The sequence below is a fragment of the Serratia sp. CY32780 genome (assembly GCF_052169135.1).
GTDB lineage: Bacteria > Pseudomonadota > Gammaproteobacteria > Enterobacterales > Enterobacteriaceae > Serratia > Serratia sarumanii.
In genome coordinates, this window is the sequence record NZ_JBJNLI010000009.1 from 1 (window position 1) to 90,065 (window position 90,065).

Annotated in this window: 69 protein-coding genes, 1 tRNA gene, 2 rRNA genes and 1 riboswitch; of the genes, 27 read left to right on the forward strand and 45 right to left on the reverse strand. The window is 62.0% G+C overall.

Annotation, left to right across the window (positions count from 1 at the left end; translation table 11 throughout):
* The 3 genes from ACJ8HH_RS23275 to ACJ8HH_RS23285 form a co-directional block, all read right to left on the reverse strand.
* Positions 1-5,888 (reverse strand): amino acid adenylation domain-containing protein (locus ACJ8HH_RS23275; protein WP_442520249.1); only part of this gene is annotated, 5,888 nt, incomplete at its 3' end.
* 612 nt (positions 5,889-6,500) lie between these two features.
* Positions 6,501-7,190 carry an LrgB family protein gene (locus tag ACJ8HH_RS23280; RefSeq protein WP_033649720.1) on the reverse strand — a complete coding sequence of 230 codons (690 nt, stop codon included), beginning with the start codon at positions 7,188-7,190 and terminating at the stop codon, positions 6,501-6,503.
* On the reverse strand, positions 7,183-7,605 hold the full coding sequence (locus tag ACJ8HH_RS23285) for a CidA/LrgA family protein (protein WP_004936830.1): 423 nt from the start codon (positions 7,603-7,605) through the stop codon (positions 7,183-7,185). Before ACJ8HH_RS23285 ends, ACJ8HH_RS23280 begins: the two co-directional genes overlap by 8 nt.
* 140 nt (positions 7,606-7,745) lie before the next feature.
* Between ACJ8HH_RS23285 and ACJ8HH_RS23290 the strand changes: the two genes are divergently transcribed.
* A complete protein-coding gene (locus ACJ8HH_RS23290; RefSeq protein ID WP_025304429.1) occupies positions 7,746-8,633 on the forward strand; it encodes a LysR family transcriptional regulator in 888 nt (295 codons plus the stop codon).
* A 74-nt stretch (positions 8,634-8,707) separates the two neighbouring features.
* Here ACJ8HH_RS23290 and ACJ8HH_RS23295 read toward each other — a convergent pair whose 3' ends face one another.
* From ACJ8HH_RS23295 to ACJ8HH_RS23315, 5 genes are all read right to left on the reverse strand, one after another.
* Positions 8,708-10,357, reverse strand: coding sequence for a Na+/H+ antiporter (locus tag ACJ8HH_RS23295; RefSeq protein ID WP_033636184.1), 1,650 nt, complete (start codon positions 10,355-10,357; stop codon positions 8,708-8,710).
* 196 nt (positions 10,358-10,553) lie between these two features.
* Positions 10,554-11,915: an NCS2 family permease gene (locus tag ACJ8HH_RS23300; protein ID WP_033636185.1), complete on the reverse strand. Its 1,362-nt coding sequence runs from the start codon at positions 11,913-11,915 to the stop codon at positions 10,554-10,556.
* Between the two features lie 332 nt (positions 11,916-12,247).
* On the reverse strand, positions 12,248-12,655 hold the full coding sequence (locus tag ACJ8HH_RS23305; RefSeq protein ID WP_033649719.1) for a VOC family protein: 408 nt from the start codon (positions 12,653-12,655) through the stop codon (positions 12,248-12,250).
* Between the two features lie 47 nt (positions 12,656-12,702).
* Complete coding sequence (locus tag ACJ8HH_RS23310; protein WP_033649718.1) at positions 12,703-13,371, reverse strand: glutathione S-transferase family protein; 669 nt, start codon at positions 13,369-13,371, stop codon at positions 12,703-12,705.
* The gene (locus tag ACJ8HH_RS23315) at positions 13,368-13,811 is read right to left on the reverse strand and encodes a lipocalin-like domain-containing protein (RefSeq protein ID WP_033636188.1); all 444 of its coding nucleotides are present in this window, start codon (positions 13,809-13,811) and stop codon (positions 13,368-13,370) included. The genes ACJ8HH_RS23310 and ACJ8HH_RS23315 overlap by 4 nt, the downstream gene beginning before the upstream one ends.
* Before the next feature lie 196 nt (positions 13,812-14,007).
* Between ACJ8HH_RS23315 and bhsA the strand changes: the two genes are divergently transcribed.
* Both bhsA and ACJ8HH_RS23325 read left to right on the forward strand, forming a co-directional pair.
* Entirely contained in the window at positions 14,008-14,268 is a 261-nt protein-coding gene (bhsA, locus tag ACJ8HH_RS23320) for a multiple stress resistance protein BhsA (RefSeq protein ID WP_033636189.1), read from the forward strand.
* A 149-nt stretch (positions 14,269-14,417) separates the two neighbouring features.
* Positions 14,418-15,167 (forward strand): 3-oxoacyl-ACP reductase family protein, encoded by a 750-nt coding sequence (locus ACJ8HH_RS23325; RefSeq protein WP_033649717.1) that lies wholly within the window; start codon positions 14,418-14,420, stop codon positions 15,165-15,167.
* A gap of 62 nt (positions 15,168-15,229) precedes the next feature.
* On the opposite strand, the gene ssb1 is transcribed toward ACJ8HH_RS23325, so the two are convergent.
* On the reverse strand, positions 15,230-15,760 hold the full coding sequence (ssb1, locus tag ACJ8HH_RS23330) for a single-stranded DNA-binding protein SSB1 (RefSeq protein ID WP_004936793.1): 531 nt from the start codon (positions 15,758-15,760) through the stop codon (positions 15,230-15,232).
* Between the two features lie 277 nt (positions 15,761-16,037).
* Here ssb1 and uvrA point away from each other — a divergent pair, with 277 nt between their 5' ends.
* Positions 16,038-18,866 (forward strand): excinuclease ABC subunit UvrA, encoded by a 2,829-nt coding sequence (gene uvrA, locus ACJ8HH_RS23335; protein ID WP_033636192.1) that lies wholly within the window; start codon positions 16,038-16,040, stop codon positions 18,864-18,866.
* A 229-nt stretch (positions 18,867-19,095) separates the two neighbouring features.
* A complete protein-coding gene (locus ACJ8HH_RS23340) occupies positions 19,096-20,148 on the forward strand; it encodes an NAD(P)-dependent alcohol dehydrogenase (RefSeq protein WP_033649716.1) in 1,053 nt (350 codons plus the stop codon).
* Between the two features lie 30 nt (positions 20,149-20,178).
* Here ACJ8HH_RS23340 and maa read toward each other — a convergent pair whose 3' ends face one another.
* From maa to ACJ8HH_RS23365, 5 genes are all read right to left on the reverse strand, one after another.
* Entirely contained in the window at positions 20,179-20,736 is a 558-nt protein-coding gene (gene maa / locus ACJ8HH_RS23345; protein WP_060452120.1) for a maltose O-acetyltransferase, read from the reverse strand.
* 149 nt (positions 20,737-20,885) lie between these two features.
* On the reverse strand, positions 20,886-21,239 hold the full coding sequence (locus tag ACJ8HH_RS23350) for an MmcQ/YjbR family DNA-binding protein (protein ID WP_019453210.1): 354 nt from the start codon (positions 21,237-21,239) through the stop codon (positions 20,886-20,888).
* Between the two features lie 4 nt (positions 21,240-21,243).
* Positions 21,244-21,660 (reverse strand): secondary thiamine-phosphate synthase enzyme YjbQ, encoded by a 417-nt coding sequence (locus ACJ8HH_RS23355; RefSeq protein WP_004936779.1) that lies wholly within the window; start codon positions 21,658-21,660, stop codon positions 21,244-21,246.
* 126 nt (positions 21,661-21,786) lie between these two features.
* Positions 21,787-22,980: an amino acid aminotransferase gene (locus ACJ8HH_RS23360; RefSeq protein ID WP_060440949.1), complete on the reverse strand. Its 1,194-nt coding sequence runs from the start codon at positions 22,978-22,980 to the stop codon at positions 21,787-21,789.
* A gap of 86 nt (positions 22,981-23,066) precedes the next feature.
* On the reverse strand, positions 23,067-23,534 hold the full coding sequence (locus tag ACJ8HH_RS23365; RefSeq protein WP_060443918.1) for an Lrp/AsnC family transcriptional regulator: 468 nt from the start codon (positions 23,532-23,534) through the stop codon (positions 23,067-23,069).
* Positions 23,535-23,749: 215 nt separating this feature from the next.
* Between ACJ8HH_RS23365 and ACJ8HH_RS23370 the strand changes: the two genes are divergently transcribed.
* Positions 23,750-24,517, forward strand: coding sequence for a transporter substrate-binding domain-containing protein (locus tag ACJ8HH_RS23370; protein ID WP_060443919.1), 768 nt, complete (start codon positions 23,750-23,752; stop codon positions 24,515-24,517).
* 44 nt (positions 24,518-24,561) lie between these two features.
* On the opposite strand, the gene alr is transcribed toward ACJ8HH_RS23370, so the two are convergent.
* On the reverse strand, positions 24,562-25,641 hold the full coding sequence (alr, locus tag ACJ8HH_RS23375; RefSeq protein ID WP_060452119.1) for an alanine racemase: 1,080 nt from the start codon (positions 25,639-25,641) through the stop codon (positions 24,562-24,564).
* A 17-nt stretch (positions 25,642-25,658) separates the two neighbouring features.
* Positions 25,659-27,083 (reverse strand): replicative DNA helicase, encoded by a 1,425-nt coding sequence (gene dnaB, locus ACJ8HH_RS23380; protein ID WP_025160134.1) that lies wholly within the window; start codon positions 27,081-27,083, stop codon positions 25,659-25,661.
* Positions 27,084-27,250: 167 nt separating this feature from the next.
* Here dnaB and ACJ8HH_RS23385 point away from each other — a divergent pair, with 167 nt between their 5' ends.
* On the forward strand, positions 27,251-28,234 hold the full coding sequence (locus tag ACJ8HH_RS23385; protein ID WP_060430934.1) for a quinone oxidoreductase: 984 nt from the start codon (positions 27,251-27,253) through the stop codon (positions 28,232-28,234).
* A 300-nt stretch (positions 28,235-28,534) separates the two neighbouring features.
* Here the strand turns inward: ACJ8HH_RS23385 and pspG are convergent, their stop codons facing one another.
* From pspG to ACJ8HH_RS23400, 3 genes are all read right to left on the reverse strand, one after another.
* Positions 28,535-28,753 carry an envelope stress response protein PspG gene (pspG, locus tag ACJ8HH_RS23390; RefSeq protein WP_033636200.1) on the reverse strand — a complete coding sequence of 73 codons (219 nt, stop codon included), beginning with the start codon at positions 28,751-28,753 and terminating at the stop codon, positions 28,535-28,537.
* A gap of 157 nt (positions 28,754-28,910) precedes the next feature.
* On the reverse strand, positions 28,911-29,921 hold the full coding sequence (gene dusA, locus ACJ8HH_RS23395; RefSeq protein ID WP_060428832.1) for a tRNA dihydrouridine(20/20a) synthase DusA: 1,011 nt from the start codon (positions 29,919-29,921) through the stop codon (positions 28,911-28,913).
* Positions 29,922-30,031: 110 nt separating this feature from the next.
* Positions 30,032-30,604 (reverse strand): sugar O-acetyltransferase, encoded by a 573-nt coding sequence (locus ACJ8HH_RS23400; RefSeq protein WP_033649710.1) that lies wholly within the window; start codon positions 30,602-30,604, stop codon positions 30,032-30,034.
* A gap of 245 nt (positions 30,605-30,849) precedes the next feature.
* Here ACJ8HH_RS23400 and zur point away from each other — a divergent pair, with 245 nt between their 5' ends.
* The gene (gene zur, locus ACJ8HH_RS23405; RefSeq protein ID WP_015379223.1) at positions 30,850-31,362 is read left to right on the forward strand and encodes a zinc uptake transcriptional repressor Zur; all 513 of its coding nucleotides are present in this window, start codon (positions 30,850-30,852) and stop codon (positions 31,360-31,362) included.
* A 102-nt stretch (positions 31,363-31,464) separates the two neighbouring features.
* Here zur and ACJ8HH_RS23410 read toward each other — a convergent pair whose 3' ends face one another.
* From ACJ8HH_RS23410 to ACJ8HH_RS23425, 4 genes are all read right to left on the reverse strand, one after another.
* Positions 31,465-31,674: a CsbD family protein gene (locus tag ACJ8HH_RS23410; RefSeq protein ID WP_033636203.1), complete on the reverse strand. Its 210-nt coding sequence runs from the start codon at positions 31,672-31,674 to the stop codon at positions 31,465-31,467.
* A gap of 315 nt (positions 31,675-31,989) precedes the next feature.
* Positions 31,990-33,327: an MATE family efflux transporter DinF gene (dinF, locus tag ACJ8HH_RS23415; protein ID WP_033649709.1), complete on the reverse strand. Its 1,338-nt coding sequence runs from the start codon at positions 33,325-33,327 to the stop codon at positions 31,990-31,992.
* 101 nt (positions 33,328-33,428) lie between these two features.
* A complete protein-coding gene (gene lexA, locus ACJ8HH_RS23420) occupies positions 33,429-34,037 on the reverse strand; it encodes a transcriptional repressor LexA (RefSeq protein WP_004936736.1) in 609 nt (202 codons plus the stop codon).
* A 102-nt stretch (positions 34,038-34,139) separates the two neighbouring features.
* Complete coding sequence (locus ACJ8HH_RS23425; protein WP_015379225.1) at positions 34,140-34,508, reverse strand: diacylglycerol kinase; 369 nt, start codon at positions 34,506-34,508, stop codon at positions 34,140-34,142.
* Between the two features lie 148 nt (positions 34,509-34,656).
* Between ACJ8HH_RS23425 and plsB the strand changes: the two genes are divergently transcribed.
* A complete protein-coding gene (gene plsB, locus ACJ8HH_RS23430) occupies positions 34,657-37,122 on the forward strand; it encodes a glycerol-3-phosphate 1-O-acyltransferase PlsB (protein ID WP_033649708.1) in 2,466 nt (821 codons plus the stop codon).
* A 65-nt stretch (positions 37,123-37,187) separates the two neighbouring features.
* Here the strand turns inward: plsB and ubiA are convergent, their stop codons facing one another.
* Both ubiA and ubiC read right to left on the reverse strand, forming a co-directional pair.
* Entirely contained in the window at positions 37,188-38,060 is an 873-nt protein-coding gene (gene ubiA / locus ACJ8HH_RS23435; protein WP_060452118.1) for a 4-hydroxybenzoate octaprenyltransferase, read from the reverse strand.
* 17 nt (positions 38,061-38,077) lie between these two features.
* Positions 38,078-38,593, reverse strand: coding sequence for a chorismate lyase (gene ubiC / locus ACJ8HH_RS23440; RefSeq protein ID WP_033636208.1), 516 nt, complete (start codon positions 38,591-38,593; stop codon positions 38,078-38,080).
* Between the two features lie 392 nt (positions 38,594-38,985).
* Between ubiC and ACJ8HH_RS23445 the strand changes: the two genes are divergently transcribed.
* The 3 genes from ACJ8HH_RS23445 to ACJ8HH_RS23455 are packed head-to-tail and all read left to right on the forward strand — an operon-like array spanning position 38,986 to position 42,399.
* Positions 38,986-40,368, forward strand: a complete 1,383-nt coding sequence (locus tag ACJ8HH_RS23445; RefSeq protein ID WP_033654718.1) for an MFS transporter — start codon at positions 38,986-38,988, stop codon at positions 40,366-40,368.
* Positions 40,369-40,392: 24 nt separating this feature from the next.
* Positions 40,393-41,394 (forward strand): LacI family DNA-binding transcriptional regulator, encoded by a 1,002-nt coding sequence (locus ACJ8HH_RS23450; protein WP_060452117.1) that lies wholly within the window; start codon positions 40,393-40,395, stop codon positions 41,392-41,394.
* A gap of 21 nt (positions 41,395-41,415) precedes the next feature.
* Positions 41,416-42,399, forward strand: coding sequence for a nucleoside hydrolase (locus ACJ8HH_RS23455; protein ID WP_039569666.1), 984 nt, complete (start codon positions 41,416-41,418; stop codon positions 42,397-42,399).
* Between the two features lie 55 nt (positions 42,400-42,454).
* On the opposite strand, the gene malM is transcribed toward ACJ8HH_RS23455, so the two are convergent.
* The 4 genes from malM to ACJ8HH_RS23475 all read right to left on the reverse strand — a co-directional run bounded on the left by malM (position 42,455) and on the right by ACJ8HH_RS23475 (position 46,856).
* Entirely contained in the window at positions 42,455-43,360 is a 906-nt protein-coding gene (malM, locus tag ACJ8HH_RS23460; protein ID WP_039569669.1) for a maltose operon protein MalM, read from the reverse strand.
* A 100-nt stretch (positions 43,361-43,460) separates the two neighbouring features.
* Complete coding sequence (locus ACJ8HH_RS23465) at positions 43,461-44,750, reverse strand: maltoporin (protein WP_033649704.1); 1,290 nt, start codon at positions 44,748-44,750, stop codon at positions 43,461-43,463.
* Between the two features lie 32 nt (positions 44,751-44,782).
* Positions 44,783-45,892, reverse strand: a complete 1,110-nt coding sequence (malK, locus tag ACJ8HH_RS23470) for a maltose/maltodextrin ABC transporter ATP-binding protein MalK (protein ID WP_033636214.1) — start codon at positions 45,890-45,892, stop codon at positions 44,783-44,785.
* A complete protein-coding gene (locus ACJ8HH_RS23475; RefSeq protein WP_033638605.1) occupies positions 45,885-46,856 on the reverse strand; it encodes an alpha-amylase family glycosyl hydrolase in 972 nt (323 codons plus the stop codon). Before ACJ8HH_RS23475 ends, malK begins: the two co-directional genes overlap by 8 nt.
* 358 nt (positions 46,857-47,214) lie before the next feature.
* On the opposite strand from ACJ8HH_RS23475, the gene malE reads away from it, so the two are divergent.
* From malE to malG, 3 genes are read left to right on the forward strand one after another with little or no spacing between them, the layout of a single operon-like run.
* On the forward strand, positions 47,215-48,408 hold the full coding sequence (gene malE / locus ACJ8HH_RS23480; RefSeq protein WP_060452116.1) for a maltose/maltodextrin ABC transporter substrate-binding protein MalE: 1,194 nt from the start codon (positions 47,215-47,217) through the stop codon (positions 48,406-48,408).
* Positions 48,409-48,465: 57 nt separating this feature from the next.
* Positions 48,466-50,043, forward strand: a complete 1,578-nt coding sequence (gene malF / locus ACJ8HH_RS23485; RefSeq protein ID WP_060437093.1) for a maltose ABC transporter permease MalF — start codon at positions 48,466-48,468, stop codon at positions 50,041-50,043.
* Between the two features lie 11 nt (positions 50,044-50,054).
* Positions 50,055-50,945: a maltose ABC transporter permease MalG gene (gene malG, locus ACJ8HH_RS23490; protein ID WP_021505147.1), complete on the forward strand. Its 891-nt coding sequence runs from the start codon at positions 50,055-50,057 to the stop codon at positions 50,943-50,945.
* Positions 50,946-51,033: 88 nt separating this feature from the next.
* On the opposite strand, the gene psiE is transcribed toward malG, so the two are convergent.
* Positions 51,034-51,441, reverse strand: coding sequence for a phosphate-starvation-inducible protein PsiE (gene psiE / locus ACJ8HH_RS23495; protein WP_033636217.1), 408 nt, complete (start codon positions 51,439-51,441; stop codon positions 51,034-51,036).
* 225 nt (positions 51,442-51,666) lie between these two features.
* Here psiE and ACJ8HH_RS23500 point away from each other — a divergent pair, with 225 nt between their 5' ends.
* Positions 51,667-53,100 (forward strand): capsule assembly Wzi family protein, encoded by a 1,434-nt coding sequence (locus ACJ8HH_RS23500; protein WP_033636218.1) that lies wholly within the window; start codon positions 51,667-51,669, stop codon positions 53,098-53,100.
* A 61-nt stretch (positions 53,101-53,161) separates the two neighbouring features.
* On the opposite strand, the gene pgi is transcribed toward ACJ8HH_RS23500, so the two are convergent.
* The gene (pgi, locus tag ACJ8HH_RS23505; RefSeq protein ID WP_060427040.1) at positions 53,162-54,808 is read right to left on the reverse strand and encodes a glucose-6-phosphate isomerase; all 1,647 of its coding nucleotides are present in this window, start codon (positions 54,806-54,808) and stop codon (positions 53,162-53,164) included.
* Positions 54,809-55,036: 228 nt separating this feature from the next.
* Here pgi and ACJ8HH_RS23510 point away from each other — a divergent pair, with 228 nt between their 5' ends.
* From ACJ8HH_RS23510 to ACJ8HH_RS23530, 5 genes are all read left to right on the forward strand, one after another.
* The gene (locus ACJ8HH_RS23510; protein ID WP_033636220.1) at positions 55,037-56,845 is read left to right on the forward strand and encodes a cation:proton antiporter; all 1,809 of its coding nucleotides are present in this window, start codon (positions 55,037-55,039) and stop codon (positions 56,843-56,845) included.
* A gap of 52 nt (positions 56,846-56,897) precedes the next feature.
* Positions 56,898-57,092, forward strand: a riboswitch (Lysine riboswitch).
* Between the two features lie 108 nt (positions 57,093-57,200).
* Positions 57,201-58,568 carry a lysine-sensitive aspartokinase 3 gene (lysC, locus tag ACJ8HH_RS23515; protein WP_033649702.1) on the forward strand — a complete coding sequence of 456 codons (1,368 nt, stop codon included), beginning with the start codon at positions 57,201-57,203 and terminating at the stop codon, positions 58,566-58,568.
* Positions 58,569-58,710: 142 nt separating this feature from the next.
* Entirely contained in the window at positions 58,711-59,628 is a 918-nt protein-coding gene (gene panS, locus ACJ8HH_RS23520) for a ketopantoate/pantoate/pantothenate transporter PanS (RefSeq protein WP_060452115.1), read from the forward strand.
* A 385-nt stretch (positions 59,629-60,013) separates the two neighbouring features.
* Positions 60,014-61,693: a ShlB/FhaC/HecB family hemolysin secretion/activation protein gene (locus tag ACJ8HH_RS23525; protein ID WP_060452114.1), complete on the forward strand. Its 1,680-nt coding sequence runs from the start codon at positions 60,014-60,016 to the stop codon at positions 61,691-61,693.
* Positions 61,694-61,738: 45 nt separating this feature from the next.
* Complete coding sequence (locus ACJ8HH_RS23530) at positions 61,739-66,565, forward strand: hemagglutinin repeat-containing protein (protein ID WP_442520250.1); 4,827 nt, start codon at positions 61,739-61,741, stop codon at positions 66,563-66,565.
* A 47-nt stretch (positions 66,566-66,612) separates the two neighbouring features.
* On the opposite strand, the gene ACJ8HH_RS23535 is transcribed toward ACJ8HH_RS23530, so the two are convergent.
* The 6 genes from ACJ8HH_RS23535 to ACJ8HH_RS23560 all read right to left on the reverse strand — a co-directional run bounded on the left by ACJ8HH_RS23535 (position 66,613) and on the right by ACJ8HH_RS23560 (position 73,027).
* Positions 66,613-68,262 (reverse strand): Na/Pi cotransporter family protein, encoded by a 1,650-nt coding sequence (locus tag ACJ8HH_RS23535; protein WP_033636226.1) that lies wholly within the window; start codon positions 68,260-68,262, stop codon positions 66,613-66,615.
* Positions 68,263-68,502: 240 nt separating this feature from the next.
* Entirely contained in the window at positions 68,503-69,495 is a 993-nt protein-coding gene (locus tag ACJ8HH_RS23540; protein WP_033649699.1) for an ABC transporter ATP-binding protein, read from the reverse strand.
* Between the two features lie 4 nt (positions 69,496-69,499).
* On the reverse strand, positions 69,500-70,285 hold the full coding sequence (locus ACJ8HH_RS23545) for an ABC transporter permease (RefSeq protein WP_033649697.1): 786 nt from the start codon (positions 70,283-70,285) through the stop codon (positions 69,500-69,502).
* A 17-nt stretch (positions 70,286-70,302) separates the two neighbouring features.
* Complete coding sequence (locus ACJ8HH_RS23550; protein ID WP_039569690.1) at positions 70,303-71,148, reverse strand: ABC transporter permease; 846 nt, start codon at positions 71,146-71,148, stop codon at positions 70,303-70,305.
* The gene (locus ACJ8HH_RS23555; RefSeq protein WP_033649695.1) at positions 71,145-71,954 is read right to left on the reverse strand and encodes an alkaline phosphatase family protein; all 810 of its coding nucleotides are present in this window, start codon (positions 71,952-71,954) and stop codon (positions 71,145-71,147) included. Before ACJ8HH_RS23555 ends, ACJ8HH_RS23550 begins: the two co-directional genes overlap by 4 nt.
* A gap of 11 nt (positions 71,955-71,965) precedes the next feature.
* Positions 71,966-73,027 carry an ABC transporter substrate-binding protein gene (locus ACJ8HH_RS23560; protein WP_043148092.1) on the reverse strand — a complete coding sequence of 354 codons (1,062 nt, stop codon included), beginning with the start codon at positions 73,025-73,027 and terminating at the stop codon, positions 71,966-71,968.
* Between the two features lie 193 nt (positions 73,028-73,220).
* Between ACJ8HH_RS23560 and ACJ8HH_RS23565 the strand changes: the two genes are divergently transcribed.
* The gene (locus tag ACJ8HH_RS23565) at positions 73,221-73,931 is read left to right on the forward strand and encodes a UTRA domain-containing protein (protein ID WP_033649693.1); all 711 of its coding nucleotides are present in this window, start codon (positions 73,221-73,223) and stop codon (positions 73,929-73,931) included.
* Positions 73,932-73,967: 36 nt separating this feature from the next.
* Here the strand turns inward: ACJ8HH_RS23565 and metH are convergent, their stop codons facing one another.
* Positions 73,968-77,663: a methionine synthase gene (metH, locus tag ACJ8HH_RS23570; protein ID WP_101456362.1), complete on the reverse strand. Its 3,696-nt coding sequence runs from the start codon at positions 77,661-77,663 to the stop codon at positions 73,968-73,970.
* 195 nt (positions 77,664-77,858) lie between these two features.
* Between metH and iclR the strand changes: the two genes are divergently transcribed.
* The 5 genes from iclR to ACJ8HH_RS23595 all read left to right on the forward strand — a co-directional run bounded on the left by iclR (position 77,859) and on the right by ACJ8HH_RS23595 (position 83,425).
* Complete coding sequence (iclR, locus tag ACJ8HH_RS23575; protein WP_004936648.1) at positions 77,859-78,689, forward strand: glyoxylate bypass operon transcriptional repressor IclR; 831 nt, start codon at positions 77,859-77,861, stop codon at positions 78,687-78,689.
* Positions 78,690-78,942: 253 nt separating this feature from the next.
* Positions 78,943-79,482, forward strand: a complete 540-nt coding sequence (gene gntK, locus ACJ8HH_RS23580) for a gluconokinase (RefSeq protein ID WP_004936645.1) — start codon at positions 78,943-78,945, stop codon at positions 79,480-79,482.
* Positions 79,479-80,816, forward strand: coding sequence for a gluconate transporter (gene gntU, locus ACJ8HH_RS23585; RefSeq protein ID WP_033649721.1), 1,338 nt, complete (start codon positions 79,479-79,481; stop codon positions 80,814-80,816). Before gntK ends, gntU begins: the two co-directional genes overlap by 4 nt.
* Positions 80,817-80,914: 98 nt before the next feature.
* Positions 80,915-82,729: a phosphogluconate dehydratase gene (edd, locus tag ACJ8HH_RS23590; RefSeq protein ID WP_041036924.1), complete on the forward strand. Its 1,815-nt coding sequence runs from the start codon at positions 80,915-80,917 to the stop codon at positions 82,727-82,729.
* A gap of 54 nt (positions 82,730-82,783) precedes the next feature.
* Positions 82,784-83,425 carry a bifunctional 4-hydroxy-2-oxoglutarate aldolase/2-dehydro-3-deoxy-phosphogluconate aldolase gene (locus tag ACJ8HH_RS23595; protein WP_033649689.1) on the forward strand — a complete coding sequence of 214 codons (642 nt, stop codon included), beginning with the start codon at positions 82,784-82,786 and terminating at the stop codon, positions 83,423-83,425.
* Between the two features lies 1 nt (position 83,426).
* Here the strand turns inward: ACJ8HH_RS23595 and aceK are convergent, their stop codons facing one another.
* The 7 genes from aceK to rrf (ACJ8HH_RS23630) all read right to left on the reverse strand — a co-directional run.
* Entirely contained in the window at positions 83,427-85,181 is a 1,755-nt protein-coding gene (aceK, locus tag ACJ8HH_RS23600) for a bifunctional isocitrate dehydrogenase kinase/phosphatase (RefSeq protein WP_197766329.1), read from the reverse strand.
* A 69-nt stretch (positions 85,182-85,250) separates the two neighbouring features.
* Positions 85,251-86,558 carry an isocitrate lyase gene (gene aceA, locus ACJ8HH_RS23605; protein WP_004936630.1) on the reverse strand — a complete coding sequence of 436 codons (1,308 nt, stop codon included), beginning with the start codon at positions 86,556-86,558 and terminating at the stop codon, positions 85,251-85,253.
* A 41-nt stretch (positions 86,559-86,599) separates the two neighbouring features.
* Positions 86,600-88,198 carry a malate synthase A gene (aceB, locus tag ACJ8HH_RS23610; protein WP_060426892.1) on the reverse strand — a complete coding sequence of 533 codons (1,599 nt, stop codon included), beginning with the start codon at positions 88,196-88,198 and terminating at the stop codon, positions 86,600-86,602.
* A gap of 374 nt (positions 88,199-88,572) precedes the next feature.
* Positions 88,573-89,502 carry a homoserine O-acetyltransferase MetA gene (gene metA / locus ACJ8HH_RS23615; RefSeq protein ID WP_033654730.1) on the reverse strand — a complete coding sequence of 310 codons (930 nt, stop codon included), beginning with the start codon at positions 89,500-89,502 and terminating at the stop codon, positions 88,573-88,575.
* Between the two features lie 200 nt (positions 89,503-89,702).
* Positions 89,703-89,818, reverse strand: a 5S ribosomal RNA gene (gene rrf / locus ACJ8HH_RS23620).
* 45 nt (positions 89,819-89,863) lie between these two features.
* Positions 89,864-89,939 (reverse strand) — tRNA-Thr (locus ACJ8HH_RS23625).
* Positions 89,940-89,953: 14 nt separating this feature from the next.
* Positions 89,954-90,065 (reverse strand): 5S ribosomal RNA (gene rrf, locus ACJ8HH_RS23630); the annotation flags it as partial.

The following is a 90,065-nucleotide window of genomic DNA, read 5'->3' on the forward strand; positions in this document are numbered from 1 at the left end:
ATACCGAACAGCGCCGTCACCATGTTCAGGCCGCGTTCGGCGCACACCGCCACCCGGCTGTCCGGGCCGACGCCGCGCGCTATCAGCGCGTGCGCCAGCCGGTTGGCGCGGGCGTTCAGCTGGGCGTAGCTCAGGCTTTCCGTTCCGCTCACCAGCGCGGTGGCGTCCGGCGTGCGGCGCACCTGCTGCTCGAACAGCGCCGTCAGCGTCTGATCCAGCGGGTAGTCACGCTCGGTGCGGTTCCAGCCATGCAGCAGATGCTCCCGTTCGGCGGGCGGCAACAAATCGATATGGGATACTGACCGTGGGCTATTCAGCGTCATCGCCCGCAGCGCCTGTACCAGGTAAACGCCGTAGCGTTCGGCGGTGGCGCGATCGAACAATGCTGTGGCGAAGTTCAGCGTACCGCTGATGCCTTCGCCGGTATCGGCCAGATCGAGCGTCAGATCAAACTTCGCCGCGCTGTATTCCAGCCCGGCCAGCTCGGCCTGCAGCCCAGGCAGCGGAATATCGCGCACCGAGCCGTCCTGCCAGGCCAACATCACCTGGAACAGCGGGGTATAGCCCAGATGACGCGGCGGATTGACCAGCTCCACCACCTGCTCGAACGGCAGATCGCGATTTTCCTGCGCCGTCAGCACCGTGTGGCGGATCCGCGCGATCAGCGTCGGCAGATCCGGATCGTCGCGAAGATCGATGCGCAGCGCCAGCGTGCTGACGAAGAAGCCGACCAACGATTCGGTTTCCAGCCGGCCACGGTTGGCCTCCGGCGTGCCGATCACCAGCTCCTGCTGCCCGGCCATGCGCGCCAGCACCAGGCTCCAGGCCGCCAGCACCGTCATGAACAGCGTGCCGCCATGCTGCCGGCTGAACTGCCGCAGCGCCTGCGTCAGCTCGGCGTCGATCGCGATCGGCACCTCCCCGCCGCTGAAAGACTGCACCGTCGGACGCGGCCGGTCAGTCGGCAGCGTCAGCAGCGCCGGCGCACCGATCAGCGTTTCGCGCCAGTATTGCGCCTGCGCCGCCAACCGCTCCGGCGTCAGATAGCGACGCTGCCAGGCGGCATAATCCGGGTATTGCAGCGTCAGCGGCGGCAGCGGATCGGCATCGCCGCGACGCAAAGCGCCGTACAACGCCCCCAGTTCACGCAGCAGAATGCCGGTCGACCAACCGTCGGAAATGATGTGATGACAGGTGAGCAGGAACAGGTGCTCCTCATCCGCCAGGCGGATCAGCGCGGCGCGCACCAGCGGCCCCTGCGTCAAATCGAACGGTTGAGTGGCCGCCTGACGGCACAGCGTGTCGGCTTGCGCGGGGTGACGTCGCAGATCGTGGAACGCAAGCGGCAGCCCGTTTGCCGGCAAAATCTGCACCTGTGGCCGATCTTCCCGGGTGATGAACCGGCTACGCAGCGATTCGTGACGCGCATAGAGCGCATCCAGACTATGTTGCAGCGCCTGCCGGTCCAACCGGCCGTGCAGCCGCAGCGCCAGGGGGATATGGTAGGTTTCGCTCATCCCCTCCAACTGGGTCAGGAACCACAGGCGTTGCTGGGCGAACGACAGGGGCAAATCGCCGTCGCGCGCCACCGGCAGTATCGGCAGCGGTTCCTGAGCCGGCGCAACTTCCAGCGCCTGCGCCAGCACGTGCAGTACCGGGCTGGCGAACAGCGCCTGCAACGGTAACTGCCATCCGGCCTGTTGCACGCGGTTAGCCAAGCGCACCGCCATCAGCGAATGCCCGCCCAGTTCGAAGAAGTGGTCATAGCGACCGACGCGCTCTACGCCCAGCAGCTCGCGCCAGATAGCCGCCAGCAGATTTTCCGCCTCGCCCTGCGGCGGCGCATAGGCTTCACGCACATAGGCGTCGACCTGCGGCACCGGCAGAGCCCGCTTGTCCAATTTGCCGTTGCCGGTCAGCGGCAACGCCTCCAGCCAAACGTAAGCCACCGGCACCATATAATCCGGCAGCCGCGCCTGCAGATGCTGACGCAGCCCGGTCGCCAGCGTAGCGCGTTCGGCTTCCTGTGCCGGAACCACCCACGCCACCAGTCGCTTGCCCCCGTCGCCATCGTCAATCGCGTCCACGGCTACGCTGCGCACGCGCGGATCGGTACTCAGCTGAGCCTCCACCTCGCCGCATTCGATACGGAAACCGCGGATTTTTACCTGCTGGTCATTGCGCCCCAGGTATTCGATATCGCCCCCCGGCAGATAGCGCGCCAGATCGCCGGTACGATACATGCGCGCACCCGGCGCCCGGTTGAAAGGATCATCGAGAAAACGTTCCGCCGTCAATTCGGGCCGGTTCAGGTAACCCCGCGCCACCCCTTCGCCGCCGACGTACAGTTCGCCGATCGCCCCCATCGGCACCGGTTCGCCGTCGGCGCCCAGCAGATACATGCGCAAATCCGGGATGCGGCTGCCGATCGGACTGGTGGTGATCGCCGTATCCTGCGCCGACAGCGGCCGATAAGTCACATGCACCGTGGTCTCGGTGATACCGTACATGTTGATCAACCGTGTCTGCCGGTTCTCTGGACGAGCAAACCACGGCGCAAGATCGCAAGGCTTCAGCATTTCGCCACCGAACACGATCTCGCGTAGCTGCTGGCGCGCTTCGCTGTGCGCCTGAGCCTGGATAAAGGCTTTGAAGGCGCTCGGCGTCTGGTTTAATACCGTGATGCCGCTGCGGCAGACGAAATGATAAAAATCCGGCGCCGAGCGGGCGATCGCCTGCGGTACGATGAACAGCTGGCCGCCATACAGCCAGGCGCCCCAGATCTCCCAGACCGAGAAGTCGAAGGCGAATGAGTGGAACAGGCACCACCTGTCGGCGACGCTGAAGTTGAACCAGGCGTTCGTCGCGCTGAACAACCGCGCGACCTGCCGGTGCTCCACCATCACCCCTTTGGGTTTGCCGGTCGAGCCGGAGGTATAAATCACATATGCCAGGTGCGCCGGGCGCACCCCGACGTCCTGCAGATCGTCGCTTTCTCCCCTCAGTGGCTGTTCCAGCGCCAGCACCGGCACCTCGCAGTCACCCAGCGCTTGTCGGCCGAGCTCATCCGCCAACAGCAGCACCGGCGCTGAGTCCGCCAGGATGTACTGTAGCCGCTCGCCGCTATAGGCGGGATCCAGCGGCACATAGGCGCCGCCGGCTTTGAGGATCCCCAGCAGCCCGACCAGCATCGGCAGCCCGCGCCCGGCACACAGCGCCACCAGGCTGTCCGGCTGCACGCCAAGCTGTACCAGCCGATGGGCCCAACGGTTCGCCTGGGTATTCAATTCCGCGTAGGTCAGGCTGTCATCGCCATACGTCACCGCGATCGCCTCCGGTGTCCGTTTAACCTGTGCTTCGAACAACCGGTGCAGACAGGCCGTCGGCGAATGTGAAGCGACGGTGTGGTTGAGGCCCTGCAGCAACTGCGCGCGTTCTTCCTCGGAAACCAGACTGAGTTCGCCGACGGTGCGACGATGAGAACCCGCCCTCACCGCGTCGTTGAGCAGCATCAGCAGATGTTGCGTCGCCCGCAACATCTGCTCGTCAGCCACGGAGGCGGCGTCGTAGACCCAACGGAAAGCGCCGTCAGCCTTGCAGATTTGCAATACCGCGCGCGAGCCGGAAGCCATGATGGCGGCAACCCCCTCGTCTTCAGGCTGCAACCCCTGCGCCGAGCGCCGGCTGACGATCGATACCGCCGTCGGCCAAGTCTGAGACGCTCGCAGGTCCGCATCGCGCGTCAGCAACGCGGGATGATAATCGGCATGAGCGCGCAACTGGCTATATTCCTGTTCCAGCGCGGCCAACGCCTGCTGGAAATTGCCGGTGTGATCAACAGAGACCTGCAGCGGCAGCACGCGCGCGCTCAGGTGAGCCCAACGCCCCCAATTCCGATCGTCCGGGGTGATCCACCCCAGCTGAAAATCGGTTTCATTGCACATGCGCGCCAGATAAAGGGTTGCTGCCGCCAGCACATGCTCGCCGGCAATTTTTTCCAGGCGCTGCCAGGCCGTCGCCTGCCAGCGTGCGGGAAGATCCGCCTGGCGGCCAGGCCCCGGCGGGAACGGCGCCGGATAATAACGCGTCAGGCGCGGTTGCCAAAAAGCGGCGCTATCGGCGCTGGCGCCATACGCCGCGCCTAACAGCGAGGCTTCGGCAGCGTTAATCGTCGGCAAGACCGAGCCGACAGACAGGCCGCAGGCCTGCGCCAGCGCATCGCCTGGCTGAGCCGAGCCGTCGGCGCGCAAGAACGGCCCGACGCGCACCACGCCGGGGTTCGCGGCAATTACCCAGCCGTCGGCCTCGACGTGCAGCAGGGTACCGGGTTCGGCCTGCCGCTCATCGCTCACCGCCTGCAGCGCCGTCACGCCCAACACGCGCTCCGCCAACAGCACCTTCGCCGCGCATCCCGCGCCATGGCTCAGCGAACTCACCAGGCGCTGCAGCGCCTCAGCAGGGCGATCCCAACGAATGATGCCGCCAGCAGGCGGTTGCCGACGGTTGGTGTAAAAGCTGCCGCCGGCCTCGGCATCCGCCAGCGCCGCCACTTGCCGATCCAACGCCTCGATCGTCCCCGCCGTTGATGCGTTCAGCGCCCGTAAAATAAACTGGAAACGGCGCTGCAAAACATCCAGATCGCCTAATGAATTTGCATAATCGGCGTCAGAAAAAGTGACGTCCAGCTCATTCGCCTGCTGGTCTTCATACAGCATAATCTGTAGATCGCCGGACGGAATATTCCCGCCATAATACCAACGGGTGCGGCATCCCCAGAAAGGATCGCCGTGGTCGAAAGAAACAATGTTAATTGAAGGGCCAAACCAGGCGGAATCCGTCGCGCCATTGTCACGCCGAATGTCCTCCCCACGATATAATTGATGACGAACCACTTTTGCTATTTCGGCTGCGACCTTTTGGATAAATTCGGCCAGACTCAGCTGGGGTTCAACCTTGATAATCAAAGGGACAACGTTAGAGGTCATACCAATACTGTTTCGTTCTCTCGTTCCGGTCACCGGCATGCTGAAATTAAGATATTCACTGCCGGTCAGGCTGTAGAAACATAATGCTACGGCGGCGGCCAATATATGTGCGCGGTGTACGCCGATATTGTCAGCTTGTTGCTGCAGCTGATCCAATGCCTCTTTTTCCAGCAGCTGCGTGTTGCGGTTCATCGCGGCGTCCGGGGTCAATATGGCTCTACGCGACAAACTCTGCGGCGCAGCGGCAGTATATTCCCGCCAAAAAGCCTGATCGGAAGAAAAGCGTGAGGAGTCGCGGTATTTGATGTCGTTTTCATAAAGCAGAGAGAAATTGCAGTTGGCGAATTCAGGGATGACGCCGCCGGACGCCAGCGCGTTATAGTAAGCCGCGATGCGCCGCATCACTTCCTCGGCACTGCGGCCGTCGGTGATCATATGGTGGAAACGCCGATAGAGGACATAGCGCTGCGGAGCGAGCGTAATCACATAAAAACTAAAAGGTTCCTCTCCCGTGGCGCGGCGCGGCAGCGCCGCATCCGCCACCATCCAGCGTCTGGCCGCCTGCAGGGGATCGGGTTCCTTACTGAGATCGAGTGTGAACAGCGGCTCATGTGTGCGTGGCGCGCGGTATTGATAAAGCTCACCGTCTTTTTCCACAAAATGCGCTTGCAGAGCCGGCGTTTCTTCGACGATAGCATCGATGGCTTGCCGCAGCAGCTTAACGTCGAGAGGCCCGTCAACCTGCCCATAGCCCCAGATATTGAACGACAACTCTTTGGAAATATTTTCCCCCAGCCAGAGTTCACGCTGGGCGATAGTCATTTCATGCAGTTCGACTTTCTCCGCCGCGGCCTGAGCACCCGTACGGAGTTCCCCACTCTTCACATCAGTTTGTTTGTTCATAATATTCTCTAGCACGTTTTCATTACGTTAATGAAAGGGACCGTCCGGATTTAGGCAAAGCCTGGCCGTCCGACAGTTCAGGTCAGAATAAAAAAACCGTAGAAAAGTTGGGTCTCCCCCCAACTAAGAAAGGATGAAATGGTTAATCCAGAGGTTCCCCCTGTGCCTCAATTTGTTGAGCTGTGAAGTATAGGAGAGGATATTTTTTTTGGCGAAATGTGCGAAAGGGAATAAATGACCATTTTATTTCCCCGATATTACTCAGGGATGACGAGCGTATTCCGCTTGTATTAATCTGAGATAATTAGAGAGGAACTCATATTCTTTTGTATTATTCACCGCAGTTAATGTGCAGCAATGCTTACGATAAGAGCCTCTCCATATCAATAAGTTATACTTTATTGTTTTTATGGTAATAATTTATTATTTAATTAATTCATTGGCATTTAAAATGAACGGCAATTTTGCTCGCGGCGCATCTATCGTTTTTTGTTATAACGATGGGAAAAATTATGCTGAAAAATTTCTTCGTTTTTTCGGGCGTCAATCAACGGCATCGTTCCCAATGCCAGACAACGTAAAACGGGGCGGCAGAGCCCTCCCCGAGAGGTCTTACCACATCAGCCGGCCGATCAGCGGCGCGGCCACCACCGTGATAATGCCGGCCAACATCATCACCAGGCTCGACACCACGCCCTCCTGCGGCCCCAGTTCATAAGCGCGGGCGGTGCCGGCGCCGTGCGACGAGGCGCCAAACCCGGCTCCCTTCGCCAGGCGGCTGCGCACCGCCAGCCGCAGAAACAGAATGTCGCCCACCGCCATGCCGAACACCCCGGTGATCACCACGAACAGCGCCACCAGATCCGGCTGCCCGCCCATCTGTTTGGCGGCCTCCAGCGCGAACGGCGTGGTAATCGAACGCACCGCTAGGCTGCGCTGCACCTCTTCCGGCAGCGTCAGCAGGCGCGCCAGCCACACCGAGCTGTACACCGCCACCAGCACCGCCGTCGTTACCCCGGCGGCCAGCGACAGCCAGTGGCGGCGGATGATGTGCAAATTCTCGTACACCGGCACCGCAAAGGCGATGGTCGCCGGCCCCAGCAGCCACAGCAGCCAGTGGGTTTCGCCGATATAGTCCTGATAGGAGATGTGGGTGACCACCAGCAGCAGCACCAGGATCATCGGCGTCAGCACCAGCGGCATCAGCAGTAACGTGCGGCGGCGGCGGTACAGCTTCTTGTTGGCGAAGTAAAGCGCCAGCGTCGCCAAAAAGCAGGCCAGGCTGAGGATAAAATCATTCATGGCGCTGCTTCCGCCGCTGCAGCCAAATCTCCAGCCGATACACCCTGTCCACCACCAGCCCGGTGGCGCCCAGCGTCAGCATGGTGCTGACCGCGATCACCAGAAAGATCTTCCAGCCCTCGACCATCAGCAGTTGGGCGTAGTTGACCACCGCCACCACCGCCGGCACGAAGAACAGCAGCATTTCCGCCAGCAGCCAGCGGGAACCGGCCTTGACCCAGCTCAGCGGCAGAATGCGCAGCAGGATCAGCGCCAGCAGCATCAGCATGCCGACGATATTGGCGGGGAGCGGCAGGTGGAATTGTTGCACCAGGCGATCGGCGATCAGGAACAGCGCCGCATACAACGCCACCTGAATCGGCACCTGCAAACGGGTCAGCAGGGAGGGGGCAACGCGGCGTAACGCCAGAGACATGAAAGATGACCTCAAACAATAAATTGACGGCCTACAGTATACGCAGCCGGGAAACCACGCCTGAAATGAATTAAAATTATCGACATCATGCCGTCCGGGAATAGTTTCCCGCCGGTAGTGCCCTCAAGGAGAACCCTAACGTGGATGTCCGCACCCTGCGCTACTTCGTTGAAGTGGTGCGCCAGCAAAGCTTCACCCGCGCGGCGGAAAAACTGTTCGTCACCCAGCCCACCATCAGCAAGATGCTGCGGCATCTGGAAGAGGAGCTGGAATGCACGCTGCTGATCCGCGAAGGCCGCAAGCTGCGCCTGACCGACAGCGGCCAGGCGGTGTATCAGCGCGGCCTGACGATCCTCGACGAATTCCGCCAGTTGGAGGCGGAGCTGGAAGACATCAGCTCGGTGAAAAAAGGCGTGCTGCGGCTGGGTATTCCGCCGATGGTGGGCAGGCAGATCGCCGATCTGATCCGCCGCTTTCGCCAGACCTATCCCGGCATCGAATTGAAAATTTCCGAGCTGGGCGGGCTGTCGGTCGAACAGGCGGTGATGTCCGGCGAACTGGATCTGGCGATGACGGTGCTGCCCTTCGATTCGGAACAGCCGCTGACCTTTCTGCCGCTGCTGGGCCACCCGATGTGCGTGGTGGCGCCGCGCACGCCGCAGTGGCTCAACCGCACCCGCATCAATATCGCCGAATTGGCCGACAGCCCGATCCTGATTTATAACGAAGACTTTGCGCTGTACAAGATGCTGATGAAGGCGTTTCGCCAGGCCGGTTTTGAACCGCAAATCGCGGTGCGCAGCGGCCAATGGGACTTCCTCGCCTCGATGGTGCAGGCCGGCGTGGGCATCGCCATGCTGCCGGAGCCGGTCTGCCGCTGGCTGGACAAGGAAAATCTGGTCTGGCTGCCGCTGGAACCACGCATGGAGTGGAAAATCGGCCTGATCTGGCGCCAGGGCAGCTACCTGTCGCACAGCGCGCAGGCCTGGATCGCCTGCTGCCGCGACTACTGGCCGCCGCTCAAGTAGCCAAAAAACAAGGGCCGCACAGGCGGCCCTTCAGGACAGAAATAAAGAGGAAACGTTTATTCCTCTTCTGAAGCTTACCCTTCGCGCTCGATCAGCAGCGCTTCGAGCAAGTCGAGATCGTGCAGCAGTTTTTGCAGCGTCTCGTTGCTGATTTTCTGCGTGGCGCGCAGATGGTACAGCTCGCCGCGTTCGGCACGCAGCGCCGTCAGGCGGAAACGCCGCTCGAGGTTTTCCATCGCCAGCGCATTCTCGATGTCGTCTTTCGAGGCGATACGCCGCCGCAGCATGCCCGTCACCCGCGAGCTGACCTCTTTCAACACCTGCGGATCGAGGTTCTCTTCGGTATCGGCAACCAGGCGCTCTTCCATTTTATTCACGCTCTCGATCGCCACTTCGGCCGCCATGGCGATCGCCATGCGTTCTTCCTGCTTGCTGGCGCTCTTGTCGGCCACCTGCACGCCGCGCAGCAGCAGCGGCAACGCCAGCACGCCGACGATCAACGACAGCAGGATCACCCCGGCGGCGATAAACACCAGCTGATAGCGCGCCGGGAAGGCGGTGCCGTCGCTCAGCAACAGCGGTATCGACAGCACACCGGCCAGGGTAATCGCCCCGCGCACCCCGGCGAACGACGCCACCCACAGCTCACGCGTGCTGTAATCGCCGAACTGCAGCGGGCGCTTTTTCATAAAGCGGTTGCTGGCCTTCTTCATTACCCACAGCCAGGTGAAACGCAGCACCAGCAGCGCGGCGTAGATGGTGGCCACGTCGGCGAACAGGTACCAGGTCTGGATGGTCGGATCCAGCTCCGCCTGCAGGATGGAGGTCTCAAGAATGCCCGGCAGCTGCAGGCCCAACATGATGAACACCATGCCGTTGAACACGAATTCCAGCATCGCCCACACGCTGTTGGCGCGCAGGCGCATCGCCAGCGGCGCGTTGCGGATCACGCCGGACTGGCTGATGGTCATCCCCGCCGCTACCGCCGCCAGGATGCCGGAAACGCCGATATGTTCGGCGATCAGGTAAGAAGCGAACGGCAGCAGCAGCAGGAACACGATCTGGGTCGCCGGATCGTCGCCGCTCCAGCGGCTCATCACCCGCAGCGATTTACTGTAGGTCCAGGTGACCGCCACGCCGGCCAGCAGGCCGCCGATCGCCACTTTGAGGAACTCGAGGGTTGCGCCGCCCACGGTGAACACCATGGTGCCCATCGCCACCGCGATGGCGAACTTGAGCGACACCAGGCCGGACGCGTCGTTCATCAGCGCCTCGCCTTCAAGCACGCCCATGATCGGCTTGGGAATGCGCCCTTTGCCGACGATGCCGGACAATGCCACGGCATCGGTCGGCGACAGCACCGCCGCCAGCGCGAAGGCTGCCACCAGCGGAATGCCCGGCACCATGGCGTAGATCAGATAGCCGACGCCGACCACGGTGATCAGCACCAGCACCAGCGCCAGGCCGAGAATTTCACGCCCGTGGTGCAGGAATTCGCGCGTCGGCGTTTTCCAGCCGTCGGCGAACAGCAGCGGCGGGATGAACAGCACCAGGAACAGTTCGGGATCAAAGTCGACGTGCAGCCCGAAATGCGGCCAGGCCAACAGGGCCCCGATGGCGATTTGCATCAGCGGCAGCGGCACCTGGAACGGCAACATGCGCGTCACCACCCCGGACAGGGAGACCACCAGGATCAAAATGAGGATTGTAAAAAAGATTTCCATGCTTTCCTTAGACTCTACGATTCAGACGACATCGGCTCAGGGCCTGCGTTGGTTCCGATAGTAGATCACTTTTTTTACAGCCGTTAAAGCTTGTTGTGCCTTTCAAAACGCGGTGCAGAGCAGAAGAAGACTTATCTTAAGAAGGGAATTGCCGTGACAGCTTCCCTCGCCCGCCGGGCGAGGGAAACCCGAGGGCTTAGATCGCCCAGCCGCCGGCGTAGAACGCCACCAGCGCCACGGCGATCAGCACGGTGCCGATGTTCAGCTTGCGCCATTCGCCGGAGAAGATGCGGCCGATGACCAGCGAGCTGAAGCCCAGCATGATGCCGGTAACGATGTTGCAGGTCAGCACGATGAACACCGCGCACAGCAGGCCGGCCATCGCGTCGACGAAGTCGTTGAAGTCCAGCTTGGTGACGTTGCTCAGCATCAGCAGGCCGACGTACATCAGCGCCGGTGCGGTGGCATAGACCGGCACCAGATAGGCCAGCGGCGACAGGAACAGGATCAGCAGGAACAGAATGCCGACCACGGTGGCGGTCAGGCCGGTCTTGCCGCCCGCGGCGGTGCCGGCGGCGGATTCGATGTAGACCGCGGCGGGCGCGGCGCCCACCAGGCCGGAGAAGATGCTGCTCAGGGAATCCGAGGTCAGCGCCTTGCCGCCGTTGATGATCTGCCCGTCTTTATCCAGCAGGTTGGCCTGCCCGGCCACCGCGCGGATGGTGCCGGTGGCGTCGAACACCGCGGTCATCACCAACGCCAGCACGCTCGGCAACACCACCGGCTGCAACGCGCCCATGATATCCAGGCTGAAGATCAACGACTTGCCGTCCGCGTCCGCCAGGCTCGGCATGGCGAACAGCCCCTGGTATTTCACCGCCGGGTCGAAGATCAGGCCGATGATGGAAATGGCGATGATCACCAGCAAAATGCCGCCGGGCACGCGCAGTTTTTCCAGGCCGAAGATCACCGCCAGGCCGACCAGCGTCATTACCACCGGGAAGGAGGTGAACGCGCCGAGCGCCACCGGCAGGCCATCCAGCGGATTCTTCACCACCAGGCCGACGCCGTTGGCGGCGATCAGCAGCAGGAACAGACCGATACCGATGCCGGTGCCGTGCGCCACGCCCATCGGCAGGTTGCGCAGGATCCAGGCGCGGATACCGGTGACCGAGATGACGGTAAACAGTACGCCCATCAGGAACACCGCGCCCAGCGCCACCGGAATGCTGATGTGCTGGCCCAGCACCAGGCTGAAGGCGGTGAAGGCGGTCAACGAGATCGCACAGCCGATGGCCATCGGCAGGTTAGCCCACAGCCCCATCAGCAGCGAGCCCAGCCCGGCCACCAGGCAGGTGGAGACAAACACCGCCGCCGGCGGGAAGCCCGCTTTGCCCAGCATGCTCGGCACCACGATCACCGAGTACACCATCGCCAGGAAGGTGGTCAGCCCCGCCACCACCTCCTGGCGCACGCTGCTGCCGCGCGCGGAAATTTTAAAATAGCCATCAAGCCCGCCGGTTGGTTTTGCGGCGTGGTTCGCTTGAGAGTTCGACATAGGTTACTTCCCCTGTGTTTCATGAATCGGCCCGTCGCAGCAGGCCTGTAATCTCGCCCGCGCCCGATCGTCACGTAATCGTTTACGTCACGTTCCGCATCCGTGCCCCTCCGTCGCAGTGCCAACGGCGATGCGCACCAAGGCAAACGTTTAACTCGCAGCGCGCGGTACGGGTGATTTATGGTGGTTTATTCAAGGCAAACGATTATCCTGCCTTCCCTAGCGTCTAATCAACTAAAGATCGCGGCAATTTATGCAGAAAGCGGCGGAAATGGCGCCTGCACGATAAAACCGGGGCGACGAGCGCCCCGGCGAATTCCGTCACGGCGGGGTTATTGCGCCTGCACAGCCGCGGGATCCATATACATCAATTCCCAGATATGGCCGTCCAGATCCTGAAAACCGTGGCCGTACATCACGCCGTAGTCCCGCGGCGGGTGGTAGGTGTTGCCGCCGCCGGCGACCGCCTTGCGCACCAGTTCGTCCACCGCCGCCCGGCTGGGCTGCGACAGGCACACCAGCACTTCGGTGGCCTGTTTGGCGTCGCCGATCGGGTTCGGGGTAAACCCCCTGAATTTGTCATGGGTCAGCAGCATCACGTAAATCGTGTCGCTGACCACCATGCACGCGGCGGTGTCATCGGTAAATTGCGGGTTGAAAGTGAAACCCAGGCGGGTGAAAAAAGCCATCGAGGCAGGCAGATCGCGGACGGGCAGATTAACGAAGATTTGCGTAGCCATGGGCTACCTCCGATGAAGAATGACCCCATCGAGTATAGCCCATCCGGTTAACTCAGCAGGTCGTAAGGGCCGCCCTGCTCCAACGCCCGCTGGTAGGCGGGCCGGGCGTGAATGCGCTGCAGAAAGCCGCGCAGTTTCGGGCAATCATCCAACGCGCCGCGCGCCGCCATCGCCTCCAGCGGGAAGCTCATCTGTATGTCCGCCGCGCTGAAGTCGTTGCCGACGAACCAGCTGCCCTTGTTCAGGTGCTGCTCGAGATACTCGCAGTGCGGCGCGATCTGCTTGTCGAGATATTCGCGCTGCACGCCCTTGCCGATCGCGCCGGCCACCGGCCGCAGCAGCCAGGGGATCGGCGGCTGGCCGAGGCGGCTGAACACCAGTTTCATCACCAACAGCGGCATCAGCGATCCTTCGGCGTAGTGCAGCCAGTAGCGGTATTGCTGGCGCGCGTGGAAGTCGGTCGGCATGAACATCCCTTGCGCATCATAGGCTTCCTGCAGATATTCGATGATGGCGCCGGATTCCGCCAGCGTCAGATCGCCGTCGACGATCACCGGTGATTTGCCCAGCGGGTGGATCTTTTTCAGCGCCGCCGGCGCCAGCATGGTCTGCGGATCGCGTTCGTAGCGTTGCACCTGATAGGGCACGCCCAGCTCTTCCAGAAACCACAGAATGCGCTGCGAGCGCGAATGATTGAGATGATGAACAATGATCATAAAGAAGCTCCTGTCCGCTGCCACACCAGTTCGCCCACCTGCACGCCGTTGCCGAGCTGCAAGGGCACCGTGCGCAACGTCAGCCGATCGCCGCTGAAAGCGTAAAAACGCACCTGACGGCTGCCTACCCAGTTGGGGAACGAGCAGCCTTCGACCTGATGCACCACCCGCTGCTCGCTTTCCTCCACCTGATAGCGGCCGAAGTAGCAAATCATATTGATGAAGGCGGCGCGGATCTCTCGCTCTGACCCCTGCGCCAAATCGTCGGCGGCGAAACGCGGCCGCACGGCGCTGTAAAGCTGCGCCGCCATCGTGCCGTTGGCCTCATAATGGATGCGCCCCAGCACCTGCTCGCCCAGCGGGTAATTCAGCTCGCCGTCCTGGTTCTCAAATGCCGAGGACACCAGCGCCCAGCTGCCGATAAATGCGTTTACCGTCATTACGCTTCTCCGGTTAAGGATCGTCTGTAAAGGGTAGTGGCGATTTTTACCGCGCGCCAGCGGATGAAAAAACAATCAGTTTATTTGACAGAGATACTCAAAACTCTCCGATTTTTTATTCCTGCCTGCCGCACTACTATTTAATACATCGAGAGACAACGGGCTCTCATCCAATCAATACGCTGAGGAATACATCATGAAAAACGTCAAAATTTTTGCTACCGCTGCGCTGCTGGCTACCGCTTCTTTCGCTACCTTCGCCGCTGACCTGCCGTCCAGCCAACCCGCTGCAGACGCACAGAAAATCGGCGTAGTCTCCGTTAGCGGCGCCAGCAACCTGAGCGCGCTGGAAAGCGAACTGGCCAGCAAAGCCGCTGCGTCGGGCGCCAGCTCATACCGCATCGTCGCCGCCGGCGGCCAGAACAAACTGTACGGCACCGCAGAAATCTTCAACTGATCGTCGAACAGCCAACCGACGGAAGAAAGAAGCCCCGCAAGGGGCTTTTCTCGTTGTGGGCAGACAAAGCTCTTTGTGAACAGTGGCCGCCAGACATTTCACCGATACTGGGAATAACGCGTTACCCTCACCCACTTTGGAGAAATAACATGACCACAGCACAACCTCTGCATGGCAAAGTCGCGTTCGTCCAGGGCGGCTCACGCGGCATCGGCGCCGCCATCGTGAAACGGTTGGCGAGCGAAGGGGCCGCGGTCGCCTTTACCTACGCCGCCTCGGCCGATCGCGCCGAAGCGGTGGCAAGCGCCGTTACCGCCGCCGGCGGCAAAGCCCTCGCCATCAAGGCCGACAGCGCCGATGCGGCGGCGCTGCAGCAGGCGGTGCGCCAGGCGGTCAGCCAGTTCGGCAACCTGGATATTCTGGTGAACAATGCCGGGGTGTTTACGCTGGGCAGCACCGAGGAGCTGGCGCTGGACGATCTGGATCGCATGCTGGCGGTCAACGTGCGTAGCGTGTTCGTCGCCAGCCAGGAAGCGGCGCGCCACATGAACGACGGCGGCCGCATCATTCACATCGGCAGCACCAACGCAGAGCGCGTGCCGTTCGGCGGCGCGGCGGTGTATGCGATGAGCAAATCGGCGCTGGTCGGCCTGACCAAAGGCATGGCGCGCGATCTCGGCCCGCGCGGCATCACCGTCAATAACGTGCAGCCCGGCCCGGTAGACACAGAGATGAACCCGGACGCCGGTGAGTTCGCCGAGCAGCTCAAGCAGCTGATGGCGATCGGCCGCTACGGCAAAGATGAAGAGATCGCCGGCTTCGTCGCCTACCTCGCCGGCCCGCAGGCGGGTTATATCACCGGCGCCAGCCTGAGCATCGACGGCGGCTTCTCGGCGTAACCATCCCTGAAATGCAAAAAGCCCCGTGAAGGGGCTTTTTTTTGGCTGCAAACGGCCGGATATCAGAACGGGATATCGTCGTCGAAATCCATTGGCGGTTCGTTGCTGGTCGCCGGAGCGCTGTTCTGCGCCGGGCGCGACTGCTGCTGGCCGCCGCTGAACTGGTTGCCGCCCTGTGGCTGCTGAGGCTGGCCCCAACCGCCCTGGCCGCCGGCAGATTGACCGGCCGGTGCGCCGCCGCCCTGACGGCCGCCCAGCATCTGCATGGTGCCGCCGACGTTAACCACGATCTCGGTGGTGTAGCGATCCTGGCCGCTCTGATCCTGCCATTTACGGGTCTGCAGGGAGCCTTCGATGTAGACCTGAGAGCCTTTACGCAGGTATTCGCCCGCCACTTCGGCCAGTTTGCCGAACAGCACGACGCGGTGCCACTCGGTCTTCTCTTTCTGTTCGCCGGTCGCCTTGTCACGCCAGCTTTCGGAGGTCGCCAGGGTAATGTTGGCCACTGCGCCGCCGTTCGGCATGTAACGGACTTCTGGATCCTGACCCAGATTCCCGACCAGAATTACTTTGTTTACGCCTCTGCTGGCCATGAGCACTTCTCCCGATGATTGATTTCTACACAGTATAAACGCGTCAGTTTACCACGCTGAGTGCGAAACCACACCCGTGTTGATAAGTGCGAATTGCATTCCAGAATTGTCTTTTCGATCGACCTTGTTGCATTCGCATACTGGATATTCATTCAGGTTTTTTTGTGTCATAATTATGCGTTTCGACCTGGCTGTGCCGGTTTTTTGCGAGATCCATCACAAAATCCCCCGCAAAAATCGCGACAGGCGCGGTGTATCATCAAGACGGGAAGTGTAAATGGACAATATCGAAGTTCGTGGTGCTCGAACCCATAATCTGAAAAACATCAACCTGATCATCCCGCGTGACAAACTGATCGTCGTCACCGGCCTGTCCGGTTCCGGCAAGTCATCGCTGGCTTTCGATACGCTGTATGCCGAAGGGCAACGCCGCTACGTCGAATCGCTCTCCGCCTATGCGCGCCAGTTCCTGTCGCTGATGGAAAAACCGGACGTCGATCATATCGAGGGCCTGTCGCCGGCGATCTCCATCGAGCAAAAATCCACCTCGCACAACCCGCGATCCACGGTCGGCACCATCACCGAAATCCACGACTACCTGCGCCTGCTGTTCGCCCGCGTCGGCGAGCCGCGCTGCCCGGATCACCATGTGCCGCTGGCGGCGCAAACCGTCAGCCAGATGGTCGATAACGTGCTGAGCCAGCCGGAAGGCAAGCGCCTGATGCTGCTGGCGCCGGTGGTGAAAGACCGCAAGGGCGAGCACACCAAAACGCTGGAAAACCTGGCCGCCCAGGGCTATATCCGCGCGCGCATCGACGGTGAAGTGTGCGATCTGTCCGATCCGCCGAAGCTGGAGCTGCAGAAGAAACACACCATCGAAGTGGTGGTCGACCGGTTCAAGGTGCGCGAGGACATGGCGCAGCGCCTGGCCGAATCGTTCGAAACCGCGCTGGAGCTGTCCGGCGGCACCGCGGTGGTGGCGGACATGGACGACGAGAAAGCGGACGAGCTGCTGTTCTCCGCCAACTTCGCCTGCCCGATCTGCGGCTACAGCATGCGCGAGCTGGAACCGCGCCTGTTTTCCTTCAACAACCCGGCCGGCGCCTGCCCAACCTGCGACGGCCTGGGCGTGCAGCAGTTCTTCGATCCGGATCGCGTGGTGCAAAACCCCGAGCTGTCGCTGGCCGGCGGCGCGATCCGCGGCTGGGATCGCCGCAACTTCTATTACTTCCAGATGCTGCGCTCGCTGGCGGAGCACTATGAGTTCGACGTCGAAGCGCCGTTCAACACCCTGAGCGCCGACGTGCAGAAGGCGGTGCTGAGCGGCTCCGGCAAAGAGTCGATCGAATTCAAATACATCAACGATCGCGGTGATACCACCGTGCGCCGTCATCCGTTCGAAGGCGTGCTGCACAACATGGAGCGCCGCTATAAAGAGACCGAATCCAGCGCGGTGCGCGAAGAATTGGCGAAGTTCATCAGCAATCGCCCTTGCGCCTCGTGCCACGGCACCCGCCTGCGCGAAGAAGCGCGCAACGTGTTCGTCGAAGACACCACGCTGCCGGAGATTTCCGATCTGAGCATCGGCCATGCGATGACCTTCTTCCAGAACATGAAGCTCAGCGGCCAACGCGCCAAGATCGCCGAAAAAGTGCTGAAAGAGATCGGCGATCGCCTGAAATTCCTGGTGAACGTCGGCCTGAACTACCTGTCGCTGTCCCGCTCGGCGGAGACGCTCTCCGGCGGCGAAGCGCAGCGCATCCGTCTGGCCAGCCAGATCGGCGCCGGCCTGGTGGGCGTGATGTACGTGCTGGATGAGCCGTCGATCGGCCTGCACCAGCGCGACAACGAGCGCCTGCTGGAAACGCTGATCCACCTGCGCAACCTCGGCAACACGGTGATCGTGGTGGAGCATGACGAAGACGCCATCCGCGCCGCCGACCACGTGATCGACATCGGCCCCGGCGCCGGCGTACACGGCGGCCAGGTGGTGGCGGAAGGCACCGTCGACGACATCATGGCGCAGCCGGACTCGCTGACCGGCCAGTTCCTCAGCGGCAAGCGCGAGATCGCCATTCCGGCGCAGCGCGTGCAGGCCGATCCGACCAAGGTGCTGAAGCTGAGCGGCGCGCGCGGCAACAACCTGAAGGACGTGACGCTGACGCTGCCGGTTGGTCTGTTTACCTGCATCACCGGCGTGTCCGGCTCCGGCAAATCGACGCTGATCAACGATACGCTGTTTCCGATCGCTCAGCGCCAGCTCAACGGCGCCACCATCGCCGAACCGGCGCCGTTCCGCGAAGTGACCGGCCTGGAACATTTCGACAAGGTGATCGACATCGATCAGAGCCCGATCGGCCGCACGCCGCGCTCCAACCCGGCCACCTACACCGGCATTTTCACCCCGGTGCGCGAGCTGTTCGCCGGCGTGCCGGAATCGCGCAGCCGCGGTTATACGCCGGGCCGTTTCAGCTTCAACGTCAAGGGCGGGCGCTGTGAAGCCTGCCAGGGCGACGGGGTGATCAAGGTTGAGATGCACTTCCTGCCGGACATCTACGTGCCGTGCGATCAGTGCAAGGGCAAGCGCTATAACCGCGAAACGCTGGAAGTGAAGTACAAGGGCAAGAGCATCCACGAAGTGCTGGAGATGACCATCGAAGAAGCGCGCGAGTTCTTCGACGCGGTGCCGGCGCTGGCGCGCAAGCTGCAGACCCTGATGGATGTCGGGCTGTCCTACATCCGCCTCGGCCAGTCGGCCACCACGCTCTCCGGCGGTGAGGCGCAGCGCGTCAAGCTGGCGCGCGAGCTGTCGAAGCGCGGCACCGGCCAGACGCTGTATATCCTCGACGAACCGACCACCGGCCTGCACTTCGCCGATATCCAGCAGCTGTTGGCGGTGCTGCATCAGCTGCGCGATCAGGGCAACACCATCGTGGTCATCGAGCATAACCTGGACGTGATCAAGACCGCCGACTGGATCGTCGATCTGGGGCCGGAAGGCGGCAGCGGCGGCGGCGAGATCCTGGTGGCCGGCACGCCGGAAACCGTGGCCGAGTGTGAAAAATCGCACACCGCACGCTTCCTGAAACCGCTGTTGAAGCCGTAGTGCCGCCGGCGTGCGGGCCGTCGCTCAGGCGGCCCGCACGCCGGCCCGTTTCGCTGCAATCAAACAGAAACAGGCAAGATTTCGACATTTTCAGGCATTTCCCTCCGCGCTCACCGCTTTTATCATCAATGTTCCCTCGGCGGCCGCCCTGTCTGACTCAGGCCGCGTCTCACCGGCACTCCGCTGCCGGCCAAGCGTTGTCCCCCATACATTGATAACTGGAGCGACCATGAACATTACCCATGCCTATGCCGCGCATGACGCGAAGTCTGCGCTGGTGCCTTTCGATTACCCACCGCGCGCCCTGCGCGACCACGATGTGCAAATTCAGGTGTTGTTCTGCGGCGTGTGCCATTCGGATCTGCACCAGGCGCGCAATGAATGGAGCAATACCATTTACCCGGTGGTGCCGGGCCACGAAATCGTCGGCCGCGTTAGCGCCGTCGGCGACCACGTCTCGCGTTACCGGGTCGGCGATCTGGTCGGCATCGGGTGCATGGTGGATTCCTGCCGCAGCTGCCCGAGCTGCGATGAGGGGCTGGAGCAGTATTGCGAGAACGGCTTCACCGGCACCTATAACGGTCAGGATCGCCAGACCGGCGCCGTGACCTACGGCGGCTACTCCACCGATCTGGTGGTGGATCAGGACTTCGTGCTGCGAGTGCCGGAAAATCTCGATCCGGCCGGGGTCGCGCCGCTGCTGTGTGCCGGCATCACCACCTATTCGCCGCTGCGCCAGTGGGGCGCGGGGCCAGGCAAAAAGGTCGGCATCGTCGGGCTCGGCGGGCTGGGGCACATGGGCGTCAAACTGGCGCGGGCGATGGGCGCGCACGTGGTGCTGTTCACCACCTCGCCGTCGAAAATCGAAGACGCCAAGCGTCTTGGCGCTCATGAAGTGGTGATTTCGCGCAACCCGGAGGAGATGGCGCAGCACGTCAACAGCTTCGACTTCATCCTCAACACGGTAGCGGCCCAGCACGATCTGAATCCGTTCCTCAACCTGCTGCGCCGCGACGGCACCCTGACGCTGGTCGGCGCGCCGGAACACGATCATCCGTCGCCGCAGGTGTTCAATCTGATCATGAAGCGCCGCCGCATCGCCGGTTCGCTGATTGGCGGCATCGCGGAAACGCAAGAGATGCTGGACTTCTGCGGCCAACACGGCATCACGTCGGATATCGAGCTGATCCCGATGCAGCAGATTAATGAAGCCTATGAGCGCATGCTGAAAAGCGACGTGAAGTACCGCTTCGTGGTGGACATCGACTCCCTGCGGGTCTGATGACGGCGGGCGCCCAACGGCGCCCGTTTCTTATAGCTGCTTGATGATCCTGGCCGGGTTGCCGCCCACCACGCAATTGGCCGGCACGTCTTTGGTTACCACCGCACCGGAGGCAACGACCGCATTGTCGCCGATGGTCACCCCCGGATTGATCACCGCGCGCCCGCCGATCCACACGTTACCGCCAATCCTGACCGGCTTGCCGAACTCCGCCCCGCCGACGCGGGTCTCGGCGTCCAGCGGATGGGTCGCGGTGTAGATATGCACGCCCGGCGCCAGCAGGCAGTTGTCGCCGATATGCACCTCGCACACGTCGAGGATCACGCAGTCGAAGTTGGCGTAGAAGTTCTTGCCCAGATAGATGTTATAGCCGTAGTCGCAGCGGAAGGTCGGCTCGATGGTGCCGCCCTGATAGCCGCCCAGCAACTCGCCCAGCCACTGTTTGCGCAGCTCGCCCTCTTCCGGCGAGGAGTGGTTATAGCGATGCGTCAGCTGGCGCGCGCGCCGACGCTCGCTGCGCAGCAGGTCATCGCTGGCGTCGTACAGTTCCCCGGCGATCATCTTGCGCTTTTCTTCGCTGATGGCCATGTCGGCCTCCTTATTTACCCGCGTTTCTTGAATGCCCAAGCGTAGCCGCTTTAGCCCGGCAATAAAAAGGGAACGTTCCCGACTTAAAACCGCGATCACGCTTTAACATGAAAAAGCAGGAGAAAACGGGCGGCGCCGCCGCCCGGCAATCAGGCGCGCAGTTCCTGGCGCACGTGTTCGGGCAGGCCTTCCACCACCAGCTGATAGGAGCTGTCGATCAGCGTGTAAAACTGCGAGTTCGGCAGGTTGCCGTCAAGAAACACCGTGTTCCAGTGCGCCTTGTTCAGGCCGTCGCAGGCGACGATCTCAGGATGGTGTTCACGCAGGCTTTCCGCCAGCTCCGGGCTGGACTTGACCGCCAGCGCCGGCCGCCCTTCGACCTCGCACACCATGGCGAACATCACGTCGCCCACCTTGATCTGGCTGGCCTGCCACTGGTTCTGGTCGCTTTGCTCCGCGCCCGGCTTCGCCATGCAGTACTCCAGCAATGCACTGTTATTCATTGGGTTATTCCCCCTGTAACGTGGCCACAATACGGCGTGCTCCGCCGTGGATGCGGTGCTCCCCCAGCCAGATGCCCTGCCATGTGCCCAACATCAGCCGCCCGTGCCTGACGGGCAGCGTCAGAGAAGCGCCCAGCAGCGAGGATTTGATGTGCGCCGGCATATCGTCCGGCCCTTCGTAGTCATGCTGATAGGGTGCGTTTTCCGGCACCTGACGCAGGAAATGCTGCTCCATATCGGCTCGCACCGTGGGATCGCAGTTCTCGTTGAGCGTCAGCGAGGCCGAGGTATGCTGCAGCAACAGATGCAGCAGGCCGGTTTGCAGGCGGTGTAAGTGGGTTAACTGGTTGACGATCTCGTCGGTAACCAGATGAAAGCCACGCGCTTTTGCGCTGAGGATTAGCGTTTGCTGATGCCACATGAGTGAGCGCCCCTCAATCAGTATATTCTCTCTCCGGTTTGCGGCAACTTCGGCGGCGCGCCGGCAATAAAAAAGGAGCGATATCGCTATCGCTCCCCGATGAACGTCCGTTCAGACTAACAGGCGTTACTGCACCGCGGCAAACGCCTCGGCCACCTGACGCACGTTGTTGTGGTTCAGGCCGGCCACGCACATGCGGCCGCTGTGGATCAGGTAGACGCCAAACTCTTCACGCAGGCGATCGACCTGCGCCGCGCTGAAGCCGGTGTAGCTGAACATGCCGCGCTGCGCCAGCAGGTAATCGAAGTTGCGCTGCGGCAGCGCACTCTTCAGGGTATCCACCAGCGCGTGGCGCATCTCGAGAATGCGGGTGCGCATGCTCTCTACTTCGTCCAGCCACTGGGTTTTCAGCTGGGCGTCATTCAGCACCTTGGCCACCAGCTGCGCGCCGAAGTTCGGCGGGCTCGAGTAGTTGCGGCGCACGGTGGCCTTCAGCTGGCCCAGCACGCGCCCGGCCGCCTCTTCGCTTTCGCACACCACCGACAGGCCGCCGACGCGCTCGCCGTACAGCGAGAAGATCTTCGAGAACGAGTTGCTCACCAGGCACGGCAGGCCGGCCGCCGCGATGGCGCGAATGGCGTAGGCATCCTGCTCCATGCCGCCGCCGAAGCCCTGATAGGCGATGTCGAGGAACGGAATGATTTCACGCTCGGCGATCACCTTGACCACCTCATCCCACTGGGCAGGGGTCAGGTCGGAACCGGTCGGGTTGTGGCAGCACGGGTGCAGCAGCGCGATGCTGTGCTTCGGCAGCTGTTTCAGCGCGGCGAGCATGGCGTCGAACTTCACGCCCAGACTTTCGCTGTCGAAATAAGGGTAGGTATTCACCTTGAAACCAGCGCCGCTGAAAATGGCGACGTGGTTTTCCCAGGTGGGATCGCTGACCCACACCTGCGAATCCGGGAAGTAGCTTTTCAGGAAGTCGGCGCCCACTTTCAACGCGCCGGAACCGCCGACGGTCTGAATGGTGGCGATACGCCCCTGCTGCAGCATCGGGTGCTGCGCGCCGAACAGCAGATGCTGGATGGCGGAACGGTAGGGTTGCAGCCCTTCCATCGGCAGGTATACCGAGGCGCCGTGCTCGACGCTGTTCAACTGCGCCTCCGCCGCGGCGACCGCCCGCATCTGCGGAATGATGCCCTGCGCATCGTAGTACAGGCCGATACTCAGGTTCACCTTGTGCGCGCGCGGGTCTTGTTTGAATTTTTCCATCAGCGACAGAATGGGATCGCCGGCATAGGCGTCAACGTTCTGGAACACGGGGTTTTTCTCCTGGTTTATTTATTGTGGTTTGGGCACAGCGTTACGTTCCTAATATAGACGGAAAACCGCATTCGGTTTTAGCTTTATCTCGCCACCGGCAGCAAACCGTTTTCCTTGATGCGATTGAGCACCACCGCCGTTTTGATATGCGCCACGCTTTTGTGCGGCGACAGCGTCTGGCTGATGAACTCGCTCAGCGCCGGCAGGTCCGCCACCGCCACTTTCAGCAGGTAATCGGCGTCGCCGGTGGTCTTGTAAGCGTCAAGAATGGCGTCCACGTCTTCCAGCATCTGATGAAAGCTGTCGATCTGCTCCTGCGCGTGCGTGATCAGGCTGACTTCGATCAGCCCCACCAGCCCCAGGCCGACCGCCTCCGGCGCCAGCCGCGCGTGGTAGCCGCGGATCAGCTGCGCCTGCTCCAGGCTGATGCGCCGCCGCGAACACTGGGAGGCGGAGAGCCCGACCAGCTCGCTCAGCTCCTGATTGGTCAGACGGCCGTTGGCCTGTAACAGCGTCAGGATTTTCATATCAAAATCGTCAATGTTGTACATAGCCACCTGTAAACTGTGTTAATAAATGTTGACGTTACAGCCTACCAGTTTTTTTACCGTTGCCGACGTCACACCCTGGCGCTTAAATCGCGTACAGCAGCAACGCCCGGCGTTTTCGCCGGTAAGCGGCATAAAAAACGGCTAACTCATGCAGGCAAACGACAATTAACGGCGAAGTAACGCAGAAAACCACGAATGTATAAAAAGGACGCCAGATGAAAAAGCTACTCCCCCTCGCGCTGATGCTCGCCGCCGGCGGCGCCGGCGCGCAATCCCACCTGGACAAGGTGCTGCAGCAAAAGACCCTGGAGGTCTGCACCACCGGCGACTACAAGCCCTATACCTTCCTCAAGGAAGACGGCGGCTATGAAGGCATCGACATCGATATGGCGGAGTCGCTGGCCAAGAGCCTGGGCGCCAAAGTGAAGTGGGTGAAAACCAGCTGGAAAACCCTGACGCCGGACTTCGTCGGCGGCAAGTGCGACATCGCGATGGGCGGCATCTCCGTCACGCTGGAGCGACAAAAACAGGTGTTCTTCGCCGACAAGCTGGATACCGACGGCAAAATCCCGCTGGTGCGCTGCACCGACGTGAAGAAATACCGCACTCTCGAGCAGATCAACAAACCGTCGGTGCGCCTGCTGGAGCCGGCGGGCGGCACCAACGAAGCCTTCGTGCACGCCTATCTGCCGAAGGCCAAGCTGACGCTGACGCACGACAACATGAGCATTTTCCAGCAGTTGGTAGACCGCAAGGCGGACGTGATGATCACCGACGCCTCCGAGGCGCTGTACCAGCAGAAGCGCTATCCGAAGCTGTGCGCGGTGAATCCGAGCAAACCGATGCAGTACGGCGAGAAGGCTTACATGCTGCCGCGCGACGATCTGAGCTGGAAATTGTATGTGGATCAGTGGCTGCACCTGGCCAAGGCGACCGGCGAGTATCAGAAGATTATCGACAAGTGGTTGGCGGTAAAGAAGTAACCCGCTGAGAAACGGGGCCGACGCGCGTCGGCCCCTGCTGCGCATCAGTCGCCGATGTATTCCATCGCCACGCGCTGCGTGAGCTTGGTGATCAGTTCGTAAGCGCTGATGCCGGTGCAGGCGGCGATGCGCTCGACCGGCAGCGCCTGGCCCCACAGCACCGCTTCATCCCCCACCTTATCAGCGGCGTCCGGCCCGAGATCGACCGAAATCATGTCCATCGACACCCAGCCGACGATTGGCACTTCGCGGCCGTTGATCAGGATCGGCGTACCGGTCGGCGCGCTGCGCGGGTAGCCGTCGCCGTATCCCATCGCCACCACGCCCAGCCGGGTATCGCGCGGGCTTACCCAGGTGCCGCCGTAGCCAACCGCTTCGCCGGCCTTGTGCTCGCGTACCGCGATCAGGCTGGACTTCAGCGTCATCGCCGGCTGCAGCCCATGCTCGGCGCCGCTGCCGTTATCCAGCGGCGACACGCCGTACAAAATGATGCCAGGACGCACCCACTCATTGTGGGCATCCGGCCACAGCAGCGTGCCGCCGGACGCGGCGACCGAGCGTTGGCCCGGTTTGCCGCGCGCGAACTGCTCGAAGCAGGCGATCTGTTTCAGAGTGGCGTCGGATTCCGGCTCATCGGCGCGGCTGAAGTGGCTCATGATATTGACCGGCTGCGCCACGTTGCGGCAGGCGCACAGGCGCTGATAAAACGCCTCCGCCTGTTCGGGGCGCACCCCCAGCCGATGCATGCCGGTATCGAGCTTCATCCACACCGGCACCGGGCGCGCCAGCTCGGCCTGCTCCAGCGCTTCGAGCTGTTCGATGCAGTGCACCGCGGTTTCGATGTTGTTCGCCACCAGCACCGGCAGATCTTCGGCACAGAAGAAGCCTTCCAGCAGCAGGATCGGTTTGACGATGCCGCCGGAGCGCAGCATCAGCGCCTCGCCGATGCGCGCCACGCCGTAGCAGTCGGCGTCTTGCAAGGTGTGGGCTGTTTCCAGCAGGCCATGTCCATAAGCGTTTGCTTTCACAACGGCAATCAGGCGGCTTTGCGGCGCCTGGCGGCGCACCTGTTGCAGATTATGTCGCAGAGCGCGGCGGTCGATTACAGCGGTTGCCGCTTTCATTTCAGTTCCTTAGCTGATTATTCGTCATCGTATTGTGGCCCCGCGTAGTTATCGAAACGCGACCACTGGCCGTTAAAGGTAAGGCGCACGGTGCCGATCGGGCCGTTACGCTGCTTACCGATAATAATTTCCGCGATCCCTTTCAGATCGCTGTTCTCGTGATACACCTCATCACGATAGATGAACATAATCAGGTCGGCATCCTGCTCGATAGAGCCGGACTCACGCAGGTCGGAGTTGACCGGGCGCTTATCGGCGCGCTGCTCCAGGCTTCGGTTCAGCTGCGACAGCGCCACCACCGGCACCTGCAGCTCTTTCGCCAGCGCCTTCAGCGAGCGCGAAATCTCGGCGATCTCCAGCGTACGGTTGTCGGACAGGGCCGGCACGCGCATCAGCTGCAGGTAGTCGATCATGATCAGGCTAAGCCCGTCGTGCTCGCGGAAAATGCGCCGCGCGCGCGAGCGCACTTCGGTCGGCGTCAGGCCGGAGGAGTCGTCGATGTACATGTTGCGCTTCTCCAACAGGATACCCATGGTGCTGGAAATGCGCGCCCAGTCCTCGTCGTCGAGCTGGCCGGTACGGATGCGCGTCTGATCCACGCGCGACAGCGACGCCAGCATACGCATCATGATCTGCTCACCGGGCATCTCCAGGCTGAAGATCAGCACCGGTTTTTCCTGGGTCATCGCGGCGTTTTCGCACAGGTTCATGGCGAAGGTGGTTTTCCCCATCGAAGGACGGGCGGCGACGATGATCAGATCGGACTTTTGCATGCCCGCGGTTTTCTTGTTGAGGTCTTGATAGCCGGTATCGACCCCGGTCACGCCATCGTGCGGCTGCTGATACAGCTGCTCAATGCGCGACACGGTGTCTTCCAGAATACGCTCGATGCCCTTCGGGCCCTCGTCTTTGCTGGCGCGGTTCTCGGCGATTTGGAAGACGCGGGATTCCGCCAGATCGAGCAGGTCTTCGCTGCTGCGCCCCTGCGGATCGTAGCCGGCGTCGGCGATCTCGTTAGCCACCGAGATCATCTCGCGCACCACCGCGCGCTCGCGCACGATGTCGGCGTAGGCGCCGATGTTGGCGGCGCTCGGGGTGTTTTTCGACAGCTCGGCCAGGTAGGCGAAGCCGCCGACCGAGTCCAGTTCGCCCTTTTGTTCGAGCGATTCGGACAGGGTGATGAGGTCGATAGGCTTGCTCATCTCCAGCAGACGCTGCATCTCGGTAAAGATCAGGCGGTGCGGGCGGCTGAAGAAATCGTTGGCGACCACGCGCTCCGCCACGTTGTCCCAGCGCTCGTTATCCAGCATCAAACCGCCCAACACCGACTGCTCGGCCTCCAGCGAGTGCGGCGGCATCTTCAGCCCTTCCATCTGACGATCTCTGGAACGCTCTCTGGTTTCGTCCGCGTTTGTTTTGTTGGTTGGTTTTTTTCCTGCCATGAAACGTAGTCTTTATCCGGTTGCGAATGAAGGATCCTGACGCGAGAGTATACGTGATTTTTGCGCCATAACCGATGCAAAAAAGGTATTGAACCCCGCACGGGCAAACTGGATCTCCGAGACTAAAAAGAATAGGGTGAAATCAGACACTCCAACGAGGTAACGATATGGCCAAGCGCATTCAATTCTCCGCCACCGGCGGGCCGGAAGTCTTGCAATACGTTGATTTTACACCACTCGATCCGGCTGCCGGGGAAGTGCAGATCGAGAACAAGGCGATCGGCATCAACTACATCGACACCTATGTGCGCAGCGGGCTGTACGCGCCGGCCAGCCTGCCGAGCGGCCTCGGCACCGAGGCGGCCGGCGTGGTGGTCAAGGTCGGCGCCGGGGTCAGCGCGATCAAACCGGGCGACCGGGTGGTGTATGCGCAGTCGTCGCTCGGCGCCTACAGCGAGATCCACAACGTGCCGGAAGAAAAAGTGGCGCTGCTGCCGCACAACCTCAGCTTTGAGCAGGGCGCCGCCTCTTTCCTCAAAGGGCTGACGGTGCACTATCTGTTGCGCCAAACCCACGAAGTGCAGCCGGGAGAAGTGTTCCTGTTCCATGCCGCCGCCGGCGGGGTTGGCCTTATTGCCTGCCAATGGGCCAAAGCGCTGGGCGCGCGCCTGATCGGCAGCGTCGGCTCCGACGAGAAGGCCGCCCTGGCGAAACAGGCCGGTGCCTGGGCCACCATCAACTACCACAAAGAGGATATCGCCCAGCGGGTGGCCGAGCTGACGCACGGCGAGAAGGTTGGCGTAGTGTACGATTCGGTGGGGCAAAGCACCTGGCAGGCCTCGCTCAACAGCCTGAAACGCCGCGGCCTGATGGTCAGCTTCGGCAATGCCTCCGGCCCGGTGACCGGCGTCGATCTGGCGCTGCTCAACCAGAAAGGATCGCTGTACGTCACCCGCCCTTCCCTCAACGGCTACGTCACTAACCGCGCCGAACTGCAGTACGCCAGCAACGAGCTGTTCTCGCTGATCGGCAGCGGCGCCATTCGGGTGGAGGTGAGAAACGAGCAGAAATTTGCGCTGGCCGACGCCCAGCGGGCGCACCAGGTGCTGGAAAGCCGCAGCACCAGCGGCTCCAGCCTGCTGATCCCCTGATAGCGGCAAAAGAAAAGGGCTCCTTGCGGAGCCCTTTCTATTACTGCGTTTTGTAGGGGTAGAGCAGAGTCCGCCAGAGACAGGGGGTTGCTTCAGCAACACGAATTTTGGTTGTCTCTCACGGTGATGAAATCGGTCGCATCACTGCATCGACCCACATCCTAACAGCCCCGTTCGGCAAAAAACACGCTTTATGTGCCACATCGCCGGGGAAAACTGCCAAGCTGTGATCGTTGCCGCATTCGCGGTGCGAAAAATTGTGCAAGTTTCAGTGTGACTGTCTGATTATTCAGCAAAAAATCAGTAACGCCTGGCCTGCGGTTTCTGCATCGCGCGGTAAATCCATACCCCGACCACCGCCAAAATCAGCCACGGCAGCAGCTTGATGACCACCGCGAACAACCCGCCCACCAGCATGAACGCCGCCGCCGCCAACAGCGCAGCGAAGATCCCCAGCAGCGAGATGCCGGTCACCATCAGCATCACCACAAAGCCAATGAGAAAGAAGATTTCCAACATGATTGCTCCTTTGCAACTCAACGTATCTGCTGAATGGATTACAAGAAGCGTGCCAGAATGGCGGAAGGGCTAACCAATTGAAAAGATGGGACAGGCATCCGTCAACGCGCCGAATGCCTGGCGAAAAAGACTAACTGTTGGTCAAAATTTTTGTGGGTTACGCCATTTCGACACGCGGCTGACGCACCAGCGCCAGCGCCTGCTCCACCACCCGCGCATCGGCGCCCGGCTTGTGGGCGTTCTCGCTCAGGTGGCGACGCCACTGGCGCGCGCCCGGCACGCCCTGGAACAAACCGAGGATGTGGCGGGTGATGTGGCCGAGATAGGTGCCGTTGGACAGCTCGCGCTCGATATACGGATACAGCGCTTCGACGATCGCCACGCTGTCCGGCACTGCGGTCTGTGCGCCGAACAGTTCGCTGTCGACCCGCGCCAGGATGCCCGGATTCTGGTACGCCTCGCGCCCCATCATCACGCCGTCCAGATGCTGCAGGTGCTGCCGCGCCTCCTCCAGCGTTTTCACCCCGCCGTTGATGGCGATGGTCAGCGCCGGAAAGTCCCGCTTCAGCTGATAAACGCGCGGGTAGTCCAGCGGCGGCACTTCGCGGTTCTCTTTCGGGCTGAGGCCGGAGAGCCAGGCCTTGCGCGCGTGAATGGTGAACATGTCGCACTCGCCGCGCCGGGCGACGGTCTCGATAAAGTCGCACAGGAAGGCGTAGCTGTCCTGATCGTCGATGCCGATGCGGGTCTTCACCGTCACCGGGATCGACACCACGTCGCGCATCGCCTTGATGCAGTCGGCGACCAGCGTCGCCTGCCCCATCAAACAGGCGCCGAACATGCCGTTTTGCACGCGATCGGACGGGCAGCCGACGTTGAGGTTAATCTCGTCGTAACCGCGCTGCTCCGCCAGTTTGGCGCAGTGCGCCAGCGCGGCCGGATCGCTACCGCCCAGCTGCAGCGCCACCGGATGCTCTTCTTCGCTGTAGGCCAGGTAGTCGCCTTTGCCGTGGATGATCGCGCCGGTGGTCACCATTTCGGTGTACAGCAGCGTTTCCTTGGTCAGCAGGCGGTGGAAGTAACGGCAATGACGATCGGTCCAGTCGAGCATCGGCGCGATGGAGAAACGATTGGCGGCGTAGGTTGGGGCGTGGTTGTCTTTCGTCATGCTGAGTTACTGGCTACCTGAGTCTGTCTGGGTTCAACGAACGGCGCGCGGCCGCAAACGGCTATTATAACGACAATCGGCGCCGTTGGGAAAACCGCCTTATCTGCGCCCTATTCCAACGCGCGGATAACCCGGCACGGCTGCCCCAGCGCCAGCACGTTGGCCGGGATGTCGCCGGTCACGATGCTGCCCGCGCCGATAGTGGTGCCGTCGCCGATGGTCACGCCCGGCAAGATCACCACGTTACCGCCGATCCACACATTGCTGCCGATGGACACCGGCTGCGCCGAGGTGCGGAAAGGGAAAGCCGGGTCACCGGTAAAGCGTTCACCGGCCTTCAGCGGATGACTCGGCGTGTAGATTTGCACGTTGGGGCCGATCAGCGTGTTGTCGCCGATGGTGATGGTATTGCAGTCGAGGAACACCGCATTGACGTTGATAAAACAGTTCTTGCCGATGCGGACATGTTGCCCGTAGTCGCACCAGAACGGCGTTTCGATCCAGCTCGCCTCGCCCCAGGCGCCGAACAGTTCGCCGAGCAGACGGTTTTTCTCGTCCGCCTGATGCGAATCCAGCTCGCCCAGGCTTTTGGTCAACGCTCTGGCCCGATGGTACATAGCAATCAATTCTTCATCGCGGCTGTTGTACACCTGGCCGCTTAACAGCTTCTCTCTTTCCGTCATCGCACAAAGCTCCTGCTCATCACGCGGGTGAAGCGCGTTATACCGCTCTCGCCCGCCGCTCTCCAGCGCTAAAACCGGCAATGTTGATTTGTCGCCCTGCGGCGGGGAAAAGTTGTGATGCATCTCTCTTTTAGCGCACTCTGCGCGCCTTTCCCTGCGCAATCCTCAGGGGAAAAGGGGGCAACTCTCGGCGATTCGCCGTAATCATGGTAAAATCGGCTTTTTTACGTACCGGGATATTTGCGATGAACTCAACCACCCAGGAAAAGCTGCTGGCGCAGGCGGAACGCCTCTGCCAACAACGCAATGTGCGATTGACGCCGCAACGGCTGGAAGTGCTGCGTCTGATGACTCAGCAACCCGGTGCAATCAGCGCTTATGACCTGCTCGATCTGCTGCGCGTCGCCGAACCGCAGGCCAAGCCGCCGACGGTCTATCGCGCGCTGGATTTTCTGCTGGAGCAAGGGTTTATCCATAGAGTGGAATCCGCCAACAGCTACGTGCTGTGCCACCATTTTGAACAGCCGATGCACACGTCCGCACTGTTTATCTGCGACCGCTGCGGCCAGGTGACCGAACGCACCACCGAAGGCGTAGAGGAAACGCTGCAGAAGCTGGCGCAGGAAGCCGGATTTGCGCTGCGCCACAGCGTGGTAGAAGCGCACGGTCTGTGCGCCGGCTGCGTGGAGGTTGAGGCGTGCGACAGCAAGCATGACTGCGCCGAACACGATCACAGCATCGCCATCAAGAAGAAGTAAGACGAAGTCAGGTACCTCCCTGTACCTGCGGCCGGGGCGCCAGAGGATGAGAGCGACGCCGGCCTGCGCTGGGCAAGCCGCCTTCAATGGCGGCCCTGCAAATTACCAGCGGTGTTTGGTGTGTTCTTCCCAGGCCTTCACCTCTTTCTCGGCCGCCTCTTTCTGGTAACCGTAGCGCTCCTGGATTTTGCCGACCAGCTGTTCGCGTTTCCCTTCGATGACCGTAAGATCGTCATCGGTCAGCTTGCCCCATTTTTCCTTCACTTTGCCTTTCAGCTGCTTCCAGTTACCGTCGGCTTGATCTTTATTCATAGTCTCTCCGTTAACCTGTGGTGAATCAGTGATCCCTGTCGCCGGCCGGGGTTAACCAGAAATTTTTCTGGCTGATGCTCCCTTCACCTTAAGGAGCACCGTTCCCCTTCATTTACCAGCCACATGATTCATTCTAGTTAAACGTGGAAATAAAAAAGCCAAAATACAGAACAAAAAACCATTAACTGACAAAATAAAAACAAAAAACGCCAGCAAACAACGAACTAACGCGAACGGGACCAGGCTGAAAACATGTAAGCAAACATGACATAAAACATAAGAAAAACTAACCATTACCCCAACAGAATGCCCGGGTTAATGTGCGGTAAACCAGCTGCCGCGCACCTGGTGGCGGTGCCAAATCCAGCCCAACGCCACGCCGCGCAACGTCAGAAACACCGCCAGCGCCAGCCAAAGCCCGTGGTTGCCAAGCAGCGGCACGCTGAACAGCGTCAGACCATACCCTGCCGCAGCTACCGCCATGCTGTTACGCATCTCGGCGCCGCGCGTGGCGCCGATAAACATGCCGTCCAGCAAATAGCACCACACCCCGACCAGCGGCAGAATGACCTGCCACGGTAAATAATGGGCAGCCAACGCACGCAGCTCCGGCAAGGAGGTCAACGCCGCCACGATCTGCTGGCCGGTAACGGCATACGCCAGGCCGAAGACCAACGCGACCAGCCCCGCCTGCCTGCAGGCCGCGTGCCACACCTTACGCAGTTGGCTATCGTCCCGGGCGCCGTAGGCGTGGCCTGAATGGGCCTCCACCGCATAAGCGAAGCCGTCGAGCGCATAGGCGGTGAACGTCAGCAGATTCATCAATACCGCATTGACCGCCACCACCTCGCTCCCCAGGCGAGCGCCGAAAATGGTCAGCGACGCAAAGCACAGTTGCAGCAACAGTGAACGCAGCATGATATCGCGGTTGAGCGCCAGCAGGCGACGCAGATCGCCGCGCCAGGCCTGGCGCAGCATCGGCAGGGTAATACCGCGCAGGCGCATCACCCGCCACGCCAGCCACAGGCCGAGCAACAGCGTGGCGTATTCGGCGATGGCGGTGGCCGCCGCCGCCCCTCGCACGTTCCAGCCCAGGCCCATCACCAGCCAGATATCCAGTACGATATTCAGCAGGTTGCCGACGATCAGCAGGATCACCGGCGCCCGCACGTACTGCACGCCGAGCAGCCAGCCCAGCAGCACCAGATTGGCCAGCGCCGCCGGGGCGCTGAGCCAGCGGATCTCAAGAAAACGCCGCGCCTGTTCCAGCACTTCGCCATCGCCACCGACGATCCGCAGCGCCAGTTCGATCAGCGGATAACGCAGCAGGACGATCGCCGCTCCGGCCAGCAGCGCCAACAGCAGCGGTTGCATAAAGGCGCGCGCCAGCGCCTGCGGGTTCTGAGCCCCCAGCGCCTGCGCCGCCAGGCCGGTGGTGCTCATGCGCAGGAACAACAGCAGCATGAACAGGAAGCTGGTCGCCACCGCGCCGATCGCCACGCCCCCCAGATAGATCGGGCTGTCGAGGTGGCCGATCACCGCGGTGTCCACCAGCCCGAGCAGCGGCACGGTAATATTGGAGAAAATCATCGGCAAGGCCAGGCGCCACAGAGCTTTATCGGTGTCGCTGGTAAAGGCGGAAATCAAGCGCATGATGAGACGTTCCCGTAGCGGTGGCGAATGGCAAGGTCAGAAACAAAAACGCCCCAGAACAGGGGCGATTGATACAGGAGGCGGCACTGAGGGTGCGACGATTAAATCCAGTCGCCGTTGCGGATCACGCCGACCGCCAGCCCTTCGATAGTGAAATTCTGCTGACGCAGATCGACCACGATCGGTTGGAATTCGTTGTTCTCTGGCAGCAGTTCAACCACGTTGCCGTGCTTTTTCAGGCGCTTGACCGTCACTTCGTCTTCGATGCGCGCCACCACGACCTGGCCATTGCGCACGTCTTGCGTTTTGTGTACCGCCAGCAGATCGCCATCCAGAATGCCGATGTCGCGCATCGACATGCCGTTCACCCGCAGCAGGAAATCGGCGCTCGGTTTAAACAGGGAAGGATCCACCTGGTAGTGCCCTTCGATGTGCTGCTGCGCCAGCAGCGGCTCGCCGGCGGCGACGCGGCCGATCAGCGGCAGCCCCTCTTCTTCTTCCATCAGCAGGCGGATACCGCGCGAAGCACCGGAGACGATTTCGATCACGCCTTTGCGTGCCAGCGCCTTCAGGTGTTCTTCGGCGGCGTTAGGCGAACGGAACCCCAGACGCATCGCGATCTCGGCACGCGTTGGCGGCATGCCCGTTTGCGAAATGTGCTCGCGAATCAGGTCGTAGACCTCTTGCTGTCTGGTAGTTAGTGCTTTCATTCCGCCCCCTGTTTGTTTATACAGTCTTGCTGTGAGTATATACAGGTAAGCGCGGATTGGGAACCGAAGATTAAATAAAAATCAGTCAGTAGGCGCTTTTCGTCAGCCGAAGTGCTGCCATAAGACCGTGCCCCAAACGAACAGCGCGAGCACGATCGCCAGCGACACCGCCGCCGATCCCATGTCCTTGGCCCGGCCGGACAGCTCGTGATGTTCGCTGCCGATGCGATCCACCACCGCCTCGATCGCGCTGTTCAGGATCTCGACGATCATCACCAGCGCTACCGATCCGATCAATAAAATGCGCGCTATCGCACCCACATCCAGCCAGACAGCCAGTATGATAGCCAGGAGGGTGACCACCAGTTCCTGGCGGAACGCCGCTTCGTGCTGCCAGGCGGCGGAAAGCCCTTTATAGGAATAGCCGGCGGCCTTGATGATGCGGGTCAGGCCGGTTGCTTGGTTTGCCATGTTTTCGTGCCTTTCTCAGAGGTCGGTCATAATAAAAAGAGTCTAGAACAGTCCGCGCTGACGGCTCTCGGTTTTCGAACACCACAGATCTGCTACCCGGTTTCTGGTATGCTTGCGGCGCATTGCTAACAAGAGGCTTCACGTTGTTATGTCAGGTTGGCGTAAAATTTATTATAAAATATTGAATTTACCACTTAAATTGTTGGTAAGAAGTAAGGTCATCCCTTCAGATCCGGTTACCGAGCTAGGGTTGGATCCCTCACGGCCGATTTTGTATGTTTTACCTTACAATTCCAAGGCGGATTTGCTGACGCTGCGCACCCAATGCCTGGCGCAGGATCTGCCCGATCCGCTCAACTCGCTGGAGATCGACGGCACCGTACTGCCGAGCTACGTGTTCATTCACGACGGCCCGCGCGTGTTCCGCTATTACACCCCGAAAGAAGAGTCGGTAAAGCTGTTCCACGACTATCTGGATCTGCATCGCAGCAATCCGGATCTCGACATTCAGATGCTGCCGGTTTCGGTGATGTTCGGCCGCTCGCCGGGCCGCGAAGGCCACGGTACGCCGCACCTGCGTCTGTTGAACGGCGTGCAGAAATTCTTCGCCGTGCTGTGGCTCGGCCGCGACAGCTTCGTGCGTTTCTCCAACACCGTTTCGCTGCGCCGCATGGCCACCGAACACGGAACGGATAAAACCATCGCGCAGAAACTGGCGCGCGTGGCGCGCATGCACTTCTCGCGTCAGCGCCTGGCCGCCGTGGGCCCGAGCCTGCCGGCCCGTCAGGATCTGTTTAACAAGCTGTTGGCGTCCAAAGCGATCGAAAAAGCGGTCGAGGACGAAGCGCGCAGCAAGAAGATCTCACACGAGAAGGCCCAGCAAAACGCCATCGCGCTGATGGAAGAGATCGCCGCCGATTTCTCCTACGAAACCGTGCGCCTGTCCGACCGCGTGCTGAGCTGGACCTGGAACCGGCTGTATCAGGGCATCAACGTCACCAACGCCGAGCGCGTGCGCCAGCTGGCGCAGGACGGCCACGAGATCGTCTACGTGCCCTGCCACCGCAGCCACATGGACTATCTGCTGCTGTCCTACGTGCTGTATCACCAGGGCCTGGTGCCGCCACACATCGCCGCCGGCATCAACCTCAACTTCTGGCCGGCCGGCCCGATCTTCCGTCGCCTGGGCGCGTTCTTCATCCGCCGCACCTTCAAGGGCAACAAGCTGTACTCGACGGTGTTCCGCGAATACCTCGGCGAGCTGTTCACCCGCGGTTACTCGGTGGAATACTTCGTGGAAGGCGGCCGTTCCCGCACCGGGCGCCTGCTGGAGCCGAAGACCGGCACCCTGTCGATGACCATCCAGGCGATGCTGCGCGGCGGCACCCGTCCGATCACGCTGGTGCCGATTTACATCGGTTACGAGCACGTGATGGAAGTGGGTACCTATGCCAAAGAGCTGCGCGGCGCCACCAAGGAAAAAGAGAGCCTGCCGCAGATGCTGCGCGGCCTGCGCAAGCTGCGCAACCTGGGCCAGGGTTACGTCAACTTCGGCGAACCGCTGCCGTTGACGGCTTACCTCAACCAGAACGTGCCGCAGTGGCGCGAGTCGATCGATCCGATCGAAGCCCAGCGCCCAAGCTGGCTGACGCCGACGGTCAACGATCTGGCCGGCCAGATCATGGTGCGCATCAACAACGCCGCCGCAGCCAACGCCATGAACCTGTGTTCCACCGCGCTGCTGGCCTCGCGTCAGCGTTCGCTGACCCGCGAGCAGCTGATCGAACAGCTCGAGTGCTACCTGCAGCTGATGCGCAACGCGCCTTACGCGCGTGACGTCACCGTGCCGACGCAAACGCCGGACGAGCTGCTGGATCACGCGCTGAACATGAACAAGTTCGAGGTGGAGAAGGACAGCATCGGCGACATCATCATCCTGCCGCGCGAGCAGGCGGTGCTGATGACCTATTACCGCAACAACATCCACCACCTGCTGGTGCTGCCGTCGCTGATCGCCAGCATCGTGATGCATCACCGCCGGGTATCGCGCGCCGAGCTGCTGCGCCAAATCGGCATGATCTATCCGATGCTGAAAGCCGAGCTGTTCCTGCATAACGACAAGGAACAGCTGCCGGAGGTGCTGCGGCCGGTGATCGACGAGCTGATCCGTCAACAGCTGATCTGCGACAAAGGCGACGAGCTGGTGCTGAACCCGGCGCGCATTCGCCCGCTGCAGCTGCTGGCCGCCGGGGTGCGCGAAACCCTGCAACGCTACGCCATCACCATGTCGATCCTCAGCGCCAACCCGAGCATCAACCGCGGCGCGCTGGAGAAAGAGAGCCGCATCATGGCGCAGCGTCTGTCGGTGCTGCACGGCATCAACGCGCCGGAATTCTTCGACAAGGCGGTGTTCTCCACCCTGGTGGCAACGCTGCGCGAAGAAGGCTATATCAACGACAGCGGCGATGCGATCCGCGAGCACACCCTCGAGGTGTACAACATGCTGAGCGATCTGATCACGCCGGAGATCAAGCTGACCATCGAAAGCGTCAACATGCCGGAAGAGACCAATGCCCTGCCGCAATCCGATGCGGAAGAAGAGAAAGACGAGTGATTTCGCCCGGCGCGGAAACACAAAAGGCACCCTCGGGGTGCCTTTTTTCTTGCGGAAGGGAAGCGTTACGTCGGCAGATAGCTCAGCGCGATGCCGATGAACACCACCAGCCCTACATAGTTGTTCTGCAGGAAGGCCTTGAAGCAGGCCTCGCGCTCGCGGCCGGCGATCTGTTTCTGCTGGTGAATGAACAGCGCACCCGCCAGCAGCAGTGACCAGTAAAACGCCCCGCCGAGCTGCGCCAGATAACCGACCCACACCAGCAGCAGCAGCGTCGCGAACTGCAGCAGCCCGACGATCAGCTTGTCATAACGGCCGAACAGGATAGCGGTGGATTTGATGCCGATCTTCAGGTCATCGTCGCGGTCGACCATCGCATACAGCGTGTCGTAGGCCACCGTCCAGCAGATGTTGGCCAGCAGCAGCAGCCAGCAGCTGAGCGGCAGCGATTCGCTGACCGCCGCATAGCCCATCGGAATGCCCCAGCCGAACGCGGCGCCCAGCACGAACTGCGGCAGGTTGGTCACCCGCTTCATGAACGGGTACGCCCAGGCCAGCGCCAGCGCCGCCAGCGACAGCCAAATGGTCATCGCATTGAGCGTCAACACCAGGCAGAACGAGACCAGCACCAGCACCACGAACAGCACCTTGGCCTCTTTCGCGCTCACCCGGCCGCTCGGCATCGGCCGCCCGGCGGTGCGTTTCACGTAGCCGTCCACCGCGCGATCGGCGTAATCATTCACCACGCAACCGGCGGCGCGCATCAGGAACACGCCGAGCACGAACACCAGCAAAATCGACAGCGGCGGCACGCCTTTCCCGGCCAGCCACAGCGCCCACAGCGTCGGCCACAGCAGCAACAGCGTGCCAATCGGTTTATCAATGCGCATCAAATGGCTGTAAGCCCGCCATTTACTTTGAATCACGCTTCCCTCCAAGGTCTTGCTCTCCTCTCTTATGCAGGAACCGCTGAATACAGCGGCGAAGCCGGTAAAAACAGTTCGGTCAGCAACAGCGGTTTGCCCGCCAGCCGCAGCCGTGAACGGCGCGCCCACAGCGCGTCCTGCCGGCCGATATGAATATAGTCGCGGGTCAGCTCGCCGCTGCTGAACAGGTAGCGCCCCAGCGGCAGCGTGCCCAGATCCACCAGCGCCTGGTCGGGGCCGGTCAGCGTATTTTCCGGGATCACCGTGCGCCCCAGCAGCCAGGGCTGGTCGTCGCCCAGCAGCACCACTTCGCGCAGCCAGTAGCGCGGGCTGTCGGGCAGGTGCTTCGCCTCGTCGCCCAGCGCCTCGCGCGTGACGAAGCATTCGCGCTGCGGTTCGACGCGCACCTGGGCGCAATGGCGTTCAAATCGGCGGGTCATGGAGCCTAACTCCATCAGCCAGTCGCTGACGGCGGCGGGCGCCGGAGGATCCTGTTCGGACAACCACTCCAGCGGCGGCAGGATGGAATCCCTGATGCCAGACATTGCTTTACTCCTCGCCTGAACCGCAGCCGGTACGGCGCGCCAGACGATACAAACTGTTAACAGGCTCCCATTGTAGCGCAGAAATGCGAAAGCGGCAGGCTGATTCGTGGCGAAAACGGCAGGCCTATCGGCCGGAAAAACCGGGGTTCTGTCATCTTTTTGCCATCCGTATTCTCTATCTTCGTTCCCCGGCACGATGACGATTCTGTGATCGCCTGCAAAGTTTCATCTTTGTCGCGTTGTTTTATCTACGCGCGTAGATACTCTGACACCGCAGCGTTGAATCGCCATGCGTCCGACATCATTTGTCGGCACACCTTTGTTGCCGGCACCAGGGAAACCATCTTTAACCGCGCCCCTCCAGGCGCAGAACAAAAGAGGATAGCACCGTCATGAGCGAAACAACGCTTGCCACTCCACAGACCGCCGACGCCGCGCTGGCGGCCGATGAACGCCTGGCAACCAAAGAGGGGCGCAGCCAATTTTGGCGCGCCACCTTCTCCTGCTGGCTCGGCACCGCCATGGAATACGTCGACTTCGCGCTGTACGGCCTGGCGGCCGGCATGGTGTTCGGCGATGTGTTCTTCCCCGAGGCCACGCCGCTGGTCGCTCTGCTGGCCAGCTTCGCTACCTACTCAGTCGGTTTCGTCGCGCGGCCGATCGGCGCGCTGGTGTTCGGCTGGATCGGCGATCGCAAAGGCCGCCGCGTGGTGCTGATCACCACCGTGGCGCTGATGGGCATTTCTACCACGCTGATCGGCCTGATCCCGTCCTATGCGCAAATCGGCGTCTGGGCGCCCACCTGCCTGGTGATCCTGCGCTTCGCGCAGGGATTCGGCGCCGGCGCGGAGCTGTCCGGCGGCGCGGTGATGCTGGCGGAATACGCGCCGGCCAAGCGGCGCGGGCTGGTGGCCTCGATCATCGCCATCGGCTCCAACAGCGGCACCCTGCTGGCGTCGCTGGTATGGCTGCTGGTGCTGCAACTCGACAAGGAAGATCTGATGAGCTGGGGCTGGCGCATTCCGTTCCTCGCCAGCATTCTGATCGCCGGGGTGGCGCTGTACCTGCGCCGTCACGTGCGCGAAACGCCGGTGTTCGAGCGCGAGCTGCAACAAAACCACCAGCGCATGCTGGACGCCGCTCAGGCCGCGCCGGACTCACGCAGCTACCTGCAGCGCACCAAAGCGTTCTGGGTGATGCTCGGCCTGCGCATCGGCGAAAACGGCCCCTCCTATCTGTGCCAGGGCTTTATCGTCGGCTACGTCGCCAAGGTGCTGATGGTCGATAAATCGGTGCCGGCGCTGGCGGTGCTGATCGCCTCGCTGTGCGGTTTTCTGGTGATCCCGCTGGCCGGCTGGCTGTCCGATCGCTTCGGCCGCCGCGTCACCTACCGCTGGTTCTGCCTGCTGCTGGTGCTGTACGCCTTCCCGGCGTTCTGGCTGCTCGACAGCCGTGAACCGGCGATCGTCATCTCGGTGATCGTGGTCGGCATGTGCATCGCATCGCTGGGGATCTTCGGCGTGCAGGCGGCCTACGGCGTCGAACTGTTCGGCGTGAAGAACCGCTACTCCAAGATGGCGTTCGCCAAGGAGCTCGGCTCGATCCTCTCCGGCGGCACCGCGCCGCTGATCGCCACCGCGCTGCTCTCCGGCTTCGGTCACTGGTGGCCTGTCGCCGCCTATTTTGTTGTAATGGCGGGCATCGGCTTAATCACCACCTTCTTTGCTCCCGAAACCCGCGGCCGCGATCTCAATCTGCCGCAGGATGCCGCGTAGCGAGAAGGCGAACAGGATCTCAATTTGGATAATCACTCCGCGCGACGCGTTACCCGCGCCGACGTGGCCCGCGTAGCGGGCACCTCCGTCGCCGTGGTCAGCTACGTGATCAACAACGGCCCGCGCCCGGTGGCGAAAGCCACCCGGCTGCGCGTGCTGGCGGCGATCGAGCAGACCGGCTACCGGCCGAACGACATCGCGCGGGCGCTGGCCTCCGGTAGCACGCAAACCTACGGGCTGGTGGTGCCGGATATTTCCAACCCGTTCTTCGCCACCCTGGCGCGGGCGCTGCAGCAGGAAGCCTTCAGCCGCGGCCGCGTGCTGCTGCTGGGCGATGCCGGCGACGATCGTCAGCGCGAGTATGAGCTTATCAACAACCTGCTGCGCCGCCAGGTCGATGGCCTGCTGTACACCAGCGTCGATCGCCACCCGTGGTTCGATCTGATCCGCGCTTCCGGCACTCCCTGCGTGATGATAGACACCATCGACAGCCAGGCCGGCGTTTGCGCCATCCGCGTCGACGAGCGCGACGCCGCTTGCCAGGCGACCCGCCATCTGCTGCAGCACGGCTATCGCGACATCGGCATTTTTATCGGTCCGCTGACCATGCTCAACGCGCAGGATCGCCTGAACGGCTGGCGCGATGCGCTGCTGGAGGCGGGCATCGCGCCACGCGACGCGTGGATTTTCGAAGCGCCTTACACCCGCCAGGGCGGTTACCAGGCCACCCAGCGCCTGGTGCAAGGCCCGCGCCCGCGCGCCGTTTTCACCTCCAACGAGCAGCAGGCGCTCGGCTGCCTGTCGGCGCTGGCGGAGCATGGGCTGCGCGCGCCGGACGATCTGGCGCTGATCTGTTTTAACGGCACACAGCAATCCGAATTCAGCGTGCCGCCACTCAGCGCGGTCGAGCAGCCGATCGACGCCATGGCCAAGCGGGCCATCGCCATGCTGGCCGCCGGTGCCGCGCCCGCCGAGCTGCATGAATTCGCTTTTCAACTGCGCATCCGCCGTTCGTGCGGCTGTTAGCGGTTTTTCAGGACACCTTATATGCGTTTAATCATTGATTGCGATCCCGGCAACGGCGTTCCCGGCGCCAACGTCGACGACGGCCTGGCGCTGGCCCTGGCGCTGGCAGCCAAACCGCAGCTGCAGCTGGAGTTGATCAGCATCGTGGCCGGCAACACCCCGCGCGAAGTGGGCTTCGCCGTCGCTACCGACCTGCTGGCGCAGAGCGGCTATCAGGTGCCGGTCGCCCTCGGCGCGGCGCGCGCCCTGAGCGAACCGCCGGAGCCGTGGCGCGCACACCTGGACCGCCCGATCGCCGATCCTAAGCTGGCGGCGCTGTGGCGTGACCTGCCCGCGCCCTCGCTGGCCAACGCGCCCGCGCCGGACGCCGCCATCGCCATCGGCGAACTGATCTGCCGGCATCCCGGCGAGATCACGCTGGCGGCGATCGGCCCGCTGACCAACGTTGCGCACGCCATGCAGCTTTACCCGCAGATGGCGCAGGCGGTGAAAGAGATCGTGATCATGGGCGGCGTGTTCAACGTTGAGGGATATATCAAGGACACCAATTTCGGCCTGGATCCGGAAGCGGCGCGGCTGGTGTTGAACAGCGGCGCCGCTATCACGCTGGCGCCGCTGGACGTCACCACCCAGACCATGCTGACCCAGGCGGATCTGGCCGCGTTGACCCAGCCGGATACCCCGCTGTGCCGCTATTTGCGCGCCACGACGCAGCCGTGGATCGACTATTCGCGCCATACGCGGCGCCTGCCGGGCTGCTGGATCCATGATGCGCTGGTGATCGCCTGGCTGCTGGCGCCGCAGCTGGTCACCACCGAGATGTTTCATGTGGATGTGGCGCTGGAAGGGGCGTTGACGCGCGGCAGCTCACGCCGCTGGCGGCCGGACAGCCTGCGCCTGACGGTCGGCATGCCGGCGCCGCAGGGCAAGCCGGTGCGCGTCATGCAGCAGGTGGACAACGCCCGTCTGCTGGCGTTGATCGGCGCAACGCTGGCCCGCGGATGAAAAAAGGTGCGCCAAAGCGCACCAATCATCGAGCCAGCATCGGCAGCGCCGGGTGTTACCCCTTGCCTTTAACGCTGCTGATAAACGTTTTACGCGCGGTGGTCGAGCCCAGTTTCTCGGCCTCATTCATCAGCTTCAGCGCCTTGTCGATATCGCCCGCCTTCACCGCCTGCTTGATGCCGTTATTGAAGTAGCTTTCGGTATCGTTGAGCATCGGCTCCGCCGGTTTCTCCGGCGCAGGCGCAGGCGCCGCCACGGCGGCCGGTGCGGTCGAGCCCACCACCACCGGCGCCACGGTCGGCGCAGGCTGCAGCATGCCGATCATCACGTTGCCGGTGCCCTGTTCCGCGGTCACCTTAAGCTTCAGCGTGCCGGTCGTCGCGTGGCCGGCGATCGGATCCGGGATATCCGGCACCGCGTTGCCCACGCCCTGCGCGTAGGCCTTGGCCGGGTTGGTCAGCTGCGTGGTTTTCGCCAAGTCCTGGTGGGTGGTGTACACCAGCAGGTAAATCTGTTTTTGACCGAGCGCCGGCGTCAGTTTCAGCGTGCCTTCGAGGCGATCGGAGGACATCGCCCCCGGCGGCTGATACGGGAAATAGCTGCTCGGGTAATACGCCGCCGGGCGCAGATGCTCATCCAGCACCAGCACGCTCGGCGCATAAAGCGAATTGTTTTTGGCGAGGCTGCTCAGCGTCACTTCCAGCGAACCGCGATCGGCCGGCAGCGTATAGGCGGCGATCGCCCCCTGAATTTCGCCCTGATTGAGCTGCGGGCTGACGGCGTCGAGCTTCACCTCTTGCGACACCGGCGGCTGCAGCGGCTGCCACGGCAGGCTTTGCAGCGTGGCGGCGCTGATGGCCGGCGCGACGGAAACGTTGGCTGGCGTCTCGGCGTTGGCCGCCAAAGGCGCGCCGACGGTCAGCGCCAGCGACAGGCAGAGTGACAGCAGATTCTTTTTCATCGTTATATCCTCTTTCAGCGCCGCGGCGGATCAGGCAAGAGATCCGGCCGCGGCGAATACGGTTGGGGGAGAGCCGATGGCCCTCCCCGCCCTGTCGTCGTTACCACCAAATTTCCATCTGGGCGCCGAAGGTGACTTCGTCATCCTTGCCGCGGCTGAAGGTATGCATGCTGGTGTCGTTGTAAGCGGTGCCGGTGTTATACCCGGTGTCGTCGCCGGTGGCGTAACCCCACTTCTCATCCCACTTGGCGTAGGTGGCGAACAGGCGGATGGCCGGACGCGACCAGATGCTGTTGCCCGCCTGCCACTGCTGCGCCAGGGTCACTTTATACTGGCCGTTGCGATCGCCGGTGCGCTGGGATTTGACGTTGTCATAGCCGGCTTCCAGCAGGGTGCTCATGATCGGCGTCCATTTGTACATCGGGCGCACGCCCACGGTGTACCAGGTGGTGCCGTTGTTGTTATCGCGGTCGATGTCCTGGAACATGGCGACGTACATCAGCGCCCATTGATCGTTGAAGTCGATGGCGCCGTGATCCAGCACGCGGATCATCTTGCCGTTGTTATCGATGGTGGCGCCTTCGTTGCGGCCGTTGTTCTGCGAGGTCATCGAGTCGGTGGCGTACTGCAGCACGAACTTGTTGTAACCGTTCAGGATGCTCTGCGTGTGTTCCGCGGTGAACATCCAGCCGTCTTTGCTGGCGCCGTCGGCCAGGCGATAGTTATCCTGCGCATTGGCGCGGCCGTAGTCCACGCCCAGCTCCAGCGTGCCGCCCGGGTTCAGCTCCAGGCCGGCCAGACGCAGGTCGAAGGTGTCGTTGACGGTTGGGCGCTGTTTCCATTCGTTATCCAGGTAGCCGTAAGAGCCGCCGGATTCGGAGTTGCGGGTCACGGCGGCGGACAGCTTGCCGAAGCCCAGATCGATATTTTCCAGACCGGCGCCCGGGCCGGAGATATCCCAGTAGTAGAAGTCGATCATGTGAACGTCATGACGCTGATAGAAGCGCTTACCGGCCCACAGCGTGGAGCCCGGCAGCCAGTCGATCAGGTTTTTACCCTGCACGTTGACTTCGCGGAAGCCCGGGGTCACGTCTTCCCAGTCGGAACGTTGCGAGACCGAATAGGCCAGGTTGGTGTCGAAATAGAAGCTCTTGTCGCCTTCTTTCCACACTTCCTGCCCCAGCTTCAGCTCGGCATAGGTTTCGCATTCGTTGCCGAGACGGTATTTGCTCGCGGCGCCGGTGGCCTTGAAGCACTGTTGCTCACCGCCGCTGCCGGTCCAGCCGATGCCGGAACGGGCATAACCGTGAAAATCCACGGCCAGCGCCTGAGTAGAGAGAACACCGGCGGCGACAGCCAGTGCCAGAGGAAGTTTGCGCAGAGTAGTCATCATTATTCTCCTGTTATACCGACTTTGATGCTTTAAACGCCCGGCTCCTGGTGCAGCCGTTTACATGCCGTACCGTCTTCACGGAACAGGTGGCAACGATGAGGCGGCAGGCCGATGGCGAATGTGGCACCTTCTTCTACCAGCACCACGTCATTCTGGCGGTACACCAGGTTTTGACGGATGGCCGGGATTTGGATGTGGATTTGCGTCTCGTTGCCGAGCTGCTCCACCACCTGTACGTCGCCGGTAAGCCGCACTTCTGAGGCTTCGCCGGGCAGCAGATGTTCAGGGCGAATGCCCAGTGACAGGTTGGCGCCGGGCTGAACGCCCTCGCCTTCCACCGGCAGCCAGACCAGCTGGCGGTTGGGCAGTTCGACCTGCACCTGTTGCGGCTGCGCCGCGGTCACCTTGACCGGCAGGAAGTTCATCTTCGGCGAGCCGATAAACCCGGCGACGAAGCGGTTGGCCGGGTAGTGGTACAATTCCAGCGGCTTGCCGACCTGCGCCACGCGACCGGCGTCTAGCACCACGATCTTGTCGGCCAGCGTCATCGCTTCGACCTGATCGTGGGTGACGTAAATCATGGTGCGCTGCAGGCGCTTGTGCAGACGGGAAATCTCGATGCGCATCTGCACCCGCAGCGCGGCGTCGAGGTTGGACAGCGGTTCGTCGAGCAGGAACACGTCCGGCTCGGCCACCAGCGTGCGGCCGATCGCCACGCGCTGACGCTGCCCGCCGGACAGCGCCTTCGGCCGCCGATCGAGCAGGTGCGCCAGCTGCAGCACCTCGGAAACCTGATTCACCCGTTGATTGATTTCCGCTTTCCTGGCGCCGGCCAGCTTCAGGCCGAACGACATGTTGTCCGCCACCGACAGGTGCGGATACAGCGCGTAGGACTGGAACACCATGCCGATGCCGCGCTCGGAAGGCGGCACCTCATTCATGCGTTTCTCGCCGATCAGCAGGTCGCCGGAGGTGATGTCCTCCAGCCCGGCGATCATGCGCAGCAGCGTCGATTTACCGCAGCCCGACGGCCCGACAAACACCACAAACTCGCCGTCTTCGATGGTCAGATTGACGTCTTTGGAAATCACGGCCTCACCGAAGGCCTTATAAACGCTGCGCAGTGTCACGCTAGCCATGCGTTACTCCCCTGCTTTCGCAGTTAACATGTCGTGTGAAAATGGCGGAAGCAAAGCCCGCCAAAACCCATTGATGACCCTCTTGCTGCGCGCCGTGCTGCCATGCCAACGGCAAGGTCGCCTCAGACGGCGCGGCCGCCTGAGTATAAGGCTGCAGGTTTATCAGCGCTTCAAGGCATTGATCCTGATGGGTAATAAGTAAGCGCACCACGCCGTCCCGCTGGCTGATCGCGTTCAATTCGCCACGCTGGATGAGCGGCGAACGGCGCAGGGCCAACAGCGCCTGGCAGTAACGTAAGGTGGAGTGGCTGTCGTGCTGTTGGCGGCTGATGGCCAATGCGCGGTGTTCGATCGCCACCTGTTGATACCAGCTGATTTCGCCGGCGGTGACCTGTTCGGGGGCTTCATGCCACGGCATCGGCGTTTGCGCGCCGCGCGGATCCTGCAGCCCGGCGGCATGCGGCAGCCCCAGTTCCTCGCCCTGGTACAGGCAGATCGGCGCCGGCAACATCGCCAACAGCGTCAAAAAGGCGGCGGCGGAACGCAGGTCGCCCTGCCCCCAGCGGCTGACCACTCTTGGCTGATCGGCGTCGCCGGTGCTCCACAGGCTGTCCGCCAACGTGGCGCGGCGGGCGTGCAGCACCGCCACCAGCTTCTCCGCGCTGAACGGCATCACGTCCAGCGCCAGCGCGCCGTGGACGAACCGCTGCGGCGCGACGGCATTGCGAACGCGGTTGGCTTCATCGCCATACCACAGCGTCAGCCCTTCGGCCGTCACCGTCGCCTCGGCCTCCGGCGCCAGCGTCTGCGGCAGCAACAGGCCGTCGATCGACAGCGCTTTCAGGTACGGCAGCGCCGCCAGCATGCCGTGCGCGTCGCCTACGCCGTCCCCGTTTCCGTCACGGAAACTGGCCGGATGGATCCGGTACAGGGTGGGCTGAGTGGCGATAGGCATTGACGACATAAATCCGGTATCCCTGCTGCGCGTGGCGTTAAAAATCAATGGGCCGATAGTGCGGGAGTCGCCGGAAAGGGTAATCATCCGTAACAGGATTTTTCATGGGGGAGGAGGCGGGAGGATGAGAGAACGACCGCGGCGATGAGAAGTTCCGCGCTTAAGGCAAATCTGTGATCCGTCTGGCAAAAATCGCCCCCCTATTTTGTGCCTGACGCCACAGAATAGAGCGCAACGTTAACTGGATCACACTCCTCATCTCAGGGGCGTAGAGGGGGGGAGGATGAGAATATGTCGCGTTGTGACCCACTATTACCGCGAAACGTCACTCCTTGATTTATGTGCCCACAAAAAGAAGGACTGGATTATGACTCGCAGCATTACCCTCGCCCGCACGCTGGCGCTCTCGGCACTGGCCACCCTGGTGCTCTCTTCTTCCGCCTTCGCCAAGATCGAGGAAGGCAAACTGGTTATCTGGATCAACGGCGACAAGGGCTATAACGGCCTGGCCGAAGTCGGCAAGAAATTCGAAAAAGACACCGGCATCAAGGTCACCGTCGAACACCCGGACAAGCTGGAAGAAAAATACCCGCAGGTGGCCGCCACCGGCGATGGCCCTGACATCATTTTCTGGGCCCACGACCGCTTTGGCGGCTATGCGCAGTCCGGCCTGCTGGCCGAAATCCACCCGTCCAAAGCCTTACAGGACAAGCTGTTCCCGTTCACCTGGGACGCCGTGCGTTATGACGGCAAGCTGATTGGCTACCCGATCGCCGTCGAGGCGCTGTCGCTGATTTACAACAAAGACCTGGTCAAACAGCCGCCGAAGACCTGGGAAGAGATCCCGGCGCTGGACAAGCAGCTGCGCGCCAACGGCAAGAGCGCCATCATGTGGAACCTGCAGGAACCCTACTTCACCTGGCCTATCATCGCCGCCGACGGCGGTTATGCCTTCAAGTATGAAAACGGCAAATACAACATCAAGGATGTCGGCGTTGCCAACGCCGGTTCGCAGGCCGGCCTGCAGTTCATCGTCGATCTGGTGAAAAACAAGCACATCAACGCCGATACCGACTACTCAATCGCCGAAGCCGCGTTCAACAAAGGCCAGACCGCGATGACCATCAACGGGCCGTGGGCCTGGAACAACATCGAGCAGAGCAAAATCAACTACGGCGTGACGCTGCTGCCGACCTTCAAAGGCAAACCGTCCAAGCCGTTCGTCGGCGTGCTGACCGCCGGCATCAACGCCGCCAGCCCGAATAAAGAGCTGGCGACCGAGTTCCTCGAGAACTACCTGCTGACCAACGAAGGGCTGGCGGACGTCAACAAAGACAAGCCGCTGGGCGCGGTGGCGCTGAAGTCCTACCAGGAAACGCTGGCCAAAGATCCGAAGATCGCCGCCACCATGCAGAACTCGCAAAACGGGGAAATCATGCCGAACATCCCGCAGATGAGCGCCTTCTGGTACGCCGAACGCAGTGCGGTGATCAACGCCGTCAGCGGCCGTCAGACGGTGAAAGCCGCGCTGGACGACGTGCAGACCCGCATCACCAAGTAACGACGTCGTGCGGGGTGCCACGGTGCCCCGCCGTTGCTTCACAGAAAGGAACGCCCTATGCAATTCGCTCACGCCGGGACGCCTGCGCGTAAAAAATCGAAGTGGTGGCAAAGCGACGCGCTGAAATGGCTGGTAGTCAGCCTGTTCAGCCTGGTGACCTGCTACCTGATTGTGTTGATGTATGCACAGGGTGAATACCTGTTCGCCATCCTGACGCTGATCCTGGTCAGCGCCGGGCTTTACGTCTTCGCCAACCGCCGCGCCTACGCCTGGCGCTATGTGTATCCCGGCGTCGCCGGCATGGGGCTGTTCGTCCTGTTCCCGCTGATTTGCACCATCGCCATCGCCTTCACCAACTACAGCAGCACCAACCAGCTGACCTTCGAGCGCGCGCAATCGGTGCTGATGCAGCGCCAGTTCCAGAGCGGCAAAACCTTTACCTTCGGCCTCTACCCGGCGGAAAACCAGCAGTGGCGCCTGCAGCTGACGCCGCCGGACGGCGAAGCACCGCTGATCTCCGAGCCTTTCCGCCTCGACGCCGCCGCGCCGCAAACCCTGAAACTGACGGCGCAGAGCGCCGCGCCGCAGGGCGAGCGCGCCACGCTGCGGGTGATCACCCAAAACCGGCAGGCGCTGAGCCAGCTGGTGGCGCAGCTGCCCGACGGCGGTGAATTGCGCATGAGCTCCCTGCGCCAGTTCTCCGGCACCCGCCCGCTGTATGCGCTGGACCAAGACGGCAGCACGCTGACCAATAACCAGACCCAGGTGCGCTATCGGCCGAACGGCGACACCGGCTTCTATCAGGCGATCAACGCCGACGGCGGCTGGGCGCCGGAAACCCTGAGCCCAGGCTATACCGTCACCACCGGCTGGAAGAACTTCCTGCGGGTGCTGCAGGACGAGGGCATCAAGAAACCGTTCGTGTCGATCTTCATCTGGACCATCGTGTTCTCGGTGATGACGGTGATCCTCACCGTGGCGGTCGGCATGGTGTTGGCCTGCGTGGTGCAGTGGGAGGCGCTGAAAGGCAAGGCGATCTACCGCGTGCTGCTGATCCTGCCCTATGCGGTGCCGTCATTCATCTCGATCCTGATCTTCAAAGGTTTGTTCAACCAGAGCTTCGGCGAGATCAACATGATGCTCAGCCATCTGTTCGGCATCAAACCGGCCTGGTTCAGCGATCCGCTCACCGCCAAGAGCATGATCCTGATCGTCAACACCTGGCTCGGCTACCCGTACATGATGATCCTGTGCATGGGGCTGCTGAAGGCGATCCCGGACGATCTGTACGAGGCCTCGGCGATGGACGGCGCCAACCCGTGGCAAAACTTCTTCCGCATCACCTTACCGCTGCTGATCAAGCCGCTGACGCCGCTGATGATCGCCAGCTTCGCCTTCAACTTTAACAACTTCGTGCTGATCCAGCTGCTGACCAACGGCGGCCCGGACATGATCGGCACCACGACGCCGGCCGGCTATACCGATCTGTTGGTCAGCTACACCTACCGCATCGCCTTCGAAGGCGGCGGCGGGCAAGACTTCGGGCTGGCGGCCGCCATCGCCACGCTGATCTTCCTGTTGGTGGGCGCGCTGGCGATCCTGAATTTGAAAGCCAGCAAGATGAACTTCGATTAGGGAGAATGACGATGGCCATGGTTCAACCCAAATCCCAGCGCCTGCGCCTGTGGATCACCCATATTTTGATGCTGTGCTTTATCGCCCTGATCATGTTCCCGCTGCTGATGGTGGTCGCCATTTCGCTGCGCTCCGGCAACTTCGCCACCGGCAGCCTGATACCGGAAACCCTCTCCTGGGATCACTGGCGGCTGGCGCTCGGCTTTAGCGTCACCCACGCCGACGGCAGCGTGACGCCGCCGCCGTTCCCGGTGCTGCTGTGGCTATGGAACTCAGTCAAGATCGCGGCGATCACCGCCATCGGCATCGTGACGCTGTCTACCACCTGCGCCTACGCCTTCGCCCGCATGCGCTTTCGCGGCAAGAGCACGTTGCTGAAAAGCATGCTGATCTTCCAGATGTTCCCGGCGGTGCTGTCGCTGGTGGCGCTGTATGCCCTGTTCGATCGCCTGGGCCAGTACATTCCGTTTATCGGCCTGAACACCCACGGCGGCGTGATCTTCGCCTACATGGGCGGCATCGCGCTGCACGTCTGGACCATCAAGGGCTATTTCGAAACCATCGACAACTCGCTGGAAGAGGCGGCGGCGCTGGACGGCGCCACGCCGTGGCAGGCGTTCCGTCTGGTGTTGCTGCCGCTGTCGGTGCCGATTCTGGCGGTGGTGTTCATTCTGTCGTTTATCGCCGCCATCACCGAAGTGCCGGTGGCATCGCTGCTGCTGCGCGATGTGAACAGCTACACGCTGGCGGTGGGGATGCAGCAATATCTCAACCCGCAGAACTACCTGTGGGGCGACTTCGCCGCCGCCGCGGTGCTGTCGGCGATACCGATTACCGCCGTGTTCCTGCTGGCGCAGCGCTGGCTGGTTGGCGGCCTGACGGCCGGCGGCGTGAAGGGGTAATTTGTGCCACTGCAGTGCGTTTGATGTCTTTCCACGATAGCGGTAATCCTGTGTCTTTGGCGGCCTCTGGCCGCCATTTTTATCTCCGCTACTCCCGTTTCAGCCGATCGGTGTTGGCCAGATAAAGCGTCACCACCAGCACCAATATCGCCGCGGCGTAGATCAGGGTATCGATGGGGTTTTTGTGATCCACGATAATCAAACGAATAATCGCGGTAATGCCAATGTAAATAAAATAGCGCAGCGGGAAATGATAACCCGACTCAAAATACTTGACGATCAAGGCGATAAATTCAAAGTACAGGAAATAAATCACAATGCCTTCAATCAACAGGTAAGAGGACGACTCTTCGCTGTTGATAAATAACACCTTCGCCAGATGGAGGGTTTCCTTGACCAGAAACACCACCAGAATGGCCGCCAGCAGCAGCAAGCCCACGTTCAGCACCCGCTGCAGCCCCTTCGCTATCATTATCGAACGCGACGTTTTTGCCATAAAACCTCTCTCTGAATACCGCGTATATGATTCAACCGTGCCAATATAGGCATTGTCCTAAAAATTCCACCCCTCGCGAAAGCACTTTAAACCCCATTTAATTCATCACGTTATAATAAGATGTTTCTGACCTATAGATTTGTAGCAAATCGAAATGTCAACTATCATGGGACACAGAGATCTTTACATAAAACCAATAACCTCGAATTAACAAGGGAATTCTTTATGCGCGCTAAACTTAACGGACTGGTCGCTGCGGGCCTGTTTACCTGTGCATTGTCCGGCCACGCCGCCGGCCTGGTAGCCCCTGACAACGATCTGCGTAACGATCTCGCCTGGCTGTCTGACCGCGGCGTCATCAACGTCAGCCTGTCCACCTGGCCGCTGAGCCAGGAAGAGATCAGCTCCGTTATCGCGCAGGCCAAGCCGGTGACCAACACCGAGAAAAACGTTATCGACCGCGTACAACGCCGCGTCGATGCCCTGAAAGCCAACATTCGCGTCAGCGGTTACGCCTCGACCGATAAACCCGGCACCCCGCAGGGCTTCGGCCAAAACGAATACGCCGACGATCGCCTGACCATCGGCGCCGGCGCCAACGGCGAGTTCTGGGACGTGCGTCTGCAGGGCTCGGTGGAAGGCGATCAGCGCGTCAGCGACGGCTCCAAATTCAACATGAACGGCTCCTACGGCGCGGTGAAAATCTGGAACCAATGGCTCTCCTTCGGCGAGGTTTCCCAGTGGTGGGGCCCGGGCTACGACGGCAGCCTGATCCGCTCCGACGCCGCGCGCCCGGTGGCCGGCTTTATGCTGCAGCGCGCCGACCAATCGCCGTTTGAAACCCCGTGGCTGTCGTGGATCGGCCGCTGGCAATACCAGTTGTCCGCCGGCCAGCTGTCGCAGTACGCTGCCGTGCCGGACACCAAGCTGATCGGTGGCCGCCTGACCATGATGCCGACCGACTTCCTGGAGTTGGGCGCTTCGCGCGTCATGATGTGGGGTGGTGATGGCCGTCCGCACTCCTGGAGTTCCTTCTGGGATGGCGTCACCGGCAACGACAATACCGGCGATCCGAAAAACGATCCGGGCAACCAGTTGGGCGGTTTTGACTTCAAACTCAAGCTGCAGCCGCTCATCGGCATGCCGGTCAGCCTGTATGGCCAGATCACCGGTGAAGATGAAGCAGGCATGTTGCCTTCGCATAACGCCTACATGCTGGGGCTTGAAGGCCATCCGGAATGGGGCCCGACCACGATCAACTGGCATATCGAAGGTACTGATACCCGCTCTAACGGCAACGCCAACAACGTGATGTACAACCACTACATCTATCGGGGCGGTTACTACCAGCAAGGTTACCCGCTGGGCCATGCGATGGGCGGCGACGGTCAGATGCTGTCCGGCCGCGTGGAAATGGTGCTGGACGACGGCCAGCGTTGGAGCACCCGTCTGGTGTACGCCAAGGTGAATCCGAACAACCAAACCATCAACCGGGCGTTCCCGCGTTCCGATACGCTGAAAGGCATTCAGCTCGGCTGGGGTTACAGCTTCGATTCTCAGGTTAAATTCGATACCAGCCTGTGGTACACCAACAGCGATCACAGCACCGCCGACGACGTGGGCGCCGGCGTCAGCTTCGAAGTGCCGATCAACCTGTAATTTTTTGCAGACGTAAAAAAACCCGCCGCGGCGGGTTTTTTATTGGCTTCAGCTCAGGCGCTTAGCGCCATTCCTTGAAGCGGTTGATCAGCGCATTGGTCGAGCTGTCGTGGCTGCTGATTTTCTCGCTGCCCGCCAGCTCCGGCAGGATGCGGTTAGCCAGCTGTTTGCCCAGCTCCACGCCCCACTGATCGAAGGTGAAGATGTTCAGGATCGCGCCCTGGGTGAAGATCTTGTGCTCGTACAGCGCGATCAGGCTGCCCAGGCTGAACGGGGTGATTTCGCGCAGCAGGATCGAGTTGGTCGGGCGGTTGCCTTCAAACACTTTGAACGGCGCCACGTGCTTGACCTGCTCAGGGGTTTTACCCTGCGCCGCGAACTCGGCCTCCACCACGTCCAGCGACTTGCCGAACGCCAGCGCTTCGGTCTGAGCGAAGAAGTTGGACAGCAGTTTGGCGTGATGATCGCCCAGCGGATTATGGCTGATGGCCGGCGCGATGAAGTCGCAAGGCACCAGCTTGGTGCCCTGGTGGATCAGCTGGTAGAACGCATGCTGGCCGTTGGTGCCCGGCTCGCCCCAAATGATAGGGCCGGTCTGATAATCCACCGGATTGCCGTTGCGATCGACGTACTTGCCGTTGGATTCCATGTTGCCCTGCTGGAAGTAAGCGGCAAAACGGTGCATGTACTGATCGTACGGCAGAATGGCTTCGGTTTCGGCGCCGAAGAAGTTGTTGTACCAGATACCGATCAGCGCCAGCAGCACCGGCAGGTTCTTCTCCGCCGGCGTTTCGGCGAAGTGCTTGTCCATGGCGTGCGCGCCGCTCAGCAGCTGCTCGAAGTTGTCATAACCGATGGACAGCGCGATCGACAGACCGATCGCCGACCACAGGGAGTAACGGCCCCCTACCCAGTCCCAGAATTCGAACATGTTGTCGGTATCGATGCCGAACTCGGCCACCGCTTTGCCGTTGGTGGACAGCGCGGCGAAGTGCTTGGCCACGTGTTGTTGATCGGCGGCGCTGCTCAAGAACCAGTCGCGCGCGCTGTGGGCGTTGGTCATGGTTTCCTGAGTGGTGAAGGTTTTGGAGGCCACCAGGAACAGCGTGGTTTCCGGGTTCAGCGACTGCAGCGTTTCGGCGATATGGGTGCCGTCGACGTTGGAGACGAAGTGCATGTTCAGGTGGTTTTTATACGGGCGCAGCGCTTCGGTCACCATGTAAGGGCCGAGATCCGAACCGCCGATGCCGATGTTCACCACGTCGGTGATCGGTTTGCCGGTGTAGCCTTTCCACTCGCCGCCGATGACGCGCGCGCAGAACTGTTTGATCTTGGCCAGCACCGCGTTCACTTCCGGCATCACGTCTTTGCCGTCGACCAGGATCGGGCTGTTGCTGCGGTTGCGCAGGGCAATGTGCAGCACCGCGCGATCTTCGGTGCGGTTGATTTTCTCACCGGCGAACATCGATTTGATGGCGCCTTGCAGATCGGTTTCTTTCGCCAGCGCCTGCAGCTTCTCCAGGGTTTCCTGCGTGATACGGTTCTTGGAATAGTCCACCAACATTTGGTCGTTGAAGGTCGCGGAGAACCTGGAGAAACGATCGCTGTCCTGGGCGAACAGGTCGGCGATCCGTACGTCTTTCATCTGTGCATAATGTTGCTGCAGGGCTTGCCAAGCAGCGGTTTGACTAGGATTGATATTTTTCATAGCAACACTCTTAGGCTTGAGAATAAAAATGACGCGTTGTCCGATTGTAGCCTGTTCGACTGTGATTATGATCTCTTTTCTTGCGATAGGCGCTAACTGTCAACGCAGTGCCGCCTCGTTTCAGCTTTCACTCTATACTTTTGGCTAACGGCCTGTTATCGGGGTTGCCGAATTGTCATCAGGCTGTGTCATTGTTGCTTATTTCGTCATTTGAAAGGGATCTCGCTTATGGAATTATCTGCCCCGCTCATGTTGGTGCTTATCGGCCTGGCGTCGCTGCTGGCGCAGTGGCTGGCCTGGCTGCTGCGCCTGCCGGCCATTTTGCCGTTGTTGCTGTTCGGCATCGTGCTCGGCCCGACGGTGCATCTGGTGCAGCCGGATCTGCTGTTCGGCGATCTGCTGTTTCCGCTGGTGTCGCTGTCGGTGGCGATCATCCTGTTCGAAGGGGCGCTGACGCTGCGTTTCGAGGAGATACGCGGCCTCGGCGGCGTGGTGCGCAATCTGGTCACCGTCGGCATGCTGGTCACCTTTCTGGTCATCAGCCTCGCCAGCTGGTGGCTGCTGGATTTCCCGCCGGAGCTGGCGGCTCTGATCGGCGCGGTGACGGTGGTGACCGGGCCGACGGTGATCGCCCCGCTGATGCGCGTGGTGCGGCCAAACGCCAACATTAACCAGGTGCTGCGCTGGGAAGGGATCGTCATCGATCCGGTCGGCGCCATCTTCACCCTGCTGGTGTTCGAATTCATCGTGCTGAAACAGAATGCGGAGTCCTATACCCATCTGTTTTGGACGCTGGGCATGACCGCCGCCGTCGGCCTGATCGCCGGCGCGCTGTTCGGCTACCTGCTCGGCCTGGCGCTGCGCCGCGTCTGGCTGCCGCGCTACCTGCAGAACCTGGCGGTGCTGGCGATCATGCTGACCGCCTTCGGCGTTTCCAACGCCATCGCCGACGAATCCGGCCTGCTGACCGTCACGGTGATGGGCATCTGGCTGGCCAACATGCGCGACGTGGACACCAGCGATATTCTGGCGTTCAAAGAGGAGCTGTCGGCGATCCTGATCTCGGCGCTGTTCATCATTCTGGCGGCGCGGCTCGATATCCAGGCGCTGTGGAACATGGGTTGGCCGCTGCTCCTGCTGCTGCTGGTGGTGCAGTTCATCGCCCGGCCGCTGTGCATCGCGGTGTCGACCTGGCGCTCTTCCCTGCACTGGCGCGATCGGCTGTTGCTGTGCTGGATCGCCCCGCGCGGCATCGTCGCCGCGGCGGTCAGCTCGCTGTTCGCGCTGACGCTGCAGCGCAGCGGCTACCAGGGCGCCGACCGGCTGGTGACCGTGGTGTTCGCCATCATCATCGGCACCGTGGTGCTGCAAAGCCTGACCAGCGGGATGATGGCGCGCTGGCTGCGGGTGCAGCAGCAAAAGCCGCGCGGCGTGCTGATCGTCGGCGCCAACAGCGTGGCGCGCATGCTGGCGCAGGCGCTGATCAAGCTAAACGTGCCGGTAATCGTCACCGACAGCAGCTGGGAATACTACCGCCAGGCGCGCATGGAAGGCATCCCGGCCTACTATGGCCACGCCTACTCCGAACACGCCGAGAACTATCTCGATCTGAGCAATATCGCCCAGGTGCTGGCGCTGTCGCCCAATCGCCACCAGAACGCGCTGGCGGTCTACCACTTCGGTCATCTCTTCGGCGAGGATCACGTGTTTGCCATCCGTTCGGGTGCGCCGCTGAAAGGGCGCGGCGCCAGCGCGGAAAGCTCGCGTTTCCGCCGGCATGAAATTTTATTTAATCAGGAAGCCACCTACGGCCGCCTGAGCAGCCTGCTCGCCAGGGGAGCCACCATCAAAGCGACCAAATTGAACGAAAATTTCGGTTGGCTGGAGTATTTGGAGAAACATCAGGGCGTTATTCCGTTATTCAGCCAAAAGGAAGACGGTTCTCTGCAACCGATTGGCGCCGGTTCCACGCCCGCGATGCCCTGTACGCTTATCGCGCTGGTGCAAGATGAAAATCCCTCACCGTCTGTACGTTGACAGAATGGCGATAACCGGCTATTCCTAACAGCCTACTTGCGCACCCGGTGCGCAAGCCAGAAGAGGCGCGTCGCCCAGGTAGAGTGTCAGAGGAGCCGTTTCTCCGTTGACGGCACCCGAGGGGGAGCGACGCCGAGGTAGGATAATGGCCGGCCATTATCCTATCGACTACAGGGGCTGAATCCCCTGGGTTGTCACCAGGGGATCGCCCGCAGGGCGATCGACAAGGTGGGGCGCTTCTGGGTGTATCGTAGCCTGACCTCTACGCCTGCCCCCTGTTTACCGCTCTCCCCTTGTGCCAAGGCTATGGAGTTACAGTGCCCCCAAACGGGCATCCCTGACACGAGGTTTCTAGATGAACCAAGCAGCACCCCAGAATTCCACCGTGGTAGCCAAATTCGGCGGCACCAGCGTCGCCGACTTTGAAGCCATGAACCGCAGCGCCGACGTCGTGCTGGCCAACCCGCAGGTCCGCCTGGTGGTGTTGTCCGCCTCGGCGGGCGTCACCAACCTGTTGGTCGCCCTGGCCGAGGGTTGCGAGGCCGACAAGCGCAACTACCGGCTTGATGAGATCCGCCGCATCCAGTACGCCATCCTCGATCGCCTCACGGCGCCGGCGGTGATCCGCGAAGAGATCGACCGCCTGCTGGAAAACATCGCCATGCTGTCGGAAGCCGCGTCGCTGGCCACCTCGACGGCGTTGACCGACGAACTGGTCAGCCATGGGGAGCTGATGTCCACCCTGCTGTTCGTTGAAATCCTGCGCGCCCGCAACGTGCAGGCCGAATGGTTCGATGTGCGCAAAGTGATGCGCACCGACGATCACTTCGGCCGCGCCGTGCCGGACAGCGCCGCGCTCAGCGAACTGGCCCGGGCGCAGTTGCAGCCGCGCCTGCAGGAAGCGCTGGTGGTCACCCAGGGCTTTATCGGCAGCGAGCCGAAAGGCCGCACCACCACGCTCGGCCGCGGCGGCAGCGACTATACCGCCGCGCTGCTCGGCGAGGCGCTCGGCGTTGGCCGGGTAGATATCTGGACCGACGTGCCGGGCATCTACACCACCGATCCGCGCGTGGTGCCGGCGGCCAAGCGCATCGACAAAATCGGTTTCGAAGAGGCGGCGGAAATGGCCACCTTCGGCGCCAAGGTGCTGCATCCGGCCACCCTGTTGCCGGCGGTGCGCAGCGACATTCCGGTGTTCGTCGGCTCCAGCAAGGATCCGGCGGCCGGCGGCACGCTGGTGTGCAACACCACCGAGAATCCGCCGCTGTTCCGTGCGCTGGCGCTGCGTCGCAAGCAAACGCTGCTGACGCTGCACAGCCTGAACATGCTGCACGCGCGCGGCTTCCTGGCGGAGGTGTTCAACATTCTGGCGCGCCACAACGTCTCCGTCGATCTGATCACCACCTCGGAGGTCAGCATTGCGCTGACCATGGACACCACCGGCGCCACCTCCGTTGGCGGCAGCCTGCTGACCACCTCGCTGCTGACCGAGCTGTCGTCGCTGTGCCGGGTGGAAGTGGAAGAAAACCTGGCGCTGGTGGCGATCATCGGCAACCAGCTGTCGCGCGCCTGCGGCGTGGGCAAAGAGGTGTTCGGCGTGCTCGATCCGTTCAATATCCGCCTGATCTGCTACGGCGCCAGCAGCTATAACCTGTGCTTCCTGGTGCCGGGCGAAGAAGCCGAACAGGTGGTGCGTACCCTGCATCACAACCTGTTCGAATAAGTCATTATCCCCGATTGCGGGCGCAGCACGCTGCGCCCCTGCGTCTAAAAAATCCGTTCAAAACCGGCAGGGGTTCAGCATGTTGAACCCGCAAAAAACACAACCACACCCACCGTTCTCAATCTGGCTAAGGAAAACCTGCATGTTGGCATTACTCACGCGTTTATTCCCCCTGTGGGCGATACTGCTGTCCGTCGCCGCCTATTACACGCCGACCACCTTTACCGGCATCGGCCCCTACGTCAGCCCGCTGCTGATGCTGATCATGTTCGCCATGGGCGTTACGCTGCGGCTGGACGACTTCAAACGCGTGCTGGCGCGCCCCGGCCCGGTGGCGGCCGGCATCTTCCTGCACTATCTGATCATGCCGCTGGCGGCCTGGATCCTGGCGATGCTGTTCCGCATGCCGCCGGATCTGTCCGCCGGCATGGTGCTGGTGGGCAGCGTGGCCAGCGGCACCGCCTCCAACGTGATGATCTATCTGGCCAAGGGTGACGTGGCGCTGTCGGTGACCATCTCGGCGGTCTCGACGCTGGTGGGCGTGTTCGCCACGCCGCTGCTGACCCGTTTGTACGTCGACGCCGAAATCAGCGTCGATATCATGGGCATGCTGCTGAGCATTCTGCAGATCGTGGTGATCCCGATCGGCCTGGGCCTGATCGTCCACCATACCCTGACCAAGGCGGTGAAACGCATCGAGCCGCTGCTGCCGGCGCTGTCGATGGTGTGCATCCTGGCGATCATCAGCGCGGTGGTGGCGGGCAGCCAAAACCATATCGCCTCGGTCGGTCTGGTGGTGATCGTCGCGGTGATCCTGCACAACGGCATCGGTCTGCTGAGCGGCTATTGGGGCGGCAAGCTGTTCGGCTTCGACGAATCCACCTGCCGCACGCTGGCGATCGAAGTCGGCATGCAGAACTCCGGGCTGGCGGCCACGCTGGGCAAAATCTACTTCTCACCGCTGGCCGCGCTGCCGGGTGCGCTGTTCTCGGTCTGGCACAACCTTTCCGGTTCGCTGCTGGCGGGCTATTGGTCCGGCCGCCCCATCAAGAAAAAATAAACCGCCTGTAGGGACGCAAACAATTGCGTCCCTTTTCTTTCCTGAGAAATTTCGTATTTCCCACTGGTCGGATTGTCATAATTCCCCTCATACCCTATCATCCGTGAAAAATAAAAATTCAGATTCTTCCTATCCATGCCGATAATGTTGGCAAGAGGAAGAGACGTTCTACTTTTTTTAATTAATTAAGTCACCAGGGTTGCCCGCCATAAAAGAAGCAGCCTAATTATTATTTAGATATATACCCACCGTCTTATTTGCCGCGGCAAATCAAGATACCTCGCAATGTGCATGTCGCTCATTATTTCGGGCCGGCCGTCGGCCGCCCGTGGTTAACCTCATGGATTGGGCTGGCTGCCCCGGCGGCCTCTCATAATGGATTACAATGATAAAAAAAATCACCGCTTTGACGCTGTTGGTCAGCACGGCCCTTTCCGCCGAAACCCTGCCGGACGCCCACATGATGCGGGATATGTCGATGGGGGAGTCGCGCCGCGCGCTGCAAGACAGCACGCGTGAAGTCAACCAGTTGATTGAGCAACGCCGCTACCAGCAGCTGAAGCAGCAACGCTTGCTGGCGGAGCCGGAACCGGCCGCGCCCGCCCTGCCGCAGTCCGCGCAGTGCCTGCCGATCGCCGGCGTTTATCTGCAGGGCGTCACCCTGCTCTCGCCGGCCGATTTATCCGCCCTGAGCGCGCTGCCGGAACAGTGCATCAGCAGCAACGATATCAATCGCCTGACCCGTGAATTAACGCGCCTTTATGTGCAAAAAGGCTATATCACCGCGCGCGTACAAATTGTTCGCCCTAATTCACAGGGAGAATTGGGATTAAGCGTCACCGAAGGATTTATCGAGAAAATAGAAGGCGGCGATCGCTGGGTCAACAGCCGTTTATTATTTCCAGGGCTGGAAGGCAAACCGTTGAAATTAACCGAGCTCGACCAGGGATTGGATCAGGCCAACCGTTTGCAATCGAATACCACCAAGCTGGATATATTGCCCGGCCGCCAGGTTGGCGGTTCGGTCATTCGTTTGCGCAATCAGCATGCCAAGCCCTGGCTGATTACCGTCGGCACGGATAATTACGGCCAAAAAAGCACCGGCCAGTGGCTGGCTCGCGCCACCGCCACGCTGGACAGCCCATTCGGCCTGTCGGACTTCGTCAGCCTGAACGCCAACAGCACGCTGGAAAACCCGGCTCACCGCTATAACCGCGCCTATACCCTGCTCTATTCGCTGCCGTACGGCGCGTTCACCTTCAGCGGGTTCGCCAGCTTCTCCTCCTATGAGAACCACCAGCAGCTGCCGCACAACCTGGTCAAACTGCACGGCCAGACCCAGCAGTACGGGCTGCGCAGCGACTACGTGTTTTACCGCGATCGCGATCAGATAGACAGCCTGAGCGGTCAGTTGACCTACAAACGCATCGACAACTACTTCGAAAGCGTGCGCCTCGAGGTCAGCAGCCCCACCCTGACCCTGGCCGAACTGAGCGCCAGCCACCTGCAAATTCTGCCCAACGGGGTGTTCAGCGCCAACCTCAGCGTCGAACAGGGCCTGCCGTGGCTGGGGGCCGGTCGCCATCCAAGCTCGGTGCACCTCGACAGCCAGTTCACCAAAGGCAAGCTGTTCGCCAACCTCAGCCAGCGCCTTCACCTGGGTGACGCCACCTATCAGCTCAACAACCTGTTCTACGGCCAGTACAGCCGCGACCCGCTGCCCGGCGTGGAGTGGCTGAGCCTTACCGATCGCAGCGCCGTGCGCGGCTTCAGCCGCAGCACCCAGTCAGGCGACAACGGCTGGTATCTGCAGAACACGCTGTCGCGCAGCTTCAATCTGGGTGCCACCACGCTGACGCCGCGCCTCGGCGCCGACGTCGGCCGCATTTTGCCGCGCCAGGACAGCTCGGGGTGGCGCAGCAGCGCCGGCCTGAGCAGCGGCGCCACGTTGCGCTATCGGCAGGCGCTGGTCGATCTCGAGGTCAGCCGCGGCTGGATCTTGTCGAATCACGCCACGCCGGAAGATCCCGTTCAGGTACTGGCGCGCTTTTCTTACACCTTTTAATCAGCAGTTTTGCAGGACCCCACGGCAATATACGGAGAAACATGGATGAAAAATAATAACTTCAGGCTTTCAGCAGCGGGCAAACTGGCCGCCGCGCTGGCGATTATTCTCGCCGCTTCCGCCGGCGCCTACGCCGCGGAGATCGTGGCGGCCAACGGCGCCAACGGCCCCGGCGTTTCCACCGCCGCGACCGGCGCGCAGGTGGTCGACATCGTCGCGCCGAACGGCAACGGGCTGTCGCACAACCAATACCAGGACTTTAACGTCAACCAGCCCGGCGCAGTGCTGAACAACTCCCGCGAGGCGGGGCTGTCGCAGCTGGCCGGCCAACTGGGCGCGAACCCCAATCTGGGCGGACGCGAAGCCAGCGTCATTCTCAACGAAGTGATCGGCCGTAACCCTTCTCTGCTGCACGGCCAGCAAGAGATCTTCGGCATGGCGGCCGACTACGTGCTGGCCAACCCGAACGGCATCAGCTGCCAGGGCTGCGGGTTCATCAACACCAGCCGCTCCTCGCTGGTGGTCGGCAACCCGCTGGTGGAGAACGGCCTGCTGCAGGGCTACAGCACCCTGGACAACCGCAATACCCTGAGCCTCAACGGCGTCCTGAACGCCGGCGGCGTGCTGGATCTGATCGCACCGAAGATAGACAGCCGCGGCGACGTGATCGTGCAAGACTTCACCCATCGCAACGGCAGCGTGACGCCGGCGGCGATCAACGCCATCAGCGGCCTTAACCGCGTGGCGCGCGACGGCAAGGTGCTGGCCAGCGTACAACCGACCACGGCGCTGGACAGCTACTACCTCGGCAGCATGCAGGCCGGGCGCATCAACATCATCAACACCGCGCAGGGCAGCGGCGTGAAGCTGGCCGGCACGCTGGCCGCCCGCGACGATCTCAAGGTGAAAGCCTACGATATTCGCAGCGAAAGCCGCGTTGACGACGCCAGCAGCAACCGCAACGGCGGCGAGAACTACCAGAACTACCGTGGCGGCATCTACGTCAACGACCGCAGCAGCAGCCAGAAGCTGACCCGCACCGAGCTGAAAGGCAAGAACATCAGTCTGGTGGCGGATAACCATGCGCACCTCACCGCCACCGATATTCGCGGCGAAGACATCACGCTGCAGGGTGGCAAGCTGACGCTCGACGGTCAGCAGCTGAAACAGACCCAGGGCCACACCGACGACCGCTGGTTCTACTCCTGGCAATACGACGTCACCCGTGAACGCGAGCAGCAGCAGCAGGCGGGCAGCACCGTCGCCGCCAGCGGCAGCGCCAAACTCGTCAGTACCCGGGAAGACGTGAACCTGTTGGGCGCCAACGTCAGCGCCGATCGGGCGCTGAGCGTCAAAGCGGCGCGCGACGTGCATCTCGCCGGGCTGGTGGAGAAGGATAAGTCCACCGAACGCGGCTACCAGCGCAATCACACTTCCAGCCTGCGCACCGGCAGCTGGAGCAGCAGCGACGAAAGTGAGAGCCTGAAGGCCAGCGAACTGCGTAGCCAGGGCGAACTGACCTTGAAAGCCGGCCGCAATGTCACTACCCAGGGCGCCAAGGTCCACGCCCAGCGCGATCTGACGATCGACGCAGACAGCCAGATCCAGGTCGGGGTGCAGAAAACCGCCAACGCCAAAGCGGTACGCGATGACAAAACCTCCTGGGGCGGCATCGGCGGCGGCGACAACAAAAACAACAGCAACCGCCGCGAGATCAGCCACGCCTCCGAGCTGACCAGCGACGGCACCCTGCGCCTGAACGGCCAGCAGGGCGTCACCATCACCGGCAGCAAGGCGCGCGGCAAGGAAGGCGGCCTGGTCACCGCCACCCAGGGCGGCCTGCGCATCGACAACGCGCTGAGCACCACCGTAGACAAAATCGATGCGCGCACCGGCACCGCCTTCAACATCACCAGCAGTTCGCACAAGGCCGACAACCGCTACCAGAGCAGCACCGCCAGCGAGTTGAAGTCTGACACCAACCTGAAGCTGGTCAGCCGTAAGGATACCGACGTCATCGGCAGTCAGATCACCAGCGGCGGCGAGCTGAGCGTGACGTCGCAGACCGGCAACATCAACGTCAAGGCCGCCGAACAGCAGCAAAAAATCGATGAGCAGAAGACCGCGCTGACCGTCAACGGCTACGCCAAAGAAGCCGGCGACAAGCAATACCGCGCCGGTTTGCGCATCGAACACACCCGCGACAGCGAGAAAACCACCCGCACCGAAAACCGCGCCTCGACCCTCAGCGGCGGCAGCGTGAAGCTCGAGGCGGAGAAGGACGTGACCTTCAGCGGCTCCAAACTGGTCGCCGACAAAGGCGACGCCAGCGTCAGCGGCAACAAGGTCTCGTTCCTGGCGGCCGACGACAAAACCACCTCGAACACCGAGCAGACCAAGATCGGCGGCGGTTTCTATTACACCGGCGGCATCGACAAGCTCGGCAGCGGCGTGGAAGCCGGCTACGAGAACAGCAAAACGCAGGCGCAGAACAGCAAGGCGGTCACCTCCGGCAGCGACGTCAAAGGCAACCTGACTGTCAACGCCCGTGACAAGCTGACCCAGCAAGGCGCGCAGCACAGCGTCGGCGGCGCCTACAAAGAGAACGCCGCGGGCGTCGATCACCTGGCCGCCGCCGACACCGCCAGCAGCACCACCACCAAAACCGACGTCGGCGTGAACATCGGCGCCAACGTCGATTACAGCGCCGTGACCCGCCCGGTCGAGCGCGCGGTCGGCAAGGCGGCCAAGCTGGACGCCACCGGCGTCATCAACGACATCGGCGGCATCGGCGCGCCTAACGTCGGCCTGGATATCGGCGCGCAGGGCGGCAGCAGCGAAAAACGCAGCAGCAGCTCGCAGGCGGTGGTCAGCTCGGTGAAAGCCGGCAGCATCGACATCAACGCCAAAGGCGAAGTGCGCGATCAGGGCACGCAGTATCAGGCGAGCAAAGGCGCGGTCACGCTGACGGCGGACAGCCACCGCAGCGAAGCCGCGGCGAACCGCCAGGAAGAGCAGAACCGCGATACCCGCGGCAGCGCCGGCGTGCGCGTCTACACCTCCACCGGCAGCGATCTGACCGTAGACGCCAAGGGCGAAGGCGGCACCCAGCGCAGCAACAGCAACGCCAGCCAGGCGGTGACCGGCACGATCGACGCGGCCAACGGCATCAACGTCAATGTGAAACAAGATGCGGTCTATCAGGGCACCGCGCTGAACGGCGGCAGCGGTAAAACCGCCGTCAACGCCGGCGGCGATATTCGCTTTGATCAGGCCAGCGATAAGCAGAGCGAAAACCACAGCGGTTTCAACGTCAAAGCCTCCGCCAAGGGCGGTTTCACCGCCGACAGCAAAAACTTCGGCGCCGGCTTCGGCGGCGGCACCCGCAGCGGCGAAAGCAACAGCAGCACCGCGCAGGTCGGCAACGTCAGCGGCCAACAGGGCGTGGAGCTGAAGGCGGGCCGCGATCTGACGCTGCAGGGCACCAACGTCAAGAGCCAGGGCGACGTCACCCTGAGCGCGGGCAACAAGGTTGCGCTGCAGGCGGCGGAATCGACCCAAACGCGTAAGGAGAACCAGCTGTCCGGCAATCTCGATCTGGGCGCCGGCAGCAGCGACAGCAAGGAAAAAACCGGCGGCAGCCTCTCCGCCGGCGGCGCCTTCGACATCGCCAAGGTGAATGAGTCCGCGACCGAACGCCAGGGCGCCACGCTAGCCTCAGACGGCAAGGTCACCCTGTCCGCCGGCGGCAAAGGCGATGACGCGCTGCATCTGCAGGGCGCCAAGGTCAGCGGCGGCAGCGCCGCGCTCGAGGCGAAAAACGGCGGCATCCTGCTGGAGTCCGCCAAGAACGAGCAGCACAAGGACAACTGGAGCCTGGGCATCAAAGCCAACGCCAAAGGCGGCCAAACGTTCAACAAGGACGCCAACGGCAAGGTCGATCCGAACACCGGCAAAGACACCCATACGCTGGGCGCCGGTCTGAAGGTCGGCGTGGAACAGCAGGATAAAACCACCCACGCCAACACCGGCATCACCGCGGGCGACGTGGCGCTCAACAGCGGCAAGGATACCCGCCTCGCCGGGGCGCGCGTCGATGCCGACAGCGTACAGGGCAAGGTGGGCGGCGATCTGCGCGTTGAAAGCCGCAAGGACGTCGAGAAAGGCGTGAAGGTGGAGGTGGATGCCGGCCTGAGCCACAGCAACGATCCGGGCAGCAGCATCACCTCCAAGCTGTCGAAGGTGGGCACGCCGCGCTACGCCGGGAAAGTGAAAGAGAAACTGGACGCCGGGGTGAATAAAGTGGCCGACGCCACCACCGACAAGTACAACAGCGTGGCGCGTCGTCTCGATCCGCAGCAGGACACCACCGGCGCGGTCAGCTTCAGCAAGGCCGACGGCAAAGTGACGCTGCCGGCAACGCCGGCCGGCGAGAAGCCGCAGGGCCCGCTGTGGGATCGCGGTGCACGCACCGTCGGCGGCGCGGTGAAAGACAGCATCACCGGGCTGGCGGGTCGCCAAGGGCAGCTCAAGGTCAATGCCGACGTGGTGAACAACAACGCGGTCGGCGAGCAGTCGGCGATTACCGGTAAGCACGGCGTAGCGCTGCAGGTCGGCGGCCAAACCCAACTGACCGGCGGCGAGATCCGCAGCCGGCAGGGCAAGGTGGAACTGGGCGGCAGCAAGGTCAGCCAGCAGGACGTCAGCGGCCAACGCTATCAGGGCGGCGGCCGCGTCGATGCGGCGGCCACGGTAGGCGGGCTGTTAGGCGGCGCGGCGAAACAAAGCGTCGACGGCAACGTGCCGTTCGTCAGCGGCCATGCTTCGACTCAGCAGGCGGACGCCAAAGCCGGCGTGTTCAGCGGCAAATAACGCGCCTCCCCTACGCAATGCCCCCGGTTTTCACCGGGGGCATTTTTTTACAGCGTGCTCGGGGTGTCTTCCCAGTCGCGATCGTCGTCCTTGGCATCCTGATCCAACACGTTGTAAGCCACGGCGCAGAACAGCGAGTTCAAACGCTTCATGTCCCCCAACAATCCCAAATGCAACGAACTGGTCTCGATGCTCTGCACGTTTTGCTGATGCAAACGATCGACGTGCGCGTGCGCGTAGCGGCGATCCAGAATGCGGAAGCGATGCTTGGAACGGCGCAGGCGCTTGGCGCTGGTGACGTCGCCGGACAGGAACACCGACAGCCCCAGGCGCAGGTTGCCGATCAGCCGCTCGTGCAGCCCATCCAGTTCCGCCAATCCTTCCGCCGAGAAGGCGCGGCGCGCGGCGTGCGACTTGGCGCCCACGTCGCCGGCCATGCGCTCGATGATGTCGCCCGCCTGTTCCAGGTTAAGCGCCATTTCGATGATCTCCGCCCAGCGGCGCGAGTCTTCCTCGCCCAGATCTTCCTTCTGGATCTGCGCCAGATACAGCTTGATGGCGGTGTACAGCACGTCGACGTCATCGTCGAGGCGCCGCACTTCTTTATCCACGCCTTGCTTGCCGTGCAGCACTTCGCGCTGCAGGATCATCATGTGTTCCACCACGTCGCCCATGCGCAACGTTTCGCGCGCCGCATTGGCCAACGCCAGCGTCGGCGTGTCCAGCGCGCTGGCGTCCAGATGGCGCGGCCGCATGCGCGGATCGTCGGCCGCCACGTCGACGATCAGCCGCTCGCACAGCGTCGCCATCGGCCCGGCCAGCGGGATCATCACCAGACAACGGATCAGGTTGTAGAACACGTGGAAGTAGATCACCAGCTCTTCGCTGCCGCCCGGCAGCTGAGCCATCACATCCGCCAGATAGGAAACGAACGGCAGCACCAGCACACAGCCCACCAGCTTGAACAGCAGGCTGCCGAGCGCCACGCGCCGCCCGGCGGCGTTCTGGCCGCTGGCGTTGATCATCGCCAACAGGCCGCTGCCGAGGTTGGCGCCGATCACCAGGCAGAGCGCCACCTTCAGCGAAATCACGCCGGATGCGGTCAGGGTGGCGGTCAGCAGCACCGCCGCCAGGCTGGAATAGCTGACGATGGCGAACAGCGCGCCGGTCAGGGCGTCCAGCATCACGTCGCCGGTCAGCGACGAGAACAGCACTTTCACCCCGGCCGCCTGGGTGATCGGCGTGGCGGCGGCCACGATCAGCTCCAGCGCCAGCACGATCAGCCCAAGGCCGATCAGGACGCGCCCGATCTGGCCGATCCGCATCTGCTTGCGGCTGAGGAACAGGAAGACGCCGATCAGGATCAGCAGCGGCGACAGCCAGGAAAGATCGAAGGTCAGCACGCGCGCCATCAGCGCGGTGCCGACGTCAGCGCCGAGCATGATCACCAGCGCAGGCGCCAGCCCCACCAGCCCCTGCGCAACGAAAGAGGTCACCAGCAGCGCCGTGGCGTTGCTGCTCTGTACCAGCGCGGTCACGCCGATGCCGGAAACGAACGCCAGCGGCTTTTTCTCAACGCTGTCGCTCAACACGCGCCGCAGATTGGCGCCGTAAACCCGCATGATCCCGGTGCGCACGATGTGGGTGCCCCACACCAACAGCGCCACGGAGGAAAGCAGGTGAAGAAGGGTCAGCACGGAAGATACGCTCCATTAACGCCCGGCCAAAGGAGGCTGGTACCCGATGCCTGTCAGGCGGTGCGGAAAGACGGAACGGTTCTGTTCGCCTTAGCCGCAGCCGGTAGGCCAAAAGATGACGGGTACAGCGCGCGGTCCCGCCTGCCGGGCGTAGGTCTGGCAGGACAGCGGGCGGGCGGCAGACCGCAGAAGAGAAGGGTTAATGCGGCGGCGGAAAGGCCCCGGCGCCGCGCTGCGAAGTCATGCAACTTCCCGCAATACAACAGGTTCCAAGTGTAGCCCAATTTGCTCGCCGTCGGGCCGCAGGTCGGCCACCGACCGGTTGAGCACGTCAACCAGCAATTCTACACCGCGAACCTGAATCCGATAGCGTACCACATTCCCGAGCAAACTGTGGCCCAGGATCACCCCGCCGATCCCCTGCCCGGCCGGCAACAGGCCGATCGATTCGGGCCGGATCGCCACCTTGCCGACATAGCTGCGCCCGGTCAGCTGGGCGGCCTGTTCGGCGGTCAGCAGATTATAGTTGCCGATAAACCCGGCGGCGAAGGCGTCCGCCGGCTGGGTATACAGGGTTTCCGCATCGCCGCTCTGCACGATCTGCCCCTTGTTCATCAGCACGATGCGATCCGACAAGGTCAGCGCCTCTTCCTGATCGTGGGTGACGAAGATCGCCGTCAGGTTCAGCTCGCGTTGAATGCGCCGAATCTGCTCGCGCAGGTGTTTGCGGATGCGCGCGTCCAGCGCCGACAGCGGTTCGTCGAGCAGCAGCAGCCGCGGGCGAGTGACCAGCGATCGCGCCAGCGCCACGCGCTGACACTGGCCGCCCGACAGCTGATGCGGATAGCGCTTCGCCAGATCGCTCAGCTCCACCAGCGCCAGCACCTCCTGCACCCGCTGGCCGATCTGCCCGGCCGCCAGCTTCTGCATTTTCAGCCCGAAGGCCACGTTGCCTTCCACCGTCATATTGGGAAACAGCGCATAGCTTTGGAACACCATGCCGATGCCGCGCTTTTGCGGCGCCAGCGGCACCAGATCCTGACCCTGCAACAAGATTTGCCCGCTGTCGACCGGGGTCAGGCCGGCCAGGCAGCGCAGCAGCGTCGATTTGCCGCAGCCGCTCGGCCCCAGCAGGGTGACGAACTCCCCCTCTTCGGCGGTGAAATCGATATCCTGAAACACTTGGGTCTGGCCATAGTGTTTGTTCAGGCGGGTGACGTTGAGATAAGCCATCGGGTTAACCCTTGTTTTTATTCAGCAGGTTCGCCAGCCAGGTGACGAGCAGCACCACGGCGAAATAGGAGATGACCAGCGCGCTGGTGAAGTGCCCGCTGCCGTTGCGCATGTTGTACAGGTAGACCTGCAGCGTTTCATACTGGCTGCCCACCAGCAGGTTGGCGAACACGAACTCGCCGATCAGGAACGAGAACGACAGCAGCACGGCGATCGTTCCACCCTTGCGCAGGTTCGGCAGCACCACCCACAGCGCCGCCTGCCAGGTGCTGGCGCCAAGCAGGTGCGCGGCGTCCATCAGATCGCGCAGGTTGATCGCCTGCATGTTGTTGCTGATGGCGCGGTAGATAAACGGCAGCGCGATGGTGAAATAGCAGCCCACCAAAATCCAGGGAGTGCCGAGCAGCGGCAGCGGATCGGCGGCGAACAGCTGCATCAGCCCCACCGCCGACACCACCGGCGGCACGGCGAACGGCAGCAGAATCAGCACGTTCATCACCGAGTCCAGTTTGGGGAAGTAGTAAGCGATCACAAACATCGCCGGCAGGATCACCACTACCGACAGCAGCAGCGTGCCGAAGCAGATCAACAGCGAGTGCCACAGCGCCTGCAAAAAGCGCGGGTCGCTCCACAGCGCCGTCAGCCACTTCAGGGTAAAACCGTCCGGTAAAATGGTGGCGCCCCACTGGGTGGCCAGCGCGTAAATCAGCGTCGCCGCCAGCGGCAGCAGCAGGATCAACAGCAGCAGGCCGGTCACCGTGCGATGGTACAGGCGTTCAGCACGCGACATGAGCATTCTCCATCCGATTATGAGCGCGCATTGAGGTAGCTCCTGCGCAGCATCCATTGGTGGATCACCGTGATAAACGCCATCATCACCACCAGCAGCATCGCCAGCGCGCTGGCCAGGTTCGGATCGAGGGAGATGTCCCCTGCCACCAATGCCGAGATGCGGATCGGGATCACGTTGAAGTTGCCGGTGGTCAGCGCGTACACCGTGGCGTAGGCGCCCAGCGCGTTGGCCAACAGAATGACGAAGGTGCCCATCAGCGCCGGCGCCAGCACCGGCAGGCCGATATGCCGCCAGTAGCGCCAGGGGCCAGCGCCGAGCAGCGCCGCCGACTCGCGCCAGTCGGCGCGCAGCGCGTCGAACGCCGGATACAGCAACAGCACCCCCAGCGGGATCTGGAAATAGGTATACAGCACGATCAGGCCGCTCTTCGAATAGAGATTGAAACTCTCCATCAAACCGTATTTGCGCAGCAACAGCGTCAGGCAACCGTTCAGCCCCAGCAGAATGACGAAGGCGAACGCCAGCGGCACCCCGGCGAAGTTGCTGGTCATGTTGGTGAACGACATCACGAAGTCATGAAATCGGGTCTGGCCGAGCTGGCGCAGCGAGTAACTGCCCACTAACGCAATCAGCAAGCCGTAGACGCTCGACCACAGCGAGATCTCCAGCGAGAACTGAAAGGCCTGCAGGTAGAACGGCGAGGTGAGGATATCGACATAGTTGCCCCATCCCCAGCCGCTACTCTCGCTGAAAAAGCTGTGAACGGCGATCCACACCAGCGGGGCGATCTGAAACGCGCCGAACAGCACGATAAACGGCAGCAGGCACAGCGCGGCGATCCATTTGGTTTTGCCGTTCATCGCGCATCCTGCGCCAGCAGCGCCCGGCAGCGCGGCTTGTCATGCGGCACCTGCAGCAGATCGCAGATCGTACCGCACAGCTCGGTTTGCTGCGGATCGGCGTCGTCCTGGCTGAAGCCCGAGCCGAACACGAACAGCGGCACCTGGCGCTCTTCCGGCAACACGCCGCCGTGGCTGCGATCGTCGTTCATGCCGTGATCGGCGGTGACCAGCACCTGATAACCGGCCGCCAGCCACTCGGGCAGATAGCGCGACAGCGAGCCGTCGGCGCGCCGCGCCGCGTTGCGGTACTGCGGCGAAGAGAGACCGAAGCGGTGCCCGGCGTCGTCGATGTTCATCGGGTGGATCAGCAGGAAATCCGGCTGATGCCGCAGGCGCAGGCTTTCGGCGTCGTCGAACAGATGGCTGTCGGGGTAGCCGTCGTCGTAATAGAAATGCCCGTGCTGGATCGGCAGCTCGGGGGCGTCGGTATGGCGGTCGCGCGCGGCGTCGAATGGCGTGCGGTTATACAATTCGCTGAACCAATGATACGCGGCGGCGGCGGTGGTCAACCCGGCGGCGCGCGCGTAATGAAACACGCTTTGTTGATGAGAAAGGCGCGAGACGTGGTTGTGCACCACGCCGCTCTCCACCGGCGTGACGCCGGTGAGGATGCATTCATACAGCGGCCGGGAGAGCGAGGGCAGCTCGCTCTCCAACAGGTACAACCGTCCGCGTCCCGCCGCGCATTCGGCCTGCAGATAGCCCATGGCGTCGTGCGCCACCCGGTAGTTGAGGCCGTCCAGCAGCACGAGGATCGTTTTCATGGTGCGTTAACTCACTGTTGCATAAACATAATGACGTTTTCCTGCCACAGACGCGGCAGCGCTTTGGCGCTCTGTTCCCAGGCCGCCGGATCGGCGATCGGGTGCGCGTTCTTGTACTGCTCGGCCGGCAGCAGCTTGGCCTTGACATCTTCCGGCAGCGTCAGATGCTCGGCGCGGATCGGGCGCGCATAGCCGCGCGCCAGGTTGATCTGGCCGGCGTCGGAGAAGATGTATTCGCGCGCCAGCTTGGCGGCGTTCGGGTGCTTGGCGTATTTGTTGATGATGGTGGTGTAGCCGGAGGTGATCGAGCCGTCCGACGGGATCAGCACTTCAAAACGGGTTTTGTCGATCTGATCGCGGTAGTTCAGGCCGTTGAAGTCCCACACCACGCCAACCTGCACTTCCCCTTTCTCCAGCGATGCGATCACCGGATTGCTCAGGCTCAGACGGCCGGCCTTGGCCAGCTTGCCAAAGAACTCCAGGCCCGGCTTGAGGTTTTTCTCGTTGCCGCCCATGGCGTAGGTGGCCGCCAGCACGCCGCTGGCCGCCTGCGACGCGGTGCCGACGTCGCCGATGGTGACCTGATAGCTGCCCTTCAGCAGATCGGCCCAGCTGTGCGGAATGTCTTTCACCTGCTGTTTATTGATGATGAAGGCGATGGTGCCGGTGTAAGCCAGCGCCCAGTGGCCGTCTTGGTCTTTCGCCCACTCCGGCACCTGATCCCAGGTAGAGGGTTTGTACGGCTGCGTCACGCCCTTCTGCACCGCCACCGGGCCGAAGGCCGCGCCGACGTCACCGATGTCCGCCGTGGCGTTGTTCTTTTCCGCATCGAATTTGGCGATCTCCTGCGCGGAGCTCATGTCGGTATCGACATGCTTCAGGCCATATTTGCTCAACAGATCTTGCCAGGTGCCTTTCCAGTTGGCCCAGCTGTCCGGCATGCCGACGCTGTTGACTTCGCCTTCTTTCTTCGCGGCCTGCTCCAGCGCCGCCAGATCGGTATCCGCGGCCCAGCTCATCTGGCTGGATAACACGATGGCACTGGTTAACACAGAAGCGCACAAACGTTTCATAACTGATGCTCCAGGTGGTAGTGTGGGGAGGGCTGGACTAGTCCAGCAAGGACCAAACCAATCTAACGGACGAATGTGATAATTATATGTCAGCTTAAAAAAGCGACGGTTTTATCACCCATTGCAACGGCGAAAACGCGACGCTGGTCTACCTTAAGGGAGGCCAAACGCACTGAAACGGGACACCCGCTGTATGAGTGAAGCACCGACGACCGTAGCCACCATCTGCCAAACACTGAACGCGCGCATCGCCGCAGGCGAGTTCGCCGTGGGCGGCAAGCTGCCCTCCGAACGCGCCCTGAGCGAACAGTTCGCCACCACCCGCATTACCTTGCAGGAGGCGCTCGGCCAACTGGAGGCGCAGGGGGTCATCTACCGCCAGGTGCGGCGCGGCTGGTTCATTTCGCCCCCGCGTCTTATCTACAACCCGCTGCAGCGCAGCCATTTTCACGCCATGGCGCAGCAACAGGGGCGCGCCGCCCATACCGAGGCGATCGACAGCGCGGTAGTCACGCTCGACGCGCCGCTGGCCGGCCGCCTGGCGCTGCCCCCCGGCGCCGAGGCCTATCGCATTCGCCGGCTGCGCTACATCGACGGGCGCGCGGTGCTGTACTGCGAGCACTACCTCAACCCGGCCTACTTCCCCGGCATACTGGACGAAGATCTGACCCAGTCGCTGACCGCGCTGTACGCCGCGCGCTACGGCATTCACTACGGCCGGGTGCGTTTCGACATGCTGCCCACCCTGCTGCCGCAGCAGGCCGCCGCCATGCTGAAGGTGACCTACGGCAGCCCGGCGCTGTTCATTACGCGGGTGAACCGCGATCAGCACGACCGGGTGATCGATTGCGACCTGGAGTATTGGCGTTACGATGCGCTGCACATCGACGTGGAAGCGCAGTAATGACAAGGACGCATCGCTGCGCCCTTAAAGAGGAAATCAGTCGGCGTCGTAGCCGAGGTTAGGCGCCAGCCAGCGTTCGACCTCGCTCACGCTCATCCCTTTACGCGCCGCGTAGTCTTCCACCTGATCGCGCTGGATCTGCGCCACCGCGAAGTACTTGCTTTCAGGATGGCTGAAGTACCAGCCGGACACCGCCGCCCCCGGCCACATGGCGAAGGACTCCGTCAGCTCCATGCTGGTGTGGCGGTTGACGTCCAGCAGCTGCCAAATGGTCGCTTTCTCGGTGTGTTCCGGGCAGGCCGGGTAGCCCGGCGCCGGCCGGATGCCCTGATAGTTTTCGCGGATCAGCTCTTCGTTGCTCAGGCTCTCGTCGGCGGCATAGCCCCAGTGCAGCTTGCGCACCTGCTCATGCAGGTATTCGGCGAAGGCCTCCGCCAGGCGATCCGCCAGCGCCTTGACCATGATTTTGTTGTAATCGTCGTGCTGCGCGTCGTACGCCGCCGCCAGCGCGTCCTCCTCCAGCCCGCCGGTCACCGCGAAGGCGCCGAAGTAGTCGGCCTTGCCGCTGCTTTTCGGCGCCACAAAGTCCGCCAGGCAGTAGTTCGGGAAGTCGGTTTTTTCCGTCTGCTGGCGCAGATGGCGGCTCACCGCCAGCACCTCGTCACGCCGTTCGTCGCGGTACACCTCCACGTCATCGCCGACGCGGTTGGCCGGGAACAGACCGTAAACGCCGCGCGGGTTGAGGCTGCGCTCGGCGGCCAGCCGATCCAGCATCTGATTGGCGTCGTGGAACAGGCGCTTGGCCTCTTCCCCCACCACCTCGTCTTCCAGGATGCGCGGGTATTTGCCCGCCAGCGACCAAGTCATGAAGAACGGCGTCCAGTCGATGTAGTGGCGCAGCGTCTCGATGCCGGCCGCCACCGGGAACACGCCGAGCTGCCGCGGCACAGGCGGCTGATAGTCGGCCCAGTCCAGCGCCATGGCGTTGGCGCGCGCCTTCTGCAAATCGACCGGCGGCGTGCGCGGCTTTTTGCGCGCATGCTGAATGCGCACCGTTTCATACTCTTTGCGGGTGCGCGCCACAAACTCGTCGCGCTGGGTGGCGGACAGCAGCGCCGACACCACGCCCACGGTGCGCGAAGCATTCTGCACGTAGGTAGTCGGGCCGCTGTAGTTCTGCTCGATCTTCACCGCGGTGTGCGCCTTGGAGGTGGTGGCGCCGCCGATCAACAGCGGCAGCGTAAAGCCCTGGCGCTCCATCTCTTTGGCCACGTTGACCATCTCGTCCAGCGATGGCGTGATCAGGCCCGACAGGCCGATGATATCGACGTTCTCCTCGCGCGCGGTGCGCAGGATTTTCTCCGTCGGCACCATCACGCCCAGATCGACGATTTCATAGTTGTTACACTGCAGTACCACGCCGACGATGTTCTTGCCGATGTCGTGCACGTCGCCCTTCACCGTCGCCAACAGGATTTTGCCCGCGGAGGTGCCCTGCTGCTTGCTGGCCTCGATGTAGGGTTCCAGGTAGGCCACCGCCTGCTTCATCACGCGGGCGGATTTCACCACCTGCGGCAGGAACATCTTGCCCTCGCCGAACAGATCGCCGACCACGTTCATCCCCGCCATCAGCGGCCCTTCGATCACTTCGATCGGGCGTTCGGCCTGCTGCCGCGCTTCTTCGGTGTCCAGCTCAATAAATTCGGTGATGCCCTTCACCAGCGAATACTCCAGCCGTTTCTCCACCGGCCAGCCGCGCCACTCCGCCTGCTGCACCGCCACGTCATTATCTTTGCTGCCACGGTACTTTTCCGCCAGCTCCAGCAGGCGTTCGGTGCCGTCCTCGCGACGGTTGAGGATCACGTCCTCCACCGCGTCGCGCAGCTCGGCGCTTAAATCGTCATAAATCGCCAGTTGCCCGGCGTTGACGATGCCCATGTCCATGCCGTTGCGAATGGCGTGATACAGGAACACCGCGTGGATCGCTTCACGCACCGGATCGTTGCCGCGGAACGAGAACGACACGTTGGACACGCCGCCGGAGATCATCGCGTGCGGCAGGTGGGTTTTGATGTCGGCACAGGCTTCGATAAAGTCGACGGCGTAGTTGTTGTGCTCTTCGATACCGGTAGCGACGGCGAAAATGTTCGGGTCGAAAATGATGTCTTCCGACGGGAAGCCGACGCGCTCGGTCAGAATGTTATAGGCGCGGCGGCAGATCTCGAACTTGCGCTGGCGGGTGTCCGCCTGCCCCACTTCGTCGAACGCCATCACCACCACCGCAGCGCCGTAGCGGCGCACCAGTTTGGCGTGATGAATGAAAGCCTCTTCGCCTTCCTTCATCGAGATCGAGTTAACGATGCCCTTGCCCTGTATGCACTTCAGGCCTTTCTCGATAACGGACCACTTGGAGGAGTCGATCATGATCGGCACCCGGGCGATATCCGGCTCGCCGGCGATCAGGTTGAGGAAACGCACCATCGCCGCTTCGGCGTCGAGCATCCCCTCGTCCATGTTGATGTCGATGATCTGCGCGCCGCTCTCGACCTGCTGGCGCGCCACGTCGAGCGCCTCGTTGTATTTCTCTTCTTTGATCAGGCGCTTGAATCGCGCCGAACCGGTGACGTTGGTGCGCTCGCCGACGTTGACGAACAGGGTGTTGGCGTCGATGGTCAGCGGTTCCAGACCGGCCAGGCGGCAGGCAACCGGGATCTCCGGCAGCCGGCGCGGCGGCACGCCCTCGACCGCGTTGACCATCGCGGCGATATGTTCCGGCGTGGTGCCGCAGCAGCCGCCGATGATATTGAGGAAGCCGGCCTGCGCCCATTCCCCGACCTGGCGCGCCATCTCGGCCGCATCCAGATCGTACTCGCCGAAGGCGTTCGGCAAACCGGCATTCGGGTGCGCGGTGACGTAGGTCTCCGAGATGCGCGCCAGCTCGGCGACGTACTGACGCAGTTCGTCCGGGCCCAGGGCGCAGTTCAGGCCGAAGGTCAGCGGCTTGACGTGGCGCAGCGAATTGTAAAACGCTTCGGTGGTTTGGCCGGACAGGGTGCGGCCAGAGGCGTCGGTGATGGTGCCGGAAATCATGATCGGCAGTTCCACCCCCAGCGCTTCGAATTCGGTTTCCACCGCAAAGGCGGCGGCCTTGGCATTCAGGGTGTCGAAGATGGTTTCGATCATGATCAGATCGACGCCGCCCTCCACCAGCGCACGGGTCGATTCGCGGTAAGCCGTCACCAGCTCGTCGAACGAGATGTTGCGGAACGCCGGATCGTTGACGTTCGGCGAGATGGACGCGGTGCGGTTGGTCGGCCCCAACACCCCGGCGACATAGCGCGGTTTTTCCGGCGTGCGCGCCGTCCATTCGTCGGCGCAGGTGCGCGCCAGGCAGGCGGCCTGATAGTTAATCTCGGCGGACAGCGACTCCATGTGGTAGTCGGCCATGGCGATGGAGGTGGAGTTGAAGGTATTGGTTTCAAGGATATCGGCGCCCGCCTCGAGATAGGCGTAATGAATGGCGGCGATCACTTCCGGCTTGGTCAGCACCAGCAGATCGTTATTGCCTTTCAGATCGCTGCGCCAGTCGGCGAAACGCTCACCGCGGAAATCTCGCTCATCCAGACGATAGCTCTGGATCATGGTGCCCATACCGCCGTCCAACACCAAAATGCGCTGCGCTAACTGGCGGCGCAGTTGTTCTACTCGATTCGTCACTGTAACCCCTTCCATTGCCATCCAGCCCATTGCTCAACTGCCGCAAAACCAACGAGTCATCCTAGCACAGCTTGTAAGGACAAAGGGCCAGACGACAATTGAGAGTTTTTCAGGTTGTGCGCCAACACCTCCGATGAGCTGACGGCGACTTGCAATTCATCGACAAAAAACGAAAATGAATTCCATCATACGGAAAAAGGAATCTTACCCATGGCCACCCCTGCTCCCGCCAAACGCGGCAAGAAGCCCCGCGCAGCAGCCCCGGCCGCCAGTGCGGCGACCGGCCAGGTACAATCGTTGACCCGTGGCCTGAAGCTGTTGGAGTACATTTCGGAAGCCCAGGGCAACGTGGCGCTGACCGATCTGGCCCAGCAGGCCGGCCTGCCGAACTCCACCACTCACCGCCTGCTCACCACCATGCAGCAGCAGGGATTCGTGCGCCAGGTCGGCGATCTCGGCCTGTGGACCATCGGCTCGCACGCCTTTGTGGTCGGCAGCAGCTTCCTGCAAAGCCGCAACCTGCTGGCGATGGTGCACCCGACGCTGCGCCGCCTGATGGAAGAGTCCGGCGAAACCGTCAACCTGGCGGTGCTGGATACCAGCGAGTACCAGGCGATCATCATCGATCAGGTGCAGTGTACGGCGCTGATGCGCATGTCGGCGCCGATCGGCGGCAAACTGCCGATGCACGCCTCCGGCGCCGGCAAGGCGTTCCTCGCCACCCTGCCGGACGATCAGGTAACCAAACTGCTGCACAAGAAAGGCATGCACACCTACACACCGCACACCCTGACGCCGCACAACCTGAAAGAGGGGCTGGCGCAGATCCGCAAACAGGGCTTCTCCTTTGACGACGAAGAACACGCGCTCGGCCTGCGCTGCGTGGCGGCCTGCATCTTCGACGAGCACCGCGAAGCCTTCGCCGCCATCTCCATCTCCGGCCCGGTGTCGCGCATCACCGACGATCGCGTGATCGAACTGGGGGCGCTGGTGATCCACGCGGCGAAAGAGATCAGCCTGGCCTACGGCGGCGTGCGCTGATCCCACCCCTCCGAGGGGCGCCCCTGCGCGCCCTCTCTCCTGATTCCTTGCTCTGTTGTCAGCATGTAACAGGCTATCGGCATCCTGTGTAGCGCACGGGAAAAAAGCTTGAAGCCGATCACAGTTAGCGATCCTCACGGCGAAAGCCCATTGCAACCGCTCAAACTTCCTTCGACAATGTTACCGATAACATGTTACCGGTAACAAACAAGCTGAACGAAGGTAACGTCACCCGGTGTTTTGGAGCCAAGCCATGACCAACAATCAAAATCGCATTTACGTCGTTATGGGCGTTTCCGGCAGCGGCAAGTCCGCCGTCGCCGCCGCCGCGGCCCGCCAACTCTCCGCCGGCTTCCTCGACGGCGACTTCCTGCATCCGCGCAGCAACATCCTGAAGATGGCCGCCGGCGAAGCGTTGAACGACGACGATCGCGCCCCGTGGCTGGCCGCGCTCAACGACGCCGCCTTCGCCATGCAGCGCACCAACAACGTGTCGATCATCGTCTGCTCGGCGCTGAAAAAGCAGTATCGCGACCGCCTGCGCGCCGGCAACGGCAACCTGTCGTTCATCTATCTGCACGGCGAGTTCCCGGTGATCGAATCCCGCCTGGCGGCGCGTAACGGCCACTTCTTCAAACCGCAGATGCTGGTCACCCAGTTCGCCGCGCTGGAGCAGCCGGGCGCCGACGAGAACGACGTGATGGCGATCGACATCAACCAGCCGCTGGACGCGGTGATCGCCGATACCGTGCGCCATATCCAGAGCTTCCTGCCGCAGGACGTGTGCGCGTGAGTACCGTAACGCTGGTCGGTACCGCAGTCGGCTCGGTTTTACTGCTGTTATTCCTGGTGATGAAGGCGCGCATGCACGCCTTCGTCGCGCTGATGCTGGTGTCCATCGCCGCCGGCATCTTCTCCGGCATGCCGCTGGACCATATTGCCGACACCATGCAAAAAGGCATGGGCGACACGCTGGGCTTCCTGGCGATCGTGGTGGCGCTCGGGGCAATGTTCGGCAAGATCCTGCATGAGGTCGGCGCGCTCGATCAAATTGCGGCGCAATTGCTGAAACGATTCGGACAAAGCAAGGCGCACTACGCGCTCGGCATCGCCGGCCTGATCTGCGCGCTGCCGCTGTTCTTCGACGTGGCGGTGGTGCTGCTGATCGGCATCGTGTTCGCCGTGGCGCGCCGCACCGACGGCAATATCGTCAAGCTGGCCATTCCGCTGTTCGCCGGCGTGGCCGCCGCCGCCTCCTTCCTGCTGCCGGGGCCGGTGCCGATGCTGCTGGCTTCGCAGATGAAGGCCGACTTCGGCTGGATGATCGCCATCGGCCTGGTGGCGGCGGTGATCGGCATGCTGATCGCCGGCCCGCTGTACGGCAGCTTTATCAGCCGCTTCGTCAACTGGCCGATGCCACCGGAAGAGAACGAGCCGACGTTGACCAAGGGCAATCTGCCGTCGTTCGGCTTCAGCCTGGCGCTGGTGCTGTGCCCGCTGGTGCTGGTCGGCATGAAGACCATCGGCGCGCGGCTGGTCACCCCCGGCTCGCAACTGCAGCAGTGGCTGGAGTTTATCGGCCACCCGTTCACCGCCATTCTGCTGGCCTGCCTGATCGTGATTTACGGCCTGGCGAAGCCGCGCGGCATGAGCAACGAACAGACGCTGGCCATCTGCTCCGCCGCGGTGCAACCGGCCGGGATCATCCTGCTGATGACCGGCGCCGGCGGGGTGTTCAAACAGATCCTGGTGGATTCCGGCGTAGGGCCGGCGCTGGGTGACGCGATGATCGGCGCCGGCCTGCCGATCGCCGTGGCCGCCTTTGCGCTCTCCGCCATGGTGCGGGTGATTCAGGGCTCGGCCACCGTCGCCTGTCTGACCACCGTCGGCCTGGTGCTGCCGGTCACCAGCCAGCTCGGGCTGAACGGCGGGCAGCTGGCCGCGCTGGCTATCTGCATCGCCGGCGGCTCCATCGTGCTGAGCCACGTCAACGACGCCGGTTTTTGGCTGTTCGGCAAATTCACCGGCGCCAACGAACTGCAAACGCTGAAAACCTGGACGGTGATGGAAACGATTCTGGGCAGCGTCGGCGGCGCTATCGGCATGATTGCATTCACGATGTTTTAAATCCTAAATCGCCCCCGGCCTTGCACACCAGGGCTGCAAATCATCCCCGGGGGCACCGCCACAGGCGGCGACTATAACAACAGCAATGTGAGGAAGGCATGATTAACCCAACCTTGTCCCGTGTCACGCAGCGCATCATCCACCGTTCCCAGGCCAGCCGCGCCGCCTATCTGGCGCGCATCGAGGCGGCCCGTTCCCAAACCGTCCACCGCGCGCAGCTGGCCTGCGGCAACCTGGCCCACGGCTTCGCCGCCTGTCAGCCCGATGACAAGACGGCGCTGAAAAACATGGTGCGCAGCGATATCGCCATCATCACCGCCTACAACGACATGCTGTCGGCCCACCAGCCGTACGAACACTACCCGCAGCGGCTGAAGCAGGCGCTGAAGGCGGTGGGCGCCGTTGGCCAGGTGGCCGGCGGCGTGCCGGCGATGTGCGACGGCGTGACACAGGGGCAGGACGGCATGGAGCTGTCGCTGATGAGCCGTGACGTGATCGCCATGTCGGCCGCCGTCGGCCTGTCGCACAATATGTTCGACGGCGCGCTGTTCCTCGGCATCTGCGACAAGATCGTGCCCGGGCTGGTGATGGCCGCCCTCTCCTTCGGCCACCTGCCCGCGCTGTTCGTGCCGGCCGGCCCGATGAGCAGCGGCCTGCCGAACAAGGAAAAGGTGCGCGTGCGCCAACTGTACGCCGAGGGCAAGGCCGATCGTCTGGCGCTGCTGGAAGCCGAGGCCGCCTCCTATCACGGCATCGGCACCTGCACCTTCTACGGCACCGCCAACACCAACCAGATGGTGATGGAAGTGATGGGCCTGCACCTGCCGGGCGCCTCTTTCGTGCATCCGGATACGCCGCTGCGCGACGCGCTGAACGACGCCGCTGCGCGCCAGGTGACCCGGCTGACCGACACCGCCGGCAACTACCTGCCGATCGGCCGCCTGGTGGACGAGAAAGTGGTGGTGAACGGCATCGTCTCGCTGCTGGCCACCGGCGGCTCCACCAACCTGACCATGCATCTGGTGGCGATGGCGCGCGCAGCGGGCATCATCATCACCTGGGACGATTTCTCGGAGCTGTCGGAGGCGGTGCCGCTGCTGTGTCGCATCTACCCGAACGGCCCGGCCGACATCAACCAGTTCCAGGCCGCCGGCGGCGTGCCGCTGGTGGTGCGTGAGCTGTTGCAACACGGGCTGCTGCACGAAGACGTGCACACCGTGGCCGGTTTCGGCCTGCACCGCTACACCCAGGAACCGTGGCTGGATAATGGCCAGCTGGTGTGGCGCGAAGGCGTGGCCGGCTCGCTCGACGCCAGCGTGATCGCCAGCGTCGCTCAGCCGTTTGAACATCACGGCGGCACCAAAGTGATGGCCGGCAATCTGGGCCGTGCGGTGATGAAAACCTCGGCGGTGCCCGCCGACAACCAGATTATCGAAGCGCCGGCGGTGGTGTTCGACAGCCAGCACGACATCGTGCCGGCGTTTGAAGCCGGCAAGTTGGATCGCGATTGCGTGGTGGTGGTGCGCTTCCAGGGGCCACAGGCCAACGGTATGCCGGAGTTGCACAAGCTGATGCCGCCGCTGGGCGTGCTGATGGATCGCGGCTTCAAAGTGGCGCTGGTGACCGACGGCCGCCTGTCAGGCGCCTCCGGCAAGGTGCCTTCCGCCATCCACGTCACCCCGGAAGCCTATACCGGCGGCCTGCTGGCGAAAGTGCGCGACGGCGATCCGATCCGCGTCAACGGCCGCAGCGGCGAGCTGCAGGTACTGGTCGACGCCGACGAACTGGCCCAGCGCACGCCGTGCCAACCCGATCTGAGCGCAGAACACATCGGCTGCGGCCGCGAGCTGTTCGGCGCGCTGCGCAGCCAGCTGTCCGGCGCCGAGCAGGGCGCCTGCTGCATCACATTTTAATCGATAGCCTGGCCGCATCGCCGCCTGGCGGCGGCCACAAAGGAGAACGTCATCATGAACAAGTGGAAAACAAGCGCCGAGCAGATCCTGACGGCGGGGCCGGTGGTGCCGGTGATCGTGATCAACAAGCTGGAACATGCGGTGCCGTTGGCGAAAGCGCTGGTCGCCGGCGGCGTGCGGGTGTTGGAAGTGACGCTGCGCACCGCCTGCGCCATGGACGCCATTCGCGCCATCGCCCAAGAAGTGCCGGAAGCGATCATCGGCGCCGGTACCGTGATCAATCCGCAGCAGCTGCGTGAAGTGACCGAGGCCGGCGCGCAGTTCGCCATCAGCCCGGGGCTGACCGACGAGCTGCTCAAGGCGGCCACCGCCGGGTCCATTCCGCTTATTCCGGGCATCAGCACCGTTTCCGAACTGATGCTGGGCATGGATTACGGCCTGCGCGAGTTTAAATTCTTCCCGGCGGAAGCCAACGGTGGCGTAAAAGCGCTGCAGGCGATCGGCGGCCCGTTCCCGCAGGTGCGCTTCTGCCCGACCGGCGGCATCTCGCCGGACAACTACCGCAGCTATCTGGCGCTGAAAAGCGTGCTGTGCATCGGCGGCTCCTGGCTGGTGCCGGCGGACGCGCTGGAAAGCGGCGACTACGCGCGCATCACCGAACTGGCGCGCGCCGCCGTCGCGGGCGCCCAGGCCTGATTTACATCGCAGCGGTGGCGGCCAGCAGCGCCGCCCCGCTGCGCTGGCTGAACCGCTGCTTCTTGCGGTAAGCGAACACGTCTTCCACGTGCCCCTCGCGGATGCGTTGCTGTAACCCGCGCCAATACTCCGCGGTAAACAGATCGCTGTGCAATTCTTCAAACACCTGCCGAATGCGCCGATCGCCGCACAGGAAGTGGCGGAATTCCTCCGGGAACACGTCGTTGGGCGCGATGCTGTACCACGGCTCGCTGGCCAGCTCGTCCTCCGGATAGCGCGGCGGCGGAATGTCGCGGAAGTTGACCTCGGTCATGTAGCAAATTTCGTCGTAGTCGTAGAACACCACCCGCCCGTGGCGCGTCACGCCAAAGTTCTTGAACAGCATGTCGCCGGGGAAGATATTGGCGGCGGCCAGCTGCTTGATGGCATTGCCGTACTCTTCGATCGCATCGCGCATCTGCTGGTCGTTGGCCTGCTCCAGATACAGGTTCAGCGGCGTCATGCGCCTCTCCATATACAGATGCTTGATCACGATGCGATCGCCGAGATCTTCCAGCTTGCCCGGCACTTCACGCTGCAGCTCCGCCAACAGCGCCGGACTGAGGCGCGCCTTGTCGACGACGAAATTCTCGTACTCCTGGGTATCCGCCATGCGCCCGACGCGGTCATGCTCTTTCACCAGCTGATAGCAGGCCATCACCTGTGCCTGCGTCACCTCTTTTTGCGGGGCGAATTCGTCTTTAATCACTTTAAACACCCGATCGAAGGATGGCAGGGTGAACACCAGCATCACCATGCCCTTCACCCCCGGCGCGATAATGAACTGCTCCTGCGACTGCGCCATAAAGGTCAGGTATTCGCGATAGCATTCGGTTTTGCCGTGCTTCTGGCAGCCGATCGCCATGTACAGCTCGGCGGTGGTCTTGCCCGGCAGGATCTCGCGCAGCCACTCCACCATCGCCGCCGGCAGCGGCGCATAGACCATGAAATAAGATCGGGCGAAGCCGAAGACGATGCTGGCCTCGGCCTTACCGGTCAGGCAGGCGTCGATAAACAGCGCGCCCGACTCGCTGTGGTGGATAGGCAGCAAGAACGGATAAACGCCGTCGGCCAGACGCAGCTTGCCGACCAGCCAGGCGGCCTTGTTGCGATAGAACAGTTCGTTGGCGATCTGGAAGGTTGCCCCCGCCAACTGCTGTGCGCTGAAGGCGCGTTGCAGCGCCTGAGTGATGTAGTGAATATCGCGCGTCAAATCCTCCCACGGCAGCCGCAGCGGCAGATCGCTCAGCACGCTGCGCAGCATCGCCGGCAGATCGCCATTGGGGGTGAAATCGCGCGCCAGCGGACGCGGAATGTCGCGAAAGCGCCGCTCCGGCTGCGAACTGAACACGAACAGCTTGTCCGGCGTCAGATCGCGGTGCTTGAACAGCCGGCAGTAGACCGAGTTAAAGAAGCTTTCGGCGATCTCGAAGCGCGGGTAGTCCGGCAGCAGGTCGATATAGACCGCTTTGACCCGGCTGGGGAAGTCGGCGTCGAAGTATTTCTGCCCGGTGATGCATTTGAGCTGCTCCACCACCAGGCCGACGTGATGGTCATACAGATGGATGCGCTTTTTCATCGCCCGCTGCACCGCCGGCCAGTCCGCCTGCTCGAAGCGCTGCTGCGCGCCGGCGGTCACTTCCAGAAAGCGGCCGTACTGCGCATCGAAGCCTTGCAGGATCGTCTGTGCGATCAACAACTCCAGTTTTGCCGCCATCCTTACCCCCGCCAGAAAAAGAAGCCTGCGCATGCAGGCTCCGGATGAAACGTCTTCAAGCTTGCCGCATCAGAACTGCTGTTCTTCCGTCGAACCGGTCAGCGCAGTGACCGAAGAGGCGCCGCCCTGAATAATGGTGGTGACCTTGTCGAAGTAGCCGGTGCCCACCTCTTGCTGATGCGACGCGAAGGTGTAACCGCGATCCACCGCGGCGAACTCCGCCTGCTGCACCTTCTCGACGTAGTGTTTCATGCCCTCGCCCTGCGCATAGGCGTGCGCCAGGTCGAACATGTTGAACCACATGCTGTGGATGCCCGCCAGCGTAATGAACTGATACTTGTAGCCCATGTCCGACAGCGCCTGCTGGAAGCGGGCGATGGTCTGGTCGTCGAGGTTCTTTTTCCAGTTGAACGACGGCGAGCAGTTGTAGGCCAGCAGCTTGCCCGGGTATTTGGCGTGGATGGCGTCGGCGAAGCGCTGGGCGGCATCCAGATCCGGCGTAGAGGTTTCGCACCACACCATGTCCGCGTAAGGGGCATAAGCCAGGCCGCGGCTGATCGCCTGCTCGACGCCGGCATGGGTGCGGAAGAAGCCTTCCGCCGTGCGCTCGCCGGTGACGAAGGCGCTGTCATACGGATCGCAATCGGAGGTCAGCAGGTCGGCCGCATCGGCGTCGGTGCGGGCGATCACCAGCGTCGGCACGCCGAGCACGTCGGCCGCCAGGCGCGCGGCGACCAGCTTCTGAATCGCTTCCTGCGTCGGCACCAGCACTTTGCCGCCCATATGGCCGCATTTCTTCACCGCCGCCAGCTGGTCTTCAAAGTGTACCCCGGCGGCGCCGGCGGTGATCATCGCTTTCATCAGCTCGAAGGCGTTCAGCACGCCGCCGAAGCCGGCTTCCGCATCGGCGACGATCGGCAGGAAATAATCGGTGTAGCCTTTGCTGCCCGGCTCAATCTGGTTCGCCCATTGGATCTGATCGGCGCGACGGAAGGTATTGTTGATGCGCTCGACCACCTTCGGCACCGAGTCCACCGGATACAGCGACTGGTCAGGGTACATGGCCGCTGCGCTGTTGGCGTCCGCCGCCACCTGCCAACCGGACAGGTAGATAGCCTCGACGCCGGCTTTGGCCTGCTGCAGCGCCTGGCCGCCGGTCAGCGCGCCCAGGCAGTTCACGTAGCCTTTGCGCGCCTTGCCGTTCAGCAACGCCCACAGTTTGGCGGCACCGTTTTGCGCCAGAGTGCATTCCGGGTTGACCGAACCGCGCAGGTTGATCACGTCTTCGGCGCTGTAAGGGCGGGTGATGCCTTCCCAACGGGCCGATTTCCATTCCTGTTCCAGCTGCTGGATCTGTTGAGAGCGAGAGGTAGACATAATTTTTATCCTTTCAGTCGTGTAGGGTTAATTGGGAAAACTCAGGCCAGCAGCTCATAGCCGGGCAGCGTCAGGAAATCGATTAATTCATCTTGCGTGGTGATGCGCTCCATCAGGCGCGCCGCCTCTTCGAACCGGCCGGCGTTAAAGCGCGCTTCCCCCACTTCTTCACGCACCACCAACATCTCTTCTTGCAGCATCTGGCGGAACAGTGCCTTGGTGACCGGGCGCCCATCGCTCAGGCTCTTCTCGTGGTGGATCCACTGCCAGATTGACGTACGGGAGATTTCCGCCGTGGCCGCATCTTCCATCAAACCGTAAATCGGCACGCAACCGTTGCCGGAGATCCAGGCTTCGATGTACTGCACCGCCACGCGGATATTGGCGCGCATCCCCGCCTCGGTGCGCTCGCCGTCGCACGGTTCCAGCAGCTGTGCGGCGCTGATCGGCGCGTCTTGCTCACGCAGCACCTCCAGCTGGTTTTGGCGATCGCCCAGCGCTTTGCCGAACACTTCCATCACCGTGTCCGCCAGCCCCGGGTGCGCCACCCAGGTGCCATCGTGGCCGTTGTTGGCCTCCAGCTCTTTGTCCGCCCGCACCTTGTTCAGCACCCAGGCGTTTTTCTCGGCGTCTTTGCTCGGGATAAACGCTGCCATGCCGCCCATGGCGAACGCGCCGCGCTTATGACAGGTTTTGATCAGCAGGCGCGAATAGGCGCTGAGGAAAGGTTTCTCCATGGTCACCGACTGACGATCCGGCAGCACGCGATCGCCGTGATTCTTCAGCGTTTTGATGTAGCTGAAGATGTAATCCCAGCGGCCGCAGTTCAGACCCACGATGTGATCGCGCAGGTGGTAGAGAATTTCGTCCATCTGGAACACCGCCGGCAGGGTTTCGATCAGCACGGTCGCTTTGATGGTGCCGCGCGGCAGATCGAAACGATCCTCGGTAAAGCTGAAGACATCGCTCCACCAGGCCGCTTCTTCCCAGGACTGGGTTTTCGGCAGGTAGAAATACGGGCCGCTGCCCTTGGCCAACAGTTGGCGATAGTTGTGGTAGAAGTACAGCGCGAAATCGAACAGGCCGCCGGGAATGGCTTCATCACGCCACAGTACGTGCTTCTCCGGCAGATGCAGGCCGCGCACGCGAGCGATCAATACCGCCGGGTTCGGCTTCAACTGGTAGATCTTGCCGGCTTCATTGGTGTAGGAAATGGTGCCGTTAACCGCATCGTGCAGGTTAATTTGGCCGTCGATAACTTTGTCCCAGCTTGGCGCCAGCGAGTCTTCGAAGTCCGCCATGAACACTTTTACGTTGGCATTAAGCGCATTGATCACCATCTTGCGCTCAACCGGCCCGGTGATCTCGACCCGACGGTCACGCAGATCTTGCGGAATGCCGCGGATCTGCCAGTCACCTTCATGAATGGAAGTGGTTTCCGAAATAAACCCCGGCAGTTCGCCGCGATCGATATTTTGCTGCCAGCGGACACGCGCCGCCAGCAGCTCGTTGCGCCGCGGCGTGAATTTCCCCACCAGTTCCGCCAGGAATTCAACCGCTTCATCGGTCAACACCTGGCGCTCCGCTGCGGCGAAACCCTGCGTAAACCTTAACTCCGTGCCTGCTATCTGTTGCGTCATGACCTTGCTCCTTCCCATCGTTGCGCCCGCGCGACCGGCGCATTTTCATCAGAAATCACTGTGGATCAGGGCGGATGAAACGATCCTCAACTGGTCAGATCTCATCCCGATAGCTTTAAGAATACTCAACAAAAAATAAAAATCAAAAACCATTTCCATTTTATTATTAAATATTTTATTAACACTTTATTATCAATTGGTTAGATAAAATAACAATAATGACAGGTAAGGAAATCGCTTCCAGTAACTTTATGAAGACGCACTAACGCCTTGTTGAACAAAGAATTTATTGGATAAGTGTCGGATAAAAAGAGGATCTTGCAGAGGATCAACGGAGCGGCGGCCTCGATTCAGCCGCCGGCAGGCAGAAAAGATCAGTCGAGCGTCGGATTCATATGACGCAGATCGTACGGCGTGATCTGGTAGACGTAATAGTTGAGCCAGTTGGAAAACAGCAGATGGCCATGGCTGCGCCAGGTGGCTTTCGGTGTCAGTGCGGGGTTGTCATCGGGGAAGTAGTTGAGCGGAACGGCGGGATCGAGGCCAGCTTCGTGGTCGCGACAATACTCCCCCGCCAGGGTCAGCGCATCATACTCCGGATGGCCGGTGACGAACGCCAGGCGCTTATCCCTGCTGGCGAACAGGTAGGCGCCCGCCTGTTCGGATTCGGCCAGAATATCCAGGTCGGTATATTGGCGAATCACCTCGGTCGGGAAATCGGCATAGCGTGAATGCGGCGCCAGGAAACTTTCGTCGAAGCCGCGCGTCAGCAACGCATGCTGCTGTAGCGTTTGGTGCGGGTAAACGCCGGAGAGCTTCACTTCGCGCGTCATCTTGGGAATGCCATACAGAATATTCAACGCCGCCTGTACCGCCCAGCACACGAACAGCGTGGAGGTAACGTGGTGCTTGGCCCAGTCGATCACGCGCTCGATCTGTGGCCAATAGGCAACATCGCAGAAATCGACCAGCCCCAGCGGCGCGCCGGTGACGATCAGACCATCGAAGTTCTCGTTCTGGATATCCTCGAAGTCGCAGTAGAAGTTATTCAGATGCTCGGCCGGCGTGTTCTTCGATTCGCGGCTGTCGATACGCAGCAACTGGATATCAATCTGCAGCGGCGAGTTGGACAACAGGCGCAGAAACTGGTTTTCCGTTTCGATCTTCTTTGGCATCAGGTTGAGGATCAGCACTTTCAGTGGCCTGATTTCCTGTGTTTTTGCCCGCGAGGATGTCATCACGAAAACATTCTCACCGCGCAAGAAATTGACCGCAGGTAACTCATCAGGAACACGAATCGGCATTGCTTAACCCTCACACATCCATTTATACGTTTAGACTTCTAGATGCCCAAAGATAGCGTTTTTTTCCGTCGCTGTCGAGCATTCAGCGGAAAGGTGAAAATGTTTCATTGCGCGATCTGCGCCAAGATATGAGTAGAGAGAGTAAAAGGACTGAAAAGCAAAAAGGCCATCCTTTCGGATGGCCTCTTGGCTTATTTGATGCTTGGCAGTGTCCTACTCTCGCATGGGGAGACCCCACACTACCATCGGCGCTACGGCGTTTCACTTCTGAGTTCGGCATGGGGTCAGGTGGGACCACCGCGCTATTGCCGCCAAGCAAATTCTTTTTTCTGCCGAACTTCTAAACCCACTTTAAATAAAGTGGTGCTGATACCCAGAGTCGAACTGGGGACCTCACCCTTACCAAGGGTGCGCTCTACCAACTGAGCCATATCAGCACGCTTAATTTGATGCCTGGCAGTGTCCTACTCTCGCATGGGGAGACCCCACACTACCATCGGCGCTACGGCGTTTCACTTCTGAGTTCGGCATGGGGTCAGGTGGGACCACCGCGCTATTGCCGC

Bases quoted from the DNA above. Each gene is read 5' to 3' on its own strand.
- ACJ8HH_RS23280 (WP_033649720.1), bottom strand. From the start codon at position 7,190: ATGAATGATTTTATCCTCAGCCTGGCCTGCTTTTTGGCGACGCTGGCG.
- ACJ8HH_RS23285 (WP_004936830.1), bottom strand. From the start codon at position 7,605: ATGTCTCTGGCGTTACGCCGCGTTGCCCCCTCCCTGCTGACCCGTTTG.
- ACJ8HH_RS23295 (WP_033636184.1), bottom strand. From the start codon at position 10,357: ATGGAAATCTTTTTTACAATCCTCATTTTGATCCTGGTGGTCTCCCTG.
- ACJ8HH_RS23300 (WP_033636185.1), bottom strand. From the start codon at position 11,915: ATGTCGAACTCTCAAGCGAACCACGCCGCAAAACCAACCGGCGGGCTT.
- ACJ8HH_RS23305 (WP_033649719.1), bottom strand. From the start codon at position 12,655: ATGGCTACGCAAATCTTCGTTAATCTGCCCGTCCGCGATCTGCCTGCC.
- ACJ8HH_RS23310 (WP_033649718.1), bottom strand. From the start codon at position 13,371: ATGATCATTGTTCATCATCTCAATCATTCGCGCTCGCAGCGCATTCTG.
- ACJ8HH_RS23315 (WP_033636188.1), bottom strand. From the start codon at position 13,811: ATGACGGTAAACGCATTTATCGGCAGCTGGGCGCTGGTGTCCTCGGCA.
- bhsA (WP_033636189.1), top strand. From the start codon at position 14,008: ATGAAAAACGTCAAAATTTTTGCTACCGCTGCGCTGCTGGCTACCGCT.
- ACJ8HH_RS23325 (WP_033649717.1), top strand. From the start codon at position 14,418: ATGACCACAGCACAACCTCTGCATGGCAAAGTCGCGTTCGTCCAGGGC.
- ssb1 (WP_004936793.1), bottom strand. From the start codon at position 15,760: ATGGCCAGCAGAGGCGTAAACAAAGTAATTCTGGTCGGGAATCTGGGT.
- uvrA (WP_033636192.1), top strand. From the start codon at position 16,038: ATGGACAATATCGAAGTTCGTGGTGCTCGAACCCATAATCTGAAAAAC.
- ACJ8HH_RS23340 (WP_033649716.1), top strand. From the start codon at position 19,096: ATGAACATTACCCATGCCTATGCCGCGCATGACGCGAAGTCTGCGCTG.
- maa (WP_060452120.1), bottom strand. From the start codon at position 20,736: ATGGCCATCAGCGAAGAAAAGCGCAAGATGATCGCCGGGGAACTGTAC.
- ACJ8HH_RS23350 (WP_019453210.1), bottom strand. From the start codon at position 21,239: ATGAATAACAGTGCATTGCTGGAGTACTGCATGGCGAAGCCGGGCGCG.
- ACJ8HH_RS23355 (WP_004936779.1), bottom strand. From the start codon at position 21,660: ATGTGGCATCAGCAAACGCTAATCCTCAGCGCAAAAGCGCGTGGCTTT.
- ACJ8HH_RS23365 (WP_060443918.1), bottom strand. From the start codon at position 23,534: ATGTACAACATTGACGATTTTGATATGAAAATCCTGACGCTGTTACAG.
- ACJ8HH_RS23370 (WP_060443919.1), top strand. From the start codon at position 23,750: ATGAAAAAGCTACTCCCCCTCGCGCTGATGCTCGCCGCCGGCGGCGCC.
- alr (WP_060452119.1), bottom strand. From the start codon at position 25,641: ATGAAAGCGGCAACCGCTGTAATCGACCGCCGCGCTCTGCGACATAAT.
- dnaB (WP_025160134.1), bottom strand. From the start codon at position 27,083: ATGGCAGGAAAAAAACCAACCAACAAAACAAACGCGGACGAAACCAGA.
- ACJ8HH_RS23385 (WP_060430934.1), top strand. From the start codon at position 27,251: ATGGCCAAGCGCATTCAATTCTCCGCCACCGGCGGGCCGGAAGTCTTG.
- pspG (WP_033636200.1), bottom strand. From the start codon at position 28,753: ATGTTGGAAATCTTCTTTCTCATTGGCTTTGTGGTGATGCTGATGGTG.
- dusA (WP_060428832.1), bottom strand. From the start codon at position 29,921: ATGACGAAAGACAACCACGCCCCAACCTACGCCGCCAATCGTTTCTCC.
- ACJ8HH_RS23400 (WP_033649710.1), bottom strand. From the start codon at position 30,604: ATGACGGAAAGAGAGAAGCTGTTAAGCGGCCAGGTGTACAACAGCCGC.
- zur (WP_015379223.1), top strand. From the start codon at position 30,850: ATGAACTCAACCACCCAGGAAAAGCTGCTGGCGCAGGCGGAACGCCTC.
- ACJ8HH_RS23410 (WP_033636203.1), bottom strand. From the start codon at position 31,674: ATGAATAAAGATCAAGCCGACGGTAACTGGAAGCAGCTGAAAGGCAAA.
- dinF (WP_033649709.1), bottom strand. From the start codon at position 33,327: ATGCGCTTGATTTCCGCCTTTACCAGCGACACCGATAAAGCTCTGTGG.
- lexA (WP_004936736.1), bottom strand. From the start codon at position 34,037: ATGAAAGCACTAACTACCAGACAGCAAGAGGTCTACGACCTGATTCGC.
- ACJ8HH_RS23425 (WP_015379225.1), bottom strand. From the start codon at position 34,508: ATGGCAAACCAAGCAACCGGCCTGACCCGCATCATCAAGGCCGCCGGC.
- plsB (WP_033649708.1), top strand. From the start codon at position 34,657: ATGTCAGGTTGGCGTAAAATTTATTATAAAATATTGAATTTACCACTT.
- ubiC (WP_033636208.1), bottom strand. From the start codon at position 38,593: ATGTCTGGCATCAGGGATTCCATCCTGCCGCCGCTGGAGTGGTTGTCC.
- ACJ8HH_RS23445 (WP_033654718.1), top strand. From the start codon at position 38,986: ATGAGCGAAACAACGCTTGCCACTCCACAGACCGCCGACGCCGCGCTG.
- ACJ8HH_RS23455 (WP_039569666.1), top strand. From the start codon at position 41,416: ATGCGTTTAATCATTGATTGCGATCCCGGCAACGGCGTTCCCGGCGCC.
- malM (WP_039569669.1), bottom strand. From the start codon at position 43,360: ATGAAAAAGAATCTGCTGTCACTCTGCCTGTCGCTGGCGCTGACCGTC.
- ACJ8HH_RS23465 (WP_033649704.1), bottom strand. From the start codon at position 44,750: ATGACTACTCTGCGCAAACTTCCTCTGGCACTGGCTGTCGCCGCCGGT.
- malK (WP_033636214.1), bottom strand. From the start codon at position 45,892: ATGGCTAGCGTGACACTGCGCAGCGTTTATAAGGCCTTCGGTGAGGCC.
- ACJ8HH_RS23475 (WP_033638605.1), bottom strand. From the start codon at position 46,856: ATGTCGTCAATGCCTATCGCCACTCAGCCCACCCTGTACCGGATCCAT.
- malE (WP_060452116.1), top strand. From the start codon at position 47,215: ATGACTCGCAGCATTACCCTCGCCCGCACGCTGGCGCTCTCGGCACTG.
- malF (WP_060437093.1), top strand. From the start codon at position 48,466: ATGCAATTCGCTCACGCCGGGACGCCTGCGCGTAAAAAATCGAAGTGG.
- malG (WP_021505147.1), top strand. From the start codon at position 50,055: ATGGCCATGGTTCAACCCAAATCCCAGCGCCTGCGCCTGTGGATCACC.
- psiE (WP_033636217.1), bottom strand. From the start codon at position 51,441: ATGGCAAAAACGTCGCGTTCGATAATGATAGCGAAGGGGCTGCAGCGG.
- ACJ8HH_RS23500 (WP_033636218.1), top strand. From the start codon at position 51,667: ATGCGCGCTAAACTTAACGGACTGGTCGCTGCGGGCCTGTTTACCTGT.
- pgi (WP_060427040.1), bottom strand. From the start codon at position 54,808: ATGAAAAATATCAATCCTAGTCAAACCGCTGCTTGGCAAGCCCTGCAG.
- ACJ8HH_RS23510 (WP_033636220.1), top strand. From the start codon at position 55,037: ATGGAATTATCTGCCCCGCTCATGTTGGTGCTTATCGGCCTGGCGTCG.
- lysC (WP_033649702.1), top strand. From the start codon at position 57,201: ATGAACCAAGCAGCACCCCAGAATTCCACCGTGGTAGCCAAATTCGGC.
- panS (WP_060452115.1), top strand. From the start codon at position 58,711: ATGTTGGCATTACTCACGCGTTTATTCCCCCTGTGGGCGATACTGCTG.
- ACJ8HH_RS23525 (WP_060452114.1), top strand. From the start codon at position 60,014: ATGATAAAAAAAATCACCGCTTTGACGCTGTTGGTCAGCACGGCCCTT.
- ACJ8HH_RS23530 (WP_442520250.1), top strand. From the start codon at position 61,739: ATGAAAAATAATAACTTCAGGCTTTCAGCAGCGGGCAAACTGGCCGCC.
- ACJ8HH_RS23540 (WP_033649699.1), bottom strand. From the start codon at position 69,495: ATGGCTTATCTCAACGTCACCCGCCTGAACAAACACTATGGCCAGACC.
- ACJ8HH_RS23545 (WP_033649697.1), bottom strand. From the start codon at position 70,285: ATGTCGCGTGCTGAACGCCTGTACCATCGCACGGTGACCGGCCTGCTG.
- ACJ8HH_RS23550 (WP_039569690.1), bottom strand. From the start codon at position 71,148: ATGAACGGCAAAACCAAATGGATCGCCGCGCTGTGCCTGCTGCCGTTT.
- ACJ8HH_RS23555 (WP_033649695.1), bottom strand. From the start codon at position 71,954: ATGAAAACGATCCTCGTGCTGCTGGACGGCCTCAACTACCGGGTGGCG.
- ACJ8HH_RS23560 (WP_043148092.1), bottom strand. From the start codon at position 73,027: ATGAAACGTTTGTGCGCTTCTGTGTTAACCAGTGCCATCGTGTTATCC.
- ACJ8HH_RS23565 (WP_033649693.1), top strand. From the start codon at position 73,221: ATGAGTGAAGCACCGACGACCGTAGCCACCATCTGCCAAACACTGAAC.
- metH (WP_101456362.1), bottom strand. From the start codon at position 77,663: ATGGAAGGGGTTACAGTGACGAATCGAGTAGAACAACTGCGCCGCCAG.
- iclR (WP_004936648.1), top strand. From the start codon at position 77,859: ATGGCCACCCCTGCTCCCGCCAAACGCGGCAAGAAGCCCCGCGCAGCA.
- gntK (WP_004936645.1), top strand. From the start codon at position 78,943: ATGACCAACAATCAAAATCGCATTTACGTCGTTATGGGCGTTTCCGGC.
- edd (WP_041036924.1), top strand. From the start codon at position 80,915: ATGATTAACCCAACCTTGTCCCGTGTCACGCAGCGCATCATCCACCGT.
- ACJ8HH_RS23595 (WP_033649689.1), top strand. From the start codon at position 82,784: ATGAACAAGTGGAAAACAAGCGCCGAGCAGATCCTGACGGCGGGGCCG.
- aceK (WP_197766329.1), bottom strand. From the start codon at position 85,181: ATGGCGGCAAAACTGGAGTTGTTGATCGCACAGACGATCCTGCAAGGC.
- aceA (WP_004936630.1), bottom strand. From the start codon at position 86,558: ATGTCTACCTCTCGCTCTCAACAGATCCAGCAGCTGGAACAGGAATGG.
- aceB (WP_060426892.1), bottom strand. From the start codon at position 88,198: ATGACGCAACAGATAGCAGGCACGGAGTTAAGGTTTACGCAGGGTTTC.
- metA (WP_033654730.1), bottom strand. From the start codon at position 89,502: ATGCCGATTCGTGTTCCTGATGAGTTACCTGCGGTCAATTTCTTGCGC.